Source organism: Rickettsia endosymbiont of Cantharis rufa (genome assembly GCF_964026445.1).
Taxonomy (GTDB): domain Bacteria; phylum Pseudomonadota; class Alphaproteobacteria; order Rickettsiales; family Rickettsiaceae; genus Rickettsia.
Genome location: NZ_OZ032150.1, coordinates 805,241 through 919,650, shown reverse-complemented (window position 1 = coordinate 919,650; position 114,410 = coordinate 805,241). Strand labels below are relative to the sequence as shown.

Here is a 114,410-nt window from a genome sequence, read left to right as displayed (position 1 = left end):
TTTTGGCCGCGCCCCCGTATTGCAGCTTAGCATGAATAGTCTATAATCCTCAAACAGTAATAAGAGAGAATTATAGTTAAGGAGTTATGGCAAGAATAGATGTTAAGTGTAGATCAAGAATAGATGTTAAGTGTAGATATTATAACGACACAGAAAAAGTAGTAAAGGCGGGATATTCAATTTCAAAACAACAGAGATATCAATGCAAGCAGTGTAATCGATATTTTTAACTGTAATATATTAATAATGCCTCTAAGCCTGGAGTCAAGACTCAGATAGTAGATATGTCAATCAATGGCTCTGGAGTTAGGGATACAGTAAGAGTATTAAAAGTGGGTATCAATACGGTTATCCGTGTTTTAAAAAAATCTAGCGTTAAAAAAGATAAATCATTCTATCAATACGATAGAAGTAATTATTGCTCCTGAAATAGATGAACAATGGCCTTATGTACAGAATAAATCCAAACAAAGATGGCTTTGGTATTCTTTGGATAAGATTTTGTTAAAAGTAGTTGCTTATACTTTTGGTACAAGATGTGATAGCACATCAGAATCATTACTGAAAAAAAACCGGAGGATTTTAAGGTTACTTTTTACTTTACAGATGGATGGGGAAGTTATGCTAGGTTATTAGATCCCAAAAAACACATTGTTAGTAAAAAATATACTCAACGGATAGAACGGGGTAACTTAAATCTTAGAACAAGATGCAAAAGACTGACACGTAAAACAATTTGTTTTTCCAAGTCATTGGATATTCATGATAAAGTCATCGGAACTCTTATTGAACGTATAGCCTTTTAATATCCACATCTGTAAAATGGAGGTGCGACCTGGCGCAATAATCTTGCTCAGGATAGTGCTCTTACAGCTGCTATCTTAGATCGTCTGCTCCATCATTCCACGATACTCAATATTAAAGGGGATAGTTTCAGACTTAGAAATAAAAAGAAAGCTGGTCTTGTATCAATAGAGGTGATTAATAAACAGGAGGATAATCTTATGACTTAAATATCAAATGATTTCTTATTATACTGTATCAATTTTCAAACAGTATATATTAAAATTATGTATCATTTTTCGACCGCTGTTGACATTCCAGAAAGTTAATAATAGACGATATTAACAGTAGGGATAAAAATGCCGGATATAGAGCCAAAGATATATCCAGCTGAATTTAAAGAATCAGCGATTAGATTAACTATTGAGTCTAAGCAACCTTTTGCTCAAGCAGCTAGAGAACTAGGAATTACGAAGTATAGTCTATATAATTGGGTTAATAAACATTCAAAACTCAAGGAAGTAATGAGATATGAAGAACATCTGTATGATGAATTAAGGAGATTGAAGAAGAACTAGATAGAGTAACACAAGAATGTGATCTATTAAAAAGGCTGCCGCGTACTTTGCAAAAGAATCCCAATAAGGTACGCATGGATAAAGGAAAACAGAGGTAATTTTTCCATTTCTGCTATGTGTAAATTTATGAAAGTATCACGTAATGGTTATTATGAATGGTTAAATAATCTTGGATGTAATAGGGTTAAAGAAGGTAATGAATTAACAAACAGAATTGAAATTATCTTTAAAGAAGGTAGAGGTAATTATGGAACTAGACCTATTAAAAAGGAACTATCACGGCAAGATATAACTGCTAGTAGGAGACGCATTGCAAGACTAATAAAAGAAGCTAATTTGCTATGTAAAACTAAACGTAAATTTAAAGCCATTACTGACTCTAATCATAATAAGCAAATTGCTCCTAATTTATTAAATAGAGAGTTTACAATTTATGCTGCTAATTGTTATTGGGTTGGAGACATAACCTTTGTGCCAACTGGTGAAGGCTGGCTATATTTAGCAACTGTTATTGATCTATTTTCTAGAAAAATTATAGGATGGTCTATGAGTAATAACATGAGAGCTGATTTGGTTAATAATGCTTTATTAATGGCAATATGGCAACGTAAACCAGCAAAAGGGCTTATTTGGCATACTGATAGAGGTAGTCAATATTGTTCTGATAGTCATTTAAAAATTATAAAACAACATGGTATCAAACAGAGTATGGGTCGTAAAGGAAATTGCTTGGATAATGCTGTTGCTGAAAGTTTCTTTCATACTATAAAAACAGAATTAATGTATCAATATAAATTTAAAACTAAGGAGGAAGCAAAATATGCCATATTTGAATATATAGAGGTATTTTATAACCGTATCAGAATGTATTCTGCTAACGATTATTTATCACCAGTAAGATATGAAGAGATACAAAATTGCACTTAAACAACTGTCCGGAAAAGTGTTGACAGATCAAAAGAAAGGCAAGTAAAAATAGACAGCAAAGCCTTAGAAGAATTTTTAACCACAACCCCTAAAATTGATCAATTAAGTGAAAAAAATCTTAGAGAACATTTTAATGTCACAAGAACAAAAGTAGCAGAGAGACCTGAATTTGCTCCTCCTGCTGAAAAAACTAACTATGAAAAAGTTAAATCAGCGGTAAAAGCTGGGACGGGTTATTTTGTTGAATCGTAATTCGGGAACTTAAAAGAAATATATGGTAAAAAGAAAGAGCAGAAACCCGGTACCGTTTTTATTACTCCTAATATTCAAAAGCCAAAAACTCCTGAAATTACTAAAGCAGAAGAAAAAGTACATCATATGCAGGAAAGTTTAACGCACGGTAAGGTTACTTCTCGCAGTAATAATATATCGCCACTACCAACAGAAAGAAGTGCATCTAAGAAACAAGAATCTTCAAGAGGAGTTCAGTTGTTAGTTAAGGTTTATAATAGTGTAATAGATTATATCTTGCCGCAGAGATGTTTAGGATGCTCAGAAATATTAAATAGTAACGGTGAATTTTGTAGTGATTGTTGGAAGAAGTTAGAGTTTATAGCAAGACCTTATTGTAGTATATATGGACAAAGATTTAGTATAAAAGTCTTAGATAACTGCATTTGTGGGCGTTGTTATAGCAGCAAGCCTAATTATGATTCGGCTCGTAGCTTATTAAATTTAATGAATATAGTAAAAAAATAGTTCATCAGTTTAAATATCAAGATAAAACAATATTTGCTAAAACTTTTACTAAGCTTTTATATAACAGATATCATGAAGATATAAACGATACTGATCTAATCATATCCGTACCGATGAATAGGTTTAAAAGGTTACTGCGAATGTATAACCCCGCTCATATTTTAGCTATGGATATTGCAAAAATTACAAATAAAGCTCTAAAGGCTGATATTTTAATTAAAGCAAAATGGACAAAGTTTCAGACCTTTTTATCAAGAAGACAACGAAAGAATAATATAAGCGGTAGTATCAAATTTAACACAAAATATAATATTTCCGGAAAAAAAGTTTTATTAGTTGATGATGTTATTACCACCGGTGTTACTATAAATGAATGTGCTAAAATTTTACGACAAGCGTGGGCAGGGTCGGTAAATGTTATGTCTATTGCGATGACGTGATATGAGTAGAATATGTCATTCCCGCGAAAGCAGAAATCCAGAGAATACTTTAATGCCCAGAAAATACTTTAATGCCAGTACAAAAATTACATATTAATTGACAAAATAAACCTAAAAACTTGTTTTTTAGGTTTTACTGGATTCCCGCTTTCGCGGGAATGACATAGAAGACAATAACCATCAGGAGTGAAGTAACTCATGCAAAATAAAATAAAAAAAGTTTGTGTTATCGGCTCAGGAGTTATGGGGTCAGGGATTGCTGCCTTAATTGCTAATTCATCTAACAAAGTTGTATTGTTGGATATTGCAGCTAAAGATTCCGATGATCCTAATAAAATAGTCAAAGCTGCTAAAGAAAATTTGCATAAACAAAAACCTCCTCCTTTATCTTTTCCTGATAAAGAAAATTTCATTACTATCGGTAATTTAGAACATGATTTAGATTTAATTAAAGAATGTGATTTAGTTATTGAAGTTATTGTTGAGAAGTTGGAAATAAAACATCAATTATATAATAAAATTATTCCTTATCTTAAAGAAGATGCAATTATCGCTTCTAATACCTCTACATTACCGCTTAAAAGACTTAAAGAGAATTTACCGGATAATATCAAATCTAGATTTGTTATTACGCATTTCTTCAATCCCCCAAGATATATGGAGTTATTAGAGTTAATTATTGCCCCTACAGTAAAGCCTGAAGCCATAGAAAGAGTATCAGGGTTCCTAACGAAAATTCTTGGTAAGACTATAGTAAAATGTAATGACACTCCGGGCTTTATAGCGAATAGAGTAGGGTGTTTTTTACTGGAGTTAGTTGTAAGAAAAGCTATAAAAAAGCAGCTTGATTTTGTTACCATAGATAAAATATTCACTTCATGTCTTGGACTACCGAGTACTGGAATTTTCGGTTTATATGATCTGATCGGGCATGATGTAATGAAACTAATATCTAGCTCACTGCTTGCTTCTCTTTCTTCAAATGATGCGTACCATAAAATATATATAAACACACTTGTTCTTGATAAGATGATTAAGCAGAAATTAATCGGGCGTAAAGGCGGCGGTGGGTTTTATCGTTTATCGGTATCAAACGATAAAAAGATTAAAGAAGTTATCAATATAAGCGATTTATCTTATATCCCTGTTCAAAAAGTAGATATTTTATTTAATAGTCTTGATGAGCTTCTTGCGAGTGATTCGGTTTATGGCAAGTTTTTCAGTGAGATTATCACGGAATCTTATATTTATTTAGCAAGCTTAGTACCATCTGTAACCGATAATATTTATGATATAGATGCTGCTATGAAACTTGGTTATAGCTGGAAATACGGTCCTTTTGAATTATTGACTATAGCGGCTAAAGATGGCTGGGACTTAGTAATCAAAAATGCCAGTTTAATGTATATATCACTCCCGCCGTATTTAGCCAATAAAGAATATCAAAAAATTGATAAACAAAAATTTAATTCTCACAAAGATATTTTACAAGAAAGTCAGATAGTATTAGAAAACGATTCTGCAAAGCTAATAAATTATCATGAAAATTTCATTTTCGTTATTACTACCAAGATGAATTGTTTAAATCATAACGTGTTTTACTTACTTCAAGAAGCAGCGAGTAAAGCTGAAAATGATGGTAAAAATCTTTATATTTATCCACAAGGAAATAATTTTTCTGCCGGTGCAGATTTAAAGCTTCTTCTTCCCTATATTGAAGAAGGAAATTTTCATGATCTAGAAAATTTATTGAAGCTAGGGCAACAAACTATGTTGCACTTAAAATATTCGGGAGTTCATATTGTTAGTTGTGCCAAAGGGGTAGCACTTGGAGGAGGGTGTGAGCTGCTACTGCACTCAAGCTATATTGTAGCAAATCAGGAACTGAGTGCTGGACTCGTAGAACTTGGTGTTGGTTTAATACCCGGGTGGGGCGGTGTTACTGAAATGTTTGCTCGAAGCAAAGGAGATAAAACTAAAATAATTAGAAATATCAGAAATATTTTAGAGCAGAATAAATCAAGTTCAGCCGATTATTTTAAAGCAGATTATGATGTAGAGAATATGCAAATAAATATGAACAAGAATTACATTTTGGAAGAAGCTTTAGAACTAAATCTAGCTAAAAAAATAGTACCGATCCCGTATAAAATTACTTTGCCTAAAGTAATTTTAGCAAATGAAATAGATACGTCAAAATATAATGATCTACCAAATAAAGTACTTAGCAAATTCCAAAATATTATTGATAAACACCATGAAACAAATGAAGAAGAATTACTTACCTATGAGCGGGAAATATTTTTAGAACTCGCAAAAGATCTAAAAACTATAGAGAAGCTGAAATCGATTGTGGGGTATTGAGGTCGTCTCTGTAAAAGTATTGTTGCATGGTCCGAAAAATCCGCTCAATGTCATTCCCGTGTAGGCGGGAATCCAGAAAAATAACTTCAATATTGATATAGAAGCTACATATTTGATAAAATAAACATACAAAAACAAGTTTCCATGTGTTTTACTGGATTCCCGCCTACGCGGGAATGACATAAACGAGCCATGCAACAACGCTTTTAGTAGCTCGCAATGACGATATCAACTCTTTGAAGCAATGCTAAATTATTTGTAGTAAGAAGGCTTGAAATAACATAAAAAATGGAATAAACCACAAAATGGTGAACCATTAAATTCTATAGCCCCATTAGAGTAAAAATGCTGCATGTAATATTTGTAAGATATATTGACAATTATTATTTAGAATTAGTTTTTGATAATGGAACAAAAGGTATTATAAATCTATATCCACATCTTAAAGGGTCAATTTTTGAACCGCTTCAAGATAAAAATTTATTTAATAAGGTAACAATAGACGAAGAATCACAGACTATTAGTTGGTCTAACGGTGCAGATTTTACTCCGGAATTTTTAAAAGAGAATTTAGAATCTGTTTGAGATTCTAAAAGTAATTTAGCTCATAAGAAAGATCAATTTTGGATAATTCATAAACAGCATTATATATATAATTAATATCGAATTCATTATAGTGTTGTTCTGATAAATTCGTCACTTTATAATATATACCGAATTTATATAATGAACTGAAAAAATTGGACAAAAAATAGTTGGTGTATCTTGGTAATAAGTTAGAATGCAGGCAATAACTTATAGGATATAAAATGACAAGAAAACAGATACGGAATTTCAGTGCTAAAGAGAAGACAAGGATAGTGTTAGAATTATTAAAAGAGGATGTAACAATATCACAGTTATCATCTAAATATGAGGTTAGCAGCAATAGCATATCACATTGAAAGAAGTAGTTTTATCAAATGCAGCGATAGCATTTGAGCCAGCCAAGGTAGTTAGTGAATATCAAGAGCAAATTAATAGACTTAAGGAACAGAATGATGAACTAGCGAAGGATTTGGGGAAAACTACAATCGAGAGGGATTGGGCAGTGGGAAAGCTAAGAAGCTTGGATTTATTAAATAGAAAGAGTCTTGTAGAGTCCAAGCTAGGACAATTACCAAAGACAAGACAATGTGAATTATTAGGGGTTAACCGTTCTTCAGCATATTATAAAGTACAAGAGGTTAGTAGCTATAATATAAGTATATTAAATAGAATAGATGAGATATATACAGATAATCCAGAATTTGGATATCGTTATATATATCATCAATTATTAGAAGATGGGTATAAGATAGATCGAGATCGAGTACTAAAATATATGAGATTAGTTGGTATTGAAGCGATATATCCTCATAAAAAGAAACTCACTACCATCAAAGATGGTGAGCATAAAATATACAGCTATCTACTTGATAAATTCTGGATTAAAACAGATAAGACTAAGAAAGTAGTTGTTCCTACTGCCAATGAGGTTTGGAGCGGAGATATTACATATATTCGCACTAAAGGCGGCTTTATGTATCTAACAGCCATTATAGATTGGCATAGCAAAGCCATATTAAGCTATAAACTGTCGAATAGTATGGATGGACTATTAGTTACTGATGTATTGAAGGAGGCATTAAGTAAGTATCAAGCTCCGCAGATTTTGAATAGTGATCAGGGTAGTCAATATACTAGCAATGATCATATAAGTATTCTTAAAAGTCATGATATACAGATATCAATGAATGGTAAGGGCAGAAATATTGATAATATTGTTATTGAGCGTTTCTTTAGGACACTGAAATATAATTGTATATTTATTAATGATTATCAAAATATAGGAGAACTTAAAGAGGGTATCAATGATTATATCAGTAAATAGGTCGCACCTCCATTTTACAGATGTGGATATTAAAAGGCTATACGTTCAATAAGAGTTCCGATGACTTTATCATGAATATCCAATGACTTGGAAAAACAAATTGTTTTACGTGTCAGTCTTTTGCATCTTGTTCTAAGATTTAAGTTACCCCGTTCTATCCGTTGAGTATATTTTTTACTAACAATGTGTTTTTTGGGATCTAATAACCTAGCATAACTTCCCCATCCATCTGTAAAGTAAAAAGTAACCTTAAAATCCTCCAGTTTTTTTCAGTAATGATTCTGATGTGCTATCACATCTTGTACCAAAAGTATAAGCAACTACTTTTAACAAAATCTTATCCAAAGAATATCAAAGCCATCTTTGTTTGGATTTATTCTGTACATAAGGCCATTGTTCATCTATTTCAGGAGCAATAATTACTTCTATCGTATTGATAGAATGATTTATCTTTTTTAACGCTAGATTTTTTTAAAACACGGATAACCGTATTGATACCCACTTTTAATACTCTTACTGTATCCCTAACTCCAGAGCCATTGATTGACATATCTACTATCTGAGTCTTGACTCCAGGCTTAGAGGCATTATTAATATATTACAGTTGAAAATATCGATTACACTGCTTGCATTGATATCTCTGTTGTTTTGAAATTGAATATCCCGCCTTTACTACTTTTTCTGTGTCGTTATAATATCTACACTTAACATCTATTCTTGATCTACACTTAACATCTATTCTTGCCATAACTCCTTAACTATAATTCTCTCTTATTACTGTTTGAGGATTATAGACTATTCATGCTAAGCTGCAATACGGGGGCGCGGCCTAATTTAGATTAGTATTCTTAAGTTAAGAAGTGTTTAATTTATCAATCGTTGGTAAATCAAACTTGTCACGAAAATTGATAATTATCTATTGGCTAACTCTTAATATACAAAAAACTAAATAAATCTCATACTCAAAGGTTGGTTAGAGAAATTAAAGAATTTTTAGGTAATAATAAAAAGTAACTTGCGGCTAATATATAGCTGAATGAGTTTTCGGTGTTAATGTCACTACTAATGTCATATTTAGCTCGTGCCATCTGTAGGTATAATGTTACGCTGTTTATAACCGCCAAAGGTAGAAACAATATCCGTAGAAAATTCAGGACCATCCTTAGAGTCATAAGATATTTCATGCAGGAATTGCACCTCGGCAAAGAAAAACATATGTAAGAAAGAATTTTTGGTCGCCCCCCCGTATTGCAGCTTAGCATGAATAGTCTATAATCCTCAAACAGTAATAAGAGAGAATTATAGTTAAGGAGTTATGACAAGAATATATGTTAAGTGTAGATCAAGAATAGATGTTAAGTGTAGATATTATAACGACACAGAAAAAGTAGTAAAGGCGGGATATTCAATTTCAAAACAACAGAGATATCAATGCAAGCAGTGTAATCGATATTTTTAACTGTAATATATTAATAATGCCTCTAAGCCTGGAGTCAAGGCTCAGATAGTAGATATGTCAATCAATGGCTCTGGAGTTAGGGATACAGTAAGAGTATTAAAAGTGGGTATCAATACGGTTATCCGTGTTTTAAAAAAATCTAGCGTTAAAAAAGATAAATCATTCTATCAATACGATAGAAGTAATTATTGCTCCTGAAATAGATGAACAATGGCCTTATGTACAGAATAAATCCAAACAAAGATGGCTTTGATATTCTTTGGATAAGATTTTGTTAAAAGTAGTTGCTTATACTTTTGGTACAAGATGTGATAGCACATCAGAATCATTACTGAAAAAAACCGGAGGATTTTAAGGTTACTTTTTACTTTACAGATGGATGGGGAAGTTATGCTAGGTTATTAGATCCCAAAAAACACATTGTTAGTAAAAAATATACTCAACGGATAGAACGGGGTAACTTAAATCTTAGAACAAGATGCAAAAGACTGACACGTAAAACAATTTGTTTTCCCAAGTCATTGGATATTCATGATAAAGTCATCGGAACTCTTATTGAACGTATAGCCTTTTAATATCCACATCTGTAAAATGGAGGTGCGACCTAATTATTTAAGATGGATTATTAGATAAAGCTATTGAATAGTATTTGCTAACCTAACATTAAAACCCAAAAAGCTTGATTTTATGCTGCATCCACCGTTTGATATTTTTGTAGAAATACCGAAAAATGAAGGATGGTGCACCCGAGAGGAGTCGAACCCCTAACCTTATGATCCGTAGTCATATACTCTATCCAATTGAGCTACGGGTGCTAAGTTTGAAGTACTTAATTTCCAAGCCTTATTTCTTGTTGCTAACATACGAAGAAGCATATATAAAAGCGTAGCATTTGTCAAGAAACATAAAGTGTTCTTATACCTCTCTTAATAATAAAATATAAAAAATTACAATTAATAGTCGAATATTATATTAGATATTGTATATATAGGTTTATAAATTAACATGAGAAAAAAATGAGGCCGCGCCCCCGTATTGCAGTTTAGCATGAATAGTCTATAATACTCAAACAGTGATAAGAGAGAATTATAGTTAAGGAGTTATGACAAGAATAGATGTTAAGTGTAGATCAAGAATAGATGTTAAGTGTAGATATTGTAACGACACAGAAAAAGTAGTAAAGGCGGGATATTCAATTTCAAAACAACAGAGATATCAATGCAAGCAGTGTAATCGATATTTTTAACTGTAATATATTAATAATGCCTCTAAGCCTGGAGTCAAGACTCAGATAGTAGATATGTCAATCAATGGCTCTGGAGTTAGGGATACAGTAAGAGTATTAAAAGTGGGTATCAATACGGTTATCCGTGTTTTAAAAAAATCTAGCGTTAAAAAAGATAAATCATTCTATCAATACGATAGAAGTAATTATTGCTCCTGAAATAGATGAACAATGGCCTTATGTACAGAATAAATCCAAACAAAGATGGCTTTGATATTCTTTGGATAAGATTTTGTTAAAAGTAGTTGCTTATACTTTTGGTACAAGATGTGATAGCACATCAGAATCATTACTGAAAAAAACCGGAGGATTTTAAGGTTACTTTTTACTTTACAGATGGATAGGGAAGTTATGCTAGGTTATTAGATCCCAAAAAACACATTGTTAGTAAAAAATATACTCAACGGATAGAACGGGGTAACTTAAATCTTAGAACAAGATGCAAAAGACTGACACGTAAAACAATTTGTTTTTCCAAGTCATTGGATATTCATGATAAAGTCATCGGAACTCTTATTGAACGTATAGCCTTTTAATATCCACGTCTGTAAAATGGAGGTGCGACCTATTTTTTCAGTTATTGCAAGTATTGTGGCCGGAACATTTATAACGTTATTTTTTACCACTTCTTTTTTCCCATCTATTTCTATGGTAGAAGTTTCATTAGGATCAGCTCCAAATGTCCCCTTAAAGGCTTTTTTAAAATCTTCGCTATTGATATCTATAGGTTTTTTACCTGCTATTATTTGATTTTTTAACTGCCCTAGAACATAACCTCCTATATCTCTTATATCGTTTCTTGCGCCACTAATAATTTCTTTAATTTGGTTCTCATTAATAGGTGATTTAGCTTATTGGTTATCTTTAGACATAATAAAATCGCTAACTTAATTATTAATTTAATTAAACTATTATTGAATTCTATTAACAAGTTAATTTAAATTAAACTAGGTTAAATATTATTAAGTTATACTTAAAAAGCACTTAGTGAGATTTTTATTGATAAGTTTTTGAGGAGGAAAAGGCATTGTTTGATGTATATAGTGAAATGTATTGAATTAGGTGACATTTCTACTCCATCTTTTAATTTTTAAAGAACATATCTCATACCGTAAATGGGTTGGCATTAGCGATATTCGCTATATCTTTATAAAATAAAATATTTCTTATAAATATCATCTAATTCAACGCATTTCACTATAGTAAAATCGTTATTGCAAAAAGAAGCTGTAAGTTTCGACGAAGCAATCCAGTAAAAAAATACCAAAAGTTAGTATTTTTCATTGTTTTTTGGATAATGTGGCGGGGCCACGGTATGACACCGAACGCGTTTTTTTGATCCACGCAGCAATGTCCGCTCGCAATGACAATTTTAGTTAGTAGCTTTTTAGTATTTATGCAACAGAATCTATCCATGAAATGGTTTCCATGCTACCAACCAGATCTACTGGAGTTACTCCGCTGTAGCTTGGTAAGTTATCATAAACAAAATGCCCAACACCTGCTGCTACATTTAATATGCCAGCTACGTCGTGATATGCGATCTCTGCGGTTTTTGCAACTGTACAAGCTGCACTCTCTACAGTTTTTGCTGCATTTCCCGGTGAAGCTATAATTGCTGCTGTGACAAATGTTGCCATAACGGCTGTAGGATAGTGATAAATAGCACTCGCAGCTGTGCCTACTACAGTTTTTACAACTTCAGGCATAACGAGACTAAATGCGTGTCCGGTCATTACTTCAGCGGCAAATTTTTTGTAAGCACAGAGTCCAAGAATACCTCGAATTGCTGTTTTTAGTGGCATAAGTAGCGGTTAAAGCAGGATATCCCCCACAGTTTGCGGCACCTGTTGTGGCGTCTGCAAAATGTTTTGTAACACTTGCAAAGTAGTTATATGTGGTTTCAGAAACTTTCGCCCCCATATATGTAGTCGAATTATTTACTACTTCAGACGGTATGTTATTAGAAACTATATTTTTTGAAAAAAGTTAAACATAATTTTTTCCCTTAAAAAATTTATTGATCTAATTACTAACTAAGATCTAATTTCTAGTTAATAAATAATAATTAGTTAATTTATTGCGGCTAAAAATTATAATTCGTTTCGACGGTCCTCTCTTTGTCTTAAAGGCATTATACAATAATATTTAGTCACATGTCAAGAGATAATATTAATTACTCTTAAAAAATTAAGAAACTTTTTACTACAGTATCTAACAAACATATTCTATCATTGACCATCTATCGTATCCGTGGTTATGTCCACACTATTCTAAAAAATACTATATGTGATGATGTTATTTAAAATAAATCCTGAATGGATATTGAATTTTAGAAGTGAAATATTAACTGGCTGATTTAAAATATTTCCTTTTTTCGCTAGTGATTATTTTTACATTACAATTATTGCGATTGCCTATTGGTTAAATCCAAGAAATAGATTATTTTTGGATTTAGACTGGATTATATCATTTGCAACATTACTGAATGTTATTATTAAAAAGGCTTTTTCTATTCCTCGTCCACCTAGTACATTACATATGTTACCTATTAATGATGGATCATTTGGTTTCCCTAGTGGAGATGTACAGGTGTCTACCGCTCTCTTCATGATAATATTTTTATCATTTAATTCAAAAACGTTAAAAATAATGTCTATCGCAATGATTATTAATATTATGTTTTCACGCCTATATCTTGGAATACATAGTATATATGATGTTATAGGCGGTATGATTTTGGGATGTTAATTTCTTTATTTTATAGAAGTAACTTTATGCAACTACAAATAAGTAGATGGGAAAATAGTGCTAAATCTTATTATTGTACATCGGCTTTTGTGATAGGTATATGTTTCTTTTTATGAAAAGACAATCCTTTTTCCTCACTGCTTTTATTACCAATAGGAACTTTAGTGGGTTATGGTATCGTATATACTCGCTTTAAATATAATTATAATTTGATCTTAAATAATGTTCAAAAAACTATAGGTATAATTACTAGTTTCACCCTGTTATTCTTTCTTTATAAAACTTTTTCTGTAATAAAAAATTCAACAATATTATTTAATCTCATACTTTTGCTTAAATTTGCTTTATCACCTGTTTTAATTTTTATTTTACTTCCTATGATACAAAGAGAACTAAAAAATAGATTAAATTAAATTTCTTTCACAAAATCCAATGTACGGATTTACAACTACTCGCATGATAATCTAATATATCAAGTATTGACAAAGTACTTACATTATTTATAATAAATTAAACATTGAAAATAGTTGTGTTATGAGTATCAAACTAGATCCTTACGAACAAGATATTGAAGATATTTTTGAAAAGCAGCAAAAAATTGATGATAAAAGTGAAATAGCTTTGCTTCAAAAATCTGCAAAAGCACATCTTAATAAAAAGAGATCCGTTACTATCAGGATTGCAGAGCATGACATAGAAGCAATAAAAATTAAAGCTTCTAAACATGGCTTACCTTATCAAACCTATCTTAATATGCTAATTCATTTAGACGCTACTAAACTGTAAAACTATAGATTTTATCGTGAGCTATGCAGCCGTAGGCGTTGCTCGTGTCCGTATGGCTCTTATGTCGTCCCCGCGAAAGCAGGAATCTAGGGTAAAGCGAGATAAATCGAGCTTTTAAAAAGCTTTAAAGTACTGGATCCCTGCTTTCGCAGGGATGACATAGAGGAGATTTTTCGATCCATGTGAGCAATGCCGCTTTTAGCTAGGGATGACATACGTTATAGTAATAAACTTAAATTTAGAACAATATATGATTTTTATAGAAGAATTTATAAACAAAGGATATTTCCATCAATGTACCGATTTAGATCGGTTAACTAATATAACGAAAGAAACTAAGATAGCTGCTTATATTGGGTTTGATTGTACTGCTACATCACTTCACATCGGTAGTTTAATGCAGATAATGATCCTGCGACTATTACAGCAGCATGGGCATAAGCCTATTGTGATTATCGGCGGAGGTACGAGTAAAATCGGTGATCCTACTTGGAAAGACGAAGCTCGCAAAATTTTAAACAAAGAAGATATAGCTAAAAATGCCGAGGGTATAAAAAAATCATTGTCAAAATTTATTAAATTCGGTGACGGTAAAAGTGATGCTATTATGCTAGATAATTCAGAGTGGCTAGACTCCCTTAATTATTTAGATTTCTTACGGGCTTTTGGTAGCTATTTCTCAGTTAATCGTATGCTTACTATGGATTCGGTAAAGCTAAGGCTTGAGCGTGAGCAGCATTTAAGCTTCTTAGAATTTAACTATATGTTATTGCAAGCCTATGATTTTTACTATTTAAGCAAACATTATAATTGCAGCATGCAGCTTGGCGGTAGTGATCAATGGGGCAATATCGTAATGGGAGCGGATTTAATTCGTAAAATAAGCAGCAAAGAAGTATTCGGTATGACGACGCCGCTACTTACGACTAGCTCAGGTGCTAAGATGGGTAAAACTGCGGCAGGAGCGGTATGGCTTAATGAAGAATTGCTAAGTCCATATGATTATTACCAATATTGGCGTAATTGTGAAGATGCCGACGTAATTAGATTTGCTAAATTATATAGTGAGTTAACGGAGGAAGAGCTTAATAAATTTGAGAGCTTAGTGGCTGAAGATATTAATGCAGCTAAAAAACAGCTTGCTTACGAGCTAACTAAGCTTTGTCATTCAGAACAAGCAGCAAAATCAGCTCTAGAAACTGCGGTAAAGATATTTGAGCAAGGGGAAATCGATGAAAACCTGCATACGGTTGTTTTAGAACCGGAAATATTACAGGCGGGCATTAGTGCATATGAGCTATTTCATGAAGCGGGGCTTACTAGCTCTAAATCGGAAGCACGTAAACTTATAAGAGGGAAGGGTGCTAAAATAAATGATGAGTTAGTCGCAGATGAGAATATGATAATTAATACTACTTTTTTACTCGATAAAAATGTTATAAAACTTTCTGCCGGTAAAAAAAGACATATATTAGTCAGAGTTTAAGCGGTAATCCTTGAAAACCAAATAATTATATGCTAAATTGAAATTATAAAATTCGATTAGATGATTATAGATATGTTCCAGCGTTCCATAAAAGAAGTAGTAGAGCGGTATTCTAAGTTTTTTTCCGGTAATCGGTATTACAGGACCAAGACAGTCGGGGAAGACTACTCCAGCTAAAATGCTATTTCCTAACTTACCTTATATACCGTTAGAAGATTTAGATACTAGGGGGCAAGCAAAAGATGATATACGTGTATTTTTATCTAAATATTATGATGGGGCTATATTTGATGAAGTGCAGCATGTGCCTGAGCTATTATCTTATTTACAAGGTGTGGTAGATGACTCACCCCAAAAAGAACGTTATATAATTACCGGTTCCCAAAATTTTGCACTTAATCATAATATAACGCAGTCTCTCGCAGGTCGTGTTGGTATGGTTACTTTATTGCCTCTTACCCTTGCTGAAATTCAGAAGCAAGAAAATCCCCTCACTTCTATATTTAAAGGAGGACACCCTTCTTTGCATAATTTAAATATATCCTCGCTCGATTTTTATCCAAACTATGTTCAGACTTATATTGAACAAGATGTAAGGCAATTACAAAATATAGGCAACCTGAATCAATTTCATAATTTTATAAAATTATGTGCCGGCAGAGTAGGGCAGCTTATAAATTTTTCCTCTTTAGCACAAGATTGCGGTATTTCACATACTACGGCTAGGCAGTGGCTTAATATATTAGAAGCTAGCTATATTATTTTCCTTCTTCATCCATTTTATAAAAATTTTAATAAAAGGCTTATAAAAATGTCTAAATTATATTTTTATGACACCGGTCTTGCTTGTAATTTATTAGGAATTGAGTAATATAAACAATTAGAAACTCATTACCTCAAAGGATCATTATATGAAAATTTAGTTATATTAGAGCTTTTAAAAGGTAGGTTAAATTTAGGATTACCGGCGAATTTTTATTTTTGGCGAGATAAAACAGGGCATGAAATAGATTGTGTCGGTGAGTGGGGCGGTAAGATCAAAGCGATAGAGATTAAATTTAACTCCACTTTGCAGAAAGATTTTATTAAGAATCTAACTTATTTTTCTAAATTTGATCCTAATATTGAAAATTATTTAGTTTATAATGGAATACATGACGGTAGTTTTTTAAATACTAATTTAACCCCATTAGGACAAATTACTCAAATATTAAAATGACTAAAATAAGGCTTGATAAGTATTTGCTACAAAAAGGTTTTGTAACAGATATTACCATAGCGCGAAGCTTAATTATTCAGGGTAAAGTACATAATAAGCATGAGCAGTTAACTAAACCAGGTACACAAGTTAATATAAATAGCACGGATATAAAAGTAAAATTACCGAAACATAATTATGTTTCAAGAGGGGCATTAAAGTTAATTGCTGCTTTGGATTATTTTAAAATTAATCTTGAAAATTTGGTTTGTATTGATGTCGGTAGTAGCGCCGGTGGTTTTACTGAAGTGTTACTTGAGCGTAAAGCAAAATTAATCTTTGCAGTAGATGTCGGTTATGGTGAACTTCACCCTAAATTACGTGATAATCCACAAATTAAAGTGCTCGAGAAGACTAACGCACGATATTTAACCGATAAACAAATAACAACAAAGCCTGATTTAATTGTTTGTGATGCCAGCTTTATTAGTTTAACTACTATATTACCAACCCCACTAAATTCAGCTAAAGAAGATTGTATGATTGTTGCCTTAATAAAGCCGCAGTTTGAAGTCGAAAAGCATGAAGTTGAAAAAGGCGGTATTATTAAAAATCCTCTCTTACATCAAAAAGTATGCGATAAAATAAAAGATTGGCTTGAGAAAGAATATAATTTTAAAATATTAGGTATTATAGAAAGTCCAATACTAGGAGCTAAAGGGAATAAAGAGTTTTTAATAGTGGGGCAGAGATCAATATAATCAGTTAGTATTTATCTAGAAAATAAATTTCACCAAAAGTATGAAACATTGCAAAGAGACCAAAATAATAAGCAAGATAAAATGTCATAAAAAGTGTTTTTTTTAAAAAGCTGATCTTTTATTACAAAATAGGTAGGAGCTACTAAAAATAAAAGTAAGATACTTAAATTAATAGCTACTCGGTCAAACAAGAAGGTTTTTTGATCTTGCCACAAAATATACTTGTCATATAATCCTTCTGACAATAATACAAGACAAAAAATTCCTATGATAAAACAAATCACATTACAATAAGAAAAAGCTTTTTTAAATTTTAAAAACATATATCTTACTATTTAGTTAACAAGAAGTTCATTATAAATATCTTTTTAAACAGTAAAGATAGAAGCACGTTTCCTTAAAATTTTTGGTATTTAGTTATATTATAAAAATATAAAGTTAAATATTGCTTATATATTCTAATTAGTGTATTTTCGTTACGGATAAGCATTATAAAATTTAAAAAAAGGTGGGATATCCCACCTTTTTTGTTATAAACGCCAAATATGCAAACTATTGAACAACAAATAACAAACGTAATAGAAGAATCCTTGACGGATATGGGGTTTGAGTTAGTTCTTGTTAAGTTTAAAGGTGTTAATCCTAAAGTAGTCGAGATATTGATTGATAGTTTAAACGATGAAAAAATATCTGTGGAAGATTGTACTAAAGCAAGTAGGACTATCTCCGCTATTTTGGATGTTGAAGATTTAATAGAAGACGCATATTCTTTAGAAGTAGCATCAAGCGGTCTTGAACGTCCGTTAGTAAAGTTTGAAAATTATAAAAGATTTTTAGAAAGAGAAGTTAAAATCAAACTTAAAGAATTATCGAATGGCAAAACTCGTTATCAGGGTAAAATAATTAAAGCCGAAAATAATAAAATATATTTGAAATGTGAAGAACAAGAAGTACTAATAGATTATGATTTAATTAAAAACGCTAATCTAGTTTTAACGGAAGAAGTATTTAAAAAATTACTAGGTTCTATGAAGGTTTCTAATTGATTTTTTATTTTAAGGTATTTTTTAGCGAAAATTAATAAGATTTTTGAAGAAATAGTTATTCATATTTCAAAAAAATCTTGTAATTTGCAGCAAAAAATAACTAAAATTAAATCTTTCTAGAAATCTTTATAGGGCCTAAAAAGCGGTAAGAGATAATGTATGTCTAATATAGGTAACGTAGAAATTTTACAAATTATAGATTCTGTAGCTCGTGAGAAAGGAATATCAAAAGAAATTTTGATTTCAACGGTTGAACAAGCGGTACAAGTAGCAGGACGAAAAAAATACGGTAATGAATATAATATTAAAGCCCAGATAAATAGAAAAACCGGTGAGATAAATCTTTTAAGGATCTTAAAAATAGTAGAAAATGTAGAAGATTACTTAACGCAAATCTCACTTGAAGAAGCTTTAATAAAGAATCCGGAAGCTAAAATCGATGATGAGATATATGAATATTTACCACCGATTGATCATGCTAGAGTATCGGCTCAAGCTGCAAAACAAGTTATAACTCAACGTGTTATAGAGGCTGAACGTGAAAAACAATATTATGACTTTAAAGATAGAAAAGGCGAGATTATAAACGGGATAGTTAAGAGAATAGAATACGGTGATATAATAGTTGACTTGAGTCGTGCTGAAGCAATAATAAAAAAAGATCAATTAATTAAAGGCGAGAATTTTAAGCCTAATGATCGTATAAAAGCATATGTACAGGATGTAAGACAAGAAACAAAAGGGCCGCAGATTTTCTTGTCTAGAGTAGATAACCAAATGCTGGTTAAGCTGTTTAAGCTAGAAGTACCTGAAATTCTTGAAGATATTATTCAAGTAAAATCAGTAGCACGTGATCCCGGCTCAAAAGCAAAAATAGCGGTATTTGCTTCGGATAGTAGTATAGATCCTGTAGGCTCATGTGTAGGTATTAGAGGTAATAGAGTAAAAGCCGTAACAAATGAGTTAAACGGAGAGAAAATGGATATAGTATTATGGAGTAATGATCTTGCACAATTTATAGTTAATGCCCTTGTACCGCTCGCACCTGGGGAAATCACAAAAATTTTGATTGATGAGGATAGGCATAAGGTGGAAGTAGTAGTTTCGCAAGAAAATCAAAGTATTGCAATAGGTAGAAGAGGGCAGAATGTCCGTTTAGCTTCTAAGCTTACCGGTTGGAATATCGATATAATGACCGAAGAGCAAGAATCAAAAAGAAGAAATGAAGAGTTCTTAACTTCTACGGAATTATTTATGGAAGCCTTAGATGTTGAAGAAGTTATAGGTCAGCTTTTATCGGTAACGGGATTTAATTCGGTAGAACAAATTGCAACTAGTGAAGTTAGTACTTTAACAAGAATTGAAGGTTTTGAGGAAGAGCTGGCCGTAGAGATTAAAAATCGCGCTACTAATTACGTTGACCTTAAAAATGAGAAGATTATCAAAAAGCTAGAGGAGCTAGGAGTTGAGCAGGAATTAATAGATATACTAGAATTATCGCTTGAATTAATATTAAAATTTGCCGAATATGGTATAAAGACTATAGAAGATTTAGGAGAGATGAGCGTAAATGAATTTAAAAATTTAGCTCCAAATTCTAATATAACGGACGAAAATATTAAATTGCTGATTAAAACTGCTAGACAGCATGGTGAATTGAAAGATAGTTAAAGGATGGGGTTCAGGATGATATTATTCTTGCGAAAGCAGGAATCTAGATTTTTTATGTCATCTCGTGGCTTGACCACGGGATCTTGTATCACAGTCTGAGTCCTAAGATCTAGCTCACAAGTCGCGGTATGACGTTAAAGATTACTGGATTCCCGCTTCTGCGTGAATGACATAAAAGTAATAAACGGAAAAACAGAAACACAAAGGTTTTAAATATGACGGATAACCAGGAAATCAAACCCAAAAAGTTGACACTTGGCAATTCAAAATTATCGCTCAATAAGTCTTTTGACTCTCTTACAGGAGCCCAAAGCTTTGTTAATGCTAAATCTAAAACGCTAGTAGAAGTTAGAAAAAGCTCTACCGGTAGTACTACTGCCCTTTCATTAAATAAAGAAAGAAATAGCTTAGATCAAACCGTTATTAATGCTAATAAGGAAGAATTTAACAGACGTTTATCTATTCTTAAAAAAGCTGCTGAACAATCTAAATTAAACGACCCTTCACAAATAAGCACTTTAAGTAAACTTGCAAGTATTAACCAGTCTTCCAGCTCAAAAATAGAACTGCTAGAAACTGATAAAGAAGTTGAACAAAAACAGCAAAATACCGAAGAAAATAAAGGCGATGTAGAAGTTAGTGCTAAAACCGTTCAAGAAGATATGTCATCACAAACACCTAAAAAGAAAGAAGAAACTTTTATAAAGTCACCTTTAGTAGGAATGCGAACACGTTACGGTATAGAATCAGAGAAAGAATTAGATAAAACAGCAGAGAGTAAAGTAGTCCCACCAAAGATTAAGCTAGAAGAGTCGAAAAAATTTAAAAAAGCTGATCTTTTTAATATGCTTGGTGATGACGAAAGCGGTAGCGGTAGAACCAGAAGCCTTGCTTCTATAAGAAGAGCAAGAGAAAAAGAAAAACGTAAATTAGTATCACAAGCACCTGAGAAAGTATATAGAGAAGTAACGATACCGGAAGTTATCGGGGTCGGAGATCTTGCAAATGCTATGTCTGAAAGAGTGGTTGATGTAATTAAAGAATTAATGAAACTCGGCATCCTTGCAAATGCCAGCCAAACAATAGATGCTGATACGGCGGAACTAGTTGCAACAAATTTAGGGCATACAGTAAAAAGAGTCCAAGAATCAGATGTTGAAAATGTTTTAATTAGCGATGATAAGGCTGAAGATTTAAGAACACGTGCACCGGTTGTGACGGTAATGGGTCATGTAGATCACGGTAAAACCTCATTACTTGACGCTCTTAAATCTACAGATGTTGCTGCAGGTGAACTAGGCGGAATCACTCAGCATATCGGTGCTTATAGAGTAACTCTTGCAGACGGTAGAGCAATTACCTTTATTGATACTCCTGGGCATGAAGCTTTTTCGGAAATGCGTTCAAGAGGTGCTAAAGTAACAGATATAGTTATTATAGTGGTTGCGGCAGATGATGGAATCAAAACACAAACGGTTGAGGCAATTAATCATGCAAAAGCAGCAGGTGTCCCTATAATTGTAGCCATTAATAAGATTGATAAGCCTGATATTGATATTGAGCGTGTAAAAAACGAGTTATATATTCATGAAATTATAGGTGAAGAGGTAGGTGGTGACGTTATGGTTATTCCTATCTCGGCACTAAAGAAAATTAACCTAAATAAACTTGAAGAAGCAATTTTATTAATTGCAGAGATGCTGGATTTAAAAGCGAGTCCTTTCGGTGCGGCTGCAGGTGTTGTAATTGAATCGAAAATTGAAAAGGGAAGAGGAGCACTAACCACTATCTTAGTTCAACGCGGTACTTTAAAAAATGGTGATATTATAATAGCAGGTAGCTCTTATGGTAAAGTTAAAAAGATGACTAATGATAAGGGGTTGGAAATAACGGAAGCAACTCCATCCGTTCCTGTAGAAATTCAAGGCCTAAACGAAGTACCTTTTGCCGGTGATAAATTTAACGTAGTACAAAACGACAAACAAGCAAAAGATATAGCTGAATACAGAATGCGTCTTGTTAAAGAAAAGAAAATATCTATTGCTCCGCGTTCAAGTTTAGAAGATTTATTTTTAAAAGCTTCCGGTAATAGTAAAATTAAGGAACTACCTTTAATTATCAAAGGTGATGTTCAGGGGTCGGTTGAAGCCATTTCAGGTAGCTTATTAAAATTACCGAGTGATGAGATAAAACTGCGTATACTTCATAGTGGTGTAGGTCCGATAACGGAATCCGATGTATCACTTGCGCATGCTTCTTCGGCTATTATTATCGGCTTTAATGTTAGAGCGGGGATAAATGCCTTAACTGCAGCAGAAAAAGAAAAAGTTGATATTCGATATTATAGTATAATATATAATTTAATTGATGATATAAAAGCTATTATGAGCGGTATGCTTGATCCAATTATCAGAGAGCAATATATCGGAAGTGTAACAATTAGACAGGTATTTAATATTACCAAAATCGGCAAAATCGCCGGTAGCTACGTAACTAAAGGTATTATTAAGAAAGGAGCAGGTGTACGTTTATTACGTGATAATGTAGTTATCCATGAAGGAAAACTCAAAACTTTAAAACGCTTTAAAGATGAAGTTAAAGAAGTTAGAGAAGGGTATGAGTGCGGTATAGCATTTGAAAATTACGAAGATATTAGAGAAGGTGACGCAGTTGAAGTCTTCGAGCTAATTCAAGAACAGAGACAATTATAGTACAATTTTTATTATATGTCATTTCCACAAGACATTGTTGCGTGGATGACTTTCACCTCTGTCATCCCCCGTGGCTTGACCACGGGATCCAGTTAAAAATACTAAAATTATTAGTATTTTTTATTGTTTTTATAGACCTCGTGGTCAAGCCACGGGGTGACACAGTGGGTTTTACTGGCCCACGCAACAAGACCTTACCGCAAAAACGGAAATGACATTTAGTAGAACATCTCTCTTTGATAAATTAATCAATTTTAAGTAAAATATAATAGAAAAGTTAATAACTATTAGCTTTTATCTTGACTTCCTCATAATTTCTATTATAGTGCAACACTGACTACTATAATAAAAAAATGAGGAAGCATTATGGCGGCAGTATGGCCTTTTAACAAGTTAAGAAATTTAATCATACATAATACCTCTCCAAAACCAGCCTCCTATCCTGCTAACGATGAATTTATTTCAGATATAGAAGCAAAAATTTTGAGATATGAACAAGATACAGTCGTTTCTAAAATCAAATATACAGATATTATGAAAGAGGCTGATAATATAACTAATACAACTGTAAGCATAGCTAATACACCTGAAAGTAAAGTTTTTTTCAGTACATTTAGCTCCCCGTTAACAGTAATTTATGATTTTGGAGTAAAGAGCTTTAATATTATAAAAAATACATCCAGTACTCTTTCTTCTAAAATTGCTGAAACTTTTAATTCTGTGAGTAATAAAGTTTTTTCTTATTTAAATAATAACGCTGAAGAAACATTTAATCTCTTAGATCAACTTGAAACTCTTTCTGATAATGAGATAGTAGAAGAAATTTTAAATATGCCTGAAAATGAATTAGATGAAGTGTTTGAAAAGATGACATATGAAAAATTAGTAGAATTAATTAATAATGCTACAAGTGAAAAAGCACAAGAATTAATTAATTACATTATGCCTTGGCATCTTGAAAAAGTAATAGCAATTTCACCTGATACACTTATCACACAGAAGCTAAAAAAATTATCAGACGAAAATATCTCCGATAAACAGCTTGAAAATATAATTATTTTAACAGAAGGAGAAAAACTTGCAGAAAAGCTTGATATTATTCCAAATAAAAACTTAGAAAGAATCGTTAGTAGTATTCCAAATGATAAATTAGCAGTGATAGCTAATAACGCCTCAAATAAAAACTTAGAAAGAATAGTTGATAGTATTTCTGATCAAAATTTACCAATGATATTGCATTTATTACCTGCTGAAAAAGTCAAACAAATAATGATTTTAATTCACGGTGAAGAGGTTGTAGAGCAGCTAGAAAATCAACAATTATTAGAAGAAATTTTAAATGCGCCTGATAATGAATTAGATAAAATTAAGCCTATAAAATTAGATGAATTAATTAATGATATTTCAGATGAAAATTTAGAAAGAATCATTGATGGTATTTCAAATGATAAATTAGCAACAATGATTAATAACGCTTCTGATAAAAATTTAGAAAGAATATTTGATAGTATCCCAGATCAAAACTTATCAAAGATATTGTCAGAGATATCGTCTTCACTACCTGAAGAAAAGTTTAAACAAATAATGATTTTAATTCACGGTGAAGAGGTTGTAGAGCAGCTAGAAAATCAACAATTATTAGAAGAAATTATAAATACACCTGATAATGAACTAGATCAAATTAAGATCACACCTGAAAAATTAGCAGAATTAATTAATAATACTTCAGATGAAGATTTAGAAAAAATTGTTGATAGTCATAGTTTATCAGGCTCATTAATTCAACAAATAATAACCCTAATATATAACAAAAAGTGTGTAAAACAAGAACACTCTAATAGTGATGTTGATTCTGGAATCGATTCTGACTTAGAGGATGAAAGAGAAGTATCAAGCAATCAAGTAGAACAGTGTAATAGTGATTCTGATATGAAGTTATCAGGTGCATTATCTATAGAAGTCGAGATTTAATCCTACAGACACTATAAAAATTATATCTGAATGTCTGATAAGTTGGCTCTGTCCAAATAAGCACACGCGTCAAGTTAAGGAAAGGCAGTAAGCAATTTGCAAGAAATTTAGAAAAAAGCGCTACTTAAAAAAGGAGGTAAAGAGTATAGGTATTAGTACTGTAACGCTAAGGGACTTATACAATGAAAAATATAACAAAACTACCGAATAGAGTCAAAGAGTTTTTAACAGAAACAGCTATCAGAGTTGCAATTAGCAGCGGTTTTATCAAGGGGAGAAGAGGATTAACCGGCTGTTCGTTTGCACAAGCATTAGTATTGGGTAATTTGAGTGATGCTGATTGTAACATAGAAAGAATGTGTCAATTATTACATGAAGAATCAGTAATAATAAGTAAGCAAGGCCTAGATTTCAGATTTAGTAACTCTGCAGTGGATTTTATGAGGAGTATGTATGAGAAAATATCGGTTTATTTGCAAATAGTTTTAAGCTTGATTGCGGGATATTACAGAAATTTAATAACGTTAAGTTACTTGATAGCAGCAATATAAAATTGCCCGACAATATGGAAAGATTATATAAGGGGCATGGGTCAGGATTTAAGGATCATGAGCGTAGAGTAAAAGCTTCGATCAAGCTGCACATTATATAATTATTCAACACAAACAATAAGTAACATAGATATTCTTGCGGGGGCACGATCAGATCAAGGTTATAAAGATTATTTACAGGATATTAATCCTAATGATTTATTGATAGCAGATTTAGGGTATTTTGTTCCTAAGTCTTTTAGTTCCTTAAGTGCTAAAGGCGCTTATTTTATTAGTCGTTACAAGACTGATACTAATATATATGATAGAGCTAGAAATAAATTAGATTTACTTGAGTTATTAGAGAAAGTAACTTTTTGACAAGGTGATATTTTACTTAGCAAGGAATCATTACTACCGGTTAGGATCGTCTGCCATAAGCTTACAAAAGAACAATCTGATATCAGGAAAAGGAAGGCGAATACACTTGCAAAAGCACGTGGCTATAAGTCTTCTCAAAGAAATCAAAATTTACTTGATTGGTCAATATTTATTACTAATATTCCTGAGAGTCAAGTCAGTATCAAGCATATAGCAACGATATATAGAGCAAGATGGCAAATTGAGTTATTATTTAGGTTATATAAAAGTCATTTTAAATAGAATCTCTTAAAGGAAAAAGTGATTCATCTAGGGCATTATGTGAGCTTTATGCTAAGCTATGTGGCATTATAATTTTTCATGCTATATCTAACTGCCTTATATCAAAAATAAATCAGGAAGTTAGCATGACTAAGGCTTTTCTAGAATTTAAAAGGCGAGTACCAGAACTAACTTTGACGTTTAAAAAATCGATAAATAAGTTGAAAAACTTCTTTAAAAATTTACGAATAGCTTGGGTAAATTTTTGTTTAAAAGATAAATATAGGAAAACAAAAAAATCTACTTTATCTTCTCTTAAACTTATAAGCACCCCTTAACTTGACGCGTATGGTCCAAATAAGTGCGTAAATTTCCCAAAGGGGTCGCACCTCCATTTTACAGATGTGGATATTAAAAGGCTATACGTTCAATAAGAGTTCCGATGACTTTATCATGAATATCCAATGACTTGGAAAAACAAATTGTTTTACGTGTCAGTCTTTTGCATCTTGTTCTAAGATTTAAGTTACCCCGTTCTATCCGTTGAGTATATTTTTTACTAACAATGTGTTTTTTGGGATCTAATAACCTAGCATAACTTCCCCATCCATCTGTAAAGTAAAAAGTAACCTTAAAATCCTCCGGTTTTTTTTCAGTAATGATTCTGATGTGCTATCACATCTCGTACCAAAAGTATAAGCAACTACTTTTAACAAAATCTTATCCAAAGAATATCAAAGCCATCTTTGTTTGGATTTATTCTGTACATAAGACCATTGTTCATCTATTTCAGGAGCAATAATTACTTCTATCGTATTGATAGAATGATTTATCTTTTTTAACGCTAGATTTTTTTAAAACACGGATAACCGTATTGATACCCACTTTTAATACTCTTACTGTATCCCTAACTCCAGAGCCATTGATTGACATATCTACTATCTGAGCCTTGACTCCAGGCTTAGAGGCATTATTAATATATTACAGTTAAAAATATCGATTACACTGCTTGCATTGATATCTCTGTTGTTTTGAAATTGAATATCCCGCCTTTACTACTTTTTCTGTGTCGTTATAATATCTACACTTAACATCTATTCTTGATCTACACTTAACATCTATTCTTGTCATAACTCCTTAACTATAATTCTCTCTTATTACTGTTTGAGGATTATAGACTATTCATGCTAAGCTGCAATACGGGGGGCGCGGCCAAATTGTTAATACTGTTGGTCCTCTTAGTATTTCACATTTCGGACAATTACCTTCGGTTACGGTATCATTTAACATACAAGATGGATATTCAATTAGTGACGCCGTTCCAAAAGTTAATGAGGCTTTAAGAGAGCTACAAATGCCTGCAACCATAACAGGCAGCTTCCAAGGCGCAGCTCAAGCACTTCAGTCGTCTTTTTCCGATCTTGGCTTATTGCTCGGACTTGCCGTTATAGTTATTTATATAATTCTTGGCATGTTATATGAGAGTTTTGTACATCCTATAACAATCCTTTCGGGGCTACCTACGGCTATATTTGGAGCATTACTTACCTTGCTAATATTTAATAGCGAACTTGATATGTACGGATTTGTTGGGCTGATTATGCTAATTGGTATAGTTAAGAAAACGCTATCATGATTATTGACCTTGCTTTAGAACTTGAGAGAACCGGCAATAAATCTTCGCATGAAGCAATCTATGAAGCATATATAATAAGATTCAGACCTATTATAATGACTACCTTAGCTGCATTAATGGGAGCTATGCCCATTGCTCTTGGAGTCGGAGCAACAGGAGCAGAGCGAAGGTCGCTAGGGCTTGCCATAGTCGGTGGTCTACTCACTTCACAATTAACTTACTCTTGGTCGCCCCCCCGTATTGCAGCTTAGCATGAATAGTCTATAATCCTCAAACAGTAATAAGAGAGAATTATAGTTAAGGAGTTATGACAAGAATATATGTTAAGTGTAGATCAAGAATAGATGTTAAGTGTAGATATTATAACGACACAGAAAAAGTAGTAAAGGCGGGATATTCAATTTCAAAACAACAGAGATATCAATGCAAGCAGTGTAATCGATATTTTCAACTGTAATATATTAATAATGCCTCTAAGCCTGGAGTCAAGGCTCAGATAGTAGATATGTCAATCAATGGCTCTGGAGTTAGGGATACAGTAAGAGTATTAAAAGTGGGTATCAATACGGTTATCCGTGTTTTAAAAAAATCTAGCGTTAAAAAAGATAAATCATTCTATCAATACGATAGAAGTAATTATTGCTCCTGAAATAGATGAACAATGGCCTTATGTACAGAATAAATCCAAACAAAGATGGCTTTGGTATTCTTTGGATAAGATTTTGTTAAAAGTAGTTGCTTATACTTTTGGTACAAGATGTGATAGCACATCAGAATCATTACTGAAAAAAACTGGAGGATTTTAAGGTTACTTTTTACTTTACAGATGGATGGGGAAGTTATGCTAGGTTATTAGATCCCAAAAAACACATTGTTAGTAAAAAATATACTCAACGGATAGAACGGGGTAACTTAAATCTTAGAACAAGATGCAAAAGACTGACACGTAAAACAATTTGTTTTTCCAAGTCATTGGATATTCATGATAAAGTCATCGGAACTCTTATTGAACGTATAGCCTTTTAATATCCACATCTGTAAAATGGAGGTGCGACCGATTTCGTTATTCTTTTCAACATCTAACTTTTTACTATCCATAAAAGTCTGCATAGGCGTTTTACCATAGCGATATTTACCGGAATGTGATCTTTCGTTATTGTAATGCTCTAACCAAATATCAAGATCTAGTTGTAGATCATCAAGATCAGTATAAATCTTTTTACGCATAGCTGTATCAAAGAATTCTTGTTTCATAGTTTTATTAAATCGTTCACACATACCATTTGTTTGAGGAGAATATGCTTTAGTAGTAGTATACTCAATACCCTCAATGCTTAAGAACAATTCAAAAGCATGATACTCTATATTGCCCTTATATTTACCACCTCTATCAGTTAGAATACGAAGTACTGGTATTTGCTGACTCTCATACCACGGCAGTACTCTATCATTAAGCATGTCAGTAGCGGTAAAAGCTGTTTTATCAGTATATAATTTAGCATCTGTAACCCTAGTATAGCTATCAATAAATACCTGAGAATATACCTTGTCTATACCTTTAAAATTACCTACATAATATGTGTCTTGGCATCCTAGATAATCTGGATGCTGTGTATCTATTTCTCCATGAGCTTCTTTCTCGCTACGCCGTTTCTCTAATACTTGTAACTGAGCTTCGGTAAGAACAATACCATCCTGAGCCATTTTTACTTCTAATGCTTTAAGTCTTTTATTGATATTATTTAAATCATTACGTAGCCAAATTGATCTAACCCCCCAGGTGATACAAGAATACCAGTCTTTTTAAGCTCATTTGATACTCGCATCTGACCATAAGCTGGGTATTCTACCGCCATATCTAATACTGCTCTCTCTACCGCAGGATCAACTCTATTTGCTATAATTGGCTTCTTCCGGCTAATCTCATATAACGCCTCTTCTCCCCCAGTTTCATATAGCTCTTTGAACCTATAATAACTGTCCCTGCTGTATCCCATAGCTTTACACGCTGACGATATACTTCCAAGACTCCTAGCTAATCCCAGTAATCCTATTTTTGGCTTTATTATTTTTTGATTTAGATTCATTTCTAATCCTCTATTTAATACTTATCTTATTTTACTAAATGTAAGATTGAATCTCAGCTATTACAGATTATGCTTCAATTATTTCCTATATACAAGGTATTTCTTCGTCTACTCATTCAGAAATATTAAAATATACTAATAATTATGCTATAAATTACTCTGCTACAGTAAATGCACGATATTTTATGTCCACATGTCACAATTGCGGAGTAGTTCAAGGAGATAACTATAGTATTCAGGAGTTCAATTCCCCTTTTTCACCTTTAGAAGCCGAAGATTTTTCTAAAATCTCTTCCAAAAAAATTCTTGTTCCTATTACGCTTGATGCTAGTGATTGGGGTATTGGATATCCACCTATTGAATATTATTTAGGTGATCATACAGTTGATGGAATGATGTATGTGACAAGTAACGGTTTTATAAAAAGATGATTGAAAATAATATTACGTTAATCCCCGCTACACTCGTCGATTATCCTGTTATTCAAAACATGGCACGGTTTTACATATGATATATCGCGTTATTGCGGTTTTACCTCAGATGAATATGGTTGGACATTGCCACAAGATGGTTTGTATGAAGCTAATGATTTTAAAAAATATTTTACAGAAGTAGATCGAAAAGCATATTTGGTTAAAGTAAATGAAGAAATAGCAGGTTTTGCATTGCTTAATAAGGTTGGAACTCATAATAAAATCGATTGAAATATGGGGGAATTTTTTATCATAGCTAGATTTCAAGGTAAAGGTGTAGGGTATCAAGTAGCACAGCAAATTTGGCAAATGCATAGAGGATTACGGGAAGTTTCAGTTATTCATGAAAATAAACCCGCATTACTATTTTGGCGTAATACCATAAACAAGTTTACAAAAGGTAATTACCTCCAAGAAACTAAGCTTGTTCAAAAGAATGGCTATAAAGCTGAAAGAGTTATATTTGAGTTTGATACCGATATATTATGAATAAACACTATAATCTTATCTCTGCTTTTGTTAAACCCTTTAAAGTACGTGAGCCGGTGCATAGCATGGTAATTTTAAGCTGCTCGATTATTAATTGTATCTCTTCGGAAAGCAAGCTTTCTGATGCATCAGCCGTTTTTAAAAATTGACCGGCAAGTCCAAAAATACTAGCTCCCATACGAATTGCTTTTGCACCATCAATTCCTGATTTTAACCCGCCACTAGCAATAATTGGAATATCTTGTGAAACTTCCCTCACCATTTTTAGAGAATCTAAAGTCGGAATGCCCCAGTTAATAAAGCTACTAGCTATACGATTTTGTAATGAATTTGTAGCACGATAAGCTTCTACTTCACTCCACGATGTTCCACCGCTCCCTGCAATATCAAGAACCTTAACCCCTGCCATTATAAGACTCTCAGCAACTTTTTTAGATAAACCGTATCCTACTTCTTTAACGATTACCGGAACAGAGAGGTAATTAACCACTTCTCTTATCTTAGGTAGTAGATTTTCCCAGTTTCTATTACCTTCCGGCTGAGTTAGTTCCTGTAATACATTCAGATGGAAGATTAAGGCATCGGCTTTAATAGCATCAACTAAATACTGACATTCTTTCGGTGTTACTCCGTAATTAAGCTGCACTGCTCCGATATTGGCGAGTAATGGGATATCGGGAGCAATATGCCTTACTGCAAATGTCTCGATTGTATCCGATTCCGTTAACAAAACCCGCATAGAGCCAAGCCCCATAGCAATACCGGCTTTTTGGGCGGCTTGTGCAAGTCGATGGTTAATATCTCTAGCTCTAGTCGTGCCTCCGGTCATACTAGAAATTAGAATAGGTGCTTGTAAAGATTTTCCAAGAAAAGTAGTAGTAGCATCTATGCTATCGTAGTTAATTTCCGGTAATGCGTTATGAATAAATTGAATAGATTCAAAACCGCTTTTTAGTGTAGATTCAACGTTTTTTGTAAGATTAATTTCAATATGGTCTTGCTTTCTTTCTATGTCTAAATTTTGGCTTTTTGGCATTTTCTTACTAATTCTGCTTTATGGATAATCTATAACAATATTTCTAGCTTTGCAAAATATATTTCTTTACTATTTTCTAATTCTTATTGTAACTTTTAGTATATAATTAATACACTTAGATAAATTTATGAGTAATAATGCTGAGTTAATAAATCAAAGTTTGATAGGAGCATTTGGATATTTTTGATTGCAAGAAATGCAAATAGATAAGGTAAATTATTATTTAATACATACATGGTTTAATCATCCTTTATGGAATATGATTGTATTGCCTAATAAAGTAAATACAGCTCAAATGGATAAAATGGAAGGAGTATTTAAACTTAAGAATTTACCGTTTGCTTGGTGGGCTGACGAAAAGAATCTATCTTCTGAAATGTTTGAGCGCTTCCAAAACGGTAAATATACTGATTTTGGCAATATACCAAGAATGGTTTATAAGCTTAAAGATTATCATGAACAAACTATAGATAATAAAAATATTAAAATTATTACTGAAATAGAAGAGTATAAAAAATGGATTCAGGTACTAATGAAGTCATTTGGATCTAGTGATGATGTTTATAATCTTTATTTTGATAAATTATCAAAATTTATTGGAGGTAATAAAACATTTATTCCGCTCGCAGCATACGAAGAAAATAAGATTGTTGCAACCGCCTCTATAATTCTTACAAACGGCATAGTAGGTTTTTATAATGGCTCAACGATGCCGGAATATGGAAATCGTGGTATTGCAAGTGATTTATACAAGGCTAGGTTTAAAATATTAAAAGAAATTGGAATAGATAAGGCAATAATTCAAACTTCACCGATGGCAACTTCGCTTGCTGAAAAATTAGGCTTTAAGAAATATACAAATTATAAGATATATTGCCAAAGTTAGAATTATTGCTTTAATTATTTAAGCATTAGCACGTCGTTAGTCTCTTGAATTATTTTAAATCTTGCTTCCTCATAAGTTTTAATAGCAGCGATATTTTTTCTGTCTGGATCAACTAAAACATGAGTATATTGCTTATCTATAAAATTCTCTAAAAAATTCCTAGAGTAAGTAGCTCTACTCCTTTATTTAAATATTCAGGCTCACCTAAAAAGAAATCAATTGCTGCTAACTTTGAAGGTAAATTGATTAATGGGCTTGAGTGCTCAAAATCGTAAGCATTATAAATTTGGATGTATCCTATAGGAGTATGTTCTTTTTCTATAATATAAATTGCAATAGCTGAGATTCAATCTTACATTTAGTAAAATAAGATAAGTATTAAATAGAGGATTAGAAATGAATCTAAATCAAAAAATAATAAAGCCAAAAATAGGATTACTGGGATTAGCTAGGAGTCTTGGAAGTATATCGTCAGCGTGTAAAGCTATGGGATACAGCAGGGACAGTTATTATAGGTTCAAAGAGCTATATGAAACTGGGGGAGAAGAGGCGTTATATGAGATTAGCCGGAAGAAGCCAATTATAGCAAATAGAGTTGATCCTGCGGTAGAGAGAGCAGTATTAGATATGGCGGTAGAATACCCAGCTTATGGTCAGATGCGAGTATCAAATGAGCTTAAAAAGACTGGTATTCTTGTATCACCTGGGGGGTTAGATCAATTTGGCTACGTAATGATTTAAATAATATCAATAAAAGACTTAAAGCATTAGAAGTAAAAATGGCTCAGGATGGTATTGTTCTTACCGAAGCTCAGTTACAAGTATTAGAGAAACGGCGTAGCGAGAAAGAAGCTCATGGAGAAATAGATACACAGCATCCAGATTATCTAGGATGCCAAGACACATATTATGTAGGTAATTTTAAAGGTATAGACAAGGTATATTCTCAGGTATTTATTGATAGCTATACTAGGGTTACAGATGCTAAATTATATACTGATAAAACAGCTTTTACCGCTACTGACATGCTTAATGATAGAGTACTGCCGTGGTATGAGAGTCAGCAAATACCAGTACTTCGTATTCTAACTGATAGAGGTGGTAAATATAAGGGCAATATAGAGTATCATGCTTTTGAATTGTTCTTAAGCATTGAGGGTATTGAGTATACTACTACTAAAGCATATTCTCCTCAAACAAATGGTATGTGTGAACGATTTAATAAAACTATGAAACAAGAATTCTTTGATACAGCTATGCGTAAAAAGATTTATACTGATCTTGATGATCTACAACTAGATCTTGATATTTGGTTAGAGCATTACAATAACGAAAGATCACATTCCGGTAAATATCGCTATGGTAAAACGCCTATGCAGACTTTTATGGATAGTAAAAAGTTAGATGTTGAAAAGAATAACGAAATCTTATATCTTGAATACTCATCTGACAGTCATAACTTATCAGACATTCAGATATAGTTTTTATAGTGTCTGTAGGATTAAATCTTGACTTTTACAAATAATATTCTGTGGGAAAAATATCATAAATCCGTATTTAAATATAACGATTTCTTAAACTAATCTTGTAAAATTATTAATTTTTGTAGAAGATTAATAATGAATATTCATTATTTTTTATTAAAATTATGAATAAGATTCTACGAAATATTATCGGTTTTATTATCTTAACTATAAGTGCTGGAAACAGTTTTGCCTCATCTGCTAATGCTTTTTCCTTGTCAGTGCAACTGCCTTACCGTCTTGTATAGTTGTAGCCACTCTTTTAGTTTTTGGTACTTATGTTCCAACTGCTGATTCTTTGCAAACAAACACACTCACTATAACTTGTACTTTAGGTACTGGTTATACCGTTTCATTAAATGCCGGTACTGCATCCGGTGCTACAACAAGTACTCGCAAAATGACAGGTCTTGTTAACACTACTAGCTACTTACCTTATAATCTTTACTCTAATGCATCAAGAACTCAGAATTGGGGTAACCAAGCAAGCGACTGGGTACCAGGAACGGGCACGGGGTTGCCTCAAATACTCACAGTATACGGCAAAATACCTCAAGGAACAAATGTTCTTTCTGATACCTATAACGATACAATTACAGTAACCGTGGCATATTAATATTATGAAAAAATATTTTTTAAGATTTATACCTATTCTGTTTATATTACTTACTTCTAATTCTTTTGCTAGTGCCACTATCGTACCTGTCAATATAGAGATAAATAGAGATAATAAAATAGCAACTATGACAGTGCAAAATAATGATTATACGCCTAAAAAGTTCCAGTTAGTCCTTTTAAAACGTACATATGAAAAGAGTGTAAAAGAATATAAAGAAACTACAGATTTAGTAGCAACTCCAGTAACATTTACTTTGCACGCAGGTAAAACACAATTGATACGGTTAGCTTTAAAAAATACACAGAATTTTTCTACTAGAGCAAAAGACTATAGAATCATGATAAAAGAATTGCCACGTAGAGTGAAGCTAGAGAATAGTATTAGCTCTACAGTAAATCTTGTTGTTCAACATAGTATACCCATAACAATATCAAGGTAATATCAATAGCAAATTACCTTTAACTTTAAATAAATAAGCTAATGTGCTTTTTAAATAAAATAATATCAGTTTTTATAGGTATTATTTTATTTATACCGCTAAGCTTTGCAGATGAAGTTATCTCCGAATCTCTTGGAGACAATTTGCCTCGAACCGCTGCGGATACAAACATACATGAGGATAAAGGGTTAGGATCATTGCCTCAATTACCTCTAGAAGTAGAATTTGAAAATAGCTCTAATGAAGTTGCGAGTGACAACGAATTGATTATTTCACTAAAAGTTAATTATACCGAAGCCGATATATTCCCAACTATAGTGCCGCTCAAGATCATTGTTTAATTCCTCCTGAAGATATAGAGCATTTTGATGCTCAAGAAGATTATCCTAAGCAAGGCTTAGTAAACTATCACGATACTGCTTATATTAATCTAGATTTGCTTGAAGGTGCTAAATATGATTTAAACTTTGAGAATTTAGATTTAAATATTACTTTCCCGGCTAGCAAGATGATGGCACAATCATTCGATGCTTCAGGTGGTCCTATGCAAAATGTCGATACTAAACTTATTAACGGTGCATACTTAAATTACGATGTAACTCTTAGCCAAAATGATGATATTAATTATTTAGCCGGAGTAGAGGAACTTAATTATTTTACTGAAAACGGTGTATATAGCTATAGTTTTTTATTTCAAACCGAATCCGTTAAATCAAATTTTTCTAAAGTCAAAAATACTGCAAGAAACCAAAATAAATTTACACGTTTAGAAACAAATTGGACATATGAGAATGTAGATAAAATGACTAATTGGCGGGTAGGGGGATAGCATAACTAAAGCATCTTCTTGATCTAATTCAACTAGATTTGCCGGTATTAAGTATACTACTAATTTTGCGGTTAGACCGAATTTAGTTACTTATCCGTTACTGGATTTTAGAAGGAAATCAGAACTTCCAAGCAGCATAGAAATATTTTCAAATAGTGTGCCTATATATAATGCTAAAGCTCATATGGGGGATTTTGACGTAACAAACATTTCGGTTATTACCGATAGAGGTGATTTAATAGTTAAAACGCAAGATATAACTGGTAAAGTTCAGACGATTACTATTCCTTATTATGCGTCGCCGAGTTTACTGCGCGAAGGGCTTTCAAATTTTTCTTATGAAGCAGGATTTCAAAGACAAGATTTTGTGATATATAGCAATGATTATAAATATTTAGTTCTAAATACCGATTATATGCTTGGTATGAATGATTATTTAACAAGCGGCGGACATTTTGAATTTTTAAAAAATAATGGAGCAGTAGGGATAACTAATAACTTAAAACTTGATAATTATGGAATTGTTGGTGCTTCGTTCGCAAGTAATATCAAAAATTTCGGTCGTTCTCAAAGAATTAATCGCGGTTATACTTATGAATCGGAATATTTTGACATTAATAGTAATCTAGATTGGAATAATAGCAATTACCAGGACGTATATAACTACCCCAATAAAACTTTTTCAGGTTTGAATTATCAGATTTCAGCTAGCTGTGGTAATACCGATTTTGGTAATATAAGTGTTAATTTCTTGTCTTTTGTCGTAAATAACACAATACAGCAAGGTAAACGTACAAATATATTATCATCAACTTATCAAAAGAATATTGCTAAAAATGGTTTCTTAAGTTGGTCGTGCCCCCGTATTGCAGCTTAGCATGAATAGTCTATAATCCTCAAACAGTAATAAGAGAGAATTATAGTTAAGGAGTTATGACAAGAATAGATGTTAAGTGTAGATCAAGAATAGATGTTAAGTGTAGATATTATAACGACACAGAAAAAGTAGTAAAGGCGGGATATTCAATTTCAAAACAACAGAGATATCAATGCAAGCAGTGTAATCGATATTTTTAACTGTAATATATTAATAATGCCTCTAAGCCTGGAGTCAAAACTCAGATAGTAGATATGTCAATCAATGGCTCTGGAGTTAGGGATACAGTAAGAGTATTAAAAGTGGGTATCAATACGGTTATCCGTGTTTTAAAAAAAATCTAGCGTTAAAAAAGATAAATCATTCTATCAATACGATAGAAGTAATTATTGCTCCTGAAATAGATGAACAATGGCCTTATGTACAGAATAAATCCAAACAAAGATGGCTTTGGTATTCTTTGGATAAGATTTTGTTAAAAGTAGTTGCTTATACTTTTGGTACAAGATGTGATAGCACATCAGAATCATTACTGAAAAAAACCGGAGGATTTTAAGGTTACTTTTTACTTTACAGATGGATGGGGAAGTTATGCTAGGTGGTCGCACCTCCATTTTACAGATGTGGATATTAAAAGGCTATACGTTCAATAAGAGTTCCGATGACTTTATCATGAATATCCAATGACTTGGAAAAACAAATTGTTTTACGTGTCAGTCTTTTGCATCTTGTTCTAAGATTTAAGTTACCCCGTTCTATCCGTTGAGTATATTTTTTACTAACAATGTGTTTTTTGGGATCTAATAACCTAGCATAACTTCCCCATCCATCTGTAAAGTAAAAAGTAACCTTAAAATCCTCCGGTTTTTTTCAGTAATGATTCTGATGTGCTATCACATCTTGTACCAAAAGTATAAGCAACTACTTTTAACAAAATCTTATCCAAAGAATATCAAAGCCATCTTTGTTTGGATTTATTCTGTACATAAGGCCATTGTTCATCTATTTCAGGAGCAATAATTACTTCTATCGTATTGATAGAATGATTTATCTTTTTTAACGCTAGATTTTTTTAAAACACGGATAACCGTATTGATACCCACTTTTAATACTCTTACTGTATCCCTAACTCCAGAGCCATTGATTGACATATCTACTATCTGAGTCTTGACTCCAGGCTTAGAGGCATTATTAATATATTACAGTTAAAAATATCGATTACACTGCTTGCATTGATATCTCTGTTGTTTTGAAATTGAATATCCCGCCTTTACTACTTTTTCTGTGTCGTTATAATATCTACACTTAACATCTATTCTTGATCTACACTTAACATATATTCTTGTCATAACTCCTTAACTATAATTCTCTCTTATTACTGTTTGAGGATTATAGACTATTCATGCTAAGCTGCAATACGGGGGCACGACCTGCTAGGTTATTAGATCCCAAAAAACACATTGTTAGTAAAAAATATACTCAACGGATAGAACGGGGTAACTTAAATCTTAGAACAAGATGCAAAAGACTGACACGTAAAACAATTTGTTTTTCCAAGTCATTGGATATTCATGATAAAGTCATCGGAACTCTTATTGAACGTATAGCATTTAATACCCACATCTGTAAAATGGAGGTGCGACCCAAATATGGGATGGGGATATAATGCTAATATAATTAAAGCTAAAGCTACAAACTATAACGTACAACTTAATCGTAACGGTAAAAATAATGATATTAGAGTTTATCTGCAGAAAAATGATATCGAAACAATGAAACAGTTAAATATTAAAGGTGGAATTGTGCCTATTGATAAAAGCTATTATGTGACGAGACCGATTACCGGAGGTCTTGCCTTGATTAAAGTAAATAGTTTAAAAAATATCGGAGTTTATAATAATAATCTATTAGCCGGTTATACTGATGATAAAGGTAAAATGCTTGTACCTAACGTAACGCCGTATGTTCCTTCTGAAATAAGACTAGACGATGAAAATCTACCCCTTAATACCGAGTTTGAGGAAATTGCTTTGAAAGTTGTTCCAAAAACTAAATCAACATTATTATTAGACTTTAATGTTAAAATAATTAAAAGCGTTGAAATGACAATGTTTGACAGTAATAAACATTTTATTTCGTTTGATAGTACGATTAATATTGAAGGTTTAGACGAAGAAATATTTGTAGGTTATGATGGTAAGATTTATATTAATGATATTAAAGACCTTAAAGTATTAAACGGTTCTATTTGTGACGAGAATGAAGAGAATAATAAATGCTGTCATTCTAGCGTACCGGTTAATAGAGATTTAAATGATCCTGTAATTGATTTAGGCGAAGCGATATGCAAATAAAAAAGTTAATGGCGGTATTCTTAATTAATATAATTTATATCAGGAAATGCTATGGCATTACTCGCAACTTGTAATCCGTCGGTTCCCACTGTAAACTTTGGCAGTTTTAGCGTAGGGACGGTTACGGTTACGTGCAGCGCCTTATTATCACTACTTGTTAGCCATACCGTAACTTTTAGTACGGGGGCTGCTAATATTTATAATCCAAGAATTATGGTTAGTGGAATACGTAAGCTGAATTATAATCTATACAAAGATGCCGGTTTTACTCAAATACTCGTAGTAGTACGGTAACATTTACCGATAGCTATACACTAGGTCTTGAACCGGTAACAAGAAACTATACAGTATATGCCCGCCTGCCGTCACAACCTCTTGCCGCTGCCGGTGCATTTTAAGACACTATTATCGTAACCGTAACTCAGCCATAGCTATATACTTTAAAATCAAGATTTTTAGTTTTGATACCCACTTTAGCTCAGTATGATATAGAACCTTAAACTGACGCCTATGCGGGAATGCAACCGGGTTCCACGCAACGATGCCTTACCTCTGCTTTATAAAAACTATTCGATATAGTGATCAAGGGTGATTTGTGTCAAGTTAAAAATCTAAAAAAAATAAATATTTATATTGAATAAATTATCATTCTCGTGTCTACTTAGGTGAAGATTCTATGCACTGAATATGGTGTCATTTTTTCAAAATAAGCATTATAAATAACGCCTACAACCACATTAGTACCTATAATGAACACGCTTAAAAAAAACAAATTTCCAATAAATATAAACAACGAGCATAATAATTTACTCACTCCTTTCGGTAAAGCTATATTGCGAGATCGATATCTTATGAAAGGCGAAGATTTTCAAGATTTATTTGCACGTGTTTCTAGTTATTACGCCGAAAATAAACAGCATGCTCAAAAGCTATATGAATATATGAGTAAAATGTGGTTTATGCCGGCAACACCTATTTTAAGTAACGGTGGAACAGATAGGGGGTTTCCTATCTCATGTTTCTTGAATGAGACTGATGATAGCTTAGATGATATAGTAAATCTATGGACGGAGAATGTCTGGCTTGCCGCACGCGGTGGTGGGATTGGAAGTTATTGGGGTAATGTTCGCTCTATTAATGAAGAGATCCGTGATAAGGGGCATTCATCAGGTATTATACCGTTTATTAAAGTAATGGATTCTATGACTCTTGCTATTTCGCAAGGATCTATTAGGCGTGGTTCATCAGCTGTATATTTACCTATTAATCACCCTGAAATTGAGGAGTTTATCGATATAAGACGCCCTACAGGCGGTGACGTTAATCGTAAAGCTCTTAATATTCATCACGGTATAGCTATAACCGATGAGTTTATGAGAGCCGTTGAAAATAATACAGATTTCGATCTTATTAGTCCTGCTACTAAAAAAGTCGTACACAAAGTTAGAGCAAGAGATTTATGGATTAAGTTATTAACTACTAGAATAGAAGCTGGTGAGCCGTATCTGCTATTTATCGATAGCGTTAATAAATCTATCCCTGAGCATCATAAAAAACTAGGACTCCAAGTTAAAATGTCCAATCTTTGTAGCGAAATTACATTGCCGACGGGAATTGATCATTTAGGAAAATCCAGAACTGCGGTTTGTTGTCTATCTTCTTTAAATTTAGAGTATTATGAAGAGTGGAAAGATGATAAAGAATTTATCCATTCTATTATGCTATTCCTTGATAACGTTTTAGAAGACTTTATTAATAAAGCACCGGATACTATGGCAAGAGCTAAATATTCGGCATTGCGTGAGCGAAGCGTTGGGCTTGGCGTAATGGGATTCCACTCATTTTTGCAAATGAAAAAAGTACCGATAGAGTCGGTTATGGCAAAAGTTTGGAATAAAAAAATATTTGAATATATATCTGCTGAAGCCGATAAAGCCTCAATAGAAATCGGTAAAGAAAAAGGAGCATGTCCTGATGCTGAAGAAACAGGAAGTAATGAGCGATTTAGCAATAAAACTGCAATAGCCCCTACTGCTTCAATTTCTGTAATAGCCGGTAATGCATCGCCTGGGATAGAACCATTTGCTGCTAATAGTTTTGTGCAGAAGACCTTAACCGGTTCTTTTAACGTACGTAACAAACATTTGGAAAAATTATTGATCGAAAAAGGATTTAATAATGATCAAGTTTGGTCTTCGATCGCAACACATGAGGGATCGGTACAACATCTAACATTCCTATCTGAAGAGGAAAAACAGGTCTTTAAAACCGCTTATGAAATTGATCAAAATTGGTTAATTGAACTAGCAAGCGATCGCACTCCTTATATTACGCAAGCACAATCTCTAAACGTCTTTTTGCCGGGTAATGTTAGTAAAAAATATCTGAATAATATTCATTTTAAAGCCTGGAAAAAGGGTGTAAAAAGTTTATATTATTGTAGATCAACGTCAATACAGCGGGCCGATAAAGTCTCGCATGAGGTACTAAAAGGAGATTTTAAAGATTTAGAAAAACAAAACGATAAGCTAGCAGAAGCCGGAAACTACGAAGAATGCTTAGCTTGTCAGTAATCCTTAATGTCACCCCGTGGCTTGACCACGGGGCCCAGTATTTTATTTTTTCCTGGATCCCGCGTGAATAAATCACGGAATGCCAGAGGAAAGGGTTGGATTCCCGCTTTTGCGGGAATGACATAGAAGCCATAAAACAAAGCTCAAAAGTGGAAATAATATAACCAACAAAAAAATACAAATAACAACGAGTTAAAGAAAAAATTATGTCATTACTTGATGCAAGTCCAATTTATAAACCGTTTTCATATCCATGGGCATACGAAGCTTGGCATACTCAACAAAAAATTCATTGGCTACCAGAAGAAGTACCACTTGCCGACGATGTTAAAGATTGGAAGTATAACTTAACGCCAGGTGAAAAGCATTTATTAACCCAGATATTTCGTTTTTTTACACAGGCAGATATAGAAGTGAATAATTGCTACATGAAGCATTATTCACGCATATTTAAACCGACTGAAGTATTAATGATGCTATCGGCGTTTTCTAATATGGAAACGGTACATATTGCAGCATATTCGCATTTACTTGATACGGTAGGTATGCCGGAAGTCGAATATTCAGCATTTCTTAAATATAAAGAAATGAAAGACAAGTATGATTATATGCAGCAATTCGGGGTAGATACTAAAGAAGATATAGCAACTACTTTAGCAGTATTTGGGGCTTTTACGGAAGGATTACAGTTATTTGCTTCTTTTGCGATTATGCTTAATTTTCCTCGTTTTAATAAAATGAAAGGAATGGGGCAGATTATTGCTTGGTCGGTGCGTGATGAAACGCTTCATACTAACTCAATTATTACTTTATTTAAGACTTTTGTAAGAGAAAACCCTGAAGTTTGGACGGAAGCTTTACGTAAACGTATTTATGAAGCTTGTACGACTATCGTACATTTTGAAGATGCCTTCATTGAACTTGCTTTTGAAGTCGGGGGTATTGAAGGATTAACGGCATATGAAGTAAGACAATATATTCGTTATATTGCCGATCGTCGTTTAATGCAGCTAGGACTCAAAGATATATATTTGGTAAATCATAATCCGCTTCCTTGGCTTGATGAAATGCTAAACGGAGTTGAGCATACAAACTTTTTTGAAAATAGAGCAACAGAATATTCTAAAGCTGCGACTACCGGTTCATGGGAAGAAGTATTTACTGAAATGGATAATAAAAAATAATACATATTAACAACAAAAATAAAAAATTTAAGAAAAATAATTTCTTATTTTAAAAATCTCAAGTAATTTTATGGCTGCTATAAACAATAAAAATTATCAAAAAGTTGTAGAAAATGTCTTATCGTCTTCTAAAGCTAATAAAGTACTAAAGAGTGCAATCAAGGATTTATCGTCTTCAAATGGTATAAGTTTAAGAACGATGTTACTCGGAGCAAGATTTGTTTTAACTAATCCTGTAAATACTTATAATCTTGTTAAACTTGCTAAATCTTCTAATATATATCTTGATCCTGAATTCCAAAAATCGCTTCTTGAAAAATCTCCAATATGGGAATTTTTAAAAAAACATTCAGATGATTTGCCTAAAATAGGTCAAATCTTAGCAAAAGCAGGATTTAGAGAATTTCAAGATAAGAGTATTTTAGATCAAAAGGGACTCGAAATACTAAAAGAATGTTTCAAAAATGAAGAAGTACTTAAAAAACTTCAAGAAATTGCAGTCGAAGTAAAGCAAGAGCTATCGGACTGGAATAAAGTGACTTATAGAAGTTTGGATATGCTGGTTACCGATAAGAACTTCAAAAAATTCTTTAACGAAAAGAGTGAAGATATTACGAATTACATACGTATCGGAGCAACTGAAATACTTCCAAACGATTATACAAAAACTTTTGATGATATATTACAAAAACCCGAAAAGAAAAATTTATATCCATCAGTTATAAAAATATTTAATGAACATCCTGATTTTAAGCAAGAGCTAGCTGAAAATATAAATAGTACTAATTCTCTAAAAAGATTTAACAAATTATCCTCTGAAGAACAAATAATTATTGAAAGTTTCTTAGCAGAAGCAAAGCAGCAAGCTAAACCTTTCTTAAAAGAATCTTTTGAAAGCTATAAAATCGATCTTAAAATTTTAGATGTTATTCCTACCTTATTAAATAAAATTCCTGAGACAAAAAAGATTTTTGATACTCTTAATGCTCCAAATCAAGGTGTAATGATAGCTCTTGAGAAATCCTTAAAAATGGTAGCGAGTGATGATAAATTAAAAAGCTTTTTTGCTAATAATAAGACAATCTTACCAAATATTGCTTTAGGTATTATTGAAAATACTCCTAGCGTACAAAGCATCACAAAAGAATATAATTTTGATAAACAAATGCTTAGTATAGTAGGTGAGGTTATGTCAAAACCGGAAATTGCTCATGATATTATTGCAGACTTAAATAAAGGTGATTATATGAGTTTAGTCGGTAATATAACCTCCGCTCTTAATGATCCCTCATTTAAATTACAAGATATATTAACAGAGCAAAGTAAAGAAGGTTTATTTGATAATTTAATTACAGGGGTTTTAGAACAAGATGAAAAAAATAGCCAAACTATAAAACAACAACTTGTAAATTATGGTCTAGAAACGAGTGATGTTACAAAGCTAACTAGCATAATGCCTATATTACTTGATAAACCTGAATCATTAAAAAAGGTTTTTCGGGATTTTATTAAAGGTGATTATACGGGAATGGCAAAAGAGTTAATAGCTTTAACTAAAGACAATTCGGAAATCAAAACATATTTAAATAATAATAGAGAAATATTTGCGAGTATTTTAGATAAAACTTTAGTAGATATACCGGGTATAAATAGTCTTGATAAGAAAGAATTATATAAGATACTTCCATCAATGTTAAACCACCCTGATGAATTAGTTAAAGTTATAGAAGAGGTTGAAAAAAGTAATTATCGTGGTGCCGCTAGTGCTATATATAATTTAGCTCAAAAAACAAATTATTTTGAAGAGCAATTACCAAATCTTATGAAAGCCGGTTTTAGCTATGCTACTGAAAAAGTAAAAGACGTATTTAGTCCATCACAAGATTTTAAAGATAAAACTATAAATGAAATTACTCTTAGAAATAATTTAAATAAAATCCAAAATGGAAAATTCAACTTAGAGGGGGCTACATTAGCAGGTAATTTATCTAATATCGATTTTTCAGGCGTATCATTAAAAAATGCAGATTTAACTAAAGTAACTTCCTTGAAAGATTGTAATTTTAAGAATACTAATTTAGTAGGTGCCAAATTACCCGATAATTTAATGTTACTTACTGACACTTACAATCTTGATAAGACTATCCCTTCTTTAGCGCCTGAACTAATTAAAGAACAACAGGCTAAATTACTTGATAAAGCAATTGATAAAGTATTTTTACAAGTACAAGCCGAAGGAAAAAGAAATTCACTTGGTAAAAAAGAATTTGTTCAACAGGTAAAAATATTATGCGAAAAAAATCAAACGATTAAAGACTATATTATAGAAAAATTAAATTCACTACCTATGAATATGGTTACTAATCTAGCTACTCCTAAAACAAATCAATATAAACATATTGCAAATCATGTAAATTCTCCATTACAAATATTGAACCCTTTATATGAAAATATTGCAAATAAACAAGATATTAAGAGTAATTTATTGGAAAATATTCTAAGTGAACAAATATCACAAAAACTTTTTGATAAGGGTGATAATAGAGGAGAAGATTTTTATATGATTAATCAGATGCTAAAACCTATTGTTTCTGAATATTCTAAAGAAAATCCTGATAGTATAAATAATTTTTTAGAGTCGAAAAATCTAGAAAAGTTAGCAAGTAATATTGCCTCTACTTTAAATTCTAAATCTAAATATACTTGGGTAGGCACTATTACCGGTGGAATTTATTTACCAAAAGAAATCTTCAATGAACAGTTAAAAGATAACTTTAAAAACGAGTTTGAAAATATTAATAAATTAGATGTTTTAAAAGAAGCAAAAAATATAGCTTCAAATTTAGATAGTAAAGTGCGTATAATAGATAATCACGATAAATCACATACTTATGAATCATTACCAACAAAAAGTAAAAAAATACACAGATGACTCCATAAATCCTAAATTGATTTAATTATTACATTAGGCAATATAAATTAAAATATTTAAGTAGTTCTTAATTTATTTCTTTGAATCAATTCTGAGATAATTTAATGCTTATATAATTAAATATATTTCATTATTTTATGGCGATTATAGATGGTGCTAAACGAAAAAGGTTTAAACACGTTGTAAAACAAGCTTTATCTCCTAGTAAACCAAAAAGTTTGGTAGAGATTGTAGAATAAGCTGTATCCACAGGCAATTAATACTAAGGAACAGAAAAAATTTACAAAAACTATAGAACGGGCATTATCTTCTCCTGATGCAGACAAGGCATTTACAAGCTTTATTGATGACCTCGCATCTCCAAAGAAAAAAATATTACCCGTTAGTATAAGAGCATTATTAAAAGGTGCGAAGTTTGCCTTAACTAATCCTGTAAATAATTATAACCTTGTTAAGCATACAGGTTCTTCTGATATATATCTCGATTCAGAGTTTCAAAAATCCGTTCTTGAAAAATCTGAAATATGGGATTTTCTAAAAAAACATGTCGATGAGTTATCTAAAATAGGGCAAATCTTAGCAAAAGCAGGTTTTAAAGAGTTTCAAGAAGGTGCTTTTCTAGATCAAAAAGGCCTTACAACATTAAAAGAATGTTTTAAAAATGATGATGTTCTTAAAAACCTTCAAGAAATTGCAGTTGAGATAAAGCGAGAAGTACCAGACTACAATAAAGTGACTTCTAAAACATTAGAAGTGTTATCTACTGATAAAAATTTCTTGAAATTCTTTAATGAACAATGAGAAGATATCGCAAATTATATACGTACCGGAGCAACTGAAATACTTCCAAGCGATTATATAAAGCTTTTGCTGATATGTTACAAAAACCTCAAAGTACCGATATATATGCGAAAGTTATAAAAACATTCAATGAGCATCCTAATTTTAAACAAGAGTTAGCTGAAAATATAAACAATCCTAATGCTTTAAAAATATAGGTCGCACCTCCATTTTACAGATGTGGATATTAAAAGGCTATACGTTCAATAAGAGTTCCGATGACTTTATCATGAATATCCAATGACTTGGAAAAACAAATTGTTTTACGTGTCAGTCTTTTGCATCTTGTTCTAAGATTTAAGTTACCCCGTTCTATCCGTTGAGTATATTTTTTACTAACAATGTGTTTTTTGGGATCTAATAACCTAGCATAACTTCCCCATCCATCTGTAAAGTAAAAAGTAACCTTAAAATCCTCCGGTTTTTTTTCAGTAATGATTCTGATGTGCTATCACATCTTGTACCAAAAGTATAAGCAACTACTTTTAACAAAATCTTATCCAAAGAATATCAAAGCCATCTTTGTTTGGATTTATTCTGTACATAAGGCCATTGTTCATCTATTTCAGGAGCAATAATTACTTCTATCGTATTGATAGAATGATTTATCTTTTTTAACGCTAGATTTTTTTAAAACACGGATAACCGTATTGATACCCACTTTTAATACTCTTACTGTATCCCTAACTCCAGAGCCATTGATTGACATATCTACTATCTGAGTCTTGACTCCAGGCTTAGAGGCATTATTAATATATTACAGTTAAAAATATCGATTACACTGCTTGCATTGATATCTCTGTTGTTTTGAAATTGAATATCCCGCCTTTACTACTTTTTCTGTGTCGTTACAATATCTACACTTAACATCTATTCTTGATCTACACTTAACATCTATTCTTGTCATAACTCCTTAACTATAATTCTCTCTTATTACTGTTTGAGGATTATAGACTATTCATGCTAAGCTGCAATACGGGGGCGCGGCCAAAGAATTATATAATATAATAACTTCTATGCTCAATCAACCGGAGACGTTAGTTTAAATTTTAGAAAATGTTGAAAATAAGAAGTACATTAATGTTGCTAGTGGTATAGTTAATTTAACTTGGAAAGAAGGTAAAACATTGAATGTTATTAGACAAATACCAAATGTTGTTAAAGCAGGAGTTGGTTATTTTAATCGAAAATCTGATAAGACATCGGAATTAGAAGACAAAGTTCCGCCTTCTGTATTAAAAGAAGCACAAAATATAGTCTCAAATTTAAATAGTAAGATCAATATTGTAGGGTCTAACTCGAACTCATCCCCTATTACTCCTATTTCCAATAATAAAAAGAAAGAAGAAATACATAGATAAACTATACTCGCTGAATTTGAAAAACCCCCGATGTCATCCCTGCGAAAGCGGGGATCCATGCTAAAAAATCTCTAGTTTTAAAGATTTTTTTATTAGATAATTTTTTTCAAATAAAGCTTCAAAAAGCTCTATTTGAGCGGATCCCTGCTTTCGCAGGAATGACATAAAATCCATGCAACAACGTCAATGCCATGCTAGAATGACATTTAATATTTGTGCGAACTCTTCTTGGTTAGCGTATTCCAATGTTGTTTTATCCCGTATCTGGTTTTTAAACCAAGTAACTTGTCTTTTAGCATACCGGCGAGTTCGTATTTGAGCTGCACTTAAAGCCTCGTCTAACGCGAGGTTACCGTCTAAATAAGCTAAGATTTCTTTTACCCCTACTGCTTTTAAATTCAAATAATCTTGCGGTGTAAATTGCTTTTTTATTAAAGCTATTTCGTCAATTGCTCCTTCTTTGAATATCTTTTGTAGACGCTCATCGCATGTTTTATATAGAAATTTTCGCTCAGGGTTTAAGAAAATAATTTTGAAATTAAAATCAGATAAGATTTGCTCTTTTGGCAAGGTTTGAAAAGAAAAAATAGATTTACCAGTTTGCTTAAAAATTTCATAAGCTCTAATTAACCTTTGAGTATTACCTTGATTGATTCTAGAACTAGCGAGCGGGTCAAGTTTCTCTAATTCATTCCATAGCTCTATATTACCTATCTCAGCATGTAAATTTCTTACTTGTTCTCGTAAATCTAAAGATATATCAGGAATATTATTATAGCCAAAAACTAAAGAATTAATATATAAACCCGTTCCTCCTATTAATATAGGTAATTTGCCTCTAGCAGTTATTTCTTTTATTTTTTCTGCCGCAAGTTTTAGATATTTTATTACCGAGAAATCTTCTTTAATTGATAGAAAGTTATATAAGTGGTAAGTAATTTCAGTTTTGTAAGATTGAATAGGGGAGGCAGTAATAATAGGAATTTCCTTATAAACCTGCATTGAATCGATATTTACTATTTTAGCATTATGTATTTTAGCAAGTTCATGCCCTAAATAAGACTTCCCGCTGGCAGTCGGTCCGCATAATATTATTATATCTTTTTTTGTCACTTATTTAAATTTTTTTATGTATTCGATGTCATTTCCGCGAGCTATTACTGTCATCCCGCGGCTTGACCGCGGGATCCAATCTTGTTTATTTTTTTTGGATACCGTGGTCAAGCCACGGTATAACACCGAATGCGTTTTTCGATCTATGCGGGAATGACATAAGGCAACACGCAAAAATTAAACGGTTTCAGTTTCATCAATACATCATCCGGTCCACTAAATGTTATTGTGCTTCCTAGTGTGTAGTCATAACTAATAGTTGGACCGCTAAATAAGCCTGCCTCACTGTAGTCAAGAGTCATACTTTTTAAACCGTAAGATGTTGCTACATCGTTGTTAAGTGTAAAAATAAGAGGATTACTAGTATGCTCAAGGTCTGCATTTTTTATTACTAATGGTGTCTTGTTTATAATGATATTATTTAATATATTTGCACCTAATGAATTTGATTCATCTGCTAATGTTATTGTAGCTAATTTAGTATCAACAGGCGATATATCGATTAGATCTGCTTTAGATAGAACTTCTAACATATTATTTTCCCTTATATTAATTTAATATGAAAAGAATATTTAATTGTAAAAGTCAAGATTTAATCCTACAGACACTATAAAAACTATATCTGAATGTCTGATAAGTTATGACTGTCAGATGAGTATTCAAGATATAAGATTTCGTTATTCTTTTCAACATCTAACTTTTTACTATCCATAAAAGTCTGCATAGGCGTTTTACCATAGCGATATTTACCGGAATGTGATCTTTCGTTATTGTAATGCTCTAACCAAATATCAAGATCTAGTTGTAGATCATCAAGATCAGTATAAATCTTTTTACGCATAGCTGTATCAAAGAATTCTTGTTTCATAGTTTTATTAAAGCGTTCACACATACCATTTGTTTGAGGAGAATATGCTTTAGTAGTAGTATACTCAATACCCTCAATGCTTAAGAACAATTCAAAAGCATGATACTCTATATTGCCCTTATATTTACCACCTCTATCAGTTAGAATACGAAGTACTGGTATTTGCTGACTCTCATACCACGGCAGTACTCTATCATTAAGCATGTCAGTAGCGGTAAGAGCTGTTTTATCAGTATATAATTTAGCATCTGTAACCCTAGTATAGCTATCAATAAATACCTGAGAATATACCTTGTCTATACCTTTAAAATTACCTACATAATATGTGTCTTGGCATCCTAGATAATCTGGATGCTGTGTATCTATTTCTCCATGAGCTTCTTTCTCGCTACGCCGTTTCTCTAATACTTGTAACTGAGCTTCGGTAAGAACAATACCATCCTGAGCCATTTTTACTTCTAATGCTTTAAGTCTTTTATTGATATTATTTAAATCATTACGTAGCCAAATTGATCTAACCCCCCAGGTGATACAAGAATACCAGTCTTTTTAAGCTCATTTGATACTCGCATCTGACCATAAGCTGGGTATTCTACCGCCATATCTAATACTGCTCTCTCTACCGCAGGATCAACTCTATTTGCTATAATTGGCTTCTTCCGGCTAATCTCATATAACGCCTCTTCTCCCCCAGTTTCATATAGCTCTTTGAACCTATAATAACTGTCCCTGCTGTATCCCATAGCTTTACACGCTGACGATATACTTCCAAGACTCCTAGCTAATCCTATTTTTGGCTTTATTATTTTTTGATTTAGATTCATTTCTAATCCTCTATTTAATACTTATCTTATTTTACTAAATGTAAGATTGAATCTCAGCTATTACAATTTAAAAACCCAACAGATAAACTAATTTTTTAATAATCAATTAATAATCCGTATTTTTTAAGATGTTCGTTAATTATAGTTATTACCGCATCTAAACCATTTTTACTAGCTGATTCAGCCCGTGCAACTATAATAGATTCGGTATTAGAGCTACGCAGTAACCACCAACCATGCTCAGTATTTACCCGCACACCGTCTATATCATTAAATTCTATCCTATCATCAAGTAATTTTTGTTTTATCTCTTCTATAATTTTTAGCTTTAATTCTGAAGAAACAAATATTTTAATTTCTGGTGTACTATAGCTTTTGGGTAAATCTTCTATTACCTCATCTAGAGTTTTATTTGATCTACTAAGTAAATCTAAAAATCTTAGAGCGGCATAAATTGCATCATCAAAACCAAAATATTTATCAGCAAAAAATATATGTCCGCTCATTTCACCCGCAAGCAAAGCCTTTGTCTCAAACATTTTGCTTTTAATAAAGGGATGACCGGTACGCCATATTATAGGATTTCCGCCAAATGACTTAATTCTATCAACTATAAATTGGCTTGCTTTTACATCAACTATTATATTTGCATTTGGATTTTCCTTTAAAATATCCTCAGCAAAAATACATAAAATTTGATCACCGAATAATATCTTCCCATTTGAGCTTACAATGCCGATTCTATCACCATCACCGTCAAAAGCTATACCAAGATCGCAATTTTGTTCCTTAACTAATTTAATTAGCTCTTGTAAGTTAGCAGGATTCGTAGGATCAGGATGATGGCTTGGAAAATTTCCGTCAATTTTACTATTTATGATTATATTCTTGTTGGCTAAATTATTTTTTAGTGCTTCAATAATATTGCCCGTTGCTCCGTTACCAAGATCCCAAGCTACTTTTAATTTTGGGTCAATGTTTATTTCTTCTAAAATACGCTTTAGATATTTAGATTGTATGTTATTGTCGTACTCTATGTCATTCCCGCGAAAGCGGGAATCCATGCATCCACTTGTATTAATCTGGATTCCCGCTTTCGCGGGAATGACACAAGAGGAAGCAGGAATGACGTGATCATGCAAAATCCTCGTCAATAAATCCTGTATTTGAGGGCCGAAAAAAGATTTGCCGTTTTGCAGTACTTTAAAGCCATTATCATCACGAGGATTGTGTGATCCAGTAACCATAATACTACCGGCAGGCATAAAGTGTTTATCGGCAAAATATAAAACCGGCGTTGGAACTACGCCAAGATTTATGATTTCAGCCCCCGCATCAGTTAATCCTAATTCTAAGGCTTTACAAAGGATAGGGGAACTAAGCCGACCGTCTAAACCAACACAGGTTTTGTTGTTATCCTTCGTTATAGTCATCCCGGCAAAACAAAATCCTATCTTATAAGCTACTTCTTTCGTTAAGTCTGTAAGGCTATTGCCTCTTATATCATAAGCCCTAAAAATTTCTTTGTTAATTTGCATAAAAGAACTGTTTTGAATATTATTACAAAGCTCTTATGTCATTCTCGCAAAAGAGCCTTGTTGCGTGGCTCGGAAAACCCACTCGATGCCATTCCCGCGTAGGCGGGAAGGCATTGTTGAGTGGATACACGAACCGTCATTGCGAGGAGCGAAGCGACGCGGCAATCCGGAAAAATAATAAAAAAATTCTGTAAATCAGATCCACGCAACAACGCCACGCGGGAATGACATAAATGAGCCATGCAACAACACATGTAGTCGCTCGCAATGACGAGTTTGCGTAGTCTACAAACTAAAGCTTTCCCCTAAATACACTTCTTTAACTTTTTTGCTATTTGCTATTTCTTTAGCACTTCCTTCTAATAATACTTTACCTTCAAAAATAACATAAGCACGATCAACTATATCTAAAGTGTCACGCACGTTATGATCGGTAATTAAAATACCTATACTGAACTCGCGTAAATAAGTAATTAGGTTTTTGATATCGGATATAGCAAGAGGATCAATACCTGCAAGTGGTTCATCAAGCATGATAAATTTAGGCTCTATTGCAAGTGAACGTGCGATCTCAAGCCTACGCCTTTCGCCCCCTGATAAACTAGCGGCAGAAAGATCTTTTAAATGCACTATCGAAAATTTCTCCAGTAAATTATGAGTTTTTTGTTCAATTACTTCTTTGTCGTTTTCAGATATTTCAACTACAGCCTTAATGTTATCCTCAACAGACAATCCGCGAAATATTGAAGGTTCTTGAAGAAGATAACCAACCCCAAGCTTTGCTCTTAAATAAATAGGTAAATTTGTAATATTTATATCATTTAAAAGTAATTGTCCGGAATCCGGCTTCATTAAACCGATAATAATGTTAAAACAAGTTGTTTTACCAGCTCCGTTAGGACCGAATAAACCGACTATTTCTCCTTGTTTTATATTAAGAGATATATCACTTAATATATTTCTTTTTTTATATGCTTTTGATATATTTTTAACTTGTAAGCTGCCCATCTTTTTTATTTGTGTGTTTTTTGTGGATTAATTCTCAACGGCACTGCGAGCAGTCGTAAACTGCGTGGCAATCTCGTCAAATATCCTAAGATTGCTTCGTCAATATTTTTAACTAGATTGCTTAGTCGAATTACTGCGTAATTCTTCTCGAAATGACGAGAAAACCGGTATTTCATAATTTCCTCGCAATGACGTACCAAAGAATGTTATTTCCTAACAATATTTATATAATAGATTAGTTTATTAGTTTTTAAAACATTATCGTCACGTTGTAATATTACATTACCAAGTAGAATAAGTTGTTTATTATCGAAAAAATATTCAGCTGAATCTGCAAGTAATAATTCATTATTTATTTTTCTCTCTACAGTCAATTGAGTAGGAATAACTATATAATCAATAGTTCGCTTTCCACATATTGTTTTATAAAAAATATATAATTCTTTCGTTCTAAGTATTGCGTTATCGAAATAAACAACAACATTTCCAAGATATTCTGCCTTTTGTTTGGTTCTATCAATAATTAAAGTATCAGAAGTTATATGTAAATTAGAAATATCTTTATCATTAGCATATATTACAGTACTAATTATGAGCATCAAAACAAGTTTAATAATCCGATAAATCGATGATTGTAGAGACATTGCCTTTAAAAATTATAATATTATTTTCATCCACAGTATTAAAACTATCCGAAGTAACGGAAGAGTTTTTGTAAAGTAACGTAGCAGGCGAATTACCGGCTATATTCTTATTTACTAAATCAATCCGTGCATCATTAGTGTTAAATATGACCTCATCAAAATAAAGTTTTACATCGTTTTTTAAATCTAATATGCTTGATTCTTCGTCTAAAAAGCCTTCTTTCGCATGTATGGTGAGAGGTTGGTCCTTATTTACGTTATAAATAGCATTTATTATATCTAATTTATATTTGTTATCTGACTCTTTTATAGCTTGCTTAGTTTTAATTGTATAAGCATTTAAGTTTTTATTTACTCCCTCAAAAATTGAATCTTTCAATATAATATTATATTTTAAATCAAAATTTTTATTATCTTTTAAGCTTTTTTTTGTAACGTTAATATCCCCTTCTTCATTAGCATAACCACTTTTAATTAGTATATATCCCATATACAAAATTCCAAGTATTATTAAAAAATAGACAGATTTCCAAATTTTTTTTCGCCGTTTATAGGAAGAGAGCATAAATTTTAGCTAACTCCTACCTTCAGTAAATCATGAATATGAATAATACCTGTAATGATATTATCATCAACAATCGGTATGTTAGTGATATTTTTAGATTTCATTAAATTTAAAGTTTCTTTTGCAAATGTTTCGGATGAAATACAGGTAGGATTCTTAGTCATAATACTTGATGCTATTTTTAAGTGGATCTGATCGCTGATATGACGACGTAAATCACCGTCCGTTATGATTCCCAGTAGATTTTTGTTTTTATCTGTTACTATTGCACACCCCAAACGTTTTTTATTCATAATGATTACAGTTTCAGCAAAAGAAGTATCCTCGTATACTAAAGGTATTTCATCACCGCTACGCATTAGGTTTTTAATTTTTGTTAAATTAGCACCTATTGTACCTCCAGGATGATAAATCTTAAAATCATCTTTGGTAAAGCCTCGCTTTTCATGCACGGCAGTCATTAATGCATCGCCGAGTGATAACATTATTAAAGATGATATAGTAGGAGCGCCTATTACAGAAGCTTCCGGATATTCGGGTATTATTAATAAAAAATCACTTCTTTTAGCTAAAGTGGAATTTTTATTCATTGTCATTGCAGCAATTTTTATGGAAGAGTTCTTGCAATATGCGGTTATATCAAATAACTCTTTAGTTTCGCCGGAATTAGAAAGCATAATAACTAGATCATCTTTTGTAATCATTCCTAAATCGCCATGACTTGCTTCTGCCGGGTGTAAATAGAAAGCAGGCATACCGGTTGAGGAAAAGCTAGCAGCTATTTTTCTTGCAATATAACCGCTTTTACCTATGCCAGTTAAAATTACCCGACCTTTGAAAGATAGTAAAAATTCTACAATCTCATTAAAATCCTCAGGGATATTTTTAGATAATTTTTCTAAAGCACTCGCTTCATTAGAAATAACTCTCTTTGCGATGGCGCGATAATTATTTGTGTCGGTCATTGTTTTTTGTCATACCGCGACTTGATCGCGGTATCCATTTAAGTATTATTAGATACCGCGATCAAGTCGCGGTATGACACAGGGCTATGCTATGATAAGATCAATTAAAATACTTACGTTCTGTAACTGTTTCAGCCGTTTCAGCATTATTTTCTTCATTCCAAGCTCGTTTTTTACCAACATCTCGTTTTTCAGACTCTTGGTTTTCTTTAGAGTTATTTCTTGGTTTTGGATTATTTGAAGATTTATCCTTATCAGCATTTTTAATAGTTAGTTTTGCTTTGCCCTTATTATCAAAACCTATTAGCTTAACTTTTACTATATCGCCTTGTTTTAAAACACTACTAACCGTTTCTATTCTTTCTTCTGAAATTTCACTAATATGAACAAAACCATCTTTATTACCTAAGTAATTAATAAAAGCACCGGAATCTAAGACCTTCATTACCGTACCGTTAAATATTTCACCGATTTCAGGTTCAACGGCAATAGCTTTTATTTTATCTAATGCAATTTTTACTTTGTCTTTATCTGAAGCATAAACAGCAACGCTGCCGTCATCGCTTATATCTATTTTAGCACCGCTAGTTTCGCAAATTTCCTTTATTACTTTACCACCTGGTCCTATAATATCTCTAATCCTATCTTTATCTATTTTTATAGTAGTAGTAGAAGGGGCATTTTTACTTAGTTCGCTATTTGGTTTACTGATAACTTTATTCATTTGCTCAAGTATATGCAAACGACCAAGCCGTGCTTGTTCTAAAGCTACTTTCATTATATCAAAGTCCACACCTCGTATTTTGATATCCATCTGTAATGCAGTAATCCCTTCGCTAGTTCCTGCAACCTTAAAGTCCATATCACCTAAATAATCTTCATCGCCGAGAATATCCGATAATACGGCAAATTTTTTGCCTTCCTTAACAAGTCCCATGGCAATACCCGCAACTGGTGCTTTTATCGGTACGCCGGCATACATTAAAGCAAGAGAACTACCGCAAACAGTTGCCATTGAAGAAGAACCGTTAGACTCTGTAGTTTCCGCAACTACTCTAATAGAATAAGGAAATTGTACTTTAGTAGGTAATAAAGGATTAATAGCACGCCAAGCAAGCTTACCATGCCCGACTTCACGACGACTAGGTGCTCTCATCGGCATTGCTTCATTTACGGAGTAAGGTGGGAAGATATAATTGAGCATAAAGCGTTCTTTATACTCACCCTCTAAATTGTCAACTATTTGCTCATCTAAGCTAGTACCAAATGTAGCACTAACTAAGCTTTGTGTCTCACCTCTAGTAAATAAAGCTGAGCCATGAGTGCGGGGTAACAGCCCGATCTCACAGGCAATTTGTCTTATATCCGTGGTACTTCTTCCATCGATACGTCTATTTTTTTCTAAAATCTCGTTACGTAATATATCTGATTCAATAGATTTTAAAGCCGATTCGATTTGATAATTACTATATTTTCTATTTTCTATGTCGCTTACAAAATGCGTAAGAACTTTTTCAGGTACTAAATCTAAATTAGCGCTACGTTCTTGTTTAGATTTAATCGCAAAAGCTTGTTCAATTTCTTTTGCAAATAACTTTTCAATTTCGTTTTTTAATGAGGCAGGATATAAATCTTGCATTTCAAGTTTTGGTTTTTTAGCTTCTTCTGCTAGTTCTTTAATTATCTTTACTACCGGCTGGAAGCTCTCAAAGCCAAATTTTACAGCTTCTAGCATTTGTTCTTCAGAAAGTAAATGAGCTTCCGATTCAACTGTCATTACTGAATCCGCTGTTCCTGCAACTACTAAATCAAGTTGACTTGTTTTTAATAATTCAAGTGTCGGATTTAAAACAAATTCACCGTTGATCAATCCTACTTTGCTTGCAGCAACTATTTCTAGATAAGGAGCGGGGGATAGGCTAAGTGCAGCCGATGCACCAATGATTGCAAGTATATCTACCGGAGTTTCAGGATCATATGAAAGAACACTGCAAGTTACATGCGTTTCATTCACAAAAGACGGATGAAATAACGGTCTGATTGGCCTATCTATTAAACGAGATACTAAAACTTCCCTATCTGACGCTTTTCCTTCGCGCTTAAAAAAACCACCAGGTATTTTACCGGCAGCAGATGCCATCTCTCTATAATTAATTGTCAAAGGAAAAAAACCGATACCTTCTTTTGCTTTGTTAGCTACTACTGCTGTACATAGTAAAACAGAGTTACCCATTTTTACCATAACCGCACCACCAGCCTGACGTGCTATTTTACCTGTACTAAGTTCAAGAATTTTCCCGTTCCATGTAACACTCTTAGTTATTTCGTTATACATCTATTTATCTCATTTCATAATTTACATTTTTTGTATTCTAGCCCGTCATTGCGAGGAAATTACGAAGTAATTGTACGCCCGCAATCTCAGGAGTTTGTTATTATTTCATGAGATTGCCACGCAGCCTGTAGCTGCTCGCAATGACGACTTGACATCCACATATGTAATGCCTACTCACAATGACGATTACCTTACTACTTTATTTTCCTAATTCCTAGCTTACTTATTAAGTCTAAATATTCGCTAATACTATTCTTTTTAATATAGTTAAGTAATCTACGACGGCGTCCGACTAAAATTAATAATCCACGTCTTGAAGTATGATCTTTATAGTTAGATTTAAAATGCTCGGTTAAATTATTGATTCTTTGAGTTAAGATAGCACATTGCACCGCGCTTGAACCAGTATCATTTCCCGTTATAGCATATTCTTTAATTAATTGTTGTTTACGTTCTTGTGTAATCGACATCGATAATCTCTCCTTAAAATATATAGATCTCTAGTTTTAAAAGAATTCTACGGTGTTAAATTAAATACTCGTAAAGAATTAAAGCAACCTTCATTTAAGCTACCTATTGCAAGCAAAACGCCTTTATAGCGAACCCATAAAAGATTAACATCTTTTTCATAATCAAACAGGCATTTCTGTCCATATTTAATTTGCTGTGCTTGGCTGTCAGTTGCATCAAGAACCAGGATGTCGTCCAGTATTGCTTCTATCTTTATACTTTTTGTCCCAAGAAATTCTTTTGTAATTTCTTCGGGTGAAATAATATGAATAGCATTTTCTTCTTTAAATATTCCAACCTGAGTACGGCGTAATTCTATCACAAATCCTAAACTTTGCAAGGATAATGCCAAATCTTCTGCTAAAGTCCTTATATAAGTACCTTTTGAGCATTCCACACTATAGGTAGCGGTGGCATTTTTCTCGTCAAAATTTAAACATTTTAGATCATAAATAGTTATATTTCTTGGCCTTAATTCTACTTCTTTCCCAGCTCTAGCCAATTTATAGGCTCTTACGCCGTTAACCTTAAGAGCAGAAAAAGTCGGCGGTATTTGAGTTATGCTACCGATAAATTTAGAGCATACGGCATAAGCTTCTTCTTGAGAAGGGATATAATCTTTTGTTGCTATTACGGTGCCAGCATAATCACCGCTATCAGTCTGCACCCCAAATTTTACAGTAAAAATATAGGCTTTTTTAGCATCAATTAGTAGCTGTATTAGCTTTGTAGCTTCACCGACCGCAAGCGGCAATACTCCTTCTGCTTCTACGTCTAAAGTACCGGCATGCCCTATCCTAACTTTACCTAGTATTTTCTTTACTATACTAACAAGTTTAGCAGAACTTACACCTCTTGGTTTATAAAGGTTTAACCAATAATTACTCATTAATATACTTCCTAAAAATGAAGAGTTGATAACTTGAAACTTTTTCGTCACTGCGAGAAGAATTACGTAGTAATTTGACGAAGCAATCCAGTGAAAAAAAATGCTAATTTTAGCATTCTTTATTAATTTTTCTGGATTGCCACGCGAACTAAAGTTCGCTTACAATGACGATATCAACTCTTTTTAGTTAATACCTCAAATTAAACGAGTATATCCTTGACTTAAGTTTAGAAAATCTTTAATATATAATTCTAGCCAATTGAGATTTAGGTTAGACCAAATTAATGACGATTAACCCAGCTAATATAGAAAATCCTCCCTCTAAAATCAATATATATCTTTCCAAACTTACCGATTACATTTGGCCCATAAAACGTCACGAAGTTTCTAAATTTTTATTCATCACCTTATTAATGTTCTGTATTTTATTTATCCAAAATTTAATCAGAGCTTTAAAAGATAGTATTGTTACTACTATGATCGGTGCCGAGACTATTTCATTTTTGAAATTTTGGGGAGTGATGCCATCTGCTTTCTTAGTGACTACTATCTATGTAAAGCTTGTTAATAGTATGAAAGCAGAAAATATATTTTATCTTGTTATATCAATTTTTTTGGCATTCTTTGCTTTATTTGCTTATGTTATTTTCCCAAACCATGAAATATTGCATTTAAGCCCTGTAACTGTTCAAAATTTAACGATAAGTTTACCTAATTTAAAATGGTTTATATTTCTTTTATCGAAATGGAGTTTTTCGTTATTTTACATAATAGCCGAATTATGGCCAAATGTAGTTTTTGCATTACTTTTTTGGCAATTTGTTAATAATATTACTACAGTAGAGGAATCTAAAAGATTTTATCCGTTATTTGGATTACTAAGCCAAACAGGTATTTATTTAGCAGGACAATTTTTAGAAAATCTAAGTAATATTAATGAGTATGTAACTAATAAATTCTCATTGCAATCGTCTTTTCACACGCTTTCTATACAAATTATACTAACTATAGTATTAATTTTAGGCATCATCGCTATTAAAACTTTTTGGCTACTTAATCATAAAATACTAGACAAAGAGCATATGGCATTACTCAAATTTAAAGCAAAGAAAAAATCAATGACTATTGTCGAAAGTTTTCAAATGATTCTATCGTCAAGACATATTAGATTAATTGCAACTTTACTTATTTGTTACGGTATTGCTATAAACTTAGTAGAAGGTCCTTGGAAAGCGGCAGCTACCAAAATTTATAAAACTCCAACTGAATATGCGGCGTTTATAGGAAGTTATTTGAGTTATACCGGAGCATTTACCATTTTATTCGTCGTACTTGGTTCAAATATAGTTAGAAGACTCGGCTGGTTTACGGCAGCTGTTATCACACCTTTAATAGTTTTTGTTACTGGTATATTATTTTTTGCCGTTAATAATTTTGAAGGATTTGCAGGTTTAATAATAGCAAATTTCATTCTAACAGATCCTGCTTTAATTGCTATAACTATTGGCGCTATTCAAAACGTGCTTAGTAAATCAAGCAAATACACCTTATTTGATTCAACAAAAGAAATGGCTTATGTCCCTTTAGACCCGGAAATAAAAATAAAAGGTAAAGCAGCGGCTGATGTAATCGGTACAAAACTTGGTAAATCAGGTAGTGCATTTTTACAATCATTAGTATTTATAATATTACCTTCTGCTAGCTACCAATCTATCTCTGTTTGCTTGATGATTTTATTCATAATTACTTGTATAATTTGGCTTTGGGCAACCAAAGAACTCAACAAAGAATATAAAATTTCTCAATAAAAATATCAGATTTTTCTTGATATTTCTGAAATCCCTATATACTATTTTTGACAGTATAACACAAACTGTGAAAAAAGGTATGTTATGTCATTTCCGCGTAGGCGGGAATCCAGCTTTTTTCCTTTGTCATCCCGTGGCTTGACCACAGAATCTTTTGAATTATTTTTGCGGATAGCGCGATCAAGTCGCGGTATGACATTCAGTTTGTGCTAATTAATTTTTGATTAAATTAGAGGTTTTATGAGTAAAGACGGTAACCCGGATATAAGTGAATTTGATCCTTTAAATAGAGAATTTACGGAAGAAGAAAAACAGCAACAAGAAAAGCAAAAGCAAGAACTTTTTTCTCAAACTACACCCCCAGAACTAGAAGCTGATGATAGCATTTTTCAAGCACCGGCTAGCACCTCTACTTCAATACCTTCAATTAGTGCTTTATCCAGGGGGGTATCGGCAGACGGTCAAACATTAGATCCAATAACCGAAGCTATTAGAAAAGAGATTTTAGAAAAGCAAAGAGATATATTAAGAGAATATTTTGCCAATACAAATCCGGAGTTAGCTGAACAAATAGCAAAAGAGGAAGAAGATAAAAAATTCCATACTTTTTTAAGTAATCCGGATAATCAAGGGTTAGTTAATAAAGCTTTTGAAGATTCGGATACGAAAAAGAAGCTAGAAGCAGCAGAAATAACCGGTTATAAAAATGTTCTCTCAACATATAGTGCCGCTAATGGATACCTAGGTGGATTTAAGCCGGTACCGTGGGAAAACCAAATAGGCGCAAGTGATCTTAGAGCAACATTAGTTAAAAATGATGTAGGTGATGAACTTTGTACTTTAAATGAAAAAACTGTTAAAACTAAGCCTTTTACTGTAGCTAAACAAGATGGTACGCAGGTTCAAATTAGTTCATATAGAGAGATTGATTTTCCTGTAAAACTTGATAAAGCCGATGGGTCGATACATCTATCGATGGTGGCATTAAAAGCCGACGGTACGAAACCTTCTAAAGATAAAGCAGTATATTTCACTGCCCACTACGAAGAAGGGCCAAACGGTAAACCTCTGCTTAAAGAAATAAGCTCACCGCAACCTTTAAAATTTGCCGGAGACGGACCGGATGCGGTAGCTTATATTGAGCATGGTGGAGAAATTTATACACTTGCAGTAACACGTGGTAAATATAAAGAAATGATGAAAGAGGTAGAACTAAACCAAGGGCAGAGCGTTGACTTATCACAAACTATATCTGAAGATTTAACAAAGGTACAAAATCGATCCCAGGAAACACTACAATCAACAATAACCCCAAATCAAGGGTTGCAGTCACCTGCTGAAACACCTACTACTAAAACTACACAAATGCTACAGCCGCAACAAGCTAAATCTTCAGGAATTCCAAATCCACCTTATCCTCTTGGTGATCCTCACGGAATGCCGATGCCGCAACAAGTGAATCCAAACCTCCTTAATGCAGCTACAGCTTTATCAGGCAGCATACAAGATTTATTAAATTATGTAAATGCAGGTTTAACAAAAGAGACCGACAACAATAAACAAATTGATTTAATTAAAGAAGCAGCCTCAGCAATTCTTAATAATGAGAAAAGTGATATTGCTGAAAAGCAGGCTAATATAATTGCTTTAACTGAAAATACGGTCAATACTAAAGACCTTACACCGTACGCAAAAGTAACTGGAGTAAATGCGATATTAGAAACCATAAAAAATGATCAGAATACCCCAGACCTAGAAAAATCAAAAATGCTTGAAGGTACAGTAGCTATCGCGTTAAATTCAGAAAATCTTAATCCAACACATAAACAACAAATAGTGGGAAAAGCAACAGAACTTGCTTTAACATTTAATGATGAATTAGATAGATGGGCGGCACTTAATGGTCTCAGCGATACAATAATAAATAGCAACCTCCATGATGAACAAAAAGGGAGTATGCTTATAGGAATGGACAACAAGATAAACGAGTCAAAACTTACTCCTAAAAAAAAGAGCCAATTAATCGGGGATATATTAGCAAAAGAAAAAGAAGCGGGTGTTTTAACCCAGGAACAACAACAATTGATGCAACAGAATTTAGATAAGATTACAGCAGAACAAACTAAAAATGTCGAAATAGCAGAGGTGCAAGGTATTTTAGCTAACCCTGCATTTAATGCTATCGCTAAAACTGAGGCAATACAAAATGTTACCACAAAGGTTTTAGATAGTACGATTAAAGCGGAGATAAAAGGTGAAACACTTGAAAATATTACTAAGGTAGTTGCTGAGAGTCCTTTGAACGGTCAAGATAAAGCGGACATTGTTAAAGGTATAGGCAAAGCTATAGCTAGTCATCAAACTATAGCACCTACAGAAAAAATTGCTGCCATAGAATACGTAGAAAAAGGGGTTGCCGAAAGTATAACAGATTTGGAAGATAAAAAGCTAATGACTAAAGGGTTAGTAGACGGCATTTATGAAGGTAAAGCAACCCCCGAAGTAACTTCTGAACTGACTAAGGCAGTTTCGAGCGGTATCGACAAAAGTACTGCTACACCGGAAGATCAAAAAGCACTTAAAGATGCTGCAATGGAAGCAGCTTTGGAAAGAGAGCCCCAAAATTTAAATAAAGATTTATATCAAGACACAGATTTACATGCTGCAGCAAGAAAGGTAGCTAATGCATTAAAAGATGTGATTGATCCTATTTTAGAGGCTCACCCTGAAAAAACCGAAGTCTCAAAAAAACAAATTACAGAAAAAACTTCGGACATAGTTGCGGGTATAACTAAAACATCAAAAGATGTCCCTACACCTGGCGAAGAAGAATTAGAAAAATCTAAAGAATCAGTAGTATCGACAGAAGAAGAAGTTGTGAAAAAAACTTCTGGTATATTAAGTGATATATCTAAGCTTGCAGTTGAGAAAGTCAATAATTTTCGTGCTATGCTTTCTCCAAATGGTAATCTTAAGACCATTGAAGAAAAAAGAGTTGAATCAGAACAGCAAATTAATAAATCAATTACAGATTATAAAACCATAGATGATAAATATAAACCTCAACATGAGCAACAGCAAGGAAGCTATGATAACACTAAGGAGTTAGCAGAGAAAAAATCATTTATTGAAAATTTAAAATTAAACGATAAAGAAAAAATAAAATTAATTAGTACATTAATTCAAAATGAAGCGGACAATAAGAAAAAAGGCGCAGTTAATAATATAACAATGTTAACAGAAAATCGAACAAAGCTTGAGGAAAAAGTTGCAATTCAAGATAAATCGAAAGTAGGTTATGATGCTCAACTAAAACCACGCAAAGATACAGGAAGAGTTCCTTAATTTGACATACATGTTATTCCCGCGAAAGCGGGAAGCTAGAAAAAAGTAACGTAAATTTTTAGTTTTGAAAACTTATATCATTGATATGTTTTAATTACTGGATTCCCGCTTTCGCGGGAATGACATAACCGCCATGCGACAATGTCGATCAAGTTAGCTAAGACGACATCTGTTCTAATGAATGATTATCGGGTAGCTGTTTAGTAAAGCTTAATTATATTCACGAAATTGTATACTTTATACATTAGTTTTTAGTTTTTCTTTTCCAGATAAACATTTTACTAAATTATTAACGGCTTGTTGTTCTTCCGTGCTATTAATCTTCATAAAATTTCTTGAAACTTCAATACACATACGTTGATGTTGAGTATGTACGGGCTGCGGTTTGTTAGCTTCTTCTAACCCTTCAAAGAAATAATCAATATTCCTATCTAAAGCCTCTGCAATTAGTACTAGCCTCCCTACAGAAATTCTATTAATTGCTTTTTCATATTTTTGTAATTGTTGATGAGTAACATCAATTACTTCAGCAAGTTGTTGACGAGACAACCCCTTAGCGAGTCTTAAAGAATAAATTTTCTTGCCGATAAAACTATCAATTTTCTGTATAATATCGTTTTTTCTACCCATTACCTTCTCCTTGGTTACTAATTATATCTATATTTAAAAATTTTCTTTGAATAAAAATGATATTACCATATTTTTTTATAAAATATGTGGTTATTAATAATTTTGCACCATTAAACTTATCCAATTTTAAGTAGAAATAATACCATAAATTAATATCATACGCAACTATAAAATAACATTTTTTAAGTTTTTTGTAATCATTAGGTAAATAATTATTAAAGAATCATGTAGGATTACTTCTTATCAAGAAAAAATATCATAAGAACCTTAAATATTTTTTAAAAGATAAAATATCAATATCTTATATATAAAAACTTATTTACTGAAATACTAAGACTGTTAACAAAATAAATTTTAAAACTAATTAAATTACTTTGTTAACAGTTCTATAAATTACAATTTATAAAAAAACCAAATTCTAGTGTATTATAGAAAAATATATAATTAATGCAAGGGAAAATCTCATTCCTATATTAATATTTCAAATCAAAGATAAAGTTAGTTTTATTTTAATTATAAATTAATTATTTACAGCTAACTTATTTAAGATTAAATATAAAATTAATAATAAAAACTTAAGCTTATAATGAAAAAAATTTTTAATTGTCTTTATGTGGCCTTATTCAGAACAATAGAAGATGATGGCGTTGAACATTCCGGATATATGTCATTTATGATACTTTTATCTATTTTCCCTTTCCTAGTATTCTTATTAGCTTTAACAAGTTTTTTAGGTGCTTCAGAACTTGGTCAAAATTTTATACAAATTTTTCTAGACAGTCTTCCGGAACAAGCAACGGAATCAATAGAAAAGAGAATACGAGAATTATTAAGTGCTCCCCCTCAAAGTTTAATGAATCTTGCCATCGTAGGCAGTGTTTGGACTGCTTCTTCTTTTGTAGAATGTTTAAGAACTATTTTAAATCGTGTATATCAAATAAAATCTCCTCCTCCTTATATAAGAAGAAGATTACTCAGTATTATACAATTTCTTATAATTAGTGCTTTGATTACCTTTACTATGTTTCTTTTAGTGGTGATTCCAATAATATTTACGAAAATCCCGATAATATTAGAGACTATTGAAAAATATAAGATCATTTTAAATTTTATAAGATATTTTTTAATTTTAATTTTATTGTTTTTAGGTTCCTCATCCCTGTATTATATATTACCTAATGTAAAATTAAATTTCGTTGATGTATTCCCAGGAGCTTTATTAACCGTGATATTATGGATAATAAGCGGCTATTTGCTTTCAACCTATATAGTCTACTACAACCAATTAAATTTAATGTACGGTTCCCTTGGTAGTATAATAGTTACATTAATATTCTTCTATATTATAAATATGATATTTATCTATGGTGCAGAATTTAATTATCTAATGAAAAATTATGAAAATATAGAGTGAAATGCAGCTTAAAGCACCTCATAAGTATTTAGTTTTACAAAAATAAAATAATTAATTGAAACAATTTTGGCAATTTTATATTTAAAACTTTATACCAATCTTTATTTTAGTTGTAAAAACAATTATTTTTTAGTTTTTAGGTTTTGTGAACAAAATACAAATTATTTAAAAAAATCCGCTTTAAATAACATAAAGCTCTCTTGAGATGATGTCGGTAATGGAGTTAAATTATATTGCGGATCGAAAGCGTTACCGTAAATTTTTTCTATTTTTTGGAGAGAATTAGGAGATTTTAAAGCCAATAATATTGATTTTAAAATAGTAAAAATTGCTATATACGGATCAGTTTCGGGAGAAGATAACCGATGTTCTAAACGTTTAGGAAAAGAATTTGGAATTCGTACGGCTACGCTCCTGTTATTTCCACCGTATGATATATGCGTAGGAGCCATAAATTTTTTATTTATCCGTGAATAATCTAGAGTAGTTGGCATAAAAGCGAGTAGGGTGTCTAACATATAGTGACATAGCCCTTGTGCTGCCAAAATTATATAATAATCATTGAACTCGGAATTAAAATTAATATGAAAATGCATGCTACTACCATAATCATCTAAAAACGGCCTAGGAGAAAAATCTATATAACCGTTTAACTGCTGTGCCATTTTTTTTAAAATAGTTCTAACCTCCAATATATTTTTTATATATTGTATTAAGTTTGCAGAAGGAGGGAGGTCTATTTCAAATTGGTTATTACCCTCTTCTTTTTTTATTTTAGAAATTTTAAATCTAGCTAAGTATTTTCTTGAAAGTATTTCAAATTTAGCTATATCAATATTGGGACTTAAATAAAACTCTATTTCTACGCCTATAATAGGAATTAGGTTATAGTCTTGGTGAAATTGTACTATTATTTTTTCCAACTGTTTATTTTTTTGTAAACGGTTGGATAAGGTATTGATAAAACTATTATAATTAATATGGGGTATTTTCATGAAAGGATTAATAAACAAATCAATTTATTATAAAATTTTTGATAAAACATTCAATAATTCTAGTCATAGATATATAAAAAAAAATAACTCTATAAATGAAACAGAAATAGTTGAAAACAAGAAATCCATTACTGCTTATTTTAAAGCACAAGATATTTTAATTTTAAATCAAGTGCATGGAAACCAAATTGTTAATGCTGATGATTCTATAATTGCCGTACCTGATGCAGACGGAAGCATTACAACTAAAAAAAATTTAGTATTAGCGGTACAATCAGCAGATTGTGTACCGGTACTACTGGCAAGTGGTGACGGTAAAATAATCGGAGCAGCACATGCGGGTTGGAAAGGAAGTATAAATAATATTATAAGTAATATAGTTACTAAAATGACAGAAAAAGGAGTAAAGAATTTAATAGCAGTGATAGGTCCTGCTATAGCTCAAAGTTCGTATGAGGTTGATGAGGAATATTATAAAGCTTTCCTAAGTAAGGATATTAACAATAAACAGTTTTTTATAAACTCAATAAAAGAAAATCATTATATGTTTGATTTACCGGCTTTTGTAGAGTTAAAACTTAAAGAAGCAGGCGTTAAAGATATAAAAAATATTGGTGAAGATACTTACACAAATCCGTTAAAATACCCAAGCAAAAGACGTTCATTTCACTTACAAGAATCTTATAATGAGAATATATTGTCAGCTATCGTAATAAAATAGGAATTGCTAAATAAAAGCTACGTCATTGCGAGGAGACGTTGTTGCATGGATCGAAAAGCCTAACCAATGTCATTCCCGCGTAGGCGTGAATCCAGTAAAACCATATAAAAACAAATTTTTATACTCTGTAGTAATATTAAAGTTATTTTTCTAGATTCCTGCTTTCGCGGGAATGACATAAACCGGTCTACGCAACAACACCTGCTCGCAATGACGATATTTATCTTTATTTAGCAATACCAAAATAACTCTTTATTTATCCGGAGTATATTAATGAATCAAGATAAGCCTTACTATCAAATAGTTTATGCACCAAACGATGTTTTTAAAAAACAGGCAGAATATATAGACGTTGTTGATGATAATATTCGTACTATTGTAGATAAAATGCTCCAGACTTTGCATATAGAAAGGGCAGTGGGCCTCGGTGCTAATATGGTTGGAATATTAAAGCGTATAGCGGTAGTTGATCTACATGAAAATAATAAATCATCACCTATAGTTTTTATTAATCCGGAAATAACTTATTTTTCTGAAGAAAAACAAACTTTTATTGAGGGTTCTTTATCGTTTCCGAGCATTGAAGCATCTATTACACGCTCAAAAGCAATCAAGGTAAAGTATCTTGATTATAACGGTAATAAACAAGAATTAGAAGCAGAGAGCTTTTTGGCCACAGTGATTCAGCATGAAATAGATTATTTAAACGGCAAAACTTTCTTAGATCATTCATCAAAACTTAAGCGCGCTACACTCCTTAAAAAGATGCTAAATCACATAAAACTCCATCCTCTCCACGTTCACGGTAGCGGTTGTCGGCATTAAGGCTATTAAAAAATTGACAATGATATATAACTTTATCACAATACAATTAATTAATTTTAATAGTTTAGCATGTTAATTAATGGTCAACCGATAGTAGGCACTACACAAGAAATATTACAACAACTATCTGAGTTACCATCTAGCTTTGCAGATGATAATAGATGGACTAAAGATAATTTTGAAAGAGGAAGCACAGCTTTAAACTTGTATTCTGAAGCTCTTAGTGCTAATTCATCAATAGAATTAGAGGAAATTAGCACTAAACTACCTTCATTAATCAAAGAAAACCCATATACTACTTTTTTGCATATAATAAAATTGATGAAAAGTATAGCGAATTAGGCGATAATCAAAAAGGAATCGAAAACTGTACTGAAGCTCTGAATATTGCATTAAATTCTAGATCAGTCTATCATGCGGAAATACCACAAGATGATCTGTCAACACTTTTCCGGACAGTTGTTTAAGTGCAATTTTGTATCTCTTCATATCTTACTGGTGATAAATAATCGTTAGCAGAATACATTCTGATACGGTTATAAAATACCTCTATATATTCAAATATGGCATATTTTGCTTCCTCCTTAGTTTTAAATTTATATTGATACATTAATTCTGTTTTTATAGTATGAAAGAAACTTTCAGCAACAGCATTATCCAAGCAATTTCCTTTACGACCCATACTCTGTTTGATACCATGTTGTTTTATAATTTTTAAATGACTATCAGAACAATATTGACTACCTCTATCAGTATGCCAAATAAGCCCTTTTGCTGGTTTACGGTCGCACCTCCATTTTACAGATGTGGATATTAAAAGGCTATACGTTCAATAAGAGTTCCGATGACTTTATCATGAATATCCAATGACTTGGAAAAACAAATTGTTTTACGTGTCAGTCTTTTGCATCTTGTTCTAAGATTTAAGTTACCCCGTTCTATCCGTTGAGTATATTTTTTACTAACAATGTGTTTTTTGGGATCTAATAACCTAGCATAACTTCCCCATCCATCTGTAAAGTAAAAAGTAACCTTAAAATCCTCCGGTTTTTTTCAGTAATGATTCTGATGTGCTATCACATCTTGTACCAAAAGTATAAGCAACTACTTTTAACAAAATCTTATCCAAAGAATATCAAAGCCATCTTTGTTTGGATTTATTCTGTACATAAGGCCATTGTTCATCTATTTCAGGAGCAATAATTACTTCTATCGTATTGATAGAATGATTTATCTTTTTTAACGCTAGATTTTTTTAAAACACGGATAACCGTATTGATACCCACTTTTAATACTCTTACTGTATCCCTAACTCCAGAGCCATTGATTGACATATCTACTATCTGAGTCTTGACTCCAGGCTTAGAGGCATTATTAATATATTACAGTTAAAAATATCGATTACACTGCTTGCATTGATATCTCTGTTGTTTTGAAATTGAATATCCCGCCTTTACTACTTTTTCTGTGTCGTTACAATATCTACACTTAACATCTATTCTTGATCTACACTTAACATCTATTCTTGCCATAACTCCTTAACTATAATTCTCTCTTATTACTGTTTGAGGATTATAGACTATTCATGCTAAGCTGCAATACGGGGGCGCGGCCTATCGTTGCTATATGCTTGATACTGACTTGACTCTCAGGAATATTAGTAATAAATATTGACCAATCAAGTAAATTTTGATTTCTTTGAGAAGACTTATAGCCACGTGCTTTTGCAAGTGTATTCGCCTTCCTTTTCCTGATATCAGATTGTTCTTTTGTAAGCTTATGGCAGACGATCCTAACCGGTAGTAATGATTCCTTGCTAAGTAAAATATCACCTTGTCAAAAAGTTACTTTCTCTAATAACTCAAGTAAATCTAATTTATTTCTAGCTCTATCATATATATTAGTATCAGTCTTGTAACGACTAATAAAATAAGCGCCTTTAGCACTTAAGGAACTAAAAGACTTAGGAACAAAATACCCTAAATCTGCTATCAATAAATCATTAGGATTAATATCCTGTAAATAATCTTTATAACCTTGATCTGATCGTGCCCCCGCAAGAATATCTATGTTACTTATTGTTTGTGTTGAATAATTATATAATGTGCAGCTTGATCGAAGCTTTTACTCTACGCTCATGATCCTTAAATCCTGACCCATGCCCCTTATATAATCTTTCCATATTGTCGGGCAATTTTATATTGCTGCTATCAAGTAACTTAACGTTATTAAATTTCTGTAATATCCCGCAATCAAGCTTAAAACTATTTGCAAATAAACCGATATTTTCTCATACATACTCCTCATAAAATCCACTGCAGAGTTACTAAATCTGAAATCTAGGCCTTGCTTACTTATTATTACTGATTCTTCATGTAATAATTGACACATTCTTTCTATGTTACAATCAGCATCACTCAAATTACCCAATACTAATGCTTGTGCAAACGAACAGCCGGTTAATCCTCTTCTCCCCTTGATAAAACCGCTGCTAATTGCAACTCTGATAGCTGTTTCTGTTAAAAACTCTTTGACTCTATTCGGTAGTTTTGTTATATTTTTCATTGTATAAGTCCCTTAGCGTTACAGTACTAATACCTATACTCTTTACCTCCTTTTTTAAGTAGCGCTTTTTTCTAAATTTCTTGCAAATTGCTTACTGCCTTTCCTTAACTTGACGCGTATGGTCCAAATAAGTGTGTAAGCTTTCTCAAAGGACTATATTCTATTTCTTCATCCAGCATCTTGAGTACTCGCTCTGATAGAGGTGGTACTGATGGTTAATATTGGCTTAATATGCTGCATGTCAAAGTTCTCAAACCTTACTATACTACTTAATATTAATTCTTCGTTTCTAGTGATGTTTTGCATGCCTATTAATCCTCTCTATCATATTAATTCGCTGCTATATTCTTCTAGCTCTGGGTCGCCCCCCCGTATTGCAGCTTAGCATGAATAGTCTATAATCCTCAAACAGTAATAAGAGAGAATTATAGTTAAGGAGTTATGACAAGAATATATGTTAAGTGTAGATCAAGAATAGATGTTAAGTGTAGATATTATAACGACACAGAAAAAGTAGTAAAGGCGGGATATTCAATTTCAAAACAACAGAGATATCAATGCAAGCAGTGTAATCGATATTTTTAACTGTAATATATTAATAATGCCTCTAAGCCTGGAGTCAAGACTCAGATAGTAGATATGTCAATCAATGGCTCTGGAGTTAGGGATACAGTAAGAGTATTAAAAGTGGGTATCAATACGGTTATCCGTGTTTTAAAAAAAATCTAGCGTTAAAAAAGATAAATCATTCTATCAATACGATAGAAGTAATTATTGCTCTTGAAATAGATGAACAATGGCCTTATGTACAGAATAAATCCAAACAAAGATGGCTTTGATATTCTTTGGATAAGATTTTGTTAAAAGTAGTTGCTTATACTTTTGGTACAAGATGTGATAGCACATCAGAATCATTACTGAAAAAAACCGGAGGATTTTAAGGTTACTTTTTACTTTACAGATGGATGGGGAAGTTATGCTAGGTTATTAGATCCCAAAAAACACATTGTTAGTAAAAAATATACTCAACGGATAGAACGGGGTAACTTAAATCTTAGAACAAGATGCAAAAGACTGGCACGTAAAACAATTTGTTTTTCCAAGTCATTGGATATTCATGATAAAGTCATCGGAACTCTTATTGAACGTATAGCTTTTTAATATCCACATCTGCAAAATGGAGGTACGACCATATGACCCTAGAAGTTACCGGAAGTGAGTTAATTAAATCTAAACTTATAGATATTCCTGAACGCAATGGGGTTTATCGGATGTTTGACGTTAACAAGCAAGTTATCTATGTCGGTAAAGCTAAAAATTTAAAGAAACGCCTTACTAATTACATTAAAAGCGATTTAGATAATAAGACGCTTCGGATGATTGCAAATACTTGTTTTTTAGAGTACAGCATCACCAATTCCGAAGTTGAGGCACTACTTTTAGAAGCTAGGCTAATCAAAAAATTTCAGCCAAAATTTAATATTCTTCTTAAGGACGACAAGTCCTTTCCTTTCATCAAATTACGTTTAGATCATGATTTTCCGCAGTTGCTAAAATATCGAGGTAAAACTCTAAGTGACGGAAAGTTTTTTGGTCCTTTTGCTTCGAGTACGGAAGTTGATACTACTTTAACAGAACTGCAAAAAATCTTTAAGTTACGTTCCTGCACAGATAATTACTTTAATTCATGTACTCGCCCTTGTCTACAGTATGAAATAAAACGCTGTTATGCTCCTTGTGTCGGTAAAATAAACAAGGAAGGCTATAGAGATTTAGTAACTCAGGTTAAAGATTTCTTACAAGGTCGTACTAAAGAACTCCAAGAGAATCTATCCAAAAAGATGGAAGAGTTAAGTAGTCAGATGCGTTTTGAAGAGGCGGCAGAAATTAGAGATCGCATTAAAGCACTTAGTTATGTGCAGCTTAAAGCCGGGGTTTCAGATATTGTTAAAGACGCAGATATAATCGCTATTGTAGAAAAGAACGGGCATTATTGCGTAGAAGTGTTTTTATATAGGGCAGGGCAAGCATGTGGTAATATTCCTTATTTTCCTACTTCTACAGAAAATAGTATCAAAGAGGAAGTATTAGAATATTTTTTATTGCAATTTTATCAAAAACAACAAGCACCTGCGGAAATTATTATTAATCATGAAATTAATGATAAAGAGAATGTGCTAGAGGTGATTAAGAAAATTAATGATATTGCTAAACTCAACATTATAATACCTATTAGCGGAGGTAAAGCAAAGCTAGTTCAGAACGCTAGAGCAAATGCTTTGTTTTCCTTAGAGCAGTATTTGAAGAAATTTGCAAAAAATCAAGAGATTATGCTTGAAATCAAAGAGTTATTTGCTCTTTCTGAAATTCCTGAAAGAATTGAGATTTACGATAATAGCCATATTCAAGGTAAGTTTGCTGTTGGTGCTATGGTAGTTGCCGGTAAGTCAGGTTTCGATAAAAAGGAATATCGGATTTTCTCATTGTCATCCCGTACTTTCCCATTGTCATCCCGCGGCTTGACCGCGAGATCCAGTACATCAATAAACAATACAGAACTCGCGGTCAAGTCGCGGGATGGCACCAACGGTACGTATAATGACATTGTTGGTGACGATTATGAAATGCTTCGACAAGTTTTAACACGAAGATTAACTAGACTTAAGAATGAGCCGCATAAATTACCAAGCTTGATAATTATAGACGGCGGCAAAGGGCATTTAGGCATCGTTAAAGAGGTAATGGATAAATTTGAAATGAATACTCCTTTTGTTTGTATGTCAAAAGGAGTAGATAGAAATGCCGGTCTCGAGCAATTCCATATGGTAGGTAAAGAGGCATTTACAATAGATAAGAATTTGTCGGTGATGAAATATTTACAAATTTTACGAGATGAAGCTCATAATTTTGCCATAAAGAATCATAGACTAGGTAGATCACGTGCTATAAAACTATCAAGTCTTGATGATATAGAAGGCATAGGGGAAACTCGTAAAAAAGCATTACTGCATTATTTTGGTTCATACAAAGCAGTATGCGATGCAACTATAGATGAGCTGGTTAAAGTAAATGGAATTAGTAAGTCACTCGCCGATATGATTTTTAATGTTTTGCATCAAAAAAACTAACTTCATAACTCACAACTATTCTATATCATGAGTTATAAAATAAATATTTATAACTCATGATATGGAGTTGGTGGCATAAAGATTGGCCTAGCTTTAAATATGATAAGAAACACATACTAGATTTAGAGAAAAATTTTGTTAAAAAATAGTGGTATTCTTTTAGGAGCTACTAAATATCTTTCAGAAACAGATCAAAATAACTTAATTGTCATGCTTGTAAGAAACGAAGCATTAAATACTTCTGAAATTGAAGGTGAATATTTAAATAGAGATAGTGTACAATCTTCTATAAAACGTTACTTTAATATAGCAACAGATAATAGAAATGCTTCACCTGCAGAAACCGGAATTTCCGAATTGTTTGCCGATATGTATTATTCATATAAACAACCCTCGAGTCATGATTGTTTGTGTCAATGGCATGAAATGCTAACTAACGGTAGAAGAGATTTAGGTGCTATAGGAAAATATCGTACTCACGCAGAACCTATGCAGGTAGTACCGGGTAAATATCATGAACCTACAGTTCATTTTGAAGCCTTTGGTATAATGATACTAAAGATAATATTTTTCCGTTTACCAAGGCTGCTATAGTCCATCTTTATTTTGAGTCTATACATCCGTTTGAAGACGGTAGCGGAAGAATAGGCAGAATTATTACTATAAAAATGTTGCGCCAAAATATAGGACAGTCGATATTGATTGTTTTTATCTCATGTAATAATTGAGGAAAAGAAATTATACTATAATGCTTTAGAACGTAATAATAAAAGCTTAGAAATTACGGATTGGCTATTATATTTTGTTGAAACGATAATTAAAGCTCAATATTATACTTTGCGTAATATAGAGTTTTTAATAAATAAAACAAAATTTTATGATAAATTCAAAAATATATTAAATGCTCGGCAAGAAAAAGCAGTTAAAAGAATTTTTGAGGAAGGAGTAGATGGGTTTAAAGGCGGTTTAAGTGCTAAAAACTATATAACTATTACGAAAACTCCTAAAGCTACTGCTACAATAGATCTTTAAGAGTTAGTAGAAATGCAAGCGTTTAATAAAACCGGAGAACCTAAGGGAACGAGATATGACATTAATTTAGAAGTAAATTAATTTCTACGCAAGTAGGTTTTTTTAGAGTTATCTGTATGGCTCATTTATGTCGTTTCCGCGAAAGCGGGAATCCATCATAAAGCGAGATAAACCAAGCTTTTAGTTTCAAAAATTTGTTGCATTTATAATTTTTTTTGGATTCCCGCTTCCGTGGGAATGACATAGAACCATAATAATACCGTCCTAAAATAAATATCACAAGACTCACTATCGTCCCTACAAATACTCCCCTAAGGTTGAAATATTGCAAAGATAAAGAATAGTATTCCCATATTAAGAAAGTAGCTGCGCCGCCAAGTGATGATAAAACCATTATGGTTTTAGAGGTTTTGATGCCGAAAAGTGTTGTTATTAACGGTACTAATATTACCGGTCCCCAAAAACCGGTAAAGAACACTACTAAGTCAATTACATTACTGAATTTTAAGGCTACAATTATCGCAAAACTTCCTATTATAACGTTAATAATTCGGGCAATTAATAATAATTTTTGCTGATTTTTAACTTTAAAAATAGGATTGATTATATCTTTAACAATAGCTATAGAAGTAACATTTAAATCAGAATCGGCAGTAGACATAACGGCAGCTAAGAGGCCGCTCATTACTATTCCTTGAATTAAAGTCGGGATGATTTGGTTGATTAAGTAAGGTAATACTAAATTTGACGGCTGGTTTGGATAAAGTCTATAAGCAATTAAACCGTTTAAAGTGATGCAAATCAAGAAGAGAAAATATACAGCTGATTTTTCATATATTGCTTTAGTTGTTTGCGTGGGATTTTTGTTAATTAAAGCTCTTTGGATAAATGTAGGGTATAGATTCATGACGCTAAAGCTTAAAGCTGCTGCAATCGTATAAGAAAGTAAGTTTCTTTGATCAAAATTTGCATTTTCCGTGGAGAAGTGATTAATAAAATCTACAAAACCGATTTTACTTAAACTGATAAAAGTTATGGTCGGTATAGCAATTATCATCGCCAAAAATTGTAGTAAATTAGTAAAAACAATAGATTGCAAGCCGCCGATTGTAGTATATATAAGTACTATACTATAACTTAAAATTACCCCGTTCACATAATTTATTTCTAAGATATATTGGAAAATATAGCCACTGACGCTTATTTGTGCAGCCAAAAACCCCACTGAAACAATGACTGAGCTAACACCGCCAATAAAACGACCGATATTACCATAATATGTACTCACAATGTCGCCGATACTTTCGGCTCCGTAATGTTTGGCAATTAAAGGTACTATATAGATCGCAATTAGTATATCTATCGGTATTGTAAGTATAAGAGCATAAGCATAATATTCATGCCCTAAGAAAACCTTTTCCATAATACCGAAGGTGGTAGCTCCTCCGACAGAACTTGCAAATATTGTAGCTATTAGTAATATCTTACTATTTCGTGCCTTGCTTTCAACATTTGCATAATTCTTGAAACTGCTATGCTTAGCTCTGTAATATATACCTATAGCTAAAATAGATATTAGATATATGAAGACTATAATATTATCTATAGGTATTTTAAACATAAATTAAGTTTTTGAAGTTCAAATTTAAGATATTGTTAAATTTAGCGCTGTTAACTAAGATTTATGATTATGTAGTTTTTAAGTTACATAACCAAGTCGCTCACAATAATATATATATTTAGCTAAGAATGCTAGATTTATAATTATGCATGATAAATAGCATCATCACCTCCTAAATAAGGAGCCCAAATATCTTGATCTAAATCATATTTATATGTTTTACCCTGATATTCCATTTCTTTTTCAGTAATTTTTTTCATTTGCAGATAGTTACTATTTGATCGATTTGTATTTTTGCTATTTTCACAACGTTCTTGTATTTTTAAAATAGCTAATATAGCAAAAATTATCCCGCAAATAGTTATTATCCCATCTTTAGTAAATGATAAAAATGTTGAGGTAATTGAAGAATCACCGAATGGCATATTTGATTCTTCTCGATCGCTCATCATAAATCCGGCAGCATGTACTGTCGGTCCTAAGGCATATGAAGTAAAGTTTTTTAAATTAGCTTCAAAGTTAGCATTAATGATACAATCTTCGGTAGTATTAAAGCCTATAAACGCCGGTATATTAGAGTCTTTTATTGTATTTTCGATAACACCGTATAGCTCACCGAAAATAGAAATCGTATTGTTTGAAAATATTTCAAAACTGTCATTAAATATAAAACTTATTTTATGCCCATCTTTTACTATAGAGTTAATAATATGTTTAGCTTCTTCCGGACACTTTCTCATTAAAATTCTTGCCAAATTGTGAATTCTATAATTTGCGTTGTCTTCACATTCTTCAAAATCTATAAGGGTATTAATAGTATGGCCGCGCCCCCGTATTGCAGCTTAGCATGAATAGTCTATAATCCTCAAACAGTAATAAGAGAGAATTATAGTTAAGGAGTTATGGCAAGAATAGATGTTAAGTGTAGATCAAGAATAGATGTTAAGTGTAGATATTATAACGACACAGAAAAAGTAGTAAAGGCGGGATATTCAATTTCAAAACAACAGAGATATCAATGCAAGCAGTGTAATCGATATTTTTAACTGTAATATATTAATAATGCCTCTAAGCCTGGAGTCAAGACTCAGATAGTAGATATGTCAATCAATGGCTCTGGAGTTAGGGATACAGTAAGAGTATTAAAAGTGGGTATCAATACGGTTATCCGTGTTTTAAAAAAATCTAGCGTTAAAAAAGATAAATCATTCTATCAATACGATAGAAGTAATTATTGCTCCTGAAATAGATGAACAATGGCCTTATGTACAGAATAAATCCAAACAAAGATGGCTTTGATATTCTTTGGATAAGATTTTGTTAAAAGTAGTTGCTTATACTTTTGGTACAAGATGTGATAGCACATCAGAATCATTACTGAAAAAAACTGGAGGATTTTAAGGTTACTTTTTACTTTACAGATGGATAGGGAAGTTATGCTAGGTTATTAGATCCCAAAAAACACATTGTTAGTAAAAAATATACTCAACGGATAGAACGGGGTAACTTAAATCTTAGAACAAGATGCAAAAGACTGACACGTAAAACAATTTGTTTTTCCAAGTCATTGGATATTCATGATAAAGTCATCGGAACTCTTATTGAACGTATAGCCTTTTAATATCCACATCTGTAAAATGGAGGTGCGACCAAGCCACGGTATGACACCGAGCACTTTTTTATATCCACGCAACAATGCATTCCTGCTTTCGCAGGAATGACATAAAACGCTATTATTTACCCTTTTTTAAAGCACAAGTTAATAATTTAACTCCTAGCTGTTAAAAACGCTTGACTACGTTATATTCCTATAATATCCTATAAATTACCATAAAATCCCAAATTATACCAATGAATGTATTTTTATCGAAATATGTAAACGGTGTTGATAAAAAGAGCAGGGTATCAGTGCCGGCGAATTATCGCGGGGTACTAGGGAAAGAACTATTTAACGGCGTAATTGCTTATCCGTCGATTAGGAATAATTGTATAGAAGCGTGCGGTATTTCGCATATCGAGAAATTAAGGCAGATGATTGAAACTCTTGACCCGTATTCTGAGGAGCGTGATGCCTTTGAGACTATGATATTCGGAGAAGCTGTGCAGCTTTCCTTTGACGGGGAGGGAAGAGTTGTGTTGCCGCAATCTTTAATGAAGCATGCAGGGATCGAAGAGCAAGCATGTTTTGTAGGTAAGGGGGTGATTTTTGAGATTTGGCAGCCACAGAATTTTAAAGAATATTTAAATTCCGTTCAAAAAATTGCTCATGAAAAGCGGTTAACCTTAAGGAATGCTCATTAATGACACAGCAACCTCACATACCTGTAATGTTAAACGAAATGTTAAAAGTTTTAGCACCTAGCAGCGGTGAGTCATATCTAGATTGTACGTTTGGAGCAGGAGGGTATAGCAAAGCAATATTAGAAAGCTGTGACTGTTATGTCACAGCCCTGGATCGTGATCCGAATGTGATTAAAAGAGCTGAAGAAATTAAACAAAATTACGGCATGAGGTTTGATTTCATAGAAACGAATTTTGCGGATAGTCTTGTAAAGCTTAAGGAAAAAAAATTTGATGGAATAGTACTGGATTTAGGCGTTTCATCAATGCAGTTAGATATCGCAGATAGAGGATTTTCGTTTTTACACGACGGCCCCTTAGATATGCGTATGAGCGGGCAAGGGCTTAGTGCCGAGAAATTCGTAAATACGGCAGAGGAAAAAGAGCTAGCCGATGTAATTTACAAATACGGTGATGAGAGCTTTTCACGAAGAATTGCTAAGAGAATCGTAGAATATAGAAAAACGGCAAAAATTGATAACACGAGCAAATTAGCCGAGATTGTTAGAAGTAGCATAGGATTTAGAAAAGGCAAAATCGATCCTGCAACTAAAACCTTTCAAGCCATTAGGATTTATGTAAACGATGAGCTTGGGGAATTAGAAAGATTTTTAGCAAATGTGCAGAATATATTAAAGAAAGACGGACGTTTGGTTGCTGTATCTTTTCACTCTTTAGAAGATAGAATAGTTAAGAATTTCTTTAAAGAGAATTCGGAAAAGCCGGTAGCAAGATCAAAATATGCTAAAGACGATACGATAATTGATCCGAATAAATGGCTTAAGATTATTACTAACAAAGCTCTAGCGCCTTCAGATAAAGAGACAAGGTTGAATGTTAGAGCAAGGTCGGCAAAGCTTAGAGCCGCTAAGAAGATATTATGACTATAAAAAAGTCTCACTATTTAATATTATTGATAATAATTATAGCTGTATGTAGCTTGTTTAACATAAAGGAGCGAGTCTCAACTCTTGATTATCAATTAGGTAGCGTTGAAAAACAGATAAATAGTGAAAATAAGAATATTCATATTTTAAAAGCAGAGCAAGCTTATTTACTTTCGCCGACTAGATTAAAAAAACTTATGGCAGCTTATTTGACCTTAGAAACAGTTAAATCTTATCAAATGATAAAAGATCCATTAGCACCGAATAGCGATCAAAATATTAAATTTGATCATAATATTAGTATTCCGAAGGGCAGCAAATGGCGTTACAGAAGAACTACGAATAATAAGTATATACAGACTGTTTCGAGTAGGATTAAGTGATTGTCCGGTATGTCATTCCTGCGAAAGCAGGAATCCAGTACTTTAAAACTTTTTAAAAGCTCGATTTATCTCGCTTTACCTCGGATTCCCGTCTACCCGGAAATGACATAATAGGTTGCTGGATGATCGCTACTTAAAACACTATAAATAATATATGAAACAAATTTTGGAAAAATGGAAACCTGCAATTAAAAGTCTGATATTTTGGAATGTTTGTAGTAAAAATACAAAAATCCGATTATTAATGGTTATTTGCGGTTTTTCTTTTCTTTTTTGTACTTTATCTTACAGGTTAATAATCGTTGCTACGAATGTTTACGATAAAAATATTAATTCCTTCAAAAAAAATCATCAATTTAGAAAAGAAATAGTTGACCGAAACGATAATTTATTAGCAGTTAACCTACCTTCTGCCTCGTTATTTGCTAATCCGCAAATAGTACTCGATCCTGAAACTTCCGTAAAAAGGCTAGCTGAAATTTTACCTGATATTAATAAAGCTAAATTACTTGCGGAACTTAAATCAAATAAAAGCTTTATATGGGTAAAAAGAGATTTATTACCTAGTCAGCAAGAAAAAATAACTAGCCTCGGATTACTTGGTTTTGATTTTGAAGAAGAGCAGAAACGAATTTATACCTTTTCTAATTTATTGTCGCATGTTGTGGGTTATGTAGGTAGAGACTCGGTAGGGCTTAGTGGCTTAGAACTCGCTTACGATAAATATTTAACTAATTCCGATCATGAATTAAATGAACCAAGGGATAGGAAAGAGCCGCTTAAATTATCGATTGATATAAGACTGCAAAGTATTTTAAGTGAGGAGATTGATAAAACTTTAAAGCAATTTAATGCTATAGGAGCAGTAGGTATTATTGCGAATCCTAATAACGGAGAGATTTTAGCGTTAGTAAATAAGCCTGATTTCGATCCTCATCATCCGAGTTTAGCAAAATCGGAGGAGCTGTTTAACACAGCAAGTCTCGGTATTTACGAAATGGGTTCGGTATTTAAAGCATTAACTATGGCAGTCGGTTTTGATACCGGTGCAATAAATATGAATGACGCTTATGACATTAGTTACATGAAAGTAGGAGGATTCCAGCTTAAGGATTATACGCCAAGGCAAGGGTGGCATAGCGTGCCTGAGATTTTTCTGCATTCTTCAAATATCGGCACAAGTCAAATTATGCTTGAAATCGGTAAAGGTAATTTTAAAAAATATCTAAAAAAATTAGGCTTATTAGATCAATTACAAATAGAATTACCTGAACGAGGTACCCCCTTATTTCCTTCTGAGAAAAGATGGAATGAACTAACTAGTGTTACCATGTCTTACGGTTACGGTATTTCTATTAGCCCTTTGCATTTTGTTAGAGCAATGTTACCGGTTGTTAACGGCGGTACTTTATATGACCTTACTTTATTAAAAAGAAAAGATGAAAAAGTAATAGGTACAAAAGTTTTTAGTGAAAATACCTCTACCCAAATGAAGAAATTATTTAGATCGGTAGTAAAAGACGGTAATGGTAAAAGAGCAGAAGTCAAAGGTTACCTTGTCGGGGGTAAGACAGGTACGGCAGAGAAGCTTTCGCAAGGTGTTGGGAGCAAAAAGAAATATTTAAAAAATAGCAGAGCTTCGTCGTTTTTAGGTATGATGCCCGTATCTAACCCGCAATATGTTATTTTTATTAGATTTGATGAGCCAAAGCCAACTAAAGAAAGCTTTGGCTTTGCAACGGCAAGTTGGACGGCTGTCCCTACTGCCGGTAGAGTGTTTGAGCGTATGATATCTTTATATGGCTTAGAACCGATAGAACAAAGTGAGGAAGAAAGTTGAAAATATAGAAATAAGTTAATCTTTTTTATAAGCTCAAAAAGAAGGTTTTTATGTCAAAAAATGAAAATATAACAGATAAAACTAGTATACCTATCCCACGGCTTAAGTCTTTTGATCCTACGATAACAAGAAATAACATTATATCAAAACAACTATTTACATCCACAAGCTCTGATATACAAGAAGAATTAGAGCTTAGCGGTAATGATAAAAGACCTAACCCCAGCTGTTGTGAGATATTGTAGATCCTGTATTCATATTTTAAAACTGTACAAAATGGAAAATTAATTTATATTTTGTACATGAGCGTTATACCGTGGCTTGACCACGGGATCCAGTTAAAATGAACTTTTTATATGGATTCCGCGATCAAGTCGCGGAATGACAACTAATTGTAGTATAACACAGTACAAAACACATAATAAAAAACTATTCATGTTAAAGATAAAACAGAGCATATATAAAAATAGCTTACAAATAACATTAAAATTGTTGCTTGCTTTGCTATGTTTTTTTATAATATTATTCCCGTTGCTGAGTTATAAAATAGGCATTCAAAGTAGAATTTTTCCGGCGATAGAAATTATATTTATTTATTATTTTATGTCATTATACTCCTTAAATATTTTTGGAATATTTTTTCTTGGATTATTGATAGATCAAACAAGCGGTATGCCTATCAGTGCAAATTCGTTAGTTTTTTTATCTGCATATATAATTTATAAATTATCTTCAAAATTTTTTATAGCTAAAAACTATTTGATAAATTTTGTTGTTTTTTGTGCTTATTGTTTATTTATATTGAATTTTAAATATTTATTAGTAACAATCAAGAAGCTAGAAGCAGATGGATATTTGATAATTTTCTTTCAATTTCTAACAACTATATTTTCTTATAATGTGGTTCGTCTTATACTTGATTCCCCTCTGAGTTACTTTAAAAAGTATGCTAAATAAAAAAATACTCCATGGTGAGTTAATTTCACGAAGGGCTTTTATAATCGGGGTAGGTAAACTCGGATTTCTATCGCTGCTTGGAATAAGAATGTTTTATTTACAGCTTATTAAAAGTGAAGAATATAAGACTTTATCAGATAAGAATCGTATTAGTTTTGTGTTACTCCCGCCTAGTAGAGGAAGGATTTATGATTTAGAAGGCAATATTTTAGCTACTAATAAACCATGTTATCAGCTAGTAATAGATAGGAGTATTAATAATAATTATAGGGATGAATTAGAAATAATTAGTAATATTTTAAATTTATCTCCGGAAAAATATAATCATATCAAACAAAAGATTAAAAAATCTAGTCGTCACACCCCTTTAATAATACTTGATCAGCTTGATTGGCAGCAAGTATCGATGATTGAAGAACAAAAGCACAAACTAACTTCAATATTTATCGATATAGGATATTTAAGATCATATCCTTTTTCAGCTACCGTATCTCATCTAATCGGTTATCTTGGTCAGATAAATGAGCAAGAGAAGCAGGAATTAAATATACATAGTTTAAGTGATTTTAATATTGGTAAATCCGGTATTGAAAAATATTACGATAACAAATTACAAGGAGAATTCGGTTATAAAAAAGTTGAAGTAAACGCTTACGGTAAACAAGTAAGAGAAATAGCAGGAACCCCCACTAAATCAGGGGAAGACATGCCTTTAAATATCGATGCTTCTCTTCAGCAAAATATACAGCAATACTTAAATCCCAAAGGTTCTTCAGCAATAGTTATGGATAGTAGAACCGGAAGTGTACTGATTTGTGCTTCTACGCCCGGTTTTGAATCGAATAATTTTAGTAAATTATCAGAAAGTTATTGGCAAAGTTTAACAAGCGATCCTTATAAACCTTTAATTAATAAGGTAATACAAAACTCGTACCCCCCAGGTTCGGTTTTTAAAATAATTACCGTACTTGCAGCCCTTGAAGTAGGTATTAATCCTAGTAAAACAGTTTTTTGTGACGGTAGTTCTGTCCTTAATACTAATAGCTTTAGATGCTGGAATCATAACGGACACGGGACGATAGATATGATGTCTGCTTTAGAGCATTCTTGTAATATTTATATGTATGAATTAGCAAGAATAGTAGGTCCGAATAAAATTCTTGAAGTTGCAAGAGAATTTGGCTTCGGCTCAAAAACCGGTATTGATTTAGCTCCTGAAAATAGCGGGTTTGTGCCGTCAAAAGAATGGAAGAAGAAAAAATTAAAGCTTCCTTGGTCAATAGGGGATAGTTTTAATTTAGCAATCGGACAGGGATTTTTAGGAGTAACACCGATTCAGCTTGCAAGATTTATTACGGCTATTGCAAGTAACGGCAAGCTATATACGCCTAGAGTATTAAAAAATGATCCAGGGTTTTATAATGTCAATATTAAGCCTGAAAATATCAAAATAATACAGGAAAGTTTATATAATACCGTGAATGTTGCGGGTGGTACGGCGTATTATAATAGAATTTTGGGTGAAAATAGACAGCTTGCCGGTAAAACAGGTACTTCCCAAGTACAAGGTAAACTAAATGCTAAAGATGATTTAAGCCGTGACTCTATTGCCTGGGAAAGACGTAATCATGCTTTGTTTTTAGGCTTTGCTCCTTATCATGACCCTCGATATTCCGTTACTGTTTTTGTTGACCATGGAGGAGGAGGTAGTAAAGCTGCTGCCCCAATAGCTCGCAAAATTATGTCGGACGTGTTGGATAAGTATTTGTAGTTTGTGTCATAACGTGTTGTTATGTGTTATTAATTTGAATATAGATCAAAAGATGGCAAGACTTAATTTAACTATTACGGATAAACTAAATGATAGTTTAGCATGCTCAGCAAAAAGCTTAGATAGATCAAAAGGGTATTCGTATTGATAGAATGATTTATCTTTTTTAACGCTAGATTTTTTTTAAAACACGGATAACCGTATTGATACCCACTTTTAATACTCTTACTGTATCCCTAACTCCAGAGCCATTGATTGACATATCTACTATCTGAGTCTTGACTCCAGGCTTAGAGGTATTATTAATATATTCCAGTTAAAATTATATCCTATAAGTTATTGCCTGCATTCTAACTTATTACCAAGATACACCAACTATTTTTTGTCCAATTTTTTCAGTTCATTATACTTCCAATAATTAATTGTAATAGCTGAGATTCAATCTTACATTTAGTAAAATAAGATAAGTATTAAATAGAGGATTAGAAATGAATCTAAATCAAAAAATAATAAAGCCAAAAATAGGATTACTGGGATTAGCTAGGAGTCTTGGAAGTATATCGTCAGCGTGTAAAGCTATGGGATACAGCAGGGACAGTTATTATAGGTTCAAAGAGCTATATGAAACTGGGGGAGAAGAGGCGTTATATGAGATTAGCCGGAAGAAGCCAATTATAGCAAATAGAGTTGATCCTGCGGTAGAGAGAGCAGTATTAGATATGGCGGTAGAATACCCAGCTTATGGTCAGATGCGAGTATCAAATGAGCTTAAAAAGACTGGTATATAATGAACTGAAAAAATTGGACAAAAAATAGTTGGTGTATCTTGGTAATAAGTTAGAATGCAGGCAATAACTTATAGGATATAAAATGACAAGAAAACAGATACGGAATTTCAGTGCTAAAGAGAAGACAAGGATAGTGTTAGAATTATTAAAAGAGGATGTAACAATATCACAGTTATCATCTAAATATAAGGTTAGCAGCAATAGCATATCACATTGAAAGAAGCAGTTTTATCAAATGCAGCGATAGCATTTGAGCCAGCCAAGGTAGTTAGTGAATATCAGAGCAAATTAATAGACTTAAGGAACGGAATGATGAACTAGCGAAGGATTTGGGGAAAACTACAATCGAGAGGGATTGGGCAGTGGGAAAGCTAAGAAGCTTGGATTTATTAAATAGAAAGAGTCTTGTAGAGTCCAAGCTAGGACAATTACCAAAGACAAGACAATGTGAATTATTAGGGGTTAACCGTTCTTCAGCATATTATAAAGTACAAGAGGTTAGTAGCTATAATATAAGTATATTAAATAGAATAGATGAGATGGTCGTGCCCCCGTATTGCAGCTTAGCATGAATAGTCTATAATCCTCAAACAGTAATAAGAGAGAATTATAGTTAAGGAGTTATGGCAAGAATAGATGTTAAGTGTAGATCAAGAATAGATGTTAAGTGTAGATATTGTAACGACACAGAAAAAGTAGTAAAGGCGGGATATTCAATTTCAAAACAACAGAGATATCAATGCAAGCAGTGTAATCGATATTTTCAACTGTAATATATTAATAATGCCTCTAAGCCTGGAGTCAAGACTCAGATAGTAGATATGTCAATCAATGGCTCTGGAGTTAGGGATACAGTAAGAGTATTAAAAGTGGGTATCAATACGGTTATCCGTGTTTTAAAAAAATCTAGCGTTAAAAAAGATAAATCATTCTATCAATACGATAGAAGTAATTATTGCTCCTGAAATAGATGAACAATGGCCTTATGTACAGAATAAATCCAAACAAAGATGGCTTTGATATTCTTTGGATAAGATTTTGTTAAAAGTAGTTGCTTATACTTTTGGTACAAGATGTGATAGCACATCAGAATCATTACTGAAAAAAACCGGAGGATTTTAAGGTTACTTTTTACTTTACAGATGGATGGGGAAGTTATGCTAGGTTATTAGATCCCAAAAAACACATTGTTAGTAAAAAATATACTCAACGGATAGAACGGGGTAACTTAAATCTTAGAACAAGATGCAAAAGACTGACACGTAAAACAATTTGTTTTTCCAAGTCATTGGATATTCATGATAAAGTCATCGGAACTCTTATTGAACGTATAGCATTTAATATCCACATCTGTAAAATGGAGGCGCGACCTATTAATGATTATCAAAATATAGGAGAACTTAAAGAGGGTATCAATGATTATATCAGTAAATATAATTATCAGAGATTTCATTCAAGTATTGGGTATAAAAAACCCATGAATGTATATCTCGATAGTATACAACATCATACACAAATAGCAGCTTAATTTTGAACAAAATTACCAAGTAAATTACTCGAAATTTTGTCTTGATTTTTCAGTCCATTATATATGTAGGTAATTTTAAAAGTATAGACAAGGTATATTCTCAGGTATTTATTGATAGCTATACTAGGGTTACAGATGCTAAATTATATACTGATAAAACAGCTCTTACCGCTACTGACATGCTTAATGATAGAGTACTGCCGTGGTATGAGAGTCAGCAAATACCAGTACTTCGTATTCTAACTGATAGAGGTGGTAAATATAAGGGCAATATAGAGTATCATGCTTTTGAATTGTTCTTAAGCATTGAGGGTATTGAGTATACTACTACTAAAGCATATTCTCCTCAAACAAATGGTATGTGTGAACGATTTAATAAAACTATGAAACAAGAATTCTTTGATACAGCTATGCGTAAAAAGATTTATACTGATCTTGATGATCTACAACTAGATCTTGATATTTGGTTAGAGCATTACAATAACGAAAGATCACATTCCGGTAAATATCGCTATGGTAAAACGCCTATGCAGACTTTTATGGATAGTAAAAAGTTAGATGTTGAAAAGAATAACGAAATCTTATATCTTGAATACTCATCTGACAGTCATAACTTATCAGACATTCAGATATAGTTTTTATAGTGTCTGTAGGATTAAATCTTGACTTTTACAAATTAATGTCGGTAATTTATTAGACATCCAGCTATATTTATACGAGTTATGAAACTCTTGATCACCCCCATATTCTTGTCTTTATATTATATGAAGAAATTTCTAGTAACTGTTTTCCTTCCGGTACTTCATGCTCACAAAATAAATATGGAATGCTTACATAAAAGAATTTTTTTAATTGATCATTTGTTCGGTTTTCATATAATTTTTTATATCCTCAGCTGAATTAGGTAATTTATATTTAACCACAGTCTCTTCTATTAACCCCACCCAACTATTATCCGGAGCATTATTTATTATAACTAAACCCGCTAATAATTTTTCTAAACTATCTATGATTAATGCAAACATACGACTAAAAGAATGAGTAACCAGCACGCATCGTAATGTATTTCTTCAGCACTATAATTATCTCCATCTCCAGGAAAATCACCTATATATAATGAACCCTGTAAATCCAATTTTGATACAAAATCAATCAAGTAGTTAGTTCCCATACCAGGACCGCTGGGAAGAAAAAGCCAATTAAGTTTACGGGCATTACCTTCTTTTAATTTATTTAACCTATAATTTTTTATAACTTCCTCCTTCATTTAGATATCCTATATGTTGGTGGTTTTAAATTTACTTAGCAAAGACTATTAATATATTGATGCAAAATTAAAAAAGATTAAGATTAAAGAAATGAATATGAATGAAATAAAATTTTTTAGAGCTGGCGGATAGGGTGGGATTCGAACCCACGGTACGGTTACCCGTACGCCAGTTTTCAAGACTAGTGCCTTCAACCGCTCGGCCACCTATCCAAGAAGATTCATACCAAATAATCTTGTATATTTCAAGGAAAATCTTGAAAAAAATATCAATTTTATATTACAAATCCAAATTGTTCTTTAACTTCGTTAACCGTTTCAGAAGCCCTAATTCTTGCTTTTTCTGCTCCTTTGTGCAGTATTTTTAATAAATATTCCCTATCGTTCATTAATTCTAAATATTTATTACGTATCGGTTGTAGATTTGTAATAATAATTTCAGCTAAATCTTCTTTAAATTTTGCAAAACCCTGATTTTGATAATTATCGATTATTTTTTCCAAACTTTCTTCGGATAAACTTCTATAAATATCTAATAAATTACTAATTTCCGGTCTTTCTTCTTTATCATAGCTAACAAAGCTTAAATGATCAGTTTTGGCTTTCTTTATTTTTTGATGAATAAGGTCATTATCATCTTTCAAATTAATACGAGCAAAATCAGATATATCAGATTTACTCATTTTCTTTAATCCATCCCGTAAGCTCATGATTCTTGTGCCGGAACCGTTAATTAGCGGTTCGGGAACTTTTAAAATTTCTTTATTAAATTTCCTATTTATCACTCCCGCAATATCTCTTGTTAGCTCTAAATGCTGTTTTTGATCTTCACCGACAGGTACTATATCAGCTTTATATATCAATATATCCGCTGCCATAAGTACCGGATAGGAAAATAACCCAAGGCAAGCTTTCTCTTGATCGCTACCTGCTTTATCTTTAAATTGCGTCATTCGCTTTAACCATCCAAGCGGTGTAACGCAATTAAGCAACCAGCTAAGCTCTGCATGCTCTTTTACCATACTTTGTACAAAAATCGTTACTTTATCGGACTCTAGACCTGCTGCTAGGTAAATTGCAAGAGTTTCCATAACTGAATTATTAAGTTCTGGCGGTTTAATATCAATTGTGATAGCATGCAAATCTGCCAAGAAGAAAAAACAATTATGTTCTTCCTGCATTTTAACCCAGTTTCTAATTGAACCAAGATAATTACCAAGATGTAAAGAACCGGTTGCTTGCACACCGGAAAGAGCAGTTTTTCTCATTTAATACCTTTTTATTTTACTCGCTATAAATTTATGTTATAAATACCATTTTAATTAATAATTAATTTAATAATTATGCTTTGGCGTTTAAGAATTTTATCATTTTACGGATTATTATCGTTATTTACATCTATTTTCTTTCTTATATGTTACATACCCGTAACATTTTTCAATGTCAACTATCAAATGAGATATAGAATTGCCATTATCTTTTCTTATGCTTTTGTATGGCTTGCAAAAATTTGTTGCGGTCTAAAATATGAAGTAGGGGGGCTGGAGAAATTACCAAAGACAATCTCAATAGTCGTGTCTAATCACCAATCCTTTTGGGATCAAATGTTTATGCAACTGATTATTCCTAAACATTCCTGGGTATTAAAGCGTGAATTATTTAACATACCATTACTTGGTTGGGGACTTCGGATGGTTAAACCGATTGCGGTAGACCGTGGTACTAATAGCTCGGTTGCTCAGATTTTAAGAGAAGGTCAGGAAAAAATAAAGGAAGGATTATGGTTAATAATATTTCCTGAATCAACTAAAGTTCCACCTGATAGAACGGTGAAATTTAAGCCAAGTGCCGTAAAGCTTGCTTCGATTACTAAAGTTCCAATTGTAATGATGGCTCATAATGCTGGTTTATTTTGGCCTAGAGGTTTTTGGTTTAAGCAGCCTGGAACTATAAAAGTAAAGATTATAGGTGTAATAGAAAAAGAAGAGGTGGAGCAAACTGACGTACGTATACTTAATGACAAAATTGAGCAAATAATTAATAGCGAGAAGCAAAAATTATTAAATTAATATTGGTTTATGTAATAATTAGTATTATCATTAAAATACTAATATTGTTATGGAGGTATTATGGTAGGTACAGCACCGTTAAAATTAATTGCAGTTATTGATAGCAAACAAATGATGCTTTACGATGCACAAGGTTTTAAAATCACTACTACTAAGCCTTTAAAATTAGCCTTGGACTCTGAGGAACATCACCACCATAGAGAAAAAAGACAAAGCCTTTACCAAAATAAATCTACACCGGGATCATTGTTTGAGCCGCACACTTCTCTAAAAAATATAGAACATAAAGAAGCAGCACGAAGTGTTATTAAGCATTTAGAAAAAATAGCAGGGAATGGTCAAGTTAAATATAAGGAACTGATTATTGTAGCAGAACCACAAATGCTTGGATGTGTTAGGCAAGAACTTAAAAACAGTCTAAAAAAGATGGTTACTAAAGAAATCGCTAAGGATTTAGTACAACATAGTGCAGACGCAGTCGAGCGAGCGGTATTTTCTTAAATAATTTGAATACTCAGGCAGAAGTGAATCTGTTAAAGTTTCAGCAAATTCTGGAACTTTGATCTGTCGACACTTTTCCGGACAGTTGTCTAAGCGCAATTTTGTATTTCTTCATATTTTACTGGTGATAAATAATCGTTAGCAGAATGCATTCTGATACGGTTATAAAATTCCTCTATATATTCAAATATGGCATATTCTGCCTCCTCCCTAGTTTTAAAATTTATATTGATACATTAATTCTGTTTTTATAGTATGAAAGAAACTTTCGGCAACAGCATTATCCAAGCAATTTCCTTTACGACTCATACTCTATTTGATACCATGTTGTTATAAGGCTCTGTCCAAATAAGTGTGTAAATTTCTCAAAGGTTATATAAAAGAAAATATAACAAAAAGAGAGATTACAATGACACAGAAACAAGATGCTGCAATGGATCAAGCGATAGATTTATTGATCAATAATGATACAAATGTATCAACTTTAGGCCGCACCTCCATTTTACAGATGTGGATATTAAAAGGCTATACGTTCAATAAGAGTTCCGATGACTTTATCATGAATATCCAATGACTTGGAAAAACAAATTGTTTTACGTGTCAGTCTTTTGCATCTTGTTCTAAGATTTAAGTTACCCCGTTCTATCCGTTGAGTATATTTTTTACTAACAATGTGTTTTTTGGGATCTAATAACCTAGCATAACTTCCCCATCCATCTGTAAAGTAAAAAGTAACCTTAAAATCCTCCGGTTTTTTTCAGTAATGATTCTGATGTGCTATCACATCTCGTACCAAAAGTATAAGCAACTACTTTTAACAAAATCTTATCCAAAGAATACCAAAGCCATCTTTGTTTGGATTTATTCTGTACATAAGACCATTGTTCATCTATTTCAGGAGCAATAATTACTTCTATCGTATTGATAGAATGATTTATCTTTTTTAACGCTAGATTTTTTTAAAACACGGATAACCGTATTGATACCCACTTTTAATACTCTTACTGTATCCCTAACTCCAGAGCCATTGATTGACATATCTACTATCTGAGTCTTGACTCCAGGCTTAGAGGCATTATTAATATATTACAGTTAAAAATATCGATTACACTGCTTGCATTGATATCTCTGTTGTTTTGAAATTGAATATCCCGCCTTTACTACTTTTTCTGTGTCGTTATAATATCTACACTTAACATCTATTCTTGATCTACACTTAACATATATTCTTGTCATAACTCCTTAACTATAATTCTCTCTTATTACTGTTTGAGGATTATAGACTATTCATGCTAAGCTGCAATACGGGGGCGCGGCCAAATTGTTAATACTGTTGGTCCTCTTAGTATTTCACATTTCGGACAATTACCTTCGGTTACGGTATCATTTAACATACAAGATGGATATTCAATTAGTGACGCCGTTCCAAAAGTTAATGAGGCTTTAAGAGAGCTACAAATGCCTGCAACCATAACAGGCAGCTTCCAAGGCGCAGCTCAAGCACTTCAGTCGTCTTTTTCCGATCTTGGCTTATTGCTCGGACTTGCCGTTATAGTTATTTATATAATTCTTGGCATGTTATATGAGAGTTTTGTACATCCTATAACAATCCTTTCGGGGCTACCTACGGCTATATTTGGAGCATTACTTACCTTGCTAATATTTAATAGCGAACTTGATATGTACGGATTTGTTGGGCTGATTATGCTAATTGGTATAGTTAAGAAAACGCTATCATGATTATTGACCTTGCTTTAGAACTTGAGAGAACCGGCAATAAATCTTCGCATGAAGCAATCTATGAAGCATATATAATAAGATTCAGACCTATTATAATGACTACCTTAGCTGCATTAATGGGAGCTATGCCCATTGCTCTTGGAGTCGGAGCAACAGGAGCAGAGCGAAGGTCGCTAGGGCTTGCCATAGTCGGTGGTCTACTCACTTCACAATTAACTTACTCTTGGTCGCCCCCCCGTATTGCAGCTTAGCATGAATAGTCTATAATCCTCAAACAGTAATAAGAGAGAATTATAGTTAAGGAGTTATGGCAAGAATAGATGTTAAGTGTAGATCAAGAATAGATGTTAAGTGTAGATATTATAACGACACAGAAAAAGTAGTAAAGGCGGGATATTCAATTTCAAAACAACAGAGATATCAATGCAAGCAGTGTAATCGATATTTTTAACTGTAATATATTAATAATGCCTCTAAGCCTGGAGTCAAGACTCAGATAGTAGATATGTCAATCAATGGCTCTGGAGTTAGGGATACAGTAAGAGTATTAAAAGTGGGTATCAATACGGTTATCCGTGTTTTAAAAAAATCTAGCGTTAAAAAAGATAAATCATTCTATCAATACGATAGAAGTAATTATTGCTCCTGAAATAGATGAACAATGGTCTTATGTACAGAATAAATCCAAACAAAGATGGCTTTGATATTCTTTGGATAAGATTTTGTTAAAAGTAGTTGCTTATACTTTTGGTACAAGATGTGATAGCACATCAGAATCATTACTGAAAAAAACTGGAGGATTTTAAGGTTACTTTTTACTTTACAGATGGATGGGGAAGTTATGCTAGGTTATTAGATCCCAAAAAACACATTGTTAGTAAAAAATATACTCAACGGATAGAACGGGGTAACTTAAATCTTAGAACAAGATGCAAAAGACTGACACGTAAAACAATTTGTTTTTCCAAGTCATTGGATATTCATGATAAAGTCATCGGAACTCTTATTGAACGTATAGCATTTAATACCCACATCTGCAAAATGGAGGTGCGATCCAAATATTTTCTTTATCTAATCTTATTTTAGGACCACTTGCAATAAAGTCATCTGTAAAATTAACAAACAGATCTACTTCTTTTAAAACATCAAGTAAGCTAGTTGATAGCCAACTCTTAAACATTTCTTCTTTTATTAGCTCTAATTGCTTTGGGGAATTTTGCTCTTTTATTTTGGCAACCCTTATATGACCTTTTGGCTTTTTTAGAATATTCACGAATTTATTTCGGGGAATAGCATTATTTAATCTAAATAATGCGTTTTTTAACTCTGCTTTCAGTGTACTGATAAAAGTATCGGCGTCTTGTGGTTGCTTGAGAATATTAAAATACTTTTCTTTATTTTGATAAAAATTCTGTGGTAAATCCTCTTTAGAATTACGATACTTATAACCCCCCTTTACCTAAACTTCTCTACTACTAAGTTTATTTCCTAACTTATTTAGTACACATAATTCTAAATCTATTTCCTTAACTCTACTATTTTTATCAAATATCTTATTCCTATGTGATTTTTGTACCGTCTGTTCTATCTCCAATACTTGATTGCTATAATAATACCGCTTATTGTTATTTATATTATCCTTAATTAAGTTAATAACATTTATAATCTTGTTACTACTTACAGAATTAAATTCTAAGACTTCTATTATCGGCACAATAATTTTCCTATAATAACGAGCAAAAGATTCTCTAGTACTGTAATATAATAAATCACTAAACTTGTTGGCTAGCTTTTTAGTTGATAATTTTTGTTGAATGCCTAACAATTTTTTCTTTGGAAGTTTCGGATATATAACTTTATTAATCAAACCTTCTTCATGATCTAAGATAGTACCTACTAAAATCTCCAATACTCCCCTGTTATCATAATTTTCCTAATCTCTTTTAATTTAGAAAACTTAGCTCTAGATTTGTTCTCTCCAGAAATACAAATTTTTTGAGTTGTATCTAGAAGAATTTCTACGAGAGAATCACTTATATCGGCTTTTCTCATGAAACAGAAAATAATCAGTTGAGCATATTTGCTAGCATCTGGCATCTCTTTTATGGCACTTGGGTATTTATTGACAATATTCCTATAATAGCGTTTTAAGTGCTCAGATGTTAAAGTTGTTACAATCTCTGGATATTTTAGAAGCTTTAAAAATCTTAATTTCTCAGTCTCTGATTTTATGCTTTCTACTGTCGCACCTCTTACCCAACGCATAAGATGATTCATCTTAGACATGCCATCTGTAATAATTAATAGTTCATCTCGATAAGCTTTTGTTTCAATACCCAAACTATCAACTATAGTTCGGAATAAATCTTTTTCATATTGGTATATAGTGCTTTTTACGATTCTACTTATATTAGACTCCTTAATAGAAGAAATACTTGCTTAACTATGAAATCCTGAGCATATTCCTGTAGTACCTCATATTCAAATATTCCTTCACAACTTATTATATTTTTTAAATGTAGCTCCAAATCAATCCTATCAGTCTTATCGGTTTTTTTAACAGCAGAAATATTAAAATGTTGTAGGATTCTTATTTTATAATTCCTAACTGCTCTATCTGAAGGAATTGTAATGCTTGTGGTCTCTAAATCCAACTTAATAGCAATATTAGTTAATAATGAACCTGATATTTTTGGCAAACCATCCAAGAACTTATGATGAGATTCATAATATTTTAACATTATTGCATAATAGGAACGAAATTTCTTTCGGATGGAAGAAATTAATTTATATTGTGAGTCTGTAAATTTTGAATTTAATCGTTTCATAAAAAGTTCCTATAATTCCCAGTCTCGGTACATTTTTAACCAAAACTGCAAAAAATCTGGGAGATTTTATAGCGCAATTATTCTAACTATGAAAGTCATTTCCTAACTCGGCACTTTCTATAACTTTGCCGCTCCTTGCACGATCTTTAGTATTAGGCCTATAGCCAAGGTAGTCGTTTAAATCTTGTTCTTTACATTTATATATTAAGATTTACCATGTGCTTTTTATATGATTAGTCAAAATACGTTAATAATAAGTACATTACTAATTATCTTTCCAGTATTTTATTACTTATTTCTTTATAAGCTCCAGGTTTTAGATTGCTTATTGTAAAACTACCATACTGAACCCTAATTAATTTGTTAACTTTTAGCCCAAAATACCCGAATATTTTTCTAATTTCACGATTTTTTCCTTCAAATAGAATTACTTCAAACCAAGCATTAGTCTTATTTCGTTTAAGCAACTTTATTGACCCTGGATTATAAAATATACCGTCAATTTCTAAATTTTTATAATCGCTTTTTAGTAGAATATCAGGATTCCCATACGCCCTAACATGATATACTCGCTTTAACCTACTTGAAGGTAGCTCAAACTCTCTTGCTAAATCACCGCTATTAGTTAGTAATAACAAACCTTCACTATTTAAATCCAACCTACCTATTGAAATAACACGAGGTAAACCGGATAAATCCTCAAACACGGTTTTACGAGATAAAGGATCTTTATGAGTAGTAATTAAACCGACAGGCTTGTAATATATCCAAAGCCTCGGTTTTTGCGATTGATTGATTAATACGCCTGATACTTCAATTTGATTACTAATCTCAACATTTATAGCCGGTGATAAAATTGTAATGCCATTTACCCTCACTTGCCCTTCAATTATTAGCTTTTCGGCATCGCGCCTAGAACAAACACCTGCATTACTAATTACTTTGGCTAGTCTCTGCATTTTTAAATATAGTAAATTTCAATAGACATCTTCCCAAACCAGCTTATAGAGAGGAATTTAAAGGAGACACGGAAGCACTTGCCACCGCAGCGTACATAGAGGTACGTGAGGGTGCGAGTACCGGCTCGACGTCTAAATTACCTCTAGAAGCGAAGTTTGGGAAAATGTCTAATAAGAATATATAAAAATACTCTTAAAAAGCAATATTAATAATTTGACATTAATTATTAATATAATTATATTATAACTGTTAGATACATTTTAATAAAAATATACAAATGTTAGTTTTACTTATCAAAACTTTTTACTCTTTAAAATTCTTATCTTCTTTTTTTAGCTGATTTTCTTTTTAGCGAAAATTAAATCTTTTTTCTTTAATCTAACTTTCATTAAATTATGCAAAAACTTATTGGTTCAATCCTGTTAATTTCAGGTACTTGTATAGGTAGCGGTATGATAGCACTACCTATGGTATTAGCAAAATTAGGTCTAGTACCTAGTATAATATTGATGTTTATAATTTGGTTTATAATGTATTATACTTCCTTAATTAATCTAGAGCTTAACCTTCAAGCTGGTAAAGGCTTAACACTCGGGGCACTTGGAGAATATTTTTCGGGACGTACTGCTCAAATTATCGGTACGATAAGCCTTAAACTCCTTTCATATGCGTTACTTGCAGTATTTATATACGGCGGCTCTTCAATATTACAAAAGTTATTAACTTTAAATACAAATATAACTTATATAGGAGCATGGTATGTTATTATTAGCATTCTAATATTATTATTACCTCTACAGTTAGTAGATTATATAAATCGGGTGCTATTTATCGGATTACTTACAATAATTGCAATTTTAGTTATTGGACTTGTTTCCATGATTCAGTGGGATGATTTGCCGTTATTCTCACCAAATTATAAAGAAATATCTGTATGGGGTGTAGTAACTCCGATAGTCTTTACTTCATTTGGTTTTCAAGTAATCTTCCATACCCTAACTAATTATTGTAACAAGAATGCTAAAATGCTAAAGACGGCGTTTTTATTTGGAAGCTTAATTCCTGCAATAGTATATATAATTTGGACTTGTAGTATCCTTATTGTAGTACATCATAATAATCCAATATTTTATCAACAAATGATTACAAGTAATATAGAAGTCGGAGACTTAATTAAGGAATTAAGTAATATAGCAAAATGGCAGTCCGTACAATTATTAGTTTGGATAATTTCAACTCTTGCTATCGCTACATCAATACTTGGAGTAGGGGTAGGGTTATGCGATTCTCTTAAAACTATGCTTATGAATGTGATCCCGAATGTGGTAATTCGTAACATAACTGCCGCTATTGTTACTATATTACCGGCTTATATTGTAGCAGTAGTAGTACCGAATGCTTTTATCACAATTTTAGGGTTTGCCGGTATGATTCTTGTAATAATTGCAATTTTATTACCGGTTTATCTGTTATATAAAGCAAAGATAAGTAAATTTTATTATCCAGAATTACAGAAAAAATATTTGATTACTGCATGTGTAATTGTCGGGATACTTATAATGGGCTATGAACTTGTTAATATATTAGCTAAATAAACTATTAAATATTATGATAGTAGAAAAAAATAAAAGATAAATATCGTCATTGCGAGGAAAAACTATAAGTTTTGACGAAGCAATCCAGTTAAAAAATTCTGATTTACAGAATTTTTTTAATCTTTTTCTAGATTGCCACGCCACTTCGCCCCTCTCAATGACTGAAAATCGGTCCACGCAGGCAAAGCACGCTCGCAATGACGATCTGGTACCCATGTCAATAATAACGTTAAAGTAATTCTGGTTTAAACAGAGTTAAAAGTTCTTTTCTCCAAATTACCAAATTTAGAATATTGACTATCATAGTAAAGTGGAACATTTCCAACCGGCCCGTTACGATGTTTTGCAACAATTATATCGGCAATATTATATACTTTGTTGAGCTTATCCAACCATTCAGCATGTTTAACGTCGCCTGCTGCTGGCTCTTTTCTAGTTAGATAATATTCTTCACGATAAATGAACATTACTATATCCGCATCCTGTTCTATAGTTCCTGATTCTCTAAGGTCGGATAGCATCGGTTTTTTGTCCTCACGTAGTTCTACTGCTCTTGAAAGCTGAGATAACGCAATAACCGGAATATTTAACTCTTTTGCGATCGCTTTTAAGCCTTGAGTAATTTCTGAAATTTCGCTAACTCTATTTTCGGATTTACTCGCTCCTCTAATTAGCTGCAAATAATCGATAAATAATATACCGAGATTATGCTTGCGTTTCATTCTTCTAGCTCTTGTTCTTATAGTAGAAATAGATAGAGCAGGGGTATCATCAATAAAAAATTGTAATTCCGATAAAGTATTTGCTTCCTTGCGAAGACGGTTATATTTTTCTTCACCTAGAATCCCCGTACGAAGAGAAGTAGAATCAATTTCTGCACACATTGAAAGTAGACGCGTGGTTAGTTGTTCTGAGGACATTTCTAAAGAGAAAAAACCTACCGACTGAATTTCTTGATTATCGCGAATATTTTTAAGACGCATATTATTACAGGCGTTAAGTGCAAGATTTATAGCAAATGCCGTTTTCCCCATCGATGGACGTCCTGCAAGGATTACAAGATCAGAATTATGAAAACCGAATAATTTATTATCTAAATCAAACAGACCGGTAGATATACCAATTACATGATCGTTATTTTTCATAGCTCTATTAATGCTAGCTAATGACTCTGAAATAGATATACCGATTCTAGTAAAGCTCTTTTCGTTTAAGCTTTCACTAGCTAAATCGTAAAGTTTAGCTTCGGCATGTTCGATCTGTTCTCTTGCTTCAAATTCTAATGAGGAGTTATAAGCGTCATTTACTACTTCTTCGCCGATATTTATTAAATTACGCTTTATTGCTAAATTATATATTATTTTACCGTAGTCCACCGGATTTATTACCATCATTGACATAGTTATCAACTTTGCTAAATATTCCGTCTCTTCCATTTCCTTAAATAACTCATCTTGAGTTAGCATACTACGCAACGTTACAGGAGTAGCTATCAGACCTTTCTCGGTAATTTTCTCAATTGCATTATAGATTTTTTGATGAATAGGCTCAAAGAAATGTTCTAAACGCAAAAACTCTGATACGTAACTGAGTAATTCATTATTGGTTAGAATTGCTCCGAGCAGCATCTGCTCAGCCTGAACATTAGAAGGTAAGACCCTTGGTATGGGTAAATTATCTTCGTTATCAGTTAGTGTACTTACTTCCTTATTTATTTTATTACGTGCCATTTTGTTTGTTAAAGTTTATTGTTATTGGAGCGTCATTACGAGCGGTCAAGGACCTTGTTGCATGGCTCAAAAAATCTGCTCGATGTCATTCCCGCGAAAGCGGGAATCCACGGTAAAGCGAGATAAATCGAGCTTTTAGTTTCAAAAATTCGCTATATTTACACTTTTTACTGGATTCCCGCTTTCGCGGGAATGACATCAAGTGCTTTTTTCGATCAACGCAACAATGCCTCGCGGGAATGACATCGGAGTCGAGCGACAAAACACAGAACATTTTACATTATTCATTTTTTGCTTCATTTCTACGTTCAGCAATTAATTTATCTACTAAACTCTCTTCAGGCGGAGAATATTTATTAATCATATTACGAGCTTTTTCTAATGCAAGTTTTAATAGTACAGTTGAGATTTTATTACTCATAACTACCCCCAGCGTTTAATTAAATTAGTTTCAATATCGAAAAAATCTAAAACTCTAGTAATAGAATGATTCACTATATCATCTATTGCTTTAGGGTTATTATAAAAAGCCGGTACGGGCGGTGCTATGATGCCACCGTAACTCGCTACTTTTAACATATTTTCCAAGTGTCCAATATGTAGTGGAGTCTCTCGTGTCATTAAAATAAATTTTCTTCTGTCTTTAAGTACAACACCTGCCGCTCTACTAATTAAACTATCTTCCATTGAGTGAGCAATGCTTGCTAAGGTCTTCATGCTACAAGGGGCTATGATCATCCCCAAAGTTTTAAAAGAACCACTTGAAATAGTAGCCCCTAAATCCTTATCATCATAACAATAATTTGCGAGTAACTTAACTTCATCTATAGAATATTTAGTTTCGAGCTTTATAGTAAGAGTTGCTCCTTCCGAAATAACTAAATGAGTCTCGATATTTTGCTCTTTTAATACTTCAAGCAAACGAATACCGTATATAGCACCCGAAGCTCCGGAAATTGCTATAATAATTTTTTTCATCTAGGTTTCTATAATTTATCAGTTTAGTATATAATAAAAAAAAATATATAAAACATATAATATGCGAATAGCAAAAATATTATTACCGGCGGCAAAATTATTCCCTTTAGATTACTTAGTACCGGAAGATTTAGAGCTAAACATCGGTGATCTTGTTGTAGTGCCGTTTAGAAATAAGGAATTAACCGGTATAATATGGGAGTTCACCACTGTTCCTAAAGCGAAAAAGCTAAAAACCGTAAAAGAAAAAGTGCCACTAAATTTAAATCTTACTTCAGAAGTTTTAGAATTAATTAAATGGATGAGTGGTTACTATATGTCAGAACTTGGAAGTATAGCCAAGTTAGTATTACCTATAGATATTGCAGAGAAACCGATCAAAGTTAAAGAGCAGAAAATAAACAATAACTTTGTGCTACCGGATTTGTCAGAAGAGCAGAAACAAGCAGTAATAGTCTTAAATGAAAGCAATAAGCCTGTGATTATTAAAGGTGTTACGGGGTCAGGTAAAACGGAAATATATTTTCATTTAATAGCAGAATACTTAGCAAAAGGTAAACAAGTGCTTGCGATGCTGCCTGAAATTGCTTTAAGTACCCAAATTATTAATCGCTTTATAGAGCGATTTGGTTTTGAACCTATAATATGGAACTCAAGCGTTACTAAAGCTCAAAAGAAAATGATTTTAAGAGGTATATTAAGTGATAAAGTTAAGGTGGTAATCGGGGCTAGAAGTAGTTTATTTTTGCCTTTTAAAAATCTCGGTTTAGTGGTTATAGATGAAGAACATGACGATTCCTATAAACAAGATGACGGTATATTATATAATGCAAGAGATACGGCTATCGTAAGAAGCAAATTCGATAAAGCACAAATTGTTTTGTGTTCAGCAACGCCGTCTATTGAAACGATGTATAATGTGAAAATAGGTAAATATCAATTAATTACTCTAGTTAATAGATATAAAAATGTCGACTTACCGAATATAGAAATGATCGACATGACCAAAGAGAAGTTATCTAAGAATTTCTATTTATCTAAGATTCTTATAGAAGCTATCAAAGGTAATTTAGATAATAAAAAGCAAACAGTATTATTTCTTAATAGGCGTGGTTATGCTCCGCTAATGCTATGCAAAGCTTGTGGTCACAGATTTACCTGTAAATTTTGCTCTTCTTGGATGGTAGTACATAAAGCAATTAAAAAACTTGAATGTCATCATTGCGGTTATCAAAGTAAAATTTTTAATTCTTGCCCTGAATGTCTAGAAGATAAGGCATTAACTATTTGCGGTCCAGGAATAGAAAGAATAGAGGAGGAAGTAAAGGCACTCTTTCCTGAGAGTAAAATTGCGGTGATAAGTAAAGATCATGCTAAAAATCCTGAAAAAATAGCAAAGCTTCTACATCAAATGGAAAATCTAGAAATTGATATTTTAATAGGTACACAAATAATAACAAAAGGTTATCACTTTCCGAATCTTACCCTAGTCGGTGTAATAGATGCTGACCTTGGGAGTAACAATGCTGATCTTAGAGCATCTGAGCGAACTTTCCAGTTACTACATCAAGTAGGCGGTAGAGCAGGGAGGGGAGATAGTAAAGGGGTGGTATATTTGCAGAGCTATTATCCTGATAATATTATTTTTAGTTACGTTAAAACCGGTGACGAAGAGAATTTTTTTGCAAATGAACTCGGAATAAGAAAATCCGCTGATATGCCGCCGTTTTCTAAAATGGCATCGGTAATTTTATCAGGTTCCAGTGAGTCTAAAATTTTAGAAATAGCTAGGGATATGGTCCGAATTGCACCAAAAGCAAACGTGAAAATTTTAGGACCGGCAAGCTCATTAATGTCAAAGCTTGCCGGTAAATATCGTTACCGAATACTTATTATAGTCGATAAGAAATTTAATTTGCAGAAATATTTAAAATTTTGGCTAAGCCTTATAAAAATTCCCCCTTTTTGCCAAATAAAAATAGATATCGATCCTAAGAGTTTTTATTAGCTTCTATACCTTTCTCCCTTATTCTTTGGTGGAACACTAGATGAATTAGAAGAAGGATTAGTAAGAGATTTTTGTATTTCTGCTATAGCTTTTTTAGTATTTTGAGTAGAATTTTTTATAGCATCTTTGTAAAAAGCAGCTTTAGTCTTATCTCCAGTAAAAGAATATTTTATAAAATTACCAATATTTTTCCAAATAGGAGTATTATCCATTTTTGTAGTTTCTTCGCACCATTTACCTACCTCTTTCAGTCTTGTTTCAACTTTAGCTATAGCAGATGGATTATGTTTATTATCATCATAAATCTGAATAATATTAGTTACTTTTTCTTTAAATTCGATGTGTTTACTACTTTGTTTTAAATTAGCTATTATATCATCACTGTTTACTAATTCTCTAAGATTATCAATTATATCAGATAATTTAGGTGGTTCAGGTAGTTTATAATGTTGATTGATTTTCTCAAATTTATCTTTATGTGGGTGATTCTTTATTAGATCGTCTTCTATAAAAGAAATAAACTCTTTTTGAGGTACCTCTACTTGTTTTATTAGCCGTCCTAATGATTGTTCATAAGCTTTAACAGTAACATCAAGACGCTTCCCTGCCATAGAACCACTTAATTCTATATAGCGGCTAAATTCCGGAATCAAAGCATCTTTGGTATCAATATTATGATTTTTAAAAAATCTCTCTATTTTCTCTTTCACGGTTAAATTAGATTGTGGTTTATGCGTTTCTTCGCTTGCTATTTGGCTATGGGTGATATCTTTATAAAGCCGATTAATTCTCTCAAATTTATCTTTATGTGGATGCTCTTCTATCAGATTTTCCATAAGATTCATAAATTGTTCTCGGTTATTTACATCTATTGCTTTAACTATATTTGATAATGTTCTGTCATAAGTATTAATAATCGAGTTAACCCGATTTGGATTTTGTGTATTTTTAGTCGAAGATACATAATGAAATAAATCCTCAACTCCAAAGTCATGAAGCTCTATACTACTGTTAGTTAAAAAGGATCTTATTGCCCCCCTTTTTTCTTGTTCGGAAGTTGAATTTGGAGATATAGTAGGTTTTTGAGGCGCATTATCATGCTGTGTTGTTCTTGCGATTTTTTGCTGCTGTGTTATAATAGTTGGATTAACATGTTTTGCTTCCTGTCCTTTTTGAGGAGATGTGGTATCGACAAATATATCAAGTGCTTGGGAATGTGTAGTTAAATAAGTCTGTTTTTTATGCCCCTCGTCCCGTGCCTTTATTTTCTCAGAAGTAGGCTTTGGAGGAACGGTTGGTTTTGTATTTTTTGGTGGGTTATTTGACATATTTGATTTCTTTTCCCACTCCTTTATTTTTTCTTTTACTGATTTTGGAATATTATCTTGTGCCATATTAAACTCCTATATTTATTTACAGAATTAAACCATATTTTAATTTTCGTCATTTTGCTTAAATTTTTTATAGATTACAAGTAAAATTTCTTTTTGTAGTGCGATATTTTTATTATAAGATAGTTTAAGCTATATATTAGAATCCAAGTTATTAACCAAAATGAGATATGAATTTTATGTACCCTCTTATTAGACTTAGAAGAAATAGAAAAGCATTTTGGCTTAGAGAGTTAATAGCTGAAAGTAATTTATCAATCAATGATTTAGTGCTACCTTTATTTGTTGTTGAAGGGCATAATGAAAGACAAGAAATTAAGACTATGCCTGGTATATACCGTTTATCGATCGATCAAGTAGTAGAAACGGCAAAAGAAGCAACAGAGCTTGGTATCAATGCTATCGCATTATTTCCGAGTATTGATCGAAGTCTAAAAAGTGAGAATGCCGATGAGGCTTATAATTTAGATAATTTAATATGTAGAACTATTAGAAGCATCAAAAATGCTAATATCGATATCGGTATAATATGCGATGTAGCACTTGATCCTTATACCACGCATGGTCATGACGGTATTGTGCATCATGGGGAAGTTGATAATGATAGATCAGTAAGAGCTTTGTGTAATCAAGCATTAGTGTTAGCAAAAGCCGGAGTAGATATTGTTGCACCTTCTGATATGATGGATGGAAGAATCGGAGCTATAAGGGAATATCTCGACAAAGAAGGTTTTATAAATGTTGGGATTCTTGCTTATGCGGCTAAGTATGCTTCAAGCTTTTACGGTCCGTTTCGCGATGCAGTTAGGAGTAATAAAAAGAATTATTTAGATAAATCAAGCTATCAAATGGATGTGCGTAATATTAAGGAAGCAATGCTTGAGATTGAGCATGATATAGCAGAGGGAGCCGATATGGTAATGGTTAAGCCCGGTATGCCGTTTTTGGATGTTATTCGTGAAGCAGCAAATAATTTTAATGCTAAAATTTTTGCATATCAGGTTAGCGGAGAATATGCAATGTTAAAATTTGCAGCCGAAGCAGGGGCGTTAGATTTTGAAAAATCTTTAATTGAATCATTAATTAGTTTTAAACGCGCTGGAGCAACTGCTATATTTACTTACGCAACTCTCGAAGTAGCTGAAATATTAAAGAAAAATAAAATTAAGTAGAACACAGCTTTTATCTTTGATATATAATAAATATTATGTTTTATAATTATATCAAAATTATCAATTTTATTTAAATTATTAATAAAGGGGTTAGGATGACTCAAAATAAAAAATCAGTATTTAAAGATTGGAACTTTTTAAAGCCTAAAGGAGGCGGAGCTAATGAGGCAGGAGAGCATGGCGGAGTACATCAAAGCTCAGACGGTAAAATTATGGCAATGATAAAAAAAGAGGCTTCAAGTTCAAAAAATATAGCCGAATTTTTAGGATCTCAAATTTTTGAAGCTATAAGTCCTGGAAATGGAGCAAAAGTTAACTTAATTGCCCCTGATAATTTTAATAAATCTAAAGCTGTTGATTCGCAAATATATGTCAAATCTGAATTTTTTGAGAATTATAGTAGCGATATGTATGTGGACATGGATAAACATATGTCTACTAAAACTAAACCGAGTTCTTGGTTTAGAAAAGATGGAGGTAGACCGCTTTTTATGGGGACTCGAAATAAATTATTTAGAACCTTAGAAAATGCTTTTAAGGAAATTAAATATCAGAATTTTGAAAATATTATGCCTGCGAGTTTATTGATTGGCGATTTTGATATACATGTTGGAAATATAGGAGTTATCAGAGACCAAAAAAATTCAAAAACTTTACCTAAATTAGTAAGGATTGATTTTGCCGGTAGTTTTGATAATTTAACAAATAATATCTATCCGCATTCAAGAGCTAAACATTTGCCTGGATTCAGTCCTACTAACCATTTTAGAGAATTTCCGTCTAGTTTAAGAACAAAAAATCCTAAATTTGCCGATAGCTTACTTGAAGTTTCTAAAATTGATCTAAGCAAAACTATTGATAAAAGTTTTGATGAATTAACTAAATATTATAGTAATGAAGCAATTGCAGAATTTGCAAAACAAGCGATGCCAAGGAAATTTAATAATAAAAAATCTAAGGAAATAACGCCTGAAGAAACTAAGGCTAGTTTAATAGATACAATGAAAAAAAGGCAAGAATCCTTAAAGGAATATGGTTTAGAAATTAAAGTAAGTAGTTTAATCTCTAAAAAATATAGTTTTCCTTATTACGAAGTGAAAGAGCAAGGATTAAAAACATTAATGAAAGAATACCCTGATTATTTTGAGAAAATTCTTAATTATGAAGAAAGAAAAAATGGAGGACAAAAACTTAAATTAAGAAATAAAGTTACTACTAATTTTGCAAGAATTTTAGAAATACTCGGTATTAGGGATAGTGCAAAAAAACATTTAATAAAGACAATGAGAAGCTTAAATGAAGATATTAAATATGAAAGAAATTTAGTTGATTCTTCCGATAAAGTAAAAACCAAGAAAGAACCGGAGCAAAAATCGGTAAAGACAAATATAGATGCAAACAGAGAATATGTAGACGCTCTAGAAAAATACAAGAAAGAAGTCGGAACGGATGATATTATTAGTGTTACTCCAAGTCAATTAGGTTTAGCTAAAAAAGCTAAAAAGAAGAACCAGGATTTATTAAAATTAGATGAAGAAGATCTAAAACATATAAAGAACCTAAAAGAAAAGGTTATGAAGCCTACTAAGACTACTGCATCTAGTGTTATTAATAAAAAGCCTACACCATCTAAAACGAGATAATAAATGAACCAAGCAACAAGAAACTTACAACTAAGTAATTAATCAGTAAAAGCCCATATTGCATCGGTAACTTAATTACCCCAATCTTTTTAGAAAAATACATGGCTTTTATTACTTTAAGATAATAAAAAGCAGCAACTACGCTGGTAAAAATACCGCAATAAGCTAATGCAAATTCTTCTTGATTAATTGCTTGGTAAAAAAGGTAATATTTACCGAAAAATCCTGTGAGAGGAGGGATTCCAATCATTGAAAACATAACTATGCTAATTACGGCAGCTATGGCTTTACGATTCTCTGCAATTCCTTGTATACTACTAAAACTAGCTTTATCGGCGTCTTTACCGAGTAGCATAATTAAGCAGGTAAAAAATCCTATACTCCCTACCGCATATATTAGAATATATAGCAAAGCTGCTTTATATCCTTCTTGATTATGCAGAAGAATGCCGATTAATACATAACCGATATTTAAAATAGTGCTATATGCCATTAATCTTTTTAGAGAAGTTTGACGAATAGCTCCAAAAGCCCCAAGCAGCATAGATAATATAGCAATTATCTTTATTAAATTATAATTAACAGGGTAGTAATTACCTATAATTAATTTGCTAATATTTAATAAAACGATAACCATACCTATTTTTGAAGCAGTAGTGAAGTAGGTAACCGAAGTTATCGGAGATCCTTCATATACGTCAGGGACCCAAAAATGGAGTGGAACGCTTGAGAGTTTAAAGAGAATACTACTTAAAAATAATACAATACCAATTATTAAACCAAGATTTATCCCAGAATTATCATTTAGTCTGTATAAGATATCCTCAAATTGTAAGCTTCCACCGAATCCATATATAAAAGAAATCCCAAATAATGATAAACAACTAACTAAACTACCTAAGATAAAGTATTTTAAAGCACCTTCTGATGATTTAATATCATTTAATTTGAATCCTGCAAGTGTATATGAAGTTAAAGCAGTAAGTTCCATACCGCAGAATAATAGTAGAAAATTCCGTGATGAAATTGCAACAAAAATACCTACAGCGGATAATAATATTAAAGTAATAAATTCAAACTTTAATTCCTCGGCGGCAAGAATAGAGTAATCACGGTATATAATCATGGATATAATAGTAAATAGTAACACTGTACTTTTACTAATACCGATATTTATTCCGGTAGCAAATGAGTACCATACTCCTTCATAGCTTGAATATTTAAAAGTAAGGAAAATTGATAATATACATAATAAAATAATGATATTATAAATAATTCTATTTTTACTTGGTACCATTACGGCAAAAAACTGCCCCAAAAGTGCTATTAAAATCAAAGTTATTTCAGGAAGTAACAGTAGCATATAAAACTAATATTATTTATGGAAATATAGATATTAGTAAATAAATCATTTTTTATCAACAAACTTATATATATAATATTATAATCTATTAAAAAATTTGCAATTTTATATAATTATAAGTTATATTGTTGCTGCTTGTATTTTTAATTTAAAGTTTAACCGATCAATGTATTTATTATCATTTATATTAGGAGGATTAAATACATTACTCCGTCAGTTACGTCTATCTATTAGCTCTATAGAGTTCTATAAAGGCGTATATAGAAACTATCAAGGATATGGGATAAGATATTTATTTACCATATCCTTTACTATATCAATAATTTATTGCATTTTTATATTAAATTACGTAATAACTTTAAAAGATTACTTTAACGGAATACAATCATCAAAAGTTACAGATAATATTGAATATATTATTAATCAATTACCGGAAATTAAATATAATAATTCAAAAATTTCAGTTGAAGAAGTAGAACCTATATATTTATATAGTAAAAATAACAATAAAATAGTCGTCATTGATACAAAAAATCAAGTTTCTAACAAAGAAAAAAGCAAAATACCGTTTGTACTTGAAGATAATAAGCTGAAGATAAATTTAATTGTTGCCAATACTAAGAAAAATTTTCCAAGTACCGTTGACTATTCTGAGATATTCAAGCAAAATGAAGTAATTTTAACTCCTGAAATAATAAAAAAGTATTTTGCCGATAATTTATTACATGCACCAAATTTATTTATTTATTTCGGTATGCCGGCTATTATATTATTTTGGTTTGTAACGTTCTTATTAGAGAGAAGTATTGTAGTTTTGTTAGTGTATAGCTTAGCTAATTTACTTACTACTAAAACTTCAATACAAACTTCTATAAGGTTAGTAATGTTTTCAAGCGGAGTTCCGATAATATTACAACCGGTTATTATTATATTAATACCGGAATTAAGCATATTATTACAGCTACTACAAATGTTTACAACTTGTTTAGTGTTTATTGCTATTTGGCAAATTAACAAGAGCCTGTCGAGTTATATATAAGAAAAATCGGTTATCATATAATATGTGATTTTAAATCCTCAATTTACTAAAAAAACAGCCTATTATTAAAAAATTACTAAAAAATAAAAGTTTTTATTGTTAAAATGAAACCTAAAATTATTTATTTATAACTTTAGGTAATTCAAATGAGCAAAGAAAAAAAGAAAGTAAGGTTTGTAGAAGAACCCCAGGTTAAAGAATTTTCTCAAAATCAAGAAGCAACAGAAGTAAATCTTATAAAAGGAAGAGTAATTAATATTTATGATAAAGGCGGCAACTTAAAGCCAGATCAATTAGTAATTCATGAAAGAGAAGCTACCGGAGTAAAAAATATTGAAGTAAAGAGAAATCTAAATTTCTTTCAACAAATTTTTGCTGCAGTAGGTTTTATAAAGGACACGAAAATAATCAAAGAAGAATTTACTTATACTACCGGCTATATACAAGGAATATTAAAGGATAGCGGTAAATTTATTAATAATCCTGAAGAAATTAGAAAATTTGTGAATGAAAATAGAGATATTCAAATTGCGGATATTGACGGTATCGATATTGGTAATTTAAATCATCAAGGTAAAATACAAATTAATTCAAAGCTTGGATTAAATAATGAAAAAATTATCCTTTATAAGGATGGTCAATTAGCTGCTATTGAAAGAAAGGGGCAGCTTATTAATCAAGAAGGAGGACCTTTATACAAAGACAATTTAATCCAAAAGGATAATAAAGTTTATCTAGTTGGGGATGCAGGGGGAAATATTGATACACCTTTTAGAGATCCAAAAACTAGAGCTAAAGATAATTGGAATAGATTAATAGATAAATTTAGGGCTGCTTTAATACCGGAAAAACATGAATTAGGAAAATTAAACGATGCTATAGTAGATTCTGTAAGAGTTAAAGTAGTTCATCCAAATCCAAAACTCGCCGAACATCATCTTCAAGAAATAGCTCAAGGTAAACAAATATGGGGTGAGCATGAATTTGAAATATTGCGTATGGGTCCGGAGGAACAAAAAAATCACCGATTAGTCTATGATGCTTCTTCTCATAAATTACTTGATGCTAAGGGTAATGTAGCTTCCACTATCGGTAAAGAAAGTAAGAGCATGAATAATGTTCAAGCATTTGTAATGGGAAAGGATGGAGCAATTTATATGGGTACTCATAAAAATCAATATTTGCCGAGTACTAAAAATCTTGTTCACGGTTCATTTTTAAGTGGAAAGCCTGCGGAAGCAGCAGGAGTTATAGGGATAAATGATAAGGGAAAAATTGATTACCTTAGTAATAATAGCGGTCATTATCAACCTGAGGCCCTAGATATATACCGCGCTATAAAAAAAATACAAGAAACTATGCCTGGTGCTTTAGATAAAAATTGTCAAATCGATATTCAAGGGCATCAACGAGTACTTGTTAATGATTTTGTAAAAAATATGGAAACTAGGGTAGGTTTTGGAAAAAATGCTAAAACTCATTATGAAAAACTAAGAGAAGAAAGAATGGAGAGAATTAAAAATTATCAAACTAATTTAAAAAATATTGCTGCTTCTTCAAAGCCTAAATCTAAAAATAGAACAACAAACAGGAGGCGTGGATAAAAAAATTATTTACAATACCCTGTCTTTTTTATAGCACTAGACATTTTTTAAAAAGCTCTCGATGTCATCCCTGCGAAAGCTGAAAGGTCTTATTGCGTGGATTAATTTCACCGCTGTCATCCCGTGATTTATTTACGGGATCCAGAAAAATTAGTATTTTGATTATTTTCTGGATACCGTGGTCAAGCCACGGTATGACACTGAGTGCTTTTTATATCCACACAACAATGACACATAGGAATGACATAAAGTAAAAATTGTCCAATATTATACTTCTTCCTACTTCCACTATATTTCATACAGTTAAACTTTATATTAACAAGTTTATTTCTATTAATTATTATAATTATATACTTGACTAAATTACTTGGGTATTGTAGATATAAAACAATTTTAAGTTTTAATAGGTTAGTCATATGATGCTGACGACAAAAGGAAGATATGCCGTAATGGCAATACTTGAAATGGCTTCAAAATCATGTGCTGAACCGGTTACTTTGAATGAAATTTCCGTAAAACAAAATATATCACTTAACTATTTGGAGCAGATATTTGCTAAGCTTAAAAAAGCTAATTTAGTTAAGGCTATTAGAGGGGCTAAAGGAGGATATATTTTAATAGGTAACCTAGAAGAAATAAAAATTTCCGATATTATGGACGCTGTTAATGAAAATTTTATAATGACTACCTGCTATAAAAAATCAGTTAAAACTTGTGTTCCTGATACAATAAAATGTAATTCGCATAAATTATGGAAAGGGTTTGGAAAGCATATTAGAGATTATTTTGAAAATATCTCAATTAAAGATGCTTTAGAGCTAAGTATTATTTAAATATATGATATATTTAGACCACAGTGCTACTACTTCTATCAATCCTAGAGTTAAGGAATTCATAATAAGTTTGATGGACAAGGAGCTTAACCCTTCATCAATACATAGATCAGGTGTATTTGCTGGGAATGTTATAGAAGAAGCGCGTTTTCAATTAGCTGTAGCTCTTGGGGCACCCTCTAGGGAATATAATATTACCTTTACTTCATCCGGAACGGAGAGTAATAATTTAATAATAAAGAATTTTTATGACGGTGATATTTTCATATCGGCTATTGAACATTTATCGATCTATGACCATATAAAACATGCTCCAAATATTAAAGTTATAAAAGTTGATAATCAAGGTTTGCTTGATCTAGAGCATCTAAAAGAATTATTGTCACAAAGTAGTGCTACAAAAAAATTAGTATCTATAATGATGGCTAATAATGAAAGCGGGGTACTGCAAAATACATTTGAAATAAGTAAAATAGCTAAAAAATATAAGGCAAAATTTCATAGTGATTTAGTGCAAGCTTTTAGTAAAATACCAACATATATCAAAGATTTAGGATTAGATTTTGCTACAATCTCAGGGCATAAAATAGGAGGTGGGCAGGGAGGAGCTGCTTTAATTTCTACTTCTCACTTTCAGCTTACTCCGATAATTATCGGTGGTGGGCAAGAAAAAAATGTGCGTTCAGGTACGGAGAATGTTATAGCAATTGCAGGTTTTGGTTTAGCGGCTGAATTAATGAGAAAAAATATAATAGAGAATTATATAAAAATCAAAAATTTACAGGGAATATTAGAGAAAAAACTAAAGAAGTATTCTAACGTAAATATTATTAGCGATAATGTAGCAAGGTTGCCTAATATTACCTTAATTACTATACCGAATACGGATGCACAAGTGAAATTAATCGGGTTTGATTTACGTAATATTTGCGTAAGCTCCGGCTCTGCTTGCTCATCAGGAAAAATATCTAAATCGCACGTATTAACCAATATGGGTATGAGTGAAGAAGAGGCAAAATCTTCGATTAGAGTATCGCTTAGTCATACTAATACGGTAAACGATATAGAAGCTTTTATAGAAGCTTTTGAGGAGGTGTATGATGCCATTATTAGCTAAAGCTAAAGCTCTGTTTATGTCATTCCTGCGAAAGCACATGGGTATCAACTTAGGGGGAGTCTTACTGGATGTCATCCCTGCGAAAGCAGCGATCCATGCTAAAAAATCTTTAATTTTTAAAGGTTTTTTATTATATAGTTTTTTAAAGTAAGGCTTTTTAAAAGCCTTACTTTAATGGATTCCCGCTTCCGCGGGAATGACATGAAACGATCCGTGCAACAAGGCCGCTCAGGTAGCGGGAATGACATCGATAACTGTTTAAACTATACCAAAACATGAATTAATTTAACCATATGAACCCACGATTAAACAGTCTAAGTCTACCAATATATATGGATTATCAGGCGACGACTCCAATAGATCCAAGAGTAATGGAAGAAATGTTGCCGTATTTTACTACCAAGTTCGGTAACCCTCATTCACGAAGCCATTCTTTCGGTTGGGAAGCAGAAAATGCTGTTGAAGAGGCAAGAGCCAAGGTAGCAAAGTTAATAGGAGCAGATACTAAAGAAATTATTTTCACTTCCGGTGCAACTG

126 protein-coding genes, 2 tRNA genes and 27 pseudogenes (2 of these 155 running past the window's edge) are annotated in these 114,410 nt (G+C 32.3%); 99 read left to right on the top strand and 56 right to left on the bottom strand.

Going from position 1 to position 114,410, the window contains the following annotated elements:
* A protein-coding gene (locus tag AAGD46_RS05215) for an IS1 family transposase (protein ID WP_341786803.1) crosses the window boundary here: on the bottom strand, window positions 1–33 show its 5' portion. 204 nt of this gene lie to the left of the window's left edge; only the first 33 of its 237 coding nucleotides appear in the window; it begins with the start codon at window positions 31–33; its stop codon lies off the left edge, out of view.
* 251 nt (window positions 34–284) lie between these two features.
* Here AAGD46_RS05215 and AAGD46_RS09275 point away from each other — a divergent pair, with 251 nt between their 5' ends.
* The 11 genes and pseudogenes from AAGD46_RS09275 to AAGD46_RS05170 all read left to right on the top strand — a co-directional run bounded on the left by AAGD46_RS09275 (window position 285) and on the right by AAGD46_RS05170 (window position 7,763).
* On the top strand, window positions 285–428 hold the full coding sequence (locus AAGD46_RS09275; protein WP_341786690.1) for an IS1-like element transposase: 144 nt from the start codon (window positions 285–287) through the stop codon (window positions 426–428).
* Window positions 385–636 (top strand): IS1 family transposase, encoded by a 252-nt coding sequence (locus AAGD46_RS09270; RefSeq protein ID WP_410525979.1) that lies wholly within the window; start codon window positions 385–387, stop codon window positions 634–636. Before AAGD46_RS09275 ends, AAGD46_RS09270 begins: the two co-directional genes overlap by 44 nt.
* Window positions 549–806 (top strand): IS1 family transposase, encoded by a 258-nt coding sequence (locus tag AAGD46_RS09265; protein ID WP_410525978.1) that lies wholly within the window; start codon window positions 549–551, stop codon window positions 804–806. Before AAGD46_RS09270 ends, AAGD46_RS09265 begins: the two co-directional genes overlap by 88 nt.
* A 51-nt stretch (window positions 807–857) precedes the next feature.
* Window positions 858–1,013, top strand: a pseudogene (locus tag AAGD46_RS05205) (ATP-binding protein); the annotation flags it as partial.
* A 129-nt stretch (window positions 1,014–1,142) separates the two neighbouring features.
* Window positions 1,143–1,361, top strand: coding sequence for a transposase (locus AAGD46_RS05200; RefSeq protein ID WP_341786802.1), 219 nt, complete (start codon window positions 1,143–1,145; stop codon window positions 1,359–1,361).
* Window positions 1,362–1,418: 57 nt separating this feature from the next.
* On the top strand, window positions 1,419–2,288 hold the full coding sequence (locus AAGD46_RS05195; protein ID WP_341787907.1) for an IS3 family transposase: 870 nt from the start codon (window positions 1,419–1,421) through the stop codon (window positions 2,286–2,288).
* Window positions 2,289–2,816: 528 nt separating this feature from the next.
* A pseudogene (locus tag AAGD46_RS05190) lies at window positions 2,817–3,166 on the top strand (double zinc ribbon domain-containing protein); the annotation flags it as partial.
* On the top strand, window positions 3,161–3,487 hold the full coding sequence (locus AAGD46_RS05185; protein WP_341787906.1) for a ComF family protein: 327 nt from the start codon (window positions 3,161–3,163) through the stop codon (window positions 3,485–3,487). The pseudogene AAGD46_RS05190 and the gene AAGD46_RS05185, both read left to right, overlap by 6 nt.
* A gap of 198 nt (window positions 3,488–3,685) precedes the next feature.
* On the top strand, window positions 3,686–5,851 hold the full coding sequence (locus tag AAGD46_RS05180) for a 3-hydroxyacyl-CoA dehydrogenase/enoyl-CoA hydratase family protein (RefSeq protein ID WP_341786801.1): 2,166 nt from the start codon (window positions 3,686–3,688) through the stop codon (window positions 5,849–5,851).
* 345 nt (window positions 5,852–6,196) lie between these two features.
* The gene (locus AAGD46_RS05175; RefSeq protein ID WP_341786800.1) at window positions 6,197–6,436 is read left to right on the top strand and encodes a DUF2442 domain-containing protein; all 240 of its coding nucleotides are present in this window, start codon (window positions 6,197–6,199) and stop codon (window positions 6,434–6,436) included.
* Between the two features lie 355 nt (window positions 6,437–6,791).
* Complete coding sequence (locus AAGD46_RS05170) at window positions 6,792–7,763, top strand: IS3 family transposase (protein WP_341786799.1); 972 nt, start codon at window positions 6,792–6,794, stop codon at window positions 7,761–7,763.
* A 29-nt stretch (window positions 7,764–7,792) separates the two neighbouring features.
* Here the strand turns inward: AAGD46_RS05170 and AAGD46_RS09260 are convergent, their stop codons facing one another.
* From AAGD46_RS09260 to AAGD46_RS09250, 3 genes are all read right to left on the bottom strand, one after another.
* Window positions 7,793–8,026 (bottom strand): IS1 family transposase, encoded by a 234-nt coding sequence (locus AAGD46_RS09260; RefSeq protein ID WP_410525955.1) that lies wholly within the window; start codon window positions 8,024–8,026, stop codon window positions 7,793–7,795.
* An 88-nt stretch (window positions 8,027–8,114) separates the two neighbouring features.
* Window positions 8,115–8,168, bottom strand: a complete 54-nt coding sequence (locus AAGD46_RS09255; RefSeq protein WP_410525954.1) for a hypothetical protein — start codon at window positions 8,166–8,168, stop codon at window positions 8,115–8,117.
* Window position 8,169: 1 nt separating this feature from the next.
* A complete protein-coding gene (locus AAGD46_RS09250) occupies window positions 8,170–8,313 on the bottom strand; it encodes an IS1-like element transposase (protein ID WP_341786690.1) in 144 nt (47 codons plus the stop codon).
* Window positions 8,314–9,276: 963 nt separating this feature from the next.
* Here AAGD46_RS09250 and AAGD46_RS09245 point away from each other — a divergent pair.
* The 3 genes and pseudogenes from AAGD46_RS09245 to AAGD46_RS09235 form a co-directional block, all read left to right on the top strand.
* Window positions 9,277–9,420, top strand: coding sequence for an IS1-like element transposase (locus AAGD46_RS09245; protein WP_341786690.1), 144 nt, complete (start codon window positions 9,277–9,279; stop codon window positions 9,418–9,420).
* On the top strand, window positions 9,377–9,475 hold the full coding sequence (locus AAGD46_RS09240; protein ID WP_410525950.1) for an IS1 family transposase: 99 nt from the start codon (window positions 9,377–9,379) through the stop codon (window positions 9,473–9,475). Before AAGD46_RS09245 ends, AAGD46_RS09240 begins: the two co-directional genes overlap by 44 nt.
* A 157-nt stretch (window positions 9,476–9,632) precedes the next feature.
* A pseudogene (locus AAGD46_RS09235) lies at window positions 9,633–9,797 on the top strand (IS1 family transposase); the annotation flags it as partial.
* Between the two features lie 163 nt (window positions 9,798–9,960).
* Here AAGD46_RS09235 and AAGD46_RS05155 read toward each other — a convergent pair.
* Window positions 9,961–10,037, bottom strand: a tRNA-Arg gene (locus tag AAGD46_RS05155).
* Window positions 10,038–10,522: 485 nt separating this feature from the next.
* Here AAGD46_RS05155 and AAGD46_RS09230 point away from each other — a divergent pair.
* From AAGD46_RS09230 to AAGD46_RS09220, 3 genes are all read left to right on the top strand, one after another.
* The gene (locus tag AAGD46_RS09230) at window positions 10,523–10,666 is read left to right on the top strand and encodes an IS1-like element transposase (protein WP_341786690.1); all 144 of its coding nucleotides are present in this window, start codon (window positions 10,523–10,525) and stop codon (window positions 10,664–10,666) included.
* Window positions 10,623–10,721 (top strand): IS1 family transposase, encoded by a 99-nt coding sequence (locus AAGD46_RS09225; protein WP_410525950.1) that lies wholly within the window; start codon window positions 10,623–10,625, stop codon window positions 10,719–10,721. Before AAGD46_RS09230 ends, AAGD46_RS09225 begins: the two co-directional genes overlap by 44 nt.
* Window positions 10,722–10,887: 166 nt before the next feature.
* Window positions 10,888–11,043 carry an IS1 family transposase gene (locus AAGD46_RS09220; RefSeq protein WP_410525951.1) on the top strand — a complete coding sequence of 52 codons (156 nt, stop codon included), beginning with the start codon at window positions 10,888–10,890 and terminating at the stop codon, window positions 11,041–11,043.
* Here the strand turns inward: AAGD46_RS09220 and AAGD46_RS05145 are convergent.
* Window positions 10,987–11,133, bottom strand: a complete 147-nt coding sequence (locus tag AAGD46_RS05145; protein ID WP_341786798.1) for a hypothetical protein — start codon at window positions 11,131–11,133, stop codon at window positions 10,987–10,989. The genes AAGD46_RS09220 and AAGD46_RS05145 overlap by 57 nt on opposite strands.
* Before the next feature lie 768 nt (window positions 11,134–11,901).
* Window positions 11,902–12,312, bottom strand: a complete 411-nt coding sequence (locus AAGD46_RS05140; protein WP_341786797.1) for a hypothetical protein — start codon at window positions 12,310–12,312, stop codon at window positions 11,902–11,904.
* A 643-nt stretch (window positions 12,313–12,955) separates the two neighbouring features.
* On the opposite strand from AAGD46_RS05140, the gene AAGD46_RS05135 reads away from it, so the two are divergent.
* The 11 genes and pseudogenes from AAGD46_RS05135 (at window position 12,956) to AAGD46_RS05085 (ending at window position 26,398) form a co-directional block, all read left to right on the top strand.
* On the top strand, window positions 12,956–13,258 hold the full coding sequence (locus AAGD46_RS05135; RefSeq protein WP_341786796.1) for a phosphatase PAP2 family protein: 303 nt from the start codon (window positions 12,956–12,958) through the stop codon (window positions 13,256–13,258).
* 534 nt (window positions 13,259–13,792) lie between these two features.
* On the top strand, window positions 13,793–14,044 hold the full coding sequence (locus tag AAGD46_RS05130) for a CopG family antitoxin (RefSeq protein ID WP_341786795.1): 252 nt from the start codon (window positions 13,793–13,795) through the stop codon (window positions 14,042–14,044).
* Between the two features lie 250 nt (window positions 14,045–14,294).
* Window positions 14,295–15,530 (top strand): tyrosine--tRNA ligase, encoded by a 1,236-nt coding sequence (tyrS, locus tag AAGD46_RS05125; protein ID WP_341787905.1) that lies wholly within the window; start codon window positions 14,295–14,297, stop codon window positions 15,528–15,530.
* 178 nt (window positions 15,531–15,708) lie between these two features.
* A pseudogene (locus AAGD46_RS05120) lies at window positions 15,709–16,530 on the top strand (ATP-binding protein); the annotation flags it as partial.
* A gap of 69 nt (window positions 16,531–16,599) precedes the next feature.
* Window positions 16,600–16,749 (top strand): hypothetical protein, encoded by a 150-nt coding sequence (locus tag AAGD46_RS05115; protein ID WP_341787967.1) that lies wholly within the window; start codon window positions 16,600–16,602, stop codon window positions 16,747–16,749.
* The gene (locus AAGD46_RS05110; protein ID WP_341786794.1) at window positions 16,746–17,489 is read left to right on the top strand and encodes a TlyA family RNA methyltransferase; all 744 of its coding nucleotides are present in this window, start codon (window positions 16,746–16,748) and stop codon (window positions 17,487–17,489) included. Before AAGD46_RS05115 ends, AAGD46_RS05110 begins: the two co-directional genes overlap by 4 nt.
* A 545-nt stretch (window positions 17,490–18,034) precedes the next feature.
* A complete protein-coding gene (rimP, locus tag AAGD46_RS05105; protein WP_341786793.1) occupies window positions 18,035–18,535 on the top strand; it encodes a ribosome maturation factor RimP in 501 nt (166 codons plus the stop codon).
* 159 nt (window positions 18,536–18,694) lie between these two features.
* A complete protein-coding gene (gene nusA, locus AAGD46_RS05100) occupies window positions 18,695–20,206 on the top strand; it encodes a transcription termination factor NusA (RefSeq protein ID WP_341786792.1) in 1,512 nt (503 codons plus the stop codon).
* A 215-nt stretch (window positions 20,207–20,421) separates the two neighbouring features.
* A complete protein-coding gene (infB, locus tag AAGD46_RS05095) occupies window positions 20,422–22,917 on the top strand; it encodes a translation initiation factor IF-2 (RefSeq protein ID WP_341786791.1) in 2,496 nt (831 codons plus the stop codon).
* Window positions 22,918–23,283: 366 nt separating this feature from the next.
* Window positions 23,284–24,222, top strand: a pseudogene (locus AAGD46_RS05090) (hypothetical protein); the annotation flags it as partial.
* Window positions 24,223–25,070: 848 nt separating this feature from the next.
* Window positions 25,071–26,398 (top strand): annotated as a pseudogene (locus AAGD46_RS05085) (IS4 family transposase).
* Between the two features lie 73 nt (window positions 26,399–26,471).
* On the opposite strand, the gene AAGD46_RS09215 reads toward AAGD46_RS05085, so the two are convergent.
* The 3 genes from AAGD46_RS09215 to AAGD46_RS09205 all read right to left on the bottom strand — a co-directional run bounded on the left by AAGD46_RS09215 (window position 26,472) and on the right by AAGD46_RS09205 (window position 26,993).
* Entirely contained in the window at window positions 26,472–26,720 is a 249-nt protein-coding gene (locus AAGD46_RS09215; protein ID WP_410525977.1) for an IS1 family transposase, read from the bottom strand.
* 74 nt (window positions 26,721–26,794) lie between these two features.
* Entirely contained in the window at window positions 26,795–26,848 is a 54-nt protein-coding gene (locus AAGD46_RS09210) for a hypothetical protein (RefSeq protein WP_410525952.1), read from the bottom strand.
* Between the two features lies 1 nt (window position 26,849).
* On the bottom strand, window positions 26,850–26,993 hold the full coding sequence (locus tag AAGD46_RS09205) for an IS1-like element transposase (RefSeq protein WP_341786690.1): 144 nt from the start codon (window positions 26,991–26,993) through the stop codon (window positions 26,850–26,852).
* 280 nt (window positions 26,994–27,273) lie between these two features.
* Here AAGD46_RS09205 and AAGD46_RS05075 point away from each other — a divergent pair.
* The 4 genes and pseudogenes from AAGD46_RS05075 to AAGD46_RS09190 all read left to right on the top strand — a co-directional run.
* Window positions 27,274–27,947: pseudogene (locus AAGD46_RS05075) on the top strand (efflux RND transporter permease subunit); the annotation flags it as partial.
* Between the two features lie 254 nt (window positions 27,948–28,201).
* Window positions 28,202–28,345 carry an IS1-like element transposase gene (locus tag AAGD46_RS09200; protein ID WP_341786690.1) on the top strand — a complete coding sequence of 48 codons (144 nt, stop codon included), beginning with the start codon at window positions 28,202–28,204 and terminating at the stop codon, window positions 28,343–28,345.
* Complete coding sequence (locus AAGD46_RS09195) at window positions 28,302–28,502, top strand: IS1 family transposase (protein WP_410525969.1); 201 nt, start codon at window positions 28,302–28,304, stop codon at window positions 28,500–28,502. The genes AAGD46_RS09200 and AAGD46_RS09195 overlap by 44 nt, the downstream gene beginning before the upstream one ends.
* Window positions 28,489–28,722 (top strand): IS1 family transposase, encoded by a 234-nt coding sequence (locus AAGD46_RS09190; protein WP_410525955.1) that lies wholly within the window; start codon window positions 28,489–28,491, stop codon window positions 28,720–28,722. Before AAGD46_RS09195 ends, AAGD46_RS09190 begins: the two co-directional genes overlap by 14 nt.
* Here AAGD46_RS09190 and AAGD46_RS05065 read toward each other — a convergent pair.
* A pseudogene (locus tag AAGD46_RS05065) lies at window positions 28,666–29,783 on the bottom strand (IS481 family transposase). The gene AAGD46_RS09190 and the pseudogene AAGD46_RS05065 overlap by 57 nt on opposite strands.
* 185 nt (window positions 29,784–29,968) lie before the next feature.
* Here AAGD46_RS05065 and AAGD46_RS05060 point away from each other — a divergent pair.
* From AAGD46_RS05060 to AAGD46_RS05050, 3 genes and pseudogenes are all read left to right on the top strand, one after another.
* Window positions 29,969–30,214, top strand: coding sequence for a hypothetical protein (locus AAGD46_RS05060; RefSeq protein ID WP_341786790.1), 246 nt, complete (start codon window positions 29,969–29,971; stop codon window positions 30,212–30,214).
* Window positions 30,211–30,412 (top strand): annotated as a pseudogene (locus tag AAGD46_RS05055) (GNAT family N-acetyltransferase); the annotation flags it as partial. The gene AAGD46_RS05060 and the pseudogene AAGD46_RS05055, both read left to right, overlap by 4 nt.
* Before the next feature lie 78 nt (window positions 30,413–30,490).
* The gene (locus AAGD46_RS05050) at window positions 30,491–30,745 is read left to right on the top strand and encodes an acetyltransferase (RefSeq protein ID WP_341786789.1); all 255 of its coding nucleotides are present in this window, start codon (window positions 30,491–30,493) and stop codon (window positions 30,743–30,745) included.
* Between the two features lie 7 nt (window positions 30,746–30,752).
* Here AAGD46_RS05050 and fni read toward each other — a convergent pair whose 3' ends face one another.
* The gene (gene fni, locus AAGD46_RS05045; protein ID WP_341786788.1) at window positions 30,753–31,781 is read right to left on the bottom strand and encodes a type 2 isopentenyl-diphosphate Delta-isomerase; all 1,029 of its coding nucleotides are present in this window, start codon (window positions 31,779–31,781) and stop codon (window positions 30,753–30,755) included.
* 196 nt (window positions 31,782–31,977) lie between these two features.
* Here fni and AAGD46_RS05040 point away from each other — a divergent pair, with 196 nt between their 5' ends.
* The 9 genes and pseudogenes from AAGD46_RS05040 to AAGD46_RS09185 all read left to right on the top strand — a co-directional run bounded on the left by AAGD46_RS05040 (window position 31,978) and on the right by AAGD46_RS09185 (window position 37,510).
* Complete coding sequence (locus AAGD46_RS05040) at window positions 31,978–32,667, top strand: GNAT family N-acetyltransferase (RefSeq protein WP_341786787.1); 690 nt, start codon at window positions 31,978–31,980, stop codon at window positions 32,665–32,667.
* 396 nt (window positions 32,668–33,063) lie between these two features.
* A pseudogene (locus tag AAGD46_RS05035) lies at window positions 33,064–34,148 on the top strand (IS481 family transposase).
* A gap of 286 nt (window positions 34,149–34,434) precedes the next feature.
* Entirely contained in the window at window positions 34,435–34,806 is a 372-nt protein-coding gene (locus AAGD46_RS05030) for a spore coat U domain-containing protein (RefSeq protein WP_341787904.1), read from the top strand.
* A gap of 127 nt (window positions 34,807–34,933) precedes the next feature.
* Window positions 34,934–35,248 carry a fimbria/pilus periplasmic chaperone gene (locus AAGD46_RS05025; RefSeq protein WP_341787903.1) on the top strand — a complete coding sequence of 105 codons (315 nt, stop codon included), beginning with the start codon at window positions 34,934–34,936 and terminating at the stop codon, window positions 35,246–35,248.
* Window positions 35,249–35,289: 41 nt separating this feature from the next.
* The gene (locus AAGD46_RS05020; protein WP_341786786.1) at window positions 35,290–35,589 is read left to right on the top strand and encodes a hypothetical protein; all 300 of its coding nucleotides are present in this window, start codon (window positions 35,290–35,292) and stop codon (window positions 35,587–35,589) included.
* Window positions 35,590–35,684: 95 nt separating this feature from the next.
* Window positions 35,685–36,077: a hypothetical protein gene (locus AAGD46_RS05015; RefSeq protein ID WP_341786785.1), complete on the top strand. Its 393-nt coding sequence runs from the start codon at window positions 35,685–35,687 to the stop codon at window positions 36,075–36,077.
* A gap of 157 nt (window positions 36,078–36,234) precedes the next feature.
* Window positions 36,235–36,954 (top strand): fimbria/pilus outer membrane usher protein, encoded by a 720-nt coding sequence (locus AAGD46_RS05010; protein ID WP_341786783.1) that lies wholly within the window; start codon window positions 36,235–36,237, stop codon window positions 36,952–36,954.
* A gap of 254 nt (window positions 36,955–37,208) precedes the next feature.
* A complete protein-coding gene (locus AAGD46_RS05005) occupies window positions 37,209–37,298 on the top strand; it encodes an IS1-like element transposase (protein WP_341786649.1) in 90 nt (29 codons plus the stop codon).
* An 11-nt stretch (window positions 37,299–37,309) separates the two neighbouring features.
* Window positions 37,310–37,510: an IS1 family transposase gene (locus AAGD46_RS09185; protein WP_410525969.1), complete on the top strand. Its 201-nt coding sequence runs from the start codon at window positions 37,310–37,312 to the stop codon at window positions 37,508–37,510.
* A 143-nt stretch (window positions 37,511–37,653) separates the two neighbouring features.
* On the opposite strand, the pseudogene AAGD46_RS09180 reads toward AAGD46_RS09185, so the two are convergent.
* The 3 genes and pseudogenes from AAGD46_RS09180 to AAGD46_RS09170 form a co-directional block, all read right to left on the bottom strand.
* Window positions 37,654–37,749 (bottom strand): annotated as a pseudogene (locus AAGD46_RS09180) (IS1 family transposase); the annotation flags it as partial.
* Between the two features lie 157 nt (window positions 37,750–37,906).
* Window positions 37,907–37,960 (bottom strand): hypothetical protein, encoded by a 54-nt coding sequence (locus tag AAGD46_RS09175; protein WP_410525954.1) that lies wholly within the window; start codon window positions 37,958–37,960, stop codon window positions 37,907–37,909.
* A gap of 1 nt (window position 37,961) precedes the next feature.
* Window positions 37,962–38,105: an IS1-like element transposase gene (locus AAGD46_RS09170; protein ID WP_341786690.1), complete on the bottom strand. Its 144-nt coding sequence runs from the start codon at window positions 38,103–38,105 to the stop codon at window positions 37,962–37,964.
* 251 nt (window positions 38,106–38,356) lie between these two features.
* Here AAGD46_RS09170 and AAGD46_RS04995 point away from each other — a divergent pair, with 251 nt between their 5' ends.
* From AAGD46_RS04995 to AAGD46_RS04965, 7 genes and pseudogenes are all read left to right on the top strand, one after another.
* On the top strand, window positions 38,357–38,620 hold the full coding sequence (locus AAGD46_RS04995; protein ID WP_341786782.1) for an IS1 family transposase: 264 nt from the start codon (window positions 38,357–38,359) through the stop codon (window positions 38,618–38,620).
* Entirely contained in the window at window positions 38,604–39,308 is a 705-nt protein-coding gene (locus tag AAGD46_RS04990; RefSeq protein WP_341786781.1) for a fimbria/pilus outer membrane usher protein, read from the top strand. The genes AAGD46_RS04995 and AAGD46_RS04990 overlap by 17 nt, the downstream gene beginning before the upstream one ends.
* A gap of 51 nt (window positions 39,309–39,359) precedes the next feature.
* Window positions 39,360–39,703, top strand: a pseudogene (locus tag AAGD46_RS04985) (spore coat protein U domain-containing protein); the annotation flags it as partial.
* Between the two features lie 354 nt (window positions 39,704–40,057).
* Window positions 40,058–41,881: a ribonucleoside-diphosphate reductase subunit alpha gene (locus AAGD46_RS04980; protein ID WP_341786780.1), complete on the top strand. Its 1,824-nt coding sequence runs from the start codon at window positions 40,058–40,060 to the stop codon at window positions 41,879–41,881.
* Between the two features lie 206 nt (window positions 41,882–42,087).
* The gene (locus AAGD46_RS04975) at window positions 42,088–43,065 is read left to right on the top strand and encodes a ribonucleotide-diphosphate reductase subunit beta (protein ID WP_341786779.1); all 978 of its coding nucleotides are present in this window, start codon (window positions 42,088–42,090) and stop codon (window positions 43,063–43,065) included.
* 70 nt (window positions 43,066–43,135) lie between these two features.
* Entirely contained in the window at window positions 43,136–45,997 is a 2,862-nt protein-coding gene (locus AAGD46_RS04970; protein WP_341786778.1) for a pentapeptide repeat-containing protein, read from the top strand.
* 255 nt (window positions 45,998–46,252) lie between these two features.
* A pseudogene (locus AAGD46_RS04965) lies at window positions 46,253–46,989 on the top strand (hypothetical protein); the annotation flags it as partial.
* 35 nt (window positions 46,990–47,024) lie between these two features.
* On the opposite strand, the pseudogene AAGD46_RS04960 reads toward AAGD46_RS04965, so the two are convergent.
* Window positions 47,025–47,744 (bottom strand): annotated as a pseudogene (locus AAGD46_RS04960) (IS1 family transposase).
* 82 nt (window positions 47,745–47,826) lie between these two features.
* Here AAGD46_RS04960 and AAGD46_RS04955 point away from each other — a divergent pair.
* Window positions 47,827–48,198, top strand: a pseudogene (locus AAGD46_RS04955) (hypothetical protein); the annotation flags it as partial.
* A 183-nt stretch (window positions 48,199–48,381) separates the two neighbouring features.
* Here the strand turns inward: AAGD46_RS04955 and miaA are convergent.
* From miaA to truB, 11 genes and pseudogenes are all read right to left on the bottom strand, one after another.
* Entirely contained in the window at window positions 48,382–49,311 is a 930-nt protein-coding gene (miaA, locus tag AAGD46_RS04950) for a tRNA (adenosine(37)-N6)-dimethylallyltransferase MiaA (protein ID WP_341786777.1), read from the bottom strand.
* A 143-nt stretch (window positions 49,312–49,454) separates the two neighbouring features.
* Window positions 49,455–49,844: a hypothetical protein gene (locus AAGD46_RS04945; protein ID WP_341786776.1), complete on the bottom strand. Its 390-nt coding sequence runs from the start codon at window positions 49,842–49,844 to the stop codon at window positions 49,455–49,457.
* 83 nt (window positions 49,845–49,927) lie between these two features.
* Window positions 49,928–51,003: pseudogene (locus tag AAGD46_RS04940) on the bottom strand (IS481 family transposase).
* 95 nt (window positions 51,004–51,098) lie between these two features.
* On the bottom strand, window positions 51,099–52,541 hold the full coding sequence (locus AAGD46_RS04935) for a phosphomannomutase/phosphoglucomutase (RefSeq protein WP_341786775.1): 1,443 nt from the start codon (window positions 52,539–52,541) through the stop codon (window positions 51,099–51,101).
* Between the two features lie 285 nt (window positions 52,542–52,826).
* Window positions 52,827–53,549 carry an LPS export ABC transporter ATP-binding protein gene (gene lptB, locus AAGD46_RS04930; protein WP_341786774.1) on the bottom strand — a complete coding sequence of 241 codons (723 nt, stop codon included), beginning with the start codon at window positions 53,547–53,549 and terminating at the stop codon, window positions 52,827–52,829.
* Between the two features lie 206 nt (window positions 53,550–53,755).
* Window positions 53,756–54,193, bottom strand: a complete 438-nt coding sequence (locus AAGD46_RS04925; RefSeq protein WP_341786773.1) for an LptA/OstA family protein — start codon at window positions 54,191–54,193, stop codon at window positions 53,756–53,758.
* Window positions 54,159–54,758, bottom strand: a complete 600-nt coding sequence (gene lptC / locus AAGD46_RS04920) for an LPS export ABC transporter periplasmic protein LptC (RefSeq protein ID WP_341786772.1) — start codon at window positions 54,756–54,758, stop codon at window positions 54,159–54,161. The genes AAGD46_RS04925 and lptC overlap by 35 nt, the downstream gene beginning before the upstream one ends.
* Window positions 54,759–54,763: 5 nt before the next feature.
* Complete coding sequence (locus AAGD46_RS04915; protein ID WP_341786771.1) at window positions 54,764–55,723, bottom strand: KpsF/GutQ family sugar-phosphate isomerase; 960 nt, start codon at window positions 55,721–55,723, stop codon at window positions 54,764–54,766.
* 100 nt (window positions 55,724–55,823) lie between these two features.
* Entirely contained in the window at window positions 55,824–58,058 is a 2,235-nt protein-coding gene (pnp, locus tag AAGD46_RS04910) for a polyribonucleotide nucleotidyltransferase (RefSeq protein WP_341786770.1), read from the bottom strand.
* A 194-nt stretch (window positions 58,059–58,252) separates the two neighbouring features.
* A complete protein-coding gene (gene rpsO / locus AAGD46_RS04905; protein WP_341786769.1) occupies window positions 58,253–58,528 on the bottom strand; it encodes a 30S ribosomal protein S15 in 276 nt (91 codons plus the stop codon).
* Between the two features lie 47 nt (window positions 58,529–58,575).
* Window positions 58,576–59,457, bottom strand: a complete 882-nt coding sequence (gene truB, locus AAGD46_RS04900; protein WP_341786768.1) for a tRNA pseudouridine(55) synthase TruB — start codon at window positions 59,455–59,457, stop codon at window positions 58,576–58,578.
* A gap of 284 nt (window positions 59,458–59,741) precedes the next feature.
* Between truB and tlc4 the strand changes: the two genes are divergently transcribed.
* Complete coding sequence (tlc4, locus tag AAGD46_RS04895) at window positions 59,742–61,265, top strand: NTP/NDP exchange transporter Tlc4 (RefSeq protein ID WP_341786767.1); 1,524 nt, start codon at window positions 59,742–59,744, stop codon at window positions 61,263–61,265.
* Between the two features lie 240 nt (window positions 61,266–61,505).
* A complete protein-coding gene (locus AAGD46_RS04890; RefSeq protein ID WP_341786766.1) occupies window positions 61,506–64,610 on the top strand; it encodes a Sca4 family spreading effector in 3,105 nt (1,034 codons plus the stop codon).
* A gap of 237 nt (window positions 64,611–64,847) precedes the next feature.
* Here AAGD46_RS04890 and AAGD46_RS04885 read toward each other — a convergent pair whose 3' ends face one another.
* A complete protein-coding gene (locus AAGD46_RS04885) occupies window positions 64,848–65,240 on the bottom strand; it encodes a helix-turn-helix transcriptional regulator (RefSeq protein WP_341786764.1) in 393 nt (130 codons plus the stop codon).
* A gap of 586 nt (window positions 65,241–65,826) precedes the next feature.
* On the opposite strand from AAGD46_RS04885, the gene AAGD46_RS04880 reads away from it, so the two are divergent.
* Window positions 65,827–66,654 (top strand): YihY/virulence factor BrkB family protein, encoded by an 828-nt coding sequence (locus tag AAGD46_RS04880; protein ID WP_341786763.1) that lies wholly within the window; start codon window positions 65,827–65,829, stop codon window positions 66,652–66,654.
* Between the two features lie 161 nt (window positions 66,655–66,815).
* Here AAGD46_RS04880 and AAGD46_RS04875 read toward each other — a convergent pair whose 3' ends face one another.
* Complete coding sequence (locus tag AAGD46_RS04875; RefSeq protein ID WP_341786762.1) at window positions 66,816–67,649, bottom strand: glutamine synthetase family protein; 834 nt, start codon at window positions 67,647–67,649, stop codon at window positions 66,816–66,818.
* Here AAGD46_RS04875 and pgeF point away from each other — a divergent pair.
* From pgeF to AAGD46_RS04860, 3 genes are all read left to right on the top strand, one after another.
* Window positions 67,648–68,370, top strand: a complete 723-nt coding sequence (gene pgeF / locus AAGD46_RS04870) for a peptidoglycan editing factor PgeF (protein ID WP_341786761.1) — start codon at window positions 67,648–67,650, stop codon at window positions 68,368–68,370. The genes AAGD46_RS04875 and pgeF overlap by 2 nt on opposite strands.
* A 273-nt stretch (window positions 68,371–68,643) precedes the next feature.
* Window positions 68,644–69,195: a peptide deformylase gene (def, locus tag AAGD46_RS04865; RefSeq protein WP_341786760.1), complete on the top strand. Its 552-nt coding sequence runs from the start codon at window positions 68,644–68,646 to the stop codon at window positions 69,193–69,195.
* A gap of 69 nt (window positions 69,196–69,264) precedes the next feature.
* Complete coding sequence (locus AAGD46_RS04860; RefSeq protein WP_341786759.1) at window positions 69,265–69,537, top strand: hypothetical protein; 273 nt, start codon at window positions 69,265–69,267, stop codon at window positions 69,535–69,537.
* 121 nt (window positions 69,538–69,658) lie between these two features.
* On the opposite strand, the gene AAGD46_RS04855 is transcribed toward AAGD46_RS04860, so the two are convergent.
* The 4 genes and pseudogenes from AAGD46_RS04855 to AAGD46_RS04845 form a co-directional block, all read right to left on the bottom strand.
* Window positions 69,659–69,877 carry an IS3 family transposase gene (locus AAGD46_RS04855; protein ID WP_341786758.1) on the bottom strand — a complete coding sequence of 73 codons (219 nt, stop codon included), beginning with the start codon at window positions 69,875–69,877 and terminating at the stop codon, window positions 69,659–69,661.
* 131 nt (window positions 69,878–70,008) lie between these two features.
* Window positions 70,009–70,727, bottom strand: a pseudogene (locus AAGD46_RS04850) (IS1 family transposase).
* A gap of 304 nt (window positions 70,728–71,031) precedes the next feature.
* The gene (locus AAGD46_RS09165; RefSeq protein WP_410525976.1) at window positions 71,032–71,259 is read right to left on the bottom strand and encodes a transposase; all 228 of its coding nucleotides are present in this window, start codon (window positions 71,257–71,259) and stop codon (window positions 71,032–71,034) included.
* 132 nt (window positions 71,260–71,391) lie between these two features.
* Entirely contained in the window at window positions 71,392–71,760 is a 369-nt protein-coding gene (locus tag AAGD46_RS04845; RefSeq protein WP_341786757.1) for a hypothetical protein, read from the bottom strand.
* A 211-nt stretch (window positions 71,761–71,971) separates the two neighbouring features.
* Here AAGD46_RS04845 and AAGD46_RS04840 point away from each other — a divergent pair, with 211 nt between their 5' ends.
* The 7 genes and pseudogenes from AAGD46_RS04840 (at window position 71,972) to AAGD46_RS04815 (ending at window position 75,920) form a co-directional block, all read left to right on the top strand.
* The gene (locus AAGD46_RS04840) at window positions 71,972–72,145 is read left to right on the top strand and encodes a hypothetical protein (RefSeq protein WP_341786756.1); all 174 of its coding nucleotides are present in this window, start codon (window positions 71,972–71,974) and stop codon (window positions 72,143–72,145) included.
* Window positions 72,146–72,399: 254 nt separating this feature from the next.
* Window positions 72,400–72,489: an IS1-like element transposase gene (locus tag AAGD46_RS09160; protein ID WP_341786649.1), complete on the top strand. Its 90-nt coding sequence runs from the start codon at window positions 72,400–72,402 to the stop codon at window positions 72,487–72,489.
* Between the two features lie 267 nt (window positions 72,490–72,756).
* Window positions 72,757–72,921 (top strand): annotated as a pseudogene (locus AAGD46_RS09155) (IS1 family transposase); the annotation flags it as partial.
* A gap of 32 nt (window positions 72,922–72,953) precedes the next feature.
* On the top strand, window positions 72,954–74,888 hold the full coding sequence (uvrC, locus tag AAGD46_RS04830; RefSeq protein WP_341786755.1) for an excinuclease ABC subunit UvrC: 1,935 nt from the start codon (window positions 72,954–72,956) through the stop codon (window positions 74,886–74,888).
* 135 nt (window positions 74,889–75,023) lie between these two features.
* Window positions 75,024–75,482: a DUF4172 domain-containing protein gene (locus AAGD46_RS04825; RefSeq protein WP_341786754.1), complete on the top strand. Its 459-nt coding sequence runs from the start codon at window positions 75,024–75,026 to the stop codon at window positions 75,480–75,482.
* Entirely contained in the window at window positions 75,455–75,616 is a 162-nt protein-coding gene (locus tag AAGD46_RS04820; RefSeq protein WP_341787902.1) for a Fic family protein, read from the top strand. Before AAGD46_RS04825 ends, AAGD46_RS04820 begins: the two co-directional genes overlap by 28 nt.
* The gene (locus tag AAGD46_RS04815; RefSeq protein ID WP_341786753.1) at window positions 75,591–75,920 is read left to right on the top strand and encodes a hypothetical protein; all 330 of its coding nucleotides are present in this window, start codon (window positions 75,591–75,593) and stop codon (window positions 75,918–75,920) included. Before AAGD46_RS04820 ends, AAGD46_RS04815 begins: the two co-directional genes overlap by 26 nt.
* 253 nt (window positions 75,921–76,173) lie before the next feature.
* Here the strand turns inward: AAGD46_RS04815 and AAGD46_RS04810 are convergent.
* A pseudogene (locus tag AAGD46_RS04810) lies at window positions 76,174–77,541 on the bottom strand (sodium:solute symporter family protein); the annotation flags it as partial.
* 143 nt (window positions 77,542–77,684) lie between these two features.
* Window positions 77,685–78,281: a hypothetical protein gene (locus AAGD46_RS04805; RefSeq protein WP_341786752.1), complete on the bottom strand. Its 597-nt coding sequence runs from the start codon at window positions 78,279–78,281 to the stop codon at window positions 77,685–77,687.
* A gap of 360 nt (window positions 78,282–78,641) precedes the next feature.
* On the opposite strand from AAGD46_RS04805, the gene AAGD46_RS09150 reads away from it, so the two are divergent.
* The 3 genes from AAGD46_RS09150 to AAGD46_RS09140 all read left to right on the top strand — a co-directional run bounded on the left by AAGD46_RS09150 (window position 78,642) and on the right by AAGD46_RS09140 (window position 79,162).
* Window positions 78,642–78,785, top strand: coding sequence for an IS1-like element transposase (locus AAGD46_RS09150; RefSeq protein ID WP_341786690.1), 144 nt, complete (start codon window positions 78,642–78,644; stop codon window positions 78,783–78,785).
* On the top strand, window positions 78,742–78,840 hold the full coding sequence (locus tag AAGD46_RS09145) for an IS1 family transposase (RefSeq protein WP_410525950.1): 99 nt from the start codon (window positions 78,742–78,744) through the stop codon (window positions 78,838–78,840). The genes AAGD46_RS09150 and AAGD46_RS09145 overlap by 44 nt, the downstream gene beginning before the upstream one ends.
* Window positions 78,841–79,006: 166 nt before the next feature.
* Window positions 79,007–79,162, top strand: coding sequence for an IS1 family transposase (locus AAGD46_RS09140; RefSeq protein ID WP_410525951.1), 156 nt, complete (start codon window positions 79,007–79,009; stop codon window positions 79,160–79,162).
* Here the strand turns inward: AAGD46_RS09140 and AAGD46_RS04795 are convergent.
* Window positions 79,106–79,234, bottom strand: a complete 129-nt coding sequence (locus tag AAGD46_RS04795; protein WP_341786751.1) for a hypothetical protein — start codon at window positions 79,232–79,234, stop codon at window positions 79,106–79,108. The genes AAGD46_RS09140 and AAGD46_RS04795 overlap by 57 nt on opposite strands.
* Window positions 79,235–79,392: 158 nt before the next feature.
* On the opposite strand from AAGD46_RS04795, the gene mraZ reads away from it, so the two are divergent.
* The 7 genes from mraZ (at window position 79,393) to mrdA (ending at window position 85,719) form a co-directional block, all read left to right on the top strand.
* Window positions 79,393–79,842, top strand: coding sequence for a division/cell wall cluster transcriptional repressor MraZ (gene mraZ / locus AAGD46_RS04790; RefSeq protein WP_341786750.1), 450 nt, complete (start codon window positions 79,393–79,395; stop codon window positions 79,840–79,842).
* Complete coding sequence (gene rsmH / locus AAGD46_RS04785) at window positions 79,842–80,765, top strand: 16S rRNA (cytosine(1402)-N(4))-methyltransferase RsmH (RefSeq protein ID WP_341786749.1); 924 nt, start codon at window positions 79,842–79,844, stop codon at window positions 80,763–80,765. Before mraZ ends, rsmH begins: the two co-directional genes overlap by 1 nt.
* Window positions 80,762–81,151 carry a hypothetical protein gene (locus AAGD46_RS04780; protein ID WP_341786748.1) on the top strand — a complete coding sequence of 130 codons (390 nt, stop codon included), beginning with the start codon at window positions 80,762–80,764 and terminating at the stop codon, window positions 81,149–81,151. The genes rsmH and AAGD46_RS04780 overlap by 4 nt, the downstream gene beginning before the upstream one ends.
* A 154-nt stretch (window positions 81,152–81,305) precedes the next feature.
* Complete coding sequence (locus tag AAGD46_RS04775) at window positions 81,306–82,991, top strand: penicillin-binding protein 2 (RefSeq protein WP_341786747.1); 1,686 nt, start codon at window positions 81,306–81,308, stop codon at window positions 82,989–82,991.
* Window positions 82,992–83,041: 50 nt separating this feature from the next.
* Window positions 83,042–83,236 (top strand): hypothetical protein, encoded by a 195-nt coding sequence (locus AAGD46_RS04770; protein ID WP_341786746.1) that lies wholly within the window; start codon window positions 83,042–83,044, stop codon window positions 83,234–83,236.
* A 190-nt stretch (window positions 83,237–83,426) separates the two neighbouring features.
* Window positions 83,427–83,948, top strand: a complete 522-nt coding sequence (locus AAGD46_RS04765; RefSeq protein ID WP_341787901.1) for a hypothetical protein — start codon at window positions 83,427–83,429, stop codon at window positions 83,946–83,948.
* On the top strand, window positions 83,938–85,719 hold the full coding sequence (gene mrdA / locus AAGD46_RS04760) for a penicillin-binding protein 2 (protein WP_341786745.1): 1,782 nt from the start codon (window positions 83,938–83,940) through the stop codon (window positions 85,717–85,719). The genes AAGD46_RS04765 and mrdA overlap by 11 nt, the downstream gene beginning before the upstream one ends.
* 172 nt (window positions 85,720–85,891) lie before the next feature.
* Here the strand turns inward: mrdA and AAGD46_RS04755 are convergent, their stop codons facing one another.
* Window positions 85,892–85,981 (bottom strand): IS1-like element transposase, encoded by a 90-nt coding sequence (locus AAGD46_RS04755; RefSeq protein ID WP_341786649.1) that lies wholly within the window; start codon window positions 85,979–85,981, stop codon window positions 85,892–85,894.
* Window positions 85,982–86,207: 226 nt separating this feature from the next.
* On the opposite strand from AAGD46_RS04755, the pseudogene AAGD46_RS04750 reads away from it, so the two are divergent.
* The 7 genes and pseudogenes from AAGD46_RS04750 to AAGD46_RS04730 all read left to right on the top strand — a co-directional run.
* Window positions 86,208–86,504 (top strand): annotated as a pseudogene (locus tag AAGD46_RS04750) (helix-turn-helix domain-containing protein); the annotation flags it as partial.
* A 332-nt stretch (window positions 86,505–86,836) separates the two neighbouring features.
* Entirely contained in the window at window positions 86,837–87,079 is a 243-nt protein-coding gene (locus AAGD46_RS04745; protein WP_341786744.1) for a hypothetical protein, read from the top strand.
* Between the two features lie 249 nt (window positions 87,080–87,328).
* The gene (locus AAGD46_RS09135; RefSeq protein WP_341786690.1) at window positions 87,329–87,472 is read left to right on the top strand and encodes an IS1-like element transposase; all 144 of its coding nucleotides are present in this window, start codon (window positions 87,329–87,331) and stop codon (window positions 87,470–87,472) included.
* Window positions 87,429–87,527, top strand: coding sequence for an IS1 family transposase (locus tag AAGD46_RS09130; protein ID WP_410525950.1), 99 nt, complete (start codon window positions 87,429–87,431; stop codon window positions 87,525–87,527). Before AAGD46_RS09135 ends, AAGD46_RS09130 begins: the two co-directional genes overlap by 44 nt.
* 157 nt (window positions 87,528–87,684) lie before the next feature.
* Window positions 87,685–87,786: pseudogene (locus tag AAGD46_RS09125) on the top strand (IS1 family transposase); the annotation flags it as partial.
* 78 nt (window positions 87,787–87,864) lie between these two features.
* The gene (locus AAGD46_RS04735) at window positions 87,865–88,035 is read left to right on the top strand and encodes an IS3 family transposase (RefSeq protein ID WP_341787966.1); all 171 of its coding nucleotides are present in this window, start codon (window positions 87,865–87,867) and stop codon (window positions 88,033–88,035) included.
* A gap of 50 nt (window positions 88,036–88,085) precedes the next feature.
* Window positions 88,086–88,670: pseudogene (locus tag AAGD46_RS04730) on the top strand (integrase core domain-containing protein); the annotation flags it as partial.
* Window positions 88,671–88,883: 213 nt separating this feature from the next.
* Here AAGD46_RS04730 and AAGD46_RS04725 read toward each other — a convergent pair.
* From AAGD46_RS04725 to trpS, 4 genes are all read right to left on the bottom strand, one after another.
* Window positions 88,884–89,060 carry a hypothetical protein gene (locus tag AAGD46_RS04725; protein ID WP_341786743.1) on the bottom strand — a complete coding sequence of 59 codons (177 nt, stop codon included), beginning with the start codon at window positions 89,058–89,060 and terminating at the stop codon, window positions 88,884–88,886.
* A complete protein-coding gene (locus AAGD46_RS04720) occupies window positions 89,048–89,302 on the bottom strand; it encodes a hypothetical protein (protein WP_341786742.1) in 255 nt (84 codons plus the stop codon). Before AAGD46_RS04720 ends, AAGD46_RS04725 begins: the two co-directional genes overlap by 13 nt.
* A gap of 123 nt (window positions 89,303–89,425) precedes the next feature.
* Window positions 89,426–89,515: transfer RNA gene (locus tag AAGD46_RS04715), tRNA-Ser, on the bottom strand.
* Window positions 89,516–89,577: 62 nt separating this feature from the next.
* On the bottom strand, window positions 89,578–90,570 hold the full coding sequence (gene trpS, locus AAGD46_RS04710) for a tryptophan--tRNA ligase (RefSeq protein ID WP_341786741.1): 993 nt from the start codon (window positions 90,568–90,570) through the stop codon (window positions 89,578–89,580).
* A 75-nt stretch (window positions 90,571–90,645) separates the two neighbouring features.
* On the opposite strand from trpS, the gene AAGD46_RS04705 reads away from it, so the two are divergent.
* Window positions 90,646–91,371, top strand: coding sequence for a lysophospholipid acyltransferase family protein (locus AAGD46_RS04705; RefSeq protein WP_341786740.1), 726 nt, complete (start codon window positions 90,646–90,648; stop codon window positions 91,369–91,371).
* Window positions 91,372–91,431: 60 nt separating this feature from the next.
* On the top strand, window positions 91,432–91,872 hold the full coding sequence (locus AAGD46_RS04700) for a host attachment protein (protein ID WP_341786739.1): 441 nt from the start codon (window positions 91,432–91,434) through the stop codon (window positions 91,870–91,872).
* 89 nt (window positions 91,873–91,961) lie between these two features.
* On the opposite strand, the pseudogene AAGD46_RS04695 reads toward AAGD46_RS04700, so the two are convergent.
* Window positions 91,962–92,184, bottom strand: a pseudogene (locus AAGD46_RS04695) (IS3 family transposase); the annotation flags it as partial.
* A gap of 97 nt (window positions 92,185–92,281) precedes the next feature.
* On the opposite strand from AAGD46_RS04695, the gene AAGD46_RS04690 reads away from it, so the two are divergent.
* Window positions 92,282–92,446: a hypothetical protein gene (locus AAGD46_RS04690; protein ID WP_341786738.1), complete on the top strand. Its 165-nt coding sequence runs from the start codon at window positions 92,282–92,284 to the stop codon at window positions 92,444–92,446.
* On the opposite strand, the pseudogene AAGD46_RS09120 reads toward AAGD46_RS04690, so the two are convergent.
* The 3 genes and pseudogenes from AAGD46_RS09120 to AAGD46_RS09110 form a co-directional block, all read right to left on the bottom strand.
* Window positions 92,390–92,554, bottom strand: a pseudogene (locus tag AAGD46_RS09120) (IS1 family transposase); the annotation flags it as partial. The gene AAGD46_RS04690 and the pseudogene AAGD46_RS09120 sit on opposite strands and share 57 nt — an antisense overlap.
* Window positions 92,555–92,609: 55 nt before the next feature.
* Window positions 92,610–92,765 (bottom strand): IS1 family transposase, encoded by a 156-nt coding sequence (locus tag AAGD46_RS09115; protein ID WP_410525963.1) that lies wholly within the window; start codon window positions 92,763–92,765, stop codon window positions 92,610–92,612.
* Between the two features lies 1 nt (window position 92,766).
* Entirely contained in the window at window positions 92,767–92,910 is a 144-nt protein-coding gene (locus AAGD46_RS09110) for an IS1-like element transposase (protein ID WP_341786690.1), read from the bottom strand.
* A gap of 279 nt (window positions 92,911–93,189) precedes the next feature.
* Between AAGD46_RS09110 and AAGD46_RS04680 the strand changes: the two are divergent.
* From AAGD46_RS04680 to AAGD46_RS09095, 4 genes and pseudogenes are all read left to right on the top strand, one after another.
* Window positions 93,190–93,863 (top strand): annotated as a pseudogene (locus tag AAGD46_RS04680) (efflux RND transporter permease subunit); the annotation flags it as partial.
* 254 nt (window positions 93,864–94,117) lie between these two features.
* Complete coding sequence (locus tag AAGD46_RS09105; RefSeq protein WP_341786690.1) at window positions 94,118–94,261, top strand: IS1-like element transposase; 144 nt, start codon at window positions 94,118–94,120, stop codon at window positions 94,259–94,261.
* Complete coding sequence (locus AAGD46_RS09100; protein ID WP_410525956.1) at window positions 94,218–94,316, top strand: IS1 family transposase; 99 nt, start codon at window positions 94,218–94,220, stop codon at window positions 94,314–94,316. Before AAGD46_RS09105 ends, AAGD46_RS09100 begins: the two co-directional genes overlap by 44 nt.
* An 88-nt stretch (window positions 94,317–94,404) precedes the next feature.
* The gene (locus AAGD46_RS09095) at window positions 94,405–94,698 is read left to right on the top strand and encodes an IS1 family transposase (protein ID WP_410525975.1); all 294 of its coding nucleotides are present in this window, start codon (window positions 94,405–94,407) and stop codon (window positions 94,696–94,698) included.
* On the opposite strand, the gene AAGD46_RS04670 is transcribed toward AAGD46_RS09095, so the two are convergent.
* From AAGD46_RS04670 to AAGD46_RS04650, 5 genes are all read right to left on the bottom strand, one after another.
* Window positions 94,634–94,885, bottom strand: coding sequence for a hypothetical protein (locus tag AAGD46_RS04670; protein ID WP_341786737.1), 252 nt, complete (start codon window positions 94,883–94,885; stop codon window positions 94,634–94,636). The two genes, AAGD46_RS09095 and AAGD46_RS04670, sit on opposite strands and share 65 nt — an antisense overlap.
* A 186-nt stretch (window positions 94,886–95,071) precedes the next feature.
* Window positions 95,072–95,521: a hypothetical protein gene (locus AAGD46_RS04665; RefSeq protein WP_341786736.1), complete on the bottom strand. Its 450-nt coding sequence runs from the start codon at window positions 95,519–95,521 to the stop codon at window positions 95,072–95,074.
* Entirely contained in the window at window positions 95,509–95,952 is a 444-nt protein-coding gene (locus AAGD46_RS04660; RefSeq protein WP_341786735.1) for a hypothetical protein, read from the bottom strand. Before AAGD46_RS04660 ends, AAGD46_RS04665 begins: the two co-directional genes overlap by 13 nt.
* A gap of 65 nt (window positions 95,953–96,017) precedes the next feature.
* Complete coding sequence (locus AAGD46_RS04655; protein WP_341786734.1) at window positions 96,018–96,440, bottom strand: hypothetical protein; 423 nt, start codon at window positions 96,438–96,440, stop codon at window positions 96,018–96,020.
* Between the two features lie 269 nt (window positions 96,441–96,709).
* Window positions 96,710–97,399 carry a pseudouridine synthase gene (locus tag AAGD46_RS04650; protein ID WP_341786733.1) on the bottom strand — a complete coding sequence of 230 codons (690 nt, stop codon included), beginning with the start codon at window positions 97,397–97,399 and terminating at the stop codon, window positions 96,710–96,712.
* Between the two features lie 396 nt (window positions 97,400–97,795).
* Here AAGD46_RS04650 and AAGD46_RS04640 point away from each other — a divergent pair.
* Window positions 97,796–98,890: pseudogene (locus AAGD46_RS04640) on the top strand (amino acid permease); the annotation flags it as partial.
* A 350-nt stretch (window positions 98,891–99,240) separates the two neighbouring features.
* Here AAGD46_RS04640 and AAGD46_RS04635 read toward each other — a convergent pair.
* The 3 genes from AAGD46_RS04635 to AAGD46_RS04625 form a co-directional block, all read right to left on the bottom strand.
* Entirely contained in the window at window positions 99,241–100,725 is a 1,485-nt protein-coding gene (locus AAGD46_RS04635; RefSeq protein WP_341786732.1) for a replicative DNA helicase, read from the bottom strand.
* A 280-nt stretch (window positions 100,726–101,005) separates the two neighbouring features.
* Window positions 101,006–101,146, bottom strand: coding sequence for a hypothetical protein (locus AAGD46_RS04630; RefSeq protein WP_341786731.1), 141 nt, complete (start codon window positions 101,144–101,146; stop codon window positions 101,006–101,008).
* 2 nt (window positions 101,147–101,148) lie between these two features.
* Entirely contained in the window at window positions 101,149–101,703 is a 555-nt protein-coding gene (locus tag AAGD46_RS04625) for a flavin prenyltransferase UbiX (RefSeq protein ID WP_341786730.1), read from the bottom strand.
* A 61-nt stretch (window positions 101,704–101,764) separates the two neighbouring features.
* Between AAGD46_RS04625 and AAGD46_RS04620 the strand changes: the two genes are divergently transcribed.
* Complete coding sequence (locus AAGD46_RS04620; RefSeq protein ID WP_341786729.1) at window positions 101,765–103,711, top strand: primosomal protein N'; 1,947 nt, start codon at window positions 101,765–101,767, stop codon at window positions 103,709–103,711.
* 1,168 nt (window positions 103,712–104,879) lie between these two features.
* Here the strand turns inward: AAGD46_RS04620 and AAGD46_RS09090 are convergent.
* A pseudogene (locus AAGD46_RS09090) lies at window positions 104,880–105,105 on the bottom strand (hypothetical protein); the annotation flags it as partial.
* Window positions 105,106–105,281: 176 nt separating this feature from the next.
* Between AAGD46_RS09090 and hemB the strand changes: the two are divergent.
* Together hemB and AAGD46_RS04605 are read left to right on the top strand one after the other, a co-directional pair.
* Window positions 105,282–106,274, top strand: coding sequence for a porphobilinogen synthase (gene hemB / locus AAGD46_RS04610; protein ID WP_341786727.1), 993 nt, complete (start codon window positions 105,282–105,284; stop codon window positions 106,272–106,274).
* 95 nt (window positions 106,275–106,369) lie between these two features.
* Entirely contained in the window at window positions 106,370–107,917 is a 1,548-nt protein-coding gene (locus AAGD46_RS04605) for a hypothetical protein (protein WP_341786726.1), read from the top strand.
* Here AAGD46_RS04605 and nuoN read toward each other — a convergent pair.
* A complete protein-coding gene (gene nuoN, locus AAGD46_RS04600; protein WP_341786725.1) occupies window positions 107,904–109,280 on the bottom strand; it encodes an NADH-quinone oxidoreductase subunit NuoN in 1,377 nt (458 codons plus the stop codon). The two genes, AAGD46_RS04605 and nuoN, sit on opposite strands and share 14 nt — an antisense overlap.
* Window positions 109,281–109,446: 166 nt before the next feature.
* Here nuoN and AAGD46_RS04595 point away from each other — a divergent pair, with 166 nt between their 5' ends.
* Both AAGD46_RS04595 and AAGD46_RS04590 read left to right on the top strand, forming a co-directional pair.
* Window positions 109,447–110,319, top strand: coding sequence for a DUF1189 family protein (locus AAGD46_RS04595; protein WP_341786724.1), 873 nt, complete (start codon window positions 109,447–109,449; stop codon window positions 110,317–110,319).
* Between the two features lie 1,358 nt (window positions 110,320–111,677).
* Complete coding sequence (locus AAGD46_RS04590) at window positions 111,678–111,923, top strand: hypothetical protein (RefSeq protein ID WP_341787899.1); 246 nt, start codon at window positions 111,678–111,680, stop codon at window positions 111,921–111,923.
* Between the two features lie 182 nt (window positions 111,924–112,105).
* Here the strand turns inward: AAGD46_RS04590 and AAGD46_RS04585 are convergent, their stop codons facing one another.
* Window positions 112,106–112,339: a hypothetical protein gene (locus tag AAGD46_RS04585; RefSeq protein ID WP_341786723.1), complete on the bottom strand. Its 234-nt coding sequence runs from the start codon at window positions 112,337–112,339 to the stop codon at window positions 112,106–112,108.
* On the opposite strand from AAGD46_RS04585, the gene AAGD46_RS04580 reads away from it, so the two are divergent.
* The 4 genes from AAGD46_RS04580 to AAGD46_RS04565 form a co-directional block, all read left to right on the top strand.
* Window positions 112,340–112,756 carry an Rrf2 family transcriptional regulator gene (locus AAGD46_RS04580; RefSeq protein WP_341786722.1) on the top strand — a complete coding sequence of 139 codons (417 nt, stop codon included), beginning with the start codon at window positions 112,340–112,342 and terminating at the stop codon, window positions 112,754–112,756.
* A gap of 4 nt (window positions 112,757–112,760) precedes the next feature.
* Window positions 112,761–113,873, top strand: coding sequence for a cysteine desulfurase family protein (locus AAGD46_RS04575; protein ID WP_341786721.1), 1,113 nt, complete (start codon window positions 112,761–112,763; stop codon window positions 113,871–113,873).
* Window positions 113,854–114,024, top strand: coding sequence for a hypothetical protein (locus AAGD46_RS04570; RefSeq protein WP_341786720.1), 171 nt, complete (start codon window positions 113,854–113,856; stop codon window positions 114,022–114,024). Before AAGD46_RS04575 ends, AAGD46_RS04570 begins: the two co-directional genes overlap by 20 nt.
* 142 nt (window positions 114,025–114,166) lie before the next feature.
* A protein-coding gene (locus AAGD46_RS04565; protein WP_341786718.1) for an IscS subfamily cysteine desulfurase crosses the window boundary here: on the top strand, window positions 114,167–114,410 show its start. Its footprint extends 989 nt past the window's final position; 244 of the gene's 1,233 nt are visible here — the first part of the coding sequence; the start codon lies at window positions 114,167–114,169; its stop codon lies off the right edge, out of view.

What these genes read in the sequence shown, in the direction of transcription:
- AAGD46_RS09275 (WP_341786690.1), top strand. Translation starts at nt 285, where the DNA reads ATGTCAATCAATGGCTCTGGAGTTAGGGATACAGTAAGAGTATTAAAA.
- AAGD46_RS05200 (WP_341786802.1), top strand. Translation starts at nt 1,143, where the DNA reads ATGCCGGATATAGAGCCAAAGATATATCCAGCTGAATTTAAAGAATCA.
- AAGD46_RS05185 (WP_341787906.1), top strand. Translation starts at nt 3,161, where the DNA reads ATGAATAGGTTTAAAAGGTTACTGCGAATGTATAACCCCGCTCATATT.
- AAGD46_RS05180 (WP_341786801.1), top strand. Translation starts at nt 3,686, where the DNA reads ATGCAAAATAAAATAAAAAAAGTTTGTGTTATCGGCTCAGGAGTTATG.
- AAGD46_RS05175 (WP_341786800.1), top strand. Translation starts at nt 6,197, where the DNA reads ATGCTGCATGTAATATTTGTAAGATATATTGACAATTATTATTTAGAA.
- AAGD46_RS09250 (WP_341786690.1), bottom strand. Translation starts at nt 8,313, where the DNA reads ATGTCAATCAATGGCTCTGGAGTTAGGGATACAGTAAGAGTATTAAAA.
- AAGD46_RS09245 (WP_341786690.1), top strand. Translation starts at nt 9,277, where the DNA reads ATGTCAATCAATGGCTCTGGAGTTAGGGATACAGTAAGAGTATTAAAA.
- AAGD46_RS09230 (WP_341786690.1), top strand. Translation starts at nt 10,523, where the DNA reads ATGTCAATCAATGGCTCTGGAGTTAGGGATACAGTAAGAGTATTAAAA.
- AAGD46_RS05140 (WP_341786797.1), bottom strand. Translation starts at nt 12,312, where the DNA reads ATGCCACTAAAAACAGCAATTCGAGGTATTCTTGGACTCTGTGCTTAC.
- AAGD46_RS05130 (WP_341786795.1), top strand. Translation starts at nt 13,793, where the DNA reads ATGAGTATCAAACTAGATCCTTACGAACAAGATATTGAAGATATTTTT.
- tyrS (WP_341787905.1), top strand. Translation starts at nt 14,295, where the DNA reads ATGATTTTTATAGAAGAATTTATAAACAAAGGATATTTCCATCAATGT.
- AAGD46_RS05110 (WP_341786794.1), top strand. Translation starts at nt 16,746, where the DNA reads ATGACTAAAATAAGGCTTGATAAGTATTTGCTACAAAAAGGTTTTGTA.
- rimP (WP_341786793.1), top strand. Translation starts at nt 18,035, where the DNA reads ATGCAAACTATTGAACAACAAATAACAAACGTAATAGAAGAATCCTTG.
- nusA (WP_341786792.1), top strand. Translation starts at nt 18,695, where the DNA reads ATGTCTAATATAGGTAACGTAGAAATTTTACAAATTATAGATTCTGTA.
- infB (WP_341786791.1), top strand. Translation starts at nt 20,422, where the DNA reads ATGACGGATAACCAGGAAATCAAACCCAAAAAGTTGACACTTGGCAAT.
- AAGD46_RS09205 (WP_341786690.1), bottom strand. Translation starts at nt 26,993, where the DNA reads ATGTCAATCAATGGCTCTGGAGTTAGGGATACAGTAAGAGTATTAAAA.
- AAGD46_RS09200 (WP_341786690.1), top strand. Translation starts at nt 28,202, where the DNA reads ATGTCAATCAATGGCTCTGGAGTTAGGGATACAGTAAGAGTATTAAAA.
- AAGD46_RS05060 (WP_341786790.1), top strand. Translation starts at nt 29,969, where the DNA reads ATGTCCACATGTCACAATTGCGGAGTAGTTCAAGGAGATAACTATAGT.
- AAGD46_RS05050 (WP_341786789.1), top strand. Translation starts at nt 30,491, where the DNA reads ATGGGGGAATTTTTTATCATAGCTAGATTTCAAGGTAAAGGTGTAGGG.
- fni (WP_341786788.1), bottom strand. Translation starts at nt 31,781, where the DNA reads ATGCCAAAAAGCCAAAATTTAGACATAGAAAGAAAGCAAGACCATATT.
- AAGD46_RS05040 (WP_341786787.1), top strand. Translation starts at nt 31,978, where the DNA reads ATGCAAATAGATAAGGTAAATTATTATTTAATACATACATGGTTTAAT.
- AAGD46_RS05025 (WP_341787903.1), top strand. Translation starts at nt 34,934, where the DNA reads ATGACAGTGCAAAATAATGATTATACGCCTAAAAAGTTCCAGTTAGTC.
- AAGD46_RS05020 (WP_341786786.1), top strand. Translation starts at nt 35,290, where the DNA reads ATGTGCTTTTTAAATAAAATAATATCAGTTTTTATAGGTATTATTTTA.
- AAGD46_RS05005 (WP_341786649.1), top strand. Translation starts at nt 37,209, where the DNA reads ATGTCAATCAATGGCTCTGGAGTTAGGGATACAGTAAGAGTATTAAAA.
- AAGD46_RS09170 (WP_341786690.1), bottom strand. Translation starts at nt 38,105, where the DNA reads ATGTCAATCAATGGCTCTGGAGTTAGGGATACAGTAAGAGTATTAAAA.
- AAGD46_RS04995 (WP_341786782.1), top strand. Translation starts at nt 38,357, where the DNA reads ATGCTAAGCTGCAATACGGGGGCACGACCTGCTAGGTTATTAGATCCC.
- AAGD46_RS04990 (WP_341786781.1), top strand. Translation starts at nt 38,604, where the DNA reads ATGGGATGGGGATATAATGCTAATATAATTAAAGCTAAAGCTACAAAC.
- AAGD46_RS04980 (WP_341786780.1), top strand. Translation starts at nt 40,058, where the DNA reads ATGAACACGCTTAAAAAAAACAAATTTCCAATAAATATAAACAACGAG.
- AAGD46_RS04975 (WP_341786779.1), top strand. Translation starts at nt 42,088, where the DNA reads ATGTCATTACTTGATGCAAGTCCAATTTATAAACCGTTTTCATATCCA.
- AAGD46_RS04970 (WP_341786778.1), top strand. Translation starts at nt 43,136, where the DNA reads ATGGCTGCTATAAACAATAAAAATTATCAAAAAGTTGTAGAAAATGTC.
- AAGD46_RS04945 (WP_341786776.1), bottom strand. Translation starts at nt 49,844, where the DNA reads ATGTTAGAAGTTCTATCTAAAGCAGATCTAATCGATATATCGCCTGTT.
- AAGD46_RS04935 (WP_341786775.1), bottom strand. Translation starts at nt 52,541, where the DNA reads ATGCAAATTAACAAAGAAATTTTTAGGGCTTATGATATAAGAGGCAAT.
- lptB (WP_341786774.1), bottom strand. Translation starts at nt 53,549, where the DNA reads ATGGGCAGCTTACAAGTTAAAAATATATCAAAAGCATATAAAAAAAGA.
- AAGD46_RS04925 (WP_341786773.1), bottom strand. Translation starts at nt 54,193, where the DNA reads ATGTCTCTACAATCATCGATTTATCGGATTATTAAACTTGTTTTGATG.
- lptC (WP_341786772.1), bottom strand. Translation starts at nt 54,758, where the DNA reads ATGCTCTCTTCCTATAAACGGCGAAAAAAAATTTGGAAATCTGTCTAT.
- AAGD46_RS04915 (WP_341786771.1), bottom strand. Translation starts at nt 55,723, where the DNA reads ATGACCGACACAAATAATTATCGCGCCATCGCAAAGAGAGTTATTTCT.
- pnp (WP_341786770.1), bottom strand. Translation starts at nt 58,058, where the DNA reads ATGTATAACGAAATAACTAAGAGTGTTACATGGAACGGGAAAATTCTT.
- rpsO (WP_341786769.1), bottom strand. Translation starts at nt 58,528, where the DNA reads ATGTCGATTACACAAGAACGTAAACAACAATTAATTAAAGAATATGCT.
- truB (WP_341786768.1), bottom strand. Translation starts at nt 59,457, where the DNA reads ATGAGTAATTATTGGTTAAACCTTTATAAACCAAGAGGTGTAAGTTCT.
- tlc4 (WP_341786767.1), top strand. Translation starts at nt 59,742, where the DNA reads ATGACGATTAACCCAGCTAATATAGAAAATCCTCCCTCTAAAATCAAT.
- AAGD46_RS04890 (WP_341786766.1), top strand. Translation starts at nt 61,506, where the DNA reads ATGAGTAAAGACGGTAACCCGGATATAAGTGAATTTGATCCTTTAAAT.
- AAGD46_RS04885 (WP_341786764.1), bottom strand. Translation starts at nt 65,240, where the DNA reads ATGGGTAGAAAAAACGATATTATACAGAAAATTGATAGTTTTATCGGC.
- AAGD46_RS04880 (WP_341786763.1), top strand. Translation starts at nt 65,827, where the DNA reads ATGAAAAAAATTTTTAATTGTCTTTATGTGGCCTTATTCAGAACAATA.
- pgeF (WP_341786761.1), top strand. Translation starts at nt 67,648, where the DNA reads ATGAAAGGATTAATAAACAAATCAATTTATTATAAAATTTTTGATAAA.
- AAGD46_RS04875 (WP_341786762.1), bottom strand. Translation starts at nt 67,649, where the DNA reads ATGAAAATACCCCATATTAATTATAATAGTTTTATCAATACCTTATCC.
- def (WP_341786760.1), top strand. Translation starts at nt 68,644, where the DNA reads ATGAATCAAGATAAGCCTTACTATCAAATAGTTTATGCACCAAACGAT.
- AAGD46_RS04860 (WP_341786759.1), top strand. Translation starts at nt 69,265, where the DNA reads ATGTTAATTAATGGTCAACCGATAGTAGGCACTACACAAGAAATATTA.
- AAGD46_RS04855 (WP_341786758.1), bottom strand. Translation starts at nt 69,877, where the DNA reads ATGGGTCGTAAAGGAAATTGCTTGGATAATGCTGTTGCTGAAAGTTTC.
- AAGD46_RS04845 (WP_341786757.1), bottom strand. Translation starts at nt 71,760, where the DNA reads ATGAAAAATATAACAAAACTACCGAATAGAGTCAAAGAGTTTTTAACA.
- AAGD46_RS04840 (WP_341786756.1), top strand. Translation starts at nt 71,972, where the DNA reads ATGGTTAATATTGGCTTAATATGCTGCATGTCAAAGTTCTCAAACCTT.
- AAGD46_RS09160 (WP_341786649.1), top strand. Translation starts at nt 72,400, where the DNA reads ATGTCAATCAATGGCTCTGGAGTTAGGGATACAGTAAGAGTATTAAAA.
- uvrC (WP_341786755.1), top strand. Translation starts at nt 72,954, where the DNA reads ATGACCCTAGAAGTTACCGGAAGTGAGTTAATTAAATCTAAACTTATA.
- AAGD46_RS04805 (WP_341786752.1), bottom strand. Translation starts at nt 78,281, where the DNA reads ATGAGAAAGTGTCCGGAAGAAGCTAAACATATTATTAACTCTATAGTA.
- AAGD46_RS09150 (WP_341786690.1), top strand. Translation starts at nt 78,642, where the DNA reads ATGTCAATCAATGGCTCTGGAGTTAGGGATACAGTAAGAGTATTAAAA.
- mraZ (WP_341786750.1), top strand. Translation starts at nt 79,393, where the DNA reads ATGAATGTATTTTTATCGAAATATGTAAACGGTGTTGATAAAAAGAGC.
- rsmH (WP_341786749.1), top strand. Translation starts at nt 79,842, where the DNA reads ATGACACAGCAACCTCACATACCTGTAATGTTAAACGAAATGTTAAAA.
- AAGD46_RS04780 (WP_341786748.1), top strand. Translation starts at nt 80,762, where the DNA reads ATGACTATAAAAAAGTCTCACTATTTAATATTATTGATAATAATTATA.
- AAGD46_RS04775 (WP_341786747.1), top strand. Translation starts at nt 81,306, where the DNA reads ATGAAACAAATTTTGGAAAAATGGAAACCTGCAATTAAAAGTCTGATA.
- AAGD46_RS04770 (WP_341786746.1), top strand. Translation starts at nt 83,042, where the DNA reads ATGTCAAAAAATGAAAATATAACAGATAAAACTAGTATACCTATCCCA.
- AAGD46_RS04765 (WP_341787901.1), top strand. Translation starts at nt 83,427, where the DNA reads ATGTTAAAGATAAAACAGAGCATATATAAAAATAGCTTACAAATAACA.
- mrdA (WP_341786745.1), top strand. Translation starts at nt 83,938, where the DNA reads ATGCTAAATAAAAAAATACTCCATGGTGAGTTAATTTCACGAAGGGCT.
- AAGD46_RS04755 (WP_341786649.1), bottom strand. Translation starts at nt 85,981, where the DNA reads ATGTCAATCAATGGCTCTGGAGTTAGGGATACAGTAAGAGTATTAAAA.
- AAGD46_RS09135 (WP_341786690.1), top strand. Translation starts at nt 87,329, where the DNA reads ATGTCAATCAATGGCTCTGGAGTTAGGGATACAGTAAGAGTATTAAAA.
- AAGD46_RS04735 (WP_341787966.1), top strand. Translation starts at nt 87,865, where the DNA reads ATGGAGGCGCGACCTATTAATGATTATCAAAATATAGGAGAACTTAAA.
- AAGD46_RS04725 (WP_341786743.1), bottom strand. Translation starts at nt 89,060, where the DNA reads ATGTTTGCATTAATCATAGATAGTTTAGAAAAATTATTAGCGGGTTTA.
- AAGD46_RS04720 (WP_341786742.1), bottom strand. Translation starts at nt 89,302, where the DNA reads ATGAAGGAGGAAGTTATAAAAAATTATAGGTTAAATAAATTAAAAGAA.
- trpS (WP_341786741.1), bottom strand. Translation starts at nt 90,570, where the DNA reads ATGAGAAAAACTGCTCTTTCCGGTGTGCAAGCAACCGGTTCTTTACAT.
- AAGD46_RS04705 (WP_341786740.1), top strand. Translation starts at nt 90,646, where the DNA reads ATGCTTTGGCGTTTAAGAATTTTATCATTTTACGGATTATTATCGTTA.
- AAGD46_RS04700 (WP_341786739.1), top strand. Translation starts at nt 91,432, where the DNA reads ATGGTAGGTACAGCACCGTTAAAATTAATTGCAGTTATTGATAGCAAA.
- AAGD46_RS04690 (WP_341786738.1), top strand. Translation starts at nt 92,282, where the DNA reads ATGACACAGAAACAAGATGCTGCAATGGATCAAGCGATAGATTTATTG.
- AAGD46_RS09110 (WP_341786690.1), bottom strand. Translation starts at nt 92,910, where the DNA reads ATGTCAATCAATGGCTCTGGAGTTAGGGATACAGTAAGAGTATTAAAA.
- AAGD46_RS09105 (WP_341786690.1), top strand. Translation starts at nt 94,118, where the DNA reads ATGTCAATCAATGGCTCTGGAGTTAGGGATACAGTAAGAGTATTAAAA.
- AAGD46_RS04655 (WP_341786734.1), bottom strand. Translation starts at nt 96,440, where the DNA reads ATGAAACGATTAAATTCAAAATTTACAGACTCACAATATAAATTAATT.
- AAGD46_RS04650 (WP_341786733.1), bottom strand. Translation starts at nt 97,399, where the DNA reads ATGCAGAGACTAGCCAAAGTAATTAGTAATGCAGGTGTTTGTTCTAGG.
- AAGD46_RS04635 (WP_341786732.1), bottom strand. Translation starts at nt 100,725, where the DNA reads ATGGCACGTAATAAAATAAATAAGGAAGTAAGTACACTAACTGATAAC.
- AAGD46_RS04630 (WP_341786731.1), bottom strand. Translation starts at nt 101,146, where the DNA reads ATGAGTAATAAAATCTCAACTGTACTATTAAAACTTGCATTAGAAAAA.
- AAGD46_RS04625 (WP_341786730.1), bottom strand. Translation starts at nt 101,703, where the DNA reads ATGAAAAAAATTATTATAGCAATTTCCGGAGCTTCGGGTGCTATATAC.
- AAGD46_RS04620 (WP_341786729.1), top strand. Translation starts at nt 101,765, where the DNA reads ATGCGAATAGCAAAAATATTATTACCGGCGGCAAAATTATTCCCTTTA.
- hemB (WP_341786727.1), top strand. Translation starts at nt 105,282, where the DNA reads ATGTACCCTCTTATTAGACTTAGAAGAAATAGAAAAGCATTTTGGCTT.
- AAGD46_RS04605 (WP_341786726.1), top strand. Translation starts at nt 106,370, where the DNA reads ATGACTCAAAATAAAAAATCAGTATTTAAAGATTGGAACTTTTTAAAG.
- nuoN (WP_341786725.1), bottom strand. Translation starts at nt 109,280, where the DNA reads ATGCTACTGTTACTTCCTGAAATAACTTTGATTTTAATAGCACTTTTG.
- AAGD46_RS04595 (WP_341786724.1), top strand. Translation starts at nt 109,447, where the DNA reads ATGTATTTATTATCATTTATATTAGGAGGATTAAATACATTACTCCGT.
- AAGD46_RS04590 (WP_341787899.1), top strand. Translation starts at nt 111,678, where the DNA reads ATGCCTGGTGCTTTAGATAAAAATTGTCAAATCGATATTCAAGGGCAT.
- AAGD46_RS04585 (WP_341786723.1), bottom strand. Translation starts at nt 112,339, where the DNA reads ATGACTAACCTATTAAAACTTAAAATTGTTTTATATCTACAATACCCA.
- AAGD46_RS04580 (WP_341786722.1), top strand. Translation starts at nt 112,340, where the DNA reads ATGATGCTGACGACAAAAGGAAGATATGCCGTAATGGCAATACTTGAA.
- AAGD46_RS04575 (WP_341786721.1), top strand. Translation starts at nt 112,761, where the DNA reads ATGATATATTTAGACCACAGTGCTACTACTTCTATCAATCCTAGAGTT.
- AAGD46_RS04570 (WP_341786720.1), top strand. Translation starts at nt 113,854, where the DNA reads ATGATGCCATTATTAGCTAAAGCTAAAGCTCTGTTTATGTCATTCCTG.